The 100,144-nt window shown below is 64.0% G+C and carries 106 protein-coding genes (1 of these 106 cut by a window edge); 11 read left to right on the forward strand and 95 right to left on the reverse strand.

Annotated features, from left to right (window positions below; all coding sequences use genetic code 11):
• From AB4Y63_RS10025 to AB4Y63_RS10045, 5 genes are all read right to left on the reverse strand, one after another.
• Positions 1 to 278: the 5' end (the start) of an ABC transporter ATP-binding protein gene (locus AB4Y63_RS10025; protein WP_441790991.1), read on the reverse strand. Its footprint begins 1,495 nt before the window's first position; 278 of the gene's 1,773 nt are visible here — the first part of the coding sequence; its start codon is at positions 276 to 278; its stop codon lies beyond the left edge, outside the window.
• 643 nt (positions 279 to 921) lie between these two features.
• Positions 922 to 1,929 carry an isopenicillin N synthase family dioxygenase gene (locus AB4Y63_RS10030; protein WP_441790909.1) on the reverse strand — a complete coding sequence of 336 codons (1,008 nt, stop codon included), beginning with the start codon at positions 1,927 to 1,929 and terminating at the stop codon, positions 922 to 924.
• Positions 1,930 to 2,065: 136 nt separating this feature from the next.
• The gene (gene purH / locus AB4Y63_RS10035) at positions 2,066 to 3,751 is read right to left on the reverse strand and encodes a bifunctional phosphoribosylaminoimidazolecarboxamide formyltransferase/IMP cyclohydrolase (protein WP_441790910.1); all 1,686 of its coding nucleotides are present in this window, start codon (positions 3,749 to 3,751) and stop codon (positions 2,066 to 2,068) included.
• On the reverse strand, positions 3,748 to 4,341 hold the full coding sequence (gene purN, locus AB4Y63_RS10040) for a phosphoribosylglycinamide formyltransferase (RefSeq protein WP_441790911.1): 594 nt from the start codon (positions 4,339 to 4,341) through the stop codon (positions 3,748 to 3,750). Before purN ends, purH begins: the two co-directional genes overlap by 4 nt.
• A 162-nt stretch (positions 4,342 to 4,503) precedes the next feature.
• Complete coding sequence (locus AB4Y63_RS10045) at positions 4,504 to 5,844, reverse strand: cell division protein PerM (RefSeq protein ID WP_441790912.1); 1,341 nt, start codon at positions 5,842 to 5,844, stop codon at positions 4,504 to 4,506.
• Between the two features lie 238 nt (positions 5,845 to 6,082).
• On the opposite strand from AB4Y63_RS10045, the gene AB4Y63_RS10050 reads away from it, so the two are divergent.
• A complete protein-coding gene (locus AB4Y63_RS10050) occupies positions 6,083 to 6,886 on the forward strand; it encodes an MIP/aquaporin family protein (protein WP_441790913.1) in 804 nt (267 codons plus the stop codon).
• A gap of 274 nt (positions 6,887 to 7,160) precedes the next feature.
• Here the strand turns inward: AB4Y63_RS10050 and sucD are convergent, their stop codons facing one another.
• The 3 genes from sucD to AB4Y63_RS10065 form a co-directional block, all read right to left on the reverse strand.
• A complete protein-coding gene (gene sucD, locus AB4Y63_RS10055; protein WP_441790914.1) occupies positions 7,161 to 8,048 on the reverse strand; it encodes a succinate--CoA ligase subunit alpha in 888 nt (295 codons plus the stop codon).
• 13 nt (positions 8,049 to 8,061) lie between these two features.
• Positions 8,062 to 9,231: an ADP-forming succinate--CoA ligase subunit beta gene (sucC, locus tag AB4Y63_RS10060; protein ID WP_441790915.1), complete on the reverse strand. Its 1,170-nt coding sequence runs from the start codon at positions 9,229 to 9,231 to the stop codon at positions 8,062 to 8,064.
• 218 nt (positions 9,232 to 9,449) lie between these two features.
• Positions 9,450 to 10,094, reverse strand: coding sequence for an NADPH-dependent F420 reductase (locus AB4Y63_RS10065; protein ID WP_441790916.1), 645 nt, complete (start codon positions 10,092 to 10,094; stop codon positions 9,450 to 9,452).
• Between the two features lie 124 nt (positions 10,095 to 10,218).
• Between AB4Y63_RS10065 and AB4Y63_RS10070 the strand changes: the two genes are divergently transcribed.
• Positions 10,219 to 10,698 (forward strand): MarR family winged helix-turn-helix transcriptional regulator, encoded by a 480-nt coding sequence (locus AB4Y63_RS10070; protein ID WP_441790917.1) that lies wholly within the window; start codon positions 10,219 to 10,221, stop codon positions 10,696 to 10,698.
• Positions 10,699 to 10,721: 23 nt separating this feature from the next.
• A complete protein-coding gene (locus tag AB4Y63_RS10075) occupies positions 10,722 to 11,126 on the forward strand; it encodes a DUF3054 domain-containing protein (RefSeq protein ID WP_441790918.1) in 405 nt (134 codons plus the stop codon).
• An 83-nt stretch (positions 11,127 to 11,209) separates the two neighbouring features.
• Here AB4Y63_RS10075 and AB4Y63_RS10080 read toward each other — a convergent pair whose 3' ends face one another.
• The 5 genes from AB4Y63_RS10080 to AB4Y63_RS10100 all read right to left on the reverse strand — a co-directional run bounded on the left by AB4Y63_RS10080 (position 11,210) and on the right by AB4Y63_RS10100 (position 16,544).
• On the reverse strand, positions 11,210 to 11,362 hold the full coding sequence (locus tag AB4Y63_RS10080) for a hypothetical protein (RefSeq protein WP_441790919.1): 153 nt from the start codon (positions 11,360 to 11,362) through the stop codon (positions 11,210 to 11,212).
• A gap of 102 nt (positions 11,363 to 11,464) precedes the next feature.
• Entirely contained in the window at positions 11,465 to 11,653 is a 189-nt protein-coding gene (locus AB4Y63_RS10085; protein ID WP_441790920.1) for a hypothetical protein, read from the reverse strand.
• A 146-nt stretch (positions 11,654 to 11,799) separates the two neighbouring features.
• Positions 11,800 to 12,891 (reverse strand): FUSC family protein, encoded by a 1,092-nt coding sequence (locus tag AB4Y63_RS10090; RefSeq protein WP_441790921.1) that lies wholly within the window; start codon positions 12,889 to 12,891, stop codon positions 11,800 to 11,802.
• Positions 12,891 to 15,443 (reverse strand): ATP-dependent helicase, encoded by a 2,553-nt coding sequence (locus tag AB4Y63_RS10095; RefSeq protein ID WP_441790922.1) that lies wholly within the window; start codon positions 15,441 to 15,443, stop codon positions 12,891 to 12,893. The genes AB4Y63_RS10090 and AB4Y63_RS10095 overlap by 1 nt, the downstream gene beginning before the upstream one ends.
• A gap of 78 nt (positions 15,444 to 15,521) precedes the next feature.
• A complete protein-coding gene (locus AB4Y63_RS10100) occupies positions 15,522 to 16,544 on the reverse strand; it encodes a glycerophosphodiester phosphodiesterase family protein (RefSeq protein WP_441790923.1) in 1,023 nt (340 codons plus the stop codon).
• Positions 16,545 to 16,581: 37 nt separating this feature from the next.
• Here AB4Y63_RS10100 and AB4Y63_RS10105 point away from each other — a divergent pair, with 37 nt between their 5' ends.
• Complete coding sequence (locus tag AB4Y63_RS10105) at positions 16,582 to 17,097, forward strand: hypothetical protein (protein ID WP_441790924.1); 516 nt, start codon at positions 16,582 to 16,584, stop codon at positions 17,095 to 17,097.
• Between the two features lie 114 nt (positions 17,098 to 17,211).
• Positions 17,212 to 18,027 (forward strand): Bax inhibitor-1/YccA family protein, encoded by an 816-nt coding sequence (locus AB4Y63_RS10110; RefSeq protein ID WP_441790925.1) that lies wholly within the window; start codon positions 17,212 to 17,214, stop codon positions 18,025 to 18,027.
• A 137-nt stretch (positions 18,028 to 18,164) separates the two neighbouring features.
• Here AB4Y63_RS10110 and AB4Y63_RS10115 read toward each other — a convergent pair whose 3' ends face one another.
• The 8 genes from AB4Y63_RS10115 to AB4Y63_RS10150 all read right to left on the reverse strand — a co-directional run bounded on the left by AB4Y63_RS10115 (position 18,165) and on the right by AB4Y63_RS10150 (position 28,302).
• A complete protein-coding gene (locus AB4Y63_RS10115; RefSeq protein ID WP_441790992.1) occupies positions 18,165 to 19,625 on the reverse strand; it encodes a leucyl aminopeptidase in 1,461 nt (486 codons plus the stop codon).
• A gap of 670 nt (positions 19,626 to 20,295) precedes the next feature.
• Positions 20,296 to 21,876 carry a glutamine-hydrolyzing GMP synthase gene (gene guaA, locus AB4Y63_RS10120; RefSeq protein WP_441790993.1) on the reverse strand — a complete coding sequence of 527 codons (1,581 nt, stop codon included), beginning with the start codon at positions 21,874 to 21,876 and terminating at the stop codon, positions 20,296 to 20,298.
• Between the two features lie 2 nt (positions 21,877 to 21,878).
• Complete coding sequence (locus tag AB4Y63_RS10125) at positions 21,879 to 22,325, reverse strand: DUF3817 domain-containing protein (RefSeq protein ID WP_441790926.1); 447 nt, start codon at positions 22,323 to 22,325, stop codon at positions 21,879 to 21,881.
• Between the two features lie 195 nt (positions 22,326 to 22,520).
• On the reverse strand, positions 22,521 to 23,279 hold the full coding sequence (locus AB4Y63_RS10130) for an SURF1 family protein (protein WP_441790994.1): 759 nt from the start codon (positions 23,277 to 23,279) through the stop codon (positions 22,521 to 22,523).
• A 5-nt stretch (positions 23,280 to 23,284) separates the two neighbouring features.
• Positions 23,285 to 24,703, reverse strand: a complete 1,419-nt coding sequence (locus tag AB4Y63_RS10135) for a cation:proton antiporter (protein WP_441790927.1) — start codon at positions 24,701 to 24,703, stop codon at positions 23,285 to 23,287.
• A 4-nt stretch (positions 24,704 to 24,707) separates the two neighbouring features.
• Complete coding sequence (locus tag AB4Y63_RS10140; RefSeq protein WP_441790928.1) at positions 24,708 to 25,235, reverse strand: cation:proton antiporter regulatory subunit; 528 nt, start codon at positions 25,233 to 25,235, stop codon at positions 24,708 to 24,710.
• Between the two features lie 176 nt (positions 25,236 to 25,411).
• Positions 25,412 to 27,142 carry a glycerol-3-phosphate dehydrogenase/oxidase gene (locus AB4Y63_RS10145; protein ID WP_441790929.1) on the reverse strand — a complete coding sequence of 577 codons (1,731 nt, stop codon included), beginning with the start codon at positions 27,140 to 27,142 and terminating at the stop codon, positions 25,412 to 25,414.
• 41 nt (positions 27,143 to 27,183) lie between these two features.
• Complete coding sequence (locus AB4Y63_RS10150) at positions 27,184 to 28,302, reverse strand: GuaB3 family IMP dehydrogenase-related protein (protein ID WP_441790995.1); 1,119 nt, start codon at positions 28,300 to 28,302, stop codon at positions 27,184 to 27,186.
• A 167-nt stretch (positions 28,303 to 28,469) separates the two neighbouring features.
• On the opposite strand from AB4Y63_RS10150, the gene AB4Y63_RS10155 reads away from it, so the two are divergent.
• Positions 28,470 to 29,612 (forward strand): MalY/PatB family protein, encoded by a 1,143-nt coding sequence (locus tag AB4Y63_RS10155; RefSeq protein WP_441790930.1) that lies wholly within the window; start codon positions 28,470 to 28,472, stop codon positions 29,610 to 29,612.
• Positions 29,613 to 29,803: 191 nt separating this feature from the next.
• Here the strand turns inward: AB4Y63_RS10155 and guaB are convergent, their stop codons facing one another.
• The 8 genes from guaB to groES all read right to left on the reverse strand — a co-directional run bounded on the left by guaB (position 29,804) and on the right by groES (position 38,115).
• A complete protein-coding gene (guaB, locus tag AB4Y63_RS10160) occupies positions 29,804 to 31,306 on the reverse strand; it encodes an IMP dehydrogenase (RefSeq protein WP_441790931.1) in 1,503 nt (500 codons plus the stop codon).
• A gap of 115 nt (positions 31,307 to 31,421) precedes the next feature.
• A complete protein-coding gene (locus AB4Y63_RS10165; RefSeq protein ID WP_441790932.1) occupies positions 31,422 to 32,135 on the reverse strand; it encodes an ABC transporter ATP-binding protein in 714 nt (237 codons plus the stop codon).
• Positions 32,122 to 33,006: an ABC transporter ATP-binding protein gene (locus tag AB4Y63_RS10170; RefSeq protein ID WP_441790933.1), complete on the reverse strand. Its 885-nt coding sequence runs from the start codon at positions 33,004 to 33,006 to the stop codon at positions 32,122 to 32,124. The genes AB4Y63_RS10165 and AB4Y63_RS10170 overlap by 14 nt, the downstream gene beginning before the upstream one ends.
• Positions 33,003 to 34,205 carry a branched-chain amino acid ABC transporter permease gene (locus AB4Y63_RS10175; RefSeq protein ID WP_441790934.1) on the reverse strand — a complete coding sequence of 401 codons (1,203 nt, stop codon included), beginning with the start codon at positions 34,203 to 34,205 and terminating at the stop codon, positions 33,003 to 33,005. The genes AB4Y63_RS10170 and AB4Y63_RS10175 overlap by 4 nt, the downstream gene beginning before the upstream one ends.
• Entirely contained in the window at positions 34,202 to 35,206 is a 1,005-nt protein-coding gene (locus AB4Y63_RS10180) for a branched-chain amino acid ABC transporter permease (RefSeq protein WP_441790935.1), read from the reverse strand. Before AB4Y63_RS10180 ends, AB4Y63_RS10175 begins: the two co-directional genes overlap by 4 nt.
• Positions 35,207 to 35,322: 116 nt before the next feature.
• On the reverse strand, positions 35,323 to 36,492 hold the full coding sequence (locus tag AB4Y63_RS10185; protein ID WP_441790936.1) for a branched-chain amino acid ABC transporter substrate-binding protein: 1,170 nt from the start codon (positions 36,490 to 36,492) through the stop codon (positions 35,323 to 35,325).
• 242 nt (positions 36,493 to 36,734) lie between these two features.
• On the reverse strand, positions 36,735 to 37,685 hold the full coding sequence (rarD, locus tag AB4Y63_RS10190) for an EamA family transporter RarD (protein ID WP_441790996.1): 951 nt from the start codon (positions 37,683 to 37,685) through the stop codon (positions 36,735 to 36,737).
• Between the two features lie 133 nt (positions 37,686 to 37,818).
• Positions 37,819 to 38,115 (reverse strand): co-chaperone GroES, encoded by a 297-nt coding sequence (gene groES / locus AB4Y63_RS10195; protein ID WP_441790937.1) that lies wholly within the window; start codon positions 38,113 to 38,115, stop codon positions 37,819 to 37,821.
• 158 nt (positions 38,116 to 38,273) lie between these two features.
• Between groES and AB4Y63_RS10200 the strand changes: the two genes are divergently transcribed.
• Positions 38,274 to 39,461, forward strand: a complete 1,188-nt coding sequence (locus AB4Y63_RS10200; protein ID WP_441790938.1) for a THUMP-like domain-containing protein — start codon at positions 38,274 to 38,276, stop codon at positions 39,459 to 39,461.
• A 106-nt stretch (positions 39,462 to 39,567) separates the two neighbouring features.
• Here the strand turns inward: AB4Y63_RS10200 and AB4Y63_RS10205 are convergent, their stop codons facing one another.
• From AB4Y63_RS10205 to glmS, 10 genes are all read right to left on the reverse strand, one after another.
• Entirely contained in the window at positions 39,568 to 39,984 is a 417-nt protein-coding gene (locus tag AB4Y63_RS10205; protein WP_441790939.1) for a hypothetical protein, read from the reverse strand.
• A 53-nt stretch (positions 39,985 to 40,037) separates the two neighbouring features.
• A complete protein-coding gene (locus AB4Y63_RS10210; RefSeq protein WP_441790940.1) occupies positions 40,038 to 40,841 on the reverse strand; it encodes a hypothetical protein in 804 nt (267 codons plus the stop codon).
• Between the two features lie 55 nt (positions 40,842 to 40,896).
• Positions 40,897 to 41,337, reverse strand: a complete 441-nt coding sequence (locus tag AB4Y63_RS10215; protein ID WP_441790941.1) for a DUF4190 domain-containing protein — start codon at positions 41,335 to 41,337, stop codon at positions 40,897 to 40,899.
• 144 nt (positions 41,338 to 41,481) lie between these two features.
• Positions 41,482 to 42,609, reverse strand: a complete 1,128-nt coding sequence (gene tsaD, locus AB4Y63_RS10220) for a tRNA (adenosine(37)-N6)-threonylcarbamoyltransferase complex transferase subunit TsaD (RefSeq protein WP_441790942.1) — start codon at positions 42,607 to 42,609, stop codon at positions 41,482 to 41,484.
• Positions 42,606 to 43,127 carry a ribosomal protein S18-alanine N-acetyltransferase gene (gene rimI / locus AB4Y63_RS10225; RefSeq protein WP_441790943.1) on the reverse strand — a complete coding sequence of 174 codons (522 nt, stop codon included), beginning with the start codon at positions 43,125 to 43,127 and terminating at the stop codon, positions 42,606 to 42,608. The genes tsaD and rimI overlap by 4 nt, the downstream gene beginning before the upstream one ends.
• A complete protein-coding gene (tsaB, locus tag AB4Y63_RS10230; RefSeq protein WP_441790944.1) occupies positions 43,127 to 43,759 on the reverse strand; it encodes a tRNA (adenosine(37)-N6)-threonylcarbamoyltransferase complex dimerization subunit type 1 TsaB in 633 nt (210 codons plus the stop codon). The genes rimI and tsaB overlap by 1 nt, the downstream gene beginning before the upstream one ends.
• Before the next feature lie 10 nt (positions 43,760 to 43,769).
• Positions 43,770 to 44,285 carry a tRNA (adenosine(37)-N6)-threonylcarbamoyltransferase complex ATPase subunit type 1 TsaE gene (tsaE, locus tag AB4Y63_RS10235; protein ID WP_441790997.1) on the reverse strand — a complete coding sequence of 172 codons (516 nt, stop codon included), beginning with the start codon at positions 44,283 to 44,285 and terminating at the stop codon, positions 43,770 to 43,772.
• A 26-nt stretch (positions 44,286 to 44,311) separates the two neighbouring features.
• The gene (alr, locus tag AB4Y63_RS10240; RefSeq protein ID WP_441790945.1) at positions 44,312 to 45,454 is read right to left on the reverse strand and encodes an alanine racemase; all 1,143 of its coding nucleotides are present in this window, start codon (positions 45,452 to 45,454) and stop codon (positions 44,312 to 44,314) included.
• Positions 45,451 to 45,807 carry a holo-ACP synthase gene (locus AB4Y63_RS10245; protein ID WP_441790946.1) on the reverse strand — a complete coding sequence of 119 codons (357 nt, stop codon included), beginning with the start codon at positions 45,805 to 45,807 and terminating at the stop codon, positions 45,451 to 45,453. Before AB4Y63_RS10245 ends, alr begins: the two co-directional genes overlap by 4 nt.
• A 19-nt stretch (positions 45,808 to 45,826) precedes the next feature.
• Positions 45,827 to 47,677 (reverse strand): glutamine--fructose-6-phosphate transaminase (isomerizing), encoded by a 1,851-nt coding sequence (gene glmS / locus AB4Y63_RS10250; RefSeq protein WP_441790947.1) that lies wholly within the window; start codon positions 47,675 to 47,677, stop codon positions 45,827 to 45,829.
• Positions 47,678 to 47,710: 33 nt separating this feature from the next.
• Here glmS and coaA point away from each other — a divergent pair, with 33 nt between their 5' ends.
• Positions 47,711 to 48,667 carry a type I pantothenate kinase gene (coaA, locus tag AB4Y63_RS10255; protein WP_441790948.1) on the forward strand — a complete coding sequence of 319 codons (957 nt, stop codon included), beginning with the start codon at positions 47,711 to 47,713 and terminating at the stop codon, positions 48,665 to 48,667.
• Between the two features lie 147 nt (positions 48,668 to 48,814).
• Here coaA and glmM read toward each other — a convergent pair whose 3' ends face one another.
• The 4 genes from glmM to truA form a co-directional block, all read right to left on the reverse strand.
• Positions 48,815 to 50,176 (reverse strand): phosphoglucosamine mutase, encoded by a 1,362-nt coding sequence (gene glmM / locus AB4Y63_RS10260; protein WP_441790949.1) that lies wholly within the window; start codon positions 50,174 to 50,176, stop codon positions 48,815 to 48,817.
• Positions 50,177 to 50,200: 24 nt separating this feature from the next.
• Positions 50,201 to 50,686, reverse strand: a complete 486-nt coding sequence (gene rpsI, locus AB4Y63_RS10265) for a 30S ribosomal protein S9 (RefSeq protein ID WP_441790950.1) — start codon at positions 50,684 to 50,686, stop codon at positions 50,201 to 50,203.
• 48 nt (positions 50,687 to 50,734) lie between these two features.
• Complete coding sequence (rplM, locus tag AB4Y63_RS10270) at positions 50,735 to 51,181, reverse strand: 50S ribosomal protein L13 (protein ID WP_345069947.1); 447 nt, start codon at positions 51,179 to 51,181, stop codon at positions 50,735 to 50,737.
• A 197-nt stretch (positions 51,182 to 51,378) separates the two neighbouring features.
• Positions 51,379 to 52,248, reverse strand: a complete 870-nt coding sequence (gene truA, locus AB4Y63_RS10275) for a tRNA pseudouridine(38-40) synthase TruA (protein ID WP_441790998.1) — start codon at positions 52,246 to 52,248, stop codon at positions 51,379 to 51,381.
• A 175-nt stretch (positions 52,249 to 52,423) separates the two neighbouring features.
• Between truA and AB4Y63_RS10280 the strand changes: the two genes are divergently transcribed.
• Positions 52,424 to 54,463 (forward strand): acyltransferase family protein, encoded by a 2,040-nt coding sequence (locus tag AB4Y63_RS10280; RefSeq protein ID WP_441790951.1) that lies wholly within the window; start codon positions 52,424 to 52,426, stop codon positions 54,461 to 54,463.
• A gap of 41 nt (positions 54,464 to 54,504) precedes the next feature.
• Here the strand turns inward: AB4Y63_RS10280 and AB4Y63_RS10285 are convergent, their stop codons facing one another.
• The 33 genes from AB4Y63_RS10285 to AB4Y63_RS10445 all read right to left on the reverse strand — a co-directional run bounded on the left by AB4Y63_RS10285 (position 54,505) and on the right by AB4Y63_RS10445 (position 75,582).
• Positions 54,505 to 55,551 carry a GNAT family N-acetyltransferase gene (locus AB4Y63_RS10285; protein ID WP_441790952.1) on the reverse strand — a complete coding sequence of 349 codons (1,047 nt, stop codon included), beginning with the start codon at positions 55,549 to 55,551 and terminating at the stop codon, positions 54,505 to 54,507.
• Between the two features lie 157 nt (positions 55,552 to 55,708).
• Positions 55,709 to 56,233 carry a 50S ribosomal protein L17 gene (rplQ, locus tag AB4Y63_RS10290; protein WP_441790953.1) on the reverse strand — a complete coding sequence of 175 codons (525 nt, stop codon included), beginning with the start codon at positions 56,231 to 56,233 and terminating at the stop codon, positions 55,709 to 55,711.
• A gap of 50 nt (positions 56,234 to 56,283) precedes the next feature.
• Positions 56,284 to 57,273, reverse strand: coding sequence for a DNA-directed RNA polymerase subunit alpha (locus tag AB4Y63_RS10295; protein ID WP_441790954.1), 990 nt, complete (start codon positions 57,271 to 57,273; stop codon positions 56,284 to 56,286).
• 184 nt (positions 57,274 to 57,457) lie between these two features.
• Complete coding sequence (gene rpsK / locus AB4Y63_RS10300) at positions 57,458 to 57,856, reverse strand: 30S ribosomal protein S11 (protein WP_441790955.1); 399 nt, start codon at positions 57,854 to 57,856, stop codon at positions 57,458 to 57,460.
• A gap of 42 nt (positions 57,857 to 57,898) precedes the next feature.
• Positions 57,899 to 58,273, reverse strand: a complete 375-nt coding sequence (gene rpsM, locus AB4Y63_RS10305; RefSeq protein WP_179580156.1) for a 30S ribosomal protein S13 — start codon at positions 58,271 to 58,273, stop codon at positions 57,899 to 57,901.
• A 173-nt stretch (positions 58,274 to 58,446) separates the two neighbouring features.
• Positions 58,447 to 58,560 (reverse strand): 50S ribosomal protein L36, encoded by a 114-nt coding sequence (gene rpmJ, locus AB4Y63_RS10310; RefSeq protein ID WP_022883251.1) that lies wholly within the window; start codon positions 58,558 to 58,560, stop codon positions 58,447 to 58,449.
• Positions 58,561 to 58,626: 66 nt separating this feature from the next.
• Positions 58,627 to 58,848, reverse strand: coding sequence for a translation initiation factor IF-1 (gene infA, locus AB4Y63_RS10315; protein ID WP_022883252.1), 222 nt, complete (start codon positions 58,846 to 58,848; stop codon positions 58,627 to 58,629).
• A 131-nt stretch (positions 58,849 to 58,979) separates the two neighbouring features.
• Positions 58,980 to 60,644: a phosphoenolpyruvate--protein phosphotransferase gene (ptsP, locus tag AB4Y63_RS10320; RefSeq protein ID WP_441790956.1), complete on the reverse strand. Its 1,665-nt coding sequence runs from the start codon at positions 60,642 to 60,644 to the stop codon at positions 58,980 to 58,982.
• 233 nt (positions 60,645 to 60,877) lie between these two features.
• Positions 60,878 to 61,717, reverse strand: a complete 840-nt coding sequence (map, locus tag AB4Y63_RS10325; RefSeq protein WP_441790957.1) for a type I methionyl aminopeptidase — start codon at positions 61,715 to 61,717, stop codon at positions 60,878 to 60,880.
• A gap of 17 nt (positions 61,718 to 61,734) precedes the next feature.
• Positions 61,735 to 62,322 (reverse strand): adenylate kinase, encoded by a 588-nt coding sequence (locus AB4Y63_RS10330; RefSeq protein WP_441790958.1) that lies wholly within the window; start codon positions 62,320 to 62,322, stop codon positions 61,735 to 61,737.
• Entirely contained in the window at positions 62,319 to 63,641 is a 1,323-nt protein-coding gene (secY, locus tag AB4Y63_RS10335; RefSeq protein WP_441790959.1) for a preprotein translocase subunit SecY, read from the reverse strand. The genes AB4Y63_RS10330 and secY overlap by 4 nt, the downstream gene beginning before the upstream one ends.
• A gap of 100 nt (positions 63,642 to 63,741) precedes the next feature.
• Positions 63,742 to 64,314, reverse strand: coding sequence for a 50S ribosomal protein L15 (gene rplO, locus AB4Y63_RS10340; RefSeq protein ID WP_441790960.1), 573 nt, complete (start codon positions 64,312 to 64,314; stop codon positions 63,742 to 63,744).
• The gene (gene rpmD, locus AB4Y63_RS10345; RefSeq protein WP_066597599.1) at positions 64,314 to 64,496 is read right to left on the reverse strand and encodes a 50S ribosomal protein L30; all 183 of its coding nucleotides are present in this window, start codon (positions 64,494 to 64,496) and stop codon (positions 64,314 to 64,316) included. The genes rplO and rpmD overlap by 1 nt, the downstream gene beginning before the upstream one ends.
• Positions 64,496 to 65,164: a 30S ribosomal protein S5 gene (gene rpsE / locus AB4Y63_RS10350; protein ID WP_345069933.1), complete on the reverse strand. Its 669-nt coding sequence runs from the start codon at positions 65,162 to 65,164 to the stop codon at positions 64,496 to 64,498. The genes rpmD and rpsE overlap by 1 nt, the downstream gene beginning before the upstream one ends.
• 38 nt (positions 65,165 to 65,202) lie before the next feature.
• Positions 65,203 to 65,574: a 50S ribosomal protein L18 gene (gene rplR, locus AB4Y63_RS10355; protein ID WP_345069932.1), complete on the reverse strand. Its 372-nt coding sequence runs from the start codon at positions 65,572 to 65,574 to the stop codon at positions 65,203 to 65,205.
• Positions 65,575 to 65,576: 2 nt separating this feature from the next.
• Entirely contained in the window at positions 65,577 to 66,113 is a 537-nt protein-coding gene (rplF, locus tag AB4Y63_RS10360; RefSeq protein WP_441790961.1) for a 50S ribosomal protein L6, read from the reverse strand.
• 6 nt (positions 66,114 to 66,119) lie between these two features.
• Positions 66,120 to 66,518: a 30S ribosomal protein S8 gene (gene rpsH / locus AB4Y63_RS10365; RefSeq protein WP_345069929.1), complete on the reverse strand. Its 399-nt coding sequence runs from the start codon at positions 66,516 to 66,518 to the stop codon at positions 66,120 to 66,122.
• A 157-nt stretch (positions 66,519 to 66,675) separates the two neighbouring features.
• A complete protein-coding gene (gene rplE, locus AB4Y63_RS10370; protein WP_441790962.1) occupies positions 66,676 to 67,284 on the reverse strand; it encodes a 50S ribosomal protein L5 in 609 nt (202 codons plus the stop codon).
• Positions 67,284 to 67,643 (reverse strand): 50S ribosomal protein L24, encoded by a 360-nt coding sequence (rplX, locus tag AB4Y63_RS10375; protein ID WP_345069926.1) that lies wholly within the window; start codon positions 67,641 to 67,643, stop codon positions 67,284 to 67,286. Before rplX ends, rplE begins: the two co-directional genes overlap by 1 nt.
• A gap of 3 nt (positions 67,644 to 67,646) precedes the next feature.
• Positions 67,647 to 68,015, reverse strand: a complete 369-nt coding sequence (rplN, locus tag AB4Y63_RS10380) for a 50S ribosomal protein L14 (RefSeq protein ID WP_345069925.1) — start codon at positions 68,013 to 68,015, stop codon at positions 67,647 to 67,649.
• 33 nt (positions 68,016 to 68,048) lie between these two features.
• A complete protein-coding gene (gene rpsQ, locus AB4Y63_RS10385) occupies positions 68,049 to 68,348 on the reverse strand; it encodes a 30S ribosomal protein S17 (RefSeq protein WP_179580142.1) in 300 nt (99 codons plus the stop codon).
• Between the two features lie 2 nt (positions 68,349 to 68,350).
• Positions 68,351 to 68,689, reverse strand: coding sequence for a 50S ribosomal protein L29 (rpmC, locus tag AB4Y63_RS10390; RefSeq protein ID WP_345069921.1), 339 nt, complete (start codon positions 68,687 to 68,689; stop codon positions 68,351 to 68,353).
• Positions 68,689 to 69,108 carry a 50S ribosomal protein L16 gene (gene rplP, locus AB4Y63_RS10395; RefSeq protein ID WP_345069919.1) on the reverse strand — a complete coding sequence of 140 codons (420 nt, stop codon included), beginning with the start codon at positions 69,106 to 69,108 and terminating at the stop codon, positions 68,689 to 68,691. Before rplP ends, rpmC begins: the two co-directional genes overlap by 1 nt.
• A 2-nt stretch (positions 69,109 to 69,110) precedes the next feature.
• Positions 69,111 to 69,869, reverse strand: a complete 759-nt coding sequence (rpsC, locus tag AB4Y63_RS10400; RefSeq protein WP_345069917.1) for a 30S ribosomal protein S3 — start codon at positions 69,867 to 69,869, stop codon at positions 69,111 to 69,113.
• Complete coding sequence (gene rplV, locus AB4Y63_RS10405) at positions 69,869 to 70,234, reverse strand: 50S ribosomal protein L22 (RefSeq protein WP_345069916.1); 366 nt, start codon at positions 70,232 to 70,234, stop codon at positions 69,869 to 69,871. The genes rpsC and rplV overlap by 1 nt, the downstream gene beginning before the upstream one ends.
• 25 nt (positions 70,235 to 70,259) lie before the next feature.
• Positions 70,260 to 70,541, reverse strand: a complete 282-nt coding sequence (gene rpsS, locus AB4Y63_RS10410; protein ID WP_064296700.1) for a 30S ribosomal protein S19 — start codon at positions 70,539 to 70,541, stop codon at positions 70,260 to 70,262.
• Positions 70,542 to 70,550: 9 nt separating this feature from the next.
• Positions 70,551 to 71,390 (reverse strand): 50S ribosomal protein L2, encoded by an 840-nt coding sequence (rplB, locus tag AB4Y63_RS10415; RefSeq protein WP_179580137.1) that lies wholly within the window; start codon positions 71,388 to 71,390, stop codon positions 70,551 to 70,553.
• 26 nt (positions 71,391 to 71,416) lie between these two features.
• Positions 71,417 to 71,719, reverse strand: coding sequence for a 50S ribosomal protein L23 (rplW, locus tag AB4Y63_RS10420; RefSeq protein ID WP_345069913.1), 303 nt, complete (start codon positions 71,717 to 71,719; stop codon positions 71,417 to 71,419).
• Positions 71,719 to 72,369 carry a 50S ribosomal protein L4 gene (gene rplD / locus AB4Y63_RS10425; protein ID WP_441790963.1) on the reverse strand — a complete coding sequence of 217 codons (651 nt, stop codon included), beginning with the start codon at positions 72,367 to 72,369 and terminating at the stop codon, positions 71,719 to 71,721. The genes rplW and rplD overlap by 1 nt, the downstream gene beginning before the upstream one ends.
• A gap of 3 nt (positions 72,370 to 72,372) precedes the next feature.
• A complete protein-coding gene (gene rplC / locus AB4Y63_RS10430) occupies positions 72,373 to 73,032 on the reverse strand; it encodes a 50S ribosomal protein L3 (RefSeq protein WP_441790964.1) in 660 nt (219 codons plus the stop codon).
• 11 nt (positions 73,033 to 73,043) lie between these two features.
• Positions 73,044 to 73,352, reverse strand: coding sequence for a 30S ribosomal protein S10 (gene rpsJ, locus AB4Y63_RS10435; protein ID WP_005050520.1), 309 nt, complete (start codon positions 73,350 to 73,352; stop codon positions 73,044 to 73,046).
• A gap of 681 nt (positions 73,353 to 74,033) precedes the next feature.
• A complete protein-coding gene (locus tag AB4Y63_RS10440) occupies positions 74,034 to 74,768 on the reverse strand; it encodes a hypothetical protein (protein ID WP_441790965.1) in 735 nt (244 codons plus the stop codon).
• Between the two features lie 604 nt (positions 74,769 to 75,372).
• Positions 75,373 to 75,582 carry an Rv0909 family putative TA system antitoxin gene (locus AB4Y63_RS10445; protein ID WP_441790966.1) on the reverse strand — a complete coding sequence of 70 codons (210 nt, stop codon included), beginning with the start codon at positions 75,580 to 75,582 and terminating at the stop codon, positions 75,373 to 75,375.
• 119 nt (positions 75,583 to 75,701) lie between these two features.
• On the opposite strand from AB4Y63_RS10445, the gene AB4Y63_RS10450 reads away from it, so the two are divergent.
• Positions 75,702 to 76,154, forward strand: a complete 453-nt coding sequence (locus tag AB4Y63_RS10450) for an OsmC family protein (protein ID WP_441790967.1) — start codon at positions 75,702 to 75,704, stop codon at positions 76,152 to 76,154.
• A gap of 195 nt (positions 76,155 to 76,349) precedes the next feature.
• Here AB4Y63_RS10450 and tuf read toward each other — a convergent pair whose 3' ends face one another.
• The 19 genes from tuf to AB4Y63_RS10545 form a co-directional block, all read right to left on the reverse strand.
• Positions 76,350 to 77,543: an elongation factor Tu gene (tuf, locus tag AB4Y63_RS10455; protein ID WP_441790968.1), complete on the reverse strand. Its 1,194-nt coding sequence runs from the start codon at positions 77,541 to 77,543 to the stop codon at positions 76,350 to 76,352.
• A 126-nt stretch (positions 77,544 to 77,669) separates the two neighbouring features.
• Positions 77,670 to 79,784: an elongation factor G gene (gene fusA, locus AB4Y63_RS10460; RefSeq protein ID WP_441790969.1), complete on the reverse strand. Its 2,115-nt coding sequence runs from the start codon at positions 79,782 to 79,784 to the stop codon at positions 77,670 to 77,672.
• Between the two features lie 98 nt (positions 79,785 to 79,882).
• A complete protein-coding gene (gene rpsG / locus AB4Y63_RS10465; RefSeq protein WP_345069864.1) occupies positions 79,883 to 80,353 on the reverse strand; it encodes a 30S ribosomal protein S7 in 471 nt (156 codons plus the stop codon).
• Positions 80,353 to 80,727: a 30S ribosomal protein S12 gene (rpsL, locus tag AB4Y63_RS10470; protein ID WP_055787040.1), complete on the reverse strand. Its 375-nt coding sequence runs from the start codon at positions 80,725 to 80,727 to the stop codon at positions 80,353 to 80,355. Before rpsL ends, rpsG begins: the two co-directional genes overlap by 1 nt.
• Positions 80,728 to 81,084: 357 nt before the next feature.
• A complete protein-coding gene (locus tag AB4Y63_RS10475) occupies positions 81,085 to 81,813 on the reverse strand; it encodes a spermidine/putrescine ABC transporter substrate-binding protein (protein WP_441790970.1) in 729 nt (242 codons plus the stop codon).
• An 82-nt stretch (positions 81,814 to 81,895) separates the two neighbouring features.
• The gene (locus AB4Y63_RS10480) at positions 81,896 to 82,384 is read right to left on the reverse strand and encodes a DUF6121 family protein (protein ID WP_441790971.1); all 489 of its coding nucleotides are present in this window, start codon (positions 82,382 to 82,384) and stop codon (positions 81,896 to 81,898) included.
• A gap of 31 nt (positions 82,385 to 82,415) precedes the next feature.
• Positions 82,416 to 83,639: a hypothetical protein gene (locus AB4Y63_RS10485; protein WP_441790972.1), complete on the reverse strand. Its 1,224-nt coding sequence runs from the start codon at positions 83,637 to 83,639 to the stop codon at positions 82,416 to 82,418.
• Positions 83,640 to 83,768: 129 nt separating this feature from the next.
• Entirely contained in the window at positions 83,769 to 84,554 is a 786-nt protein-coding gene (locus AB4Y63_RS10490) for a hypothetical protein (RefSeq protein ID WP_441790973.1), read from the reverse strand.
• Between the two features lie 2 nt (positions 84,555 to 84,556).
• On the reverse strand, positions 84,557 to 85,219 hold the full coding sequence (locus AB4Y63_RS10495) for a hypothetical protein (protein WP_441790974.1): 663 nt from the start codon (positions 85,217 to 85,219) through the stop codon (positions 84,557 to 84,559).
• Positions 85,216 to 86,265 (reverse strand): type IV pilus assembly protein PilM, encoded by a 1,050-nt coding sequence (gene pilM / locus AB4Y63_RS10500; protein ID WP_441790975.1) that lies wholly within the window; start codon positions 86,263 to 86,265, stop codon positions 85,216 to 85,218. The genes AB4Y63_RS10495 and pilM overlap by 4 nt, the downstream gene beginning before the upstream one ends.
• Positions 86,266 to 86,295: 30 nt before the next feature.
• Entirely contained in the window at positions 86,296 to 87,147 is an 852-nt protein-coding gene (locus AB4Y63_RS10505) for a prepilin peptidase (protein ID WP_441790976.1), read from the reverse strand.
• The gene (locus tag AB4Y63_RS10510) at positions 87,128 to 88,591 is read right to left on the reverse strand and encodes a hypothetical protein (RefSeq protein ID WP_441790977.1); all 1,464 of its coding nucleotides are present in this window, start codon (positions 88,589 to 88,591) and stop codon (positions 87,128 to 87,130) included. The genes AB4Y63_RS10505 and AB4Y63_RS10510 overlap by 20 nt, the downstream gene beginning before the upstream one ends.
• A gap of 17 nt (positions 88,592 to 88,608) precedes the next feature.
• The gene (locus AB4Y63_RS10515) at positions 88,609 to 89,166 is read right to left on the reverse strand and encodes a PilW family protein (RefSeq protein WP_441790978.1); all 558 of its coding nucleotides are present in this window, start codon (positions 89,164 to 89,166) and stop codon (positions 88,609 to 88,611) included.
• On the reverse strand, positions 89,163 to 89,618 hold the full coding sequence (locus AB4Y63_RS10520) for a hypothetical protein (RefSeq protein ID WP_441790979.1): 456 nt from the start codon (positions 89,616 to 89,618) through the stop codon (positions 89,163 to 89,165). Before AB4Y63_RS10520 ends, AB4Y63_RS10515 begins: the two co-directional genes overlap by 4 nt.
• 126 nt (positions 89,619 to 89,744) lie before the next feature.
• The gene (locus tag AB4Y63_RS10525; protein ID WP_441790980.1) at positions 89,745 to 90,212 is read right to left on the reverse strand and encodes a type II secretion system protein; all 468 of its coding nucleotides are present in this window, start codon (positions 90,210 to 90,212) and stop codon (positions 89,745 to 89,747) included.
• 200 nt (positions 90,213 to 90,412) lie between these two features.
• Complete coding sequence (locus tag AB4Y63_RS10530) at positions 90,413 to 91,642, reverse strand: type II secretion system F family protein (protein WP_441790981.1); 1,230 nt, start codon at positions 91,640 to 91,642, stop codon at positions 90,413 to 90,415.
• A complete protein-coding gene (locus AB4Y63_RS10535) occupies positions 91,642 to 93,612 on the reverse strand; it encodes a PilT/PilU family type 4a pilus ATPase (protein ID WP_441790982.1) in 1,971 nt (656 codons plus the stop codon). Before AB4Y63_RS10535 ends, AB4Y63_RS10530 begins: the two co-directional genes overlap by 1 nt.
• A 29-nt stretch (positions 93,613 to 93,641) precedes the next feature.
• Positions 93,642 to 95,312, reverse strand: coding sequence for a GspE/PulE family protein (locus AB4Y63_RS10540; RefSeq protein WP_441790983.1), 1,671 nt, complete (start codon positions 95,310 to 95,312; stop codon positions 93,642 to 93,644).
• A gap of 207 nt (positions 95,313 to 95,519) precedes the next feature.
• Positions 95,520 to 97,880, reverse strand: a complete 2,361-nt coding sequence (locus AB4Y63_RS10545) for a glycosyltransferase family 2 protein (protein ID WP_441790984.1) — start codon at positions 97,878 to 97,880, stop codon at positions 95,520 to 95,522.
• A 252-nt stretch (positions 97,881 to 98,132) separates the two neighbouring features.
• On the opposite strand from AB4Y63_RS10545, the gene AB4Y63_RS10550 reads away from it, so the two are divergent.
• A complete protein-coding gene (locus AB4Y63_RS10550) occupies positions 98,133 to 99,695 on the forward strand; it encodes a chitinase (protein ID WP_441790985.1) in 1,563 nt (520 codons plus the stop codon).
• Positions 99,696 to 100,144 lie beyond the last annotated feature (449 nt).

Below are 100,144 nucleotides of genomic sequence, written 5' to 3' on the forward strand. Positions count from 1 at the left end.
GTGTAGAGCCCGTTGCGCATGGCCGCCTCAACGTGCGTGCCGGGGTTCAGCACGAACCAGCGCCGCAGCCCGATCAAAATCGCCTCGAGGATGCCGAGGCCGAGCACGATTCCGACGGCCGGCCAGATTTGGCTTGTGTCACCGTCGGAGAGCGGTCCGTCGACGAGCCAGGCGAGAACCTGCGGGATCGCCAGCGCGACGAGTCCCGCGAGCAGTGCCGCCACCGTCCCGAGGTACAACCGCGGCATCGCGGATCGGGCATAGGGGTAGAGCCGCATCAGCGTGCGGAAGGTGTTGAGTCGGGCCGGTGCGATGGGCTCGACGGGTTGAGGCGGATGTTCGGGCGAGGTGAGTGTGGTCACGTTGATTCCTGATGTGGTGATGAAAATGGGGTGGCGCGGCCACCGACGTCTGAGGTGCGGGTGTGGTTCGGCATGCTGCCGTTGCCACCCGGATCCAATCGATTTCCGGGATGCCGCGGCTCAGAAGCCGAGCCGGTCATGCGTGGAGATCTGCCATGCGTCGGGCCCCCGGGCGGACAGGCAGAGTGTGGGCGTGTGCGGGAATGCAACGGCGGAGTTGCTCCGCCGGTTCTCGCTACGCGGCGATCGGTTCCGACGGATAGCGAGCAGTCACTCGGAGGGAGGCGCCAAATTCAGCGCCGCTGTTCGCAACCGTTGCGAGCGTAAGCCGGGCTGTCTTTGTCATGTCTGCCTCCTGGGCGCATCATCGTCTTGGGCCGCCCCGTTCAGGCAGCCTTTCAGAATATGGCAAGGAAAGCTTCAGGCGCAAGCATTTATTTCTGGCAACCGGTGATCGAGCCTGTCGAGATCTCCTGGCCACGTCTCGAAATCGGCGAAACGTGGTCACTTCGACGAGCTCAGTACATCGCTCGACAGCTCGACCACCGAGATGCGCGGGTTAGGGCAGCAGGTCGCTGTGATGCGCCTCGACCACGTTCGGGTGCGCGCGCAGGCGGTAGCGCAGCGCATTGTCACCGTAGGTTTCAAGAATCGGGCTGTTCGTCGGGTCGACCGACAACCCGCGCGTCTCAGCTTCGAGTTCCGGCGGCAGGTCGAGGCGCGGCATGATGGCGTCGAGTGCCGGGTTGAAGAAGAACGGGATCGAGATTCGGTCGTCGCCGATCCGCGGCGAGATCACCCGGTGCAGGGTCGCCTTGAGGTAGCCGTGAGTGGCCAGCTCGAGCATCTCCCCGATGTTGACCACGAACGCACCGGGCACCGACGGCGCGTCGATCCAGTCGCCGTCATGTTCCACCTGCAGGCCGCCCTTGCCCGGTTCGACGAGTAGCAGAGTCAGCACTCCGCCGTCGCGGTGAGCTCCGACGCCCTGCTTCGATTCCGGGTTCGACTCCCCCGGATAGCGCACGATCTTGGTCAACGAGAACGGATGCGTCGCGAACGCGTCGTCGAAGACATCCTCTGCAGCCCCGAGCGAAAGCGCCCACGCCCGCAGCAGGCGCAGCGCGAGCGCGTTCAGCTCGTCGTTCCAGCGCAGCGCCACCTCGCGCAGTTCGGGCAGAGCCTCCGGCCAGAGGTTCGGTCCTTCGAGCCGCCAGTATTCGGCCACCCCGGGGCCCGGTTCGACGACGTCGCGCTCGACGCCGATGTCAATCTGCTCGCGCCAGTCGATGTCGCCGTGAGTGAGCTCCCCGCCCACGCGCGTGTAGCCGCGGAACTGGGGGCTTTTTACGTTCTCGATGGCGAGTTTCTGCTCCGCCGGAAGCTCGAAGAAGCGTCGTGAGACCGCCAGGAGGTCGTCGGTCAGTCCCTGGTCGATGCCGTGGCCCACGAGGTAGAAGAACCCCACGTCGTGCGTGACGCGTCGAAGGTCCGCGCGAAACGCGTCGGCTTCGGCCGGTCCGGCATCGAGGCGGGACAGGTCGAGAACGGGAAGAGAGGTGAGCATCTCCCTATCGTGACAGGGCTTGCCTCAAACGCGCTGGATGTTACGCCGTACTGGCCAGAGCCGCAGCCGACCCATGCAGAACGGGCCGGCGCCCTCGTCTGAGAGTGCGCCGGCCCGCCGCTATGACTGGTGATTGCTAGTGGAAGAAGTGACGTTCTCCGGTGAAATACATTGTGACGCCGGCTGCGGTTGCCGCGGCGATGACCTCATCGTCGCGCACCGATCCGCCGGGCTGCACGACCGCGGTGATGCCCGCGTCGAGAAGCACCTGCAGGCCGTCGGCGAAGGGGAAGAAGGCGTCGGAGGCCGCAACCGACCCGGCCGCACGGTCACCGGCGCGGGTGACCGCGAGCTGGCAGGAATCGACCCGGTTCACCTGGCCCATTCCCACACCGACGGATGCCCCGCCACGCGCCAACAGAATGGCGTTCGACTTCACCGAACGGCAGGCCTTCCAGGCGAATTCGAGGTCGGCGCGGGTCGCCGCGTCGGCTTCCTCACCGGCCGCCAGCGTCCAGGTCGACGAGTCGAAGTCGTCGAACGCGTCGGCTTCCTGCACCAGCAGGCCGCCGGAGATCTGGCGCAGCTCCATCGAGGAGCGACGGTAGCCCTCCGGCAACTCGAGCAGTCGGATGTTCTTCTTCGCGCTCAGCAGTTCGAACGCTGCCGGTTCGAAGCCGGGCGCGACGAGAACCTCGGTGAAGATCTGGCTGACCGTCTCGGCCATGCCGAGGGTGACGATGCGGTTGGCCGCGATCACACCGCCGAATGCCGACACCGGGTCGCAGTCGTGGGCGCGGCGGTGAGCGGATGCGATCGCGTCGGTGGCTTTCGAGCTCGCGACGGCGATGCCACAGGGGTTCGCGTGCTTGATGATGGCCACGGCCGGCTCGTCGAAGTCGAAGGCGGCGCGCACGGCCGCATCAGCGTCGACGTAGTTGTTGTATGACATCTCTTTGCCGTGCAGCACGGTGGCCTGGGCGATGCCCGCTCCGCCTTCGCCGAGGTAGAGCGCTGCTGCCTGGTGCGAGTTCTCGCCGTACCGGAGCACGCTGCCGCGCTCGGTTTCGATCACGAGCGTGTCGGGGAAGGCCGCTTCGGTGTCGAACGCGGTAGCGGCGCTCTCGAGCAGAGTGTCGAACTGCTCGAGGATCTCGCCAGCGAGCGTCTCGTCGTCATCGGCCCACTGGTCGTACACGTTCTCGGTAAACCAGGCGGAGACGCTGAGGTCGTAGCCGGCGGTGTGCTCGAAGGCGAGCGAGGCCAGCTTCTGGCGGAGGCGCAGGGTGGTGCCACCGGCCTGCACGGCGGCGATGACCTCGTCGTAGTTCTCGGGATCGACGACGATCGCGACGTTGGCGTGGTTCTTGGCGGAGGCGCGCACGAGGGCCGGTCCGCCGATATCGATCTGCTCGATCACGTCGGACGGGGCTGCACCCGACTCAACGGTCTCGACGAACGGGTAGAGGTTCACGACGACGAGCTGGAACGCGGCGATGCCGAGGTCCTGCAGCTGGTTCTCGTGGTCTTCGAGGCGCAGGTCGGCCAGGATGCCGGCGTGCACTGACGGGTGCAACGTCTTCACGCGTCCGTCGAGGGATTCGGGGAATCCGGTGACCGCTGAGACATCCGTCACCGCGTGGCCGGCCGCACGGATCGTGGCGGCGGTCGATCCGGTGGAGACGATTTCGACGCCGGCGGCGGCGAGCACGTCGGCCAGCTCGATCAGGCCGGTCTTGTCGCTGACGGAGATGAGGGCGCGCGTGACGGGCACCTGGTCCCGGTCGCGGTAAAGGCTCTGCGCGTTAGTGTGACCGCTCATGCGTGGGAAAGCTCCTTGAGATCGACGTGTCCATTGGCGATATCGAGAACTGCCTGCACAAGCAGACGGCGTTCGACAGGTTTGATGCGTTCGTGCAGGGATGCCTCGGTGTCGCCCGGCAACACCGGCACCCGTTCCTGCGCGATGATCGGTCCGGCATCGACACCGTTGTCGACAACAATCAGGCTGGCACCGGTCTGGGTGACGCCGGCGGCAAGGGCGTCACGCACGCCGTGAGCGCCGGGAAATTCGGGAAGGTACGCCGGGTGCGTGTTAATCAGGTGTGGTGAGAGCGCTTCGACCACGCGCGCGGGAAGCAGGCGCATGAGCCCGCTGAGCACGACGAGGTCGGGTTGCCACTGCTGGATCTGGGCGAGGAGTTCATCGCCCCAGGCGTCACGGCTCGCGTGCGAGCTGAAGGGCACCGTGAAGGTGGGAATACCGAATTCCTCGCCGAGGGCTAGGCCGTCGGCGTCGCGATCGGCGCCAATGGCGACGACCCGCGCGGGGAATTCAGCGTCTTCCGACGCTTCGAGCAGTGCGCGCAGGTTCGACCCTCCGCCAGAGATAAGCACGACCAGTGACAGCACCCTCTGAGCTTACCGTTACCCGCTCGTGCTCCTGCCGTGGGCATCCGGCTCGCACTGACAGCATCCCCGTCCCGCCCCGCCCCCTGCGCCGAGTTTGAGTGTTGCGGTCGAGCTTGCCGGGCAGAACAGGGCAACTCGACCGGAAGTCTCAAGCTCGGCGAGTTACTTGGGGTTCGCAGAGACGCTTGAGGTTGAGGCGCCACTCGAAACGGATGCCGCGCTCGACACGGATGCCGCGCCGCGACTTCCGGCGAGCATTCCAAGGCAGGCGGCGATCCCGATTTCGACTGCGGCGACAACGCCGACCAGCAGCGGATTCGGCCCGACCTCGACGAGACGCCCCGGCCCCATCGCGCCCGCTGCCGCCCACGAGGCCAGGCCGAACAGCACTCCGGCGACAACGCCGATGCCGCCGCCGGAAGAAAGCTGCCCGGTCAGGGTGGGTACCGGCCGACCGGCCTTGTCGGAGCGGCGCCGGATCAGCAATGCGGTGAAGAAACCGATCAGCACCGGAACCAGCAGCCACAGAAAACCACCGGCCGGCGCACTCTGCGGCAGGGCGCCGAAGATCGGCAATCCTGGAACAGCGCCGAGCGAGGTGCCGACCGGGGAGACACCCGTACCGACGCCGACCGCGAATCCCGGACCAATCAGCCAGGCCGCCGCCCAAATGACCAGGTTCGGCAACATCGCGAGCTGCGCCACGGTCAGGGTGATTCCGCCGACAACGCCGGCCTGCACCGTTTCGTAGAGACCGATGATCGTCGCGAAGTTCGCCAGGATGAGCACCGCCACAGCGAGTGCCGCCACCCCGACGACCGCGACGAAGGCCGCCGCGCCTCCACGCAGAGACTCAGCGATCGCGAGGCGGGCCGTGCCCGGCAGATCGAGAAAACGTTCACGGATGGCACGGGCCAGGCCGGTGAGGCGACCCAGCCGAGGCGGCGTCGCGGCTTCCTTCGCCGATCGCGATGTCGCATCCGTCGTGTGCACCCCGCGCCCGAACACTCCGAGCACGCCGACCACCACGCCGGCAGCGTAAATCAGGGTCGGGAACACGATCGCCTGGGGCAGCGACGCGGTCACCGCGCCGTTGCCCGACGAGACGGCGATCAGGGTCGTGAAGACGCCGTAGCTGGCGATCGCCGCAAGAACGCCGATTATCGGGTGCGGGGTTTCGCTGGCGCGGATGCCGGTGCGCACGCCGAGGGCGACGGCCAGCACGGCGAACCCCAGCAGCGCGATGCTCAACACGAACGGAACCTCGGCGCCGGGAAGAGCCAGAGCGCCGACCATGGCGGCCGGAAGCTGCACGGTGAGATCGACGCCGTTGCCGAGCAGCCACACGGAGGCGGCCGCGTCCCAGAACACGCTCCAGTCGACCGCCAGCTCGAAATGGGTTGCCCAGAGCACGGTCAGCGGAACGAGCGCGATCCCGACGCCGATAGCGACGACGATGAGGGCCTCGAGTGCGGCGAGCAGGGCGGTAGTTGTGCGATTCATCGGCTTTTGAGCCTACCCGTCACGCACCCGCCATCCGACTCCCCCGCCGGGAGCGATGATCTTCTGACATTTTCGTCAGGGCGCGGATGCCCGGCAGCGGTCGACGAGGCCGCACCTCACGCCCTGCAAGTGGGTGCGCAGCCGATCACAGCGGAGTAGCGTCTGCACCGAGCGAGACGAATTGCCACCGCAATCTCGTCACCCAGCGCCCAGAGGCACCGAGGCGAGGAGATACCTCATGGCAGAGAAAACCGAGACTGCCGTCTCAATTCCGGCAAGCGTGCTTCTGCGCATCGAGAATTTCAAGGATCCCCGCCAGGAATGGCGGAGACTGTTCTCCGAGCTCTACGGCACCTTTTTGCTCGTGATCGTCGCGGCGGGAGGCGGCATGATGAGCCAGGCGTTCCCGGGCACGATCTCGCGCACCGCCGCGGTCGTGGCGCCGGGCCTCATGGTGCTCGGCGTCATCCTGTTCATGGGCAAGGTCTCCGGAGCGCACCTGAATCCGGCAGTGAGCATTGCGTTCGCGTTGCGGGGAGACTTTCCGTGGCGGCGCGTGCCCGGCTACATCATCGTGCAGCTGATCGGGGCGACCCTCGCGAGCCTCCTGCTCACCGCCGTCATCGGGGTGTCTTCGAAATACGGTTCGAACTATCCGGCGTCGAACTACTCGGATTGGGCGGCGTTCTGGATGGAGGCCTTGCTCACCCTCGGCCTGGTCAGCGTGATTCTCGGCACCGCGTCCGGGGCTCAGAATGTCGGACTGTTCGGGGCGTTCGGGGTCGGGGCCTACATCGCCCTCGCCGGGCTCTGGGGCAGTCCCATCTCCGGCACCTCGATGAACCCGGCCCGCACATTCGGGCCCGATCTCGCCTCGGGCGACTTCAGTAGTTACTGGGTGTATGCGGCGGGGCCGGTCGCCGGGGCGGTCGTTGCCGTGGGAATCGCCTTTGTGCTTCGTGGGCGCGGGGGCGGCAAGTCCGGCTCCGGAGCGGCGCAGGGCGCCCTGTACACCGAGGTCACCGAGGCTGACCAGGCCTGACTGCCGCGCAGAACGCTACGCCGGACTTCTTCACAGGAGCCGGCGGCAACGTCGTCTGCGCGGTTACTTGCGGTATGGCGCCCGGGCGAGGGCGATGAGGGCCGTGGCGCCGACAATCACGCCGACGACCACCCAAACGATGAGGCCGATTTGAAAGATTTCTTGCATAGCCCCCAGTATCACTCCGCACGGTGGTTCTGTCACGAGAATCGAGGTACGCACGAAGGGCCCGCCGAAACCGGCGGGCCCTTCGAGCATTCAGAGAATTCGTGACTTACAGTGCGGCGAGAACCTCGCGCAGCAGGGTCGCGGTCTCGCTCGGCGTCTTGCCGACCTTGACTCCGGCGGCCTCGAGGGCCTCCTTCTTGCCCTGTGCGGTTCCGGCTCCGTCGGAGACGATGGCGCCGGCGTGGCCCATGGTCTTTCCTTCGGGTGCAGTGAAGCCGGCCACGTAGCCGACGACCGGCTTGGTGACGTGAGCCTTGATGTAGTCGGCGGCCTTCTCTTCAGCGTCGCCGCCGATTTCACCGATCATGACGATCGCGAGGGTCTCCGGGTCGTTCTCGAAGGCTTCGAGGGCGTCGATGTGCGTGGTGCCGATGATGGGGTCGCCACCGATACCGATCGCGGTCGAGAATCCGAGGTCGCGCAGTTCGTACATCATCTGGTAGGTCAGGGTGCCCGACTTCGAGACGAGGCCGATCGGGCCCTTGCCGGTGATGGTCGCCGGGGTGATGCCGACGAGCGACTCACCGGGGGTGATGATGCCGGGGCAGTTCGGGCCGATGATGCGGGTCTTGTTGCCCTTGGCCTTGTTGTAGGCCCAGAACTCAGCCGAGTCCTGCACCGGAACGCCCTCAGTGATGATGACGAGCAGCGGGATCTCGGCGTCGATGGCCTCGATCACGGCGTCTTTGGTGAAAGCCGGCGGAACGAACGCGATGGAGACATCCGCGCCGGACTTCTCCATCGCCTCAGCGACGGTTCCGTAAACGGGCAGTTCCACGTCGCCGTGCACGACACTGGTGCCGGCCTTGCGGGCGTTGACGCCACCGACGACCTGCGTGCCGGCCTTCAGCATGAGGGCGGTGTGCTTGGTGCCCTCACCGCCGGTGATGCCCTGCACGATGACCTTGGAGTCCTTGTTGAGGAAGATTGACATTCTCGAAATTCCCTTACTTCGCGGCGTGGGCGAGTTCGGCGGCCTTGTCGGCGCCCTCGTCCATGGTGGCGGCCAGAGTGACAAGCGGGTGGTTCGCCTCGGCGAGGATGCGACGGCCCTCTTCGACGTTGTTGCCGTCGAGGCGCACAACGAGCGGCTTGTTCGCCGCGGAACCGAGCTCGGCGAGCGCGCCGACGATGCCCTTGGCGACGGCGTCGCAGGCGGTGATGCCACCGAAGACGTTGACGAACACGCTCTTGACCTGCGGGTCGCCAAGGATGACGTCGAGACCGGCGGCCATGACCTCAGCGGATGCTCCGCCACCGATGTCGAGGAAGTTGGCCGGCTTCACGCCGCCGTGGTTTTCACCGGCGTACGCGACGACGTCCAGCGTCGACATGACCAGTCCTGCACCGTTGCCGATGACACCGACCTCACCGTCGAGCTTGACGTAGTTGAGGTCGTTCTCCTTGGCCTTCGCCTCGAGCGGGTCTGCTGCAGCAGCGTCTTCGAGAGCGGCGTGACGAGGGTGACGGAAACCGGCGTTCTCATCCAGGGTGACCTTGCCGTCGAGGGCGATGATGTCGCCCTCTTCGGTGAGAACGAGAGGGTTGACCTCGACGAGCGTCGCGTCCTCACCCTTGAAAACGTTGTAGAGCTGCACGAAAACCGGTGCAACCTTCTCGACGAGCTCGGCCGGGAACTTCGCGGCAACCGCGATCTCACGAGCCAAGTCGAGGTCGATTCCAGCGTTCGGGTCGATCGACGTGTAGGCGAGCGCCTCCGGCTTCTCAACCGCGAGCACCTCGATCTCAACGCCGCCTTCGTAGCTGGCAAGCGAGAGGTAGGAGCGGTTCGAGCGGTCGAGCAGCACCGAGAAGTAGAACTCCTGCGCGATGCGGGCGCCACCGGCGACCATCACGCGGTTGACGGTGTGACCCTTGATGTCGAGTCCGAGGATGGCGCGGCCAGCGGCCTCTGCGTCATCCGGAGTCTTGGCGACCTTGACGCCACCGGCCTTACCGCGGCCACCGACCTTGACCTGGGCCTTGACGACCACAACACCACCGAGCTTCTCGGCGGCTGCGCGCACCTCCTCCGGAGTGTCCGCGATGATTCCCGGAAGGACCGGGACTCCATACTCTTCAAACAGGTCTCTGGCCTGGTATTCGTAAAGATCCACGCTGCTCTTCCAATCCGCAACTAGCGTTCGTGCATGGTGAGGGGGTCACAGGCACAGTTGTTGGCGCGAAATTAGCTCGACGTCAAGACATACTGGCCGCTCTCAACTCTACCTCGCTCAAGCCGCCTGATTCCGCGTGCGTCGGCGCCAGAACGTGAAATGAAACGCCCGCCTCCGCATTCGCGGTGACGGGCATGTCAAGGGGAGACTCAGGGCGACTAGACAAGCACCTTGAGGCCGGTGTTCCAGTTGAACGTGTCGAACTCGGGGTTGGCCTGCAGGGTCATGATGACGAACTGGAACCCTTCCAGTTCCCGTGAGCGACGCAACGGCCCCACGTCGATGGGGCGCAGGCCGGCATCGGCGACGAAGGATGCGACCGCAACTTTGGCCTCGGCGTCGTCTCCCGCGATGAAGATGTCGAGTGGCGCGTCGGCAACCGAGCCGGAGACCAGCGTTCCGGCAAATGCGGTGTTGAAGGCCTTGACCACGGATGCACCCGGCGCGGCAAGCGCGGCGATCTCCTCGGCAGCGGATGTTCCGGGGGCGACGACGAGGGAGTCAAACGTCGTGAAGTCGACGGGGTTCGTGATATCGATCAGCACCTTGCCGGAAAGCGCCTCACCATACGCGGCCACAACCTCTTGTGCCGCATCGAACGGCAGAGCCAGCACGACAAGCGCCCCGGCAGGAGTCGCATCCGCGCTGCTGCCGAATGCGACGGAAGCGCCGAGCTCCGCGGCGAGCGCCTGCGCCGCAGCCGAGTCCCGACCGAGGATCTCGAGGGTGCGACCGGCAGCGACAGCACGCGTGCCGATGCCGCGAGCCATGTTGCCGGTTCCGATGATGGTGATGTCAGTCATGGTTTCTCTTTCTGAAGTTCAGTTATTGGAACGATGCCGTCACTCCCCCACGATTTACTTGAAGCGACAACTAAATCGTAAAACACTTAAGTTGAAGCGTCAAGTTAAATGTTAGAATCGACGTATGACTGAACCCCGCTGGCTCTCGGAAGATGAACGTCTGGCCTGGCTGCGCTTGGTCGCCGTCACGATGCTGCTGCCCAGCCGACTCGAGTCCGAGCTCAAGCGAGACGCCGGTCTCAGCCACTTCGAGTACTACGTGCTGGCGATGATCTCGGAGAGCCCGGACAAGCAGCTGCTTCTCACCGAGTTGGCCTCACGCACCAACTCGTCGCTGTCACGCCTGTCGCATGTGATCGGCCGGCTCGAAACGGCCGGATATCTCACCCGCTTCCCCTCTCCGGTTGACGGCCGGGCCTCGATCGCCGCACTCACCGACGCCGGTTGGGAGAAAATCGTGGCCAGCGCCCCCGGACATGTCACTGAAGTGCGCGAAGTGGTCTTCGACCCCCTCTCGGCACGGCAGGTAGCGCAACTCAGCGAAATCTGTGGACAACTGTTGACCACACTTGACCCGGAGCATCACCTTCTCGGCTTGGGGTAGCCGGCTGCCCATAGGCTTGGTGCATGGCAACACAGCGTTTCTCGTCAGCATCCGTCGTCTCGGCCGCCGCCCTCGACGCCGCGTTCGTACTCCTCTTCGTGCTGATCGGTCGCGCCAGCCACAACGAAGGCCTTGCCGGTGTGCTCACCACCTGGTGGCCATTTCTCGGCGGTCTCGCGATCGGCTGGCTGATCGTGCGCGCCTGGCGCCGCCCCGGTGCCATCGTCTGGACCGGGCTCGTGGTGTGGCTCTGCACGGTCGTTGGCGGACTCGCGCTCCGCGCCCTCGTCGGCCAGGGTGTTCAGCTGAGCTTCGCGATCGTGACGACGCTCGTACTCGGCGTCTTCCTCCTCGGCTGGCGAGCAGTCTGGCTGCTGGTTCGCCGGGTGCGCTCTGCTCGTTCGTCACAGCGAAGCGTCAACTCGTAACAGCGGAGTGATTATTACGGCGGAGTGTGAATTCGACGCGGATTCAACGCGGATTCGACGCGGATTCGTTCTGGGGCTGAGCCTCAGGTGGCACTGCGCGGGAGGAGAGAATCATCGGTCTCCGTCTCGGTGCTCCCTTCGCTCGTAATCACCGTAATTGCCTCGGTCGTGATCTTGCTGGCGGCGAGTGCGCGAGCGCGCCGTTCGTCATCATTCCAGCCCCGCATGTCGCTCATGACCGAGACGGTACCCCGGTGCGAACCGGTCGGCTAGCTCTAGCGGCAGCCGAATTTGAGGGTAAATTCGGCGGGCTGAACGAGCACTGAATGCGGCCGTGCTCAGCGCTCGAAATCGTCCTCTTCGACGACGATTCGCTCGTCGGCATCGATGCCGGGTTCGACCTCTCCGGCGACCGGTTCTTCTTCATCGAGCGGCTCATCGACATCATCGATCGGGCGTTCGTCGTCGACCACCGGCTCCGCGGCATCCGGCAGTCGTGGCCACAAGCTGTCTGGATCGCTTGGCATGGTCGGCCTTTCACCTCGTGAGGGCGGTTCCCCGGGAACATCAACGCTACGCTCCCGGCCTGACGCAGACAAGCATGCGGGCACGGCGACGTGCCCCCGCCCGTCAGTCCGGAATACACACTTGCCGGCGCCTGAGCGGACGACGCTCAGGCCACGGGCGAGGGAGCGTTGCGCCGGTTCACGACGGCACGAGTGATCAGCACAATCGCCATGGCGATGATGCCGCCGAGCGCAGTCTCCACCAGGCGATCGACAAGCAGTGTCGGGACCGCAACCGGAGTCGCCAGGTGGGCAACGGTGAGCGCGAGCGGAGTCACGAACAAGAGGGCGGCTCCGTAGTGTTTGGCGATCAGGATCTCGGCACCGAACTGACCGAGGGCGATGACCAGCACCAGCACCCAGACCGGCGGCCCCGGAAGCAGGATGAGGCCCGTCACGAGAACTCCGCCGGCGGTTCCGATGATTCGATGGATGGCGCGTGAGGTGGAATGCGCGGCACCCGGCGGTGGTATCACTGCGACGACGCTGACGACCGCCCAGTACGGATGGCCGATCCCGACAGCGATCGCCAATCCGCCGGCCACGAGCACACCGACCACATTCTGAACGATGGCGAGCCAGACCGTCGAGTCGTGAAATGCCGCACCGCGCACCCGGGGCTGACGGGGCAAAGTTTTGAAGAGCCCGGTCGGCGCATCGGCAGCGGCGCGACGGATGAGCCAGCCCGACATGGTGAGCGTCCAGGCAAACGCGGTGGCGATCACTCCGACGAGAAGCCGGGGGCCCACTTCATCGACCGGAGTCGGCACCTGCGAGCAGACCGTGTACGCGAAAACGAAGAAGATCGGCGTCGGCGGAAACAGGCCGACCGCCGCCGCCAGCAGCAGCCCAGCGACGATGACCAGAACCAACCCGGCTGCGAGCAGCGGCAGCGCTGCCCCGGAGGCGGCCATCGCCACGCCGAGGGCCATGCTCACCAGGAGACCGAGCGCCGCGACACTCACCGTGCGCAGCCGGATCCGGTACGGCTCGCTCCGCCCGTACAGGGCGGTCATCGCCCCGAACGTGGCGTAGGGCGCCCAGTCGATACGGCCCAGTGCGATCAAAACGATCAGCGGAATCACCGTCGCCAGGGCTGCCCGGGTTGCCACCTCGACGTCGAGCCGACGCAGATTCTTGATCCGGTCGAACAGGCCTTCCGGCCTGTTCGCCGCTTCTGAGCCTGCCCCGGCGCCCATCAGATCTTTTCGATCGGCGCAACCTTGATCAGCAGTTTCTTCGCGCCAGAGGTGTCGAACTGCACGTGAGCAATGCGCTTGGTCCCCTCGCCGGTCACCTGGTTCACTCGGCCATCGCCGAAGTCGACGTGACGGATGCGATCGCCGGCTTCGAGAGTGAGGTCGCCGTTGTCGCGCACCTGCGCCGTGATCCGATTCGCCCATTCGGTTTTCGGCTTCGGCGCCGGCGGCAAACCGGCCGGAACCCGCTCGCTGCTGCTTCCACGGAATCCCGAGCCGCCGTAGCCACCCGACCCGCCAGAGAAGCCGTCGCGCCGGGCATTCAGGGCGCGCGGCTGGGTGCCGCCGCGGGAGTTAGCCATGCCCGGAGACTGCTTCCAGTCGATCAGCTCGACGGGAATCTCCTGCAGGTACCGGCTCGGCATGGCCACGTTCACCTCGCCGAACTGTGCGCGGCTCATGGCCAACGACAGGTACAGCCGCTTCTTCGCGCGGGTGATTCCGACGTAGAACAGGCGTCGCTCTTCGGCCGGGCCCCCGGGTTCGCCGGCCGACATCTGGTGCGGTAGCAGCCCCTCTTCGACACCGGTCAGGAACACGGCGTCATACTCGAGGCCCTTTGCGGTGTGCAGGGTCATCAGCGACACGGTGCCCGACTCGTCGTCGAGGTCATCGGCCGCGGCGACCAAAGACACCTGGGTCAAAAAGTCGACAAGTCCGCCGTCGGGGTTCTCCCGATTGAAGTCCTTGGTCTGGGCAACGAATTCTTCGATGTTCTCGGCCCGCGCTTCATCTTGCGGGTCGCGGCTGTTGCGAAGCACCGCGAGCAGCCCGCTCTCCTCAAGCACGAAGCTCAGAATCTCGGCCACGTTGGCGACACCGGCCGGGTTCTCCGGGTCGAGCTTCAGGGCAGCCTCATCGAGCAGACGGGCCAGTTGCAGGATCGACCCGGTGACCTTGGGGCCAAGGCCGAGCGCGGCGGCATCCCGCATCGCCTGCCGGTAGCTGATGCCGTTGGCCTCGGCGAAGCTGAGAAGCGCCGTCTCGGTCGTCGGCCCGATACCGCGCTTCGGGGTGTTCAGGATGCGGCGCAAGGCCAGCTCGTCGGCCGGGTTCGCGACGGCGATCAAGTAGGCCAGAGCGTCTTTGATCTCGGCACGCTCGTAGAACTTGGTGCCGCCGACCACGCGGTACGGAACCGCAGCCCGCACCAGAATCTCTTCGAGCGCACGGGTCTGCGCATTGGTGCGGTAGAACACGGCCATGTCCCGGTAGGCCATACCGCTACTGTGCAGCGCCTCGATCTCGTCGGCGACGAACTGCGCCTCGTCGTGACCGGAGTAGGCGGTGTAGCCGACGATCTTCTCGCCCGGCCCGTCGGCGCTCCACAGTTTCTTGTCTTTGCGATCGAAGTTGTGCCCGATCACCGCGTTGGCCGCCGAGAGAATGTTCTGCGTCGACCGATAGTTCTGCTCGAGCAGCACCACCTGGGCGCCCGGAAAGTCACGTTCGAATTCGCTGATGTTGCGGATGTCCGCACCGCGGAAGGCGTAGATCGACTGGTCGGAGTCGCCCACGACCGTGAGTGAGGCGCCCGGGATGGCGCCCGTCGCATCCTGCACGTTGCGCACGTGCAGCCCCTGCGCTTCCATCTCTTCGGCGATCTCGGCGGTGACCGGACGGGTCAGCTCGCGGATGAGGGAGTACTGGGCGTGGTTGGTGTCCTGGTATTCGTCGACCAGGATGTGGCGGAATCGGCGCCGGTAGAGCGCGGCGACCTTCGGGAACGCCCGGAACAGGTAGACGGTCTCGCCGATCAGGTCGTCGAAGTCGAGCGCGCTCGCATCGCGCAATCGCTTGGTGTACTGCCGGAAAATCTCCACGAACATGACCTCTTGCGGGTCACTCATGTTCGCGTTGCGCGAGTACGAGTCGACGTCGGCGAGTTCGTTCTTGAGCTTCGAGATCTTCGATGACACATTGGCCGGGGTGAAGCCGAGAGTGTCGGCGTCGAGGCTCTTGATGATGCGCTTGAGCGTGACCCTGGTGTCTGACGAGTCGTAGATGCTGAAGTTGGTGGTGAGGCCGGCCTTCTCTGCCTCGCGACGCAGGATGCGCACGCAGGACGAGTGGAAGGTTGAGATCCACATGCCATCGGCGCCCTGCCCGAGCAACGCATGCACGCGCTCACGCATCTCGGCTGCGGCCTTGTTGGTGAACGTGATCGCGAGGATCTGGCTCGGCCAGGCTTCGCGGCTGTCGATGAGGCTGGCGACCCGACGGGTGAGCACGCTGGTCTTGCCGGAGCCGGCACCGGCGATGATCAGCAGGGCGGGGCCGCGGTATTCGACGGCGATCCGCTGTTGTGGGTTGAGCCCGTTCAGCAGACGCGACTCCCCTGCGCCATGACCGGAGCCCTGGCCGTTGCCGTGACCGGCGCCCGGCCCGGCCCCGAACGCCGCGCCCTGGCCGGGCCCGTAGCCGTCAAGAATGATGGGTACCGCGGAGGCCTGATTCGCGGGCGTGGAATCGGGGTTGGAGAGTGTCGTCATGTCGGTCCAATTGTAGATGTTGCCCCTGACACCTTGCCGGGCAGGGCATCCGTCAGAACCGAGCGTGTCCGCGGATGCTCAGAGCGCGTTGCGCACGGCGACGGCGAGATCGGGATGGTCGGCGAAAACGCCGTCGATCCCGGTGCCCATGATCAACGCGAACTCGGCCTGCCAGGCCCCGAAGTCGGCGCTCACCGTTCCCGTGCGAAACGAGCGGGCAAGAAACTTGTTCTCCGGACGCAGCGTCCAACAGTAGATTTCGAGTCCTGCCGCGTGGGCGCTGTCGATGAGGTCCGACGTGCCGGAGACCTCGCCGGCGGCATTCCTTTCGAGAATGAGTTTCTTGTTCACGCTCACCCCGTCCACGTGCCCAGCGAGCTCATAGAGGCCGGCCGCCGTGAGGGAGTCGGCATAGGGAGTTGCGGCGCTGCCCAGCTGGGACACCTCGTCAAAGGGTGCGCCAGATGCTTCGATGAGGTACACCCGCTTTCCGTAGATTCCGCGCGAGTAGACCTGATCGAGCACATGCTTTTCGAAGCTCTCGATCACGAGGCGCCCGTCGCCCTCGTTCCAGCCGGCCTCATTCACCTCGGCCGCGAACAACTCGTCGAGCGGCAGACCGATCGACTCGAAATAGGTGGCGTGCTTGATCTCGGCGACCATGCTCAATTGCCGGGGCGTGCCGACCGAGGCGTCGTCGATCAGGTCGAATACATCGCGCAGCCGCATGATCGGAAACGCGCCGTCGAAGCTGGCGCTCGATTTGCGGATTGCCGGGATTCGCTCGCGGGCGCGCAACGTTTCGAGCTCTGCCCACGTGAAGTCTTCGGTGAACCATCCCGTCAGGGCGACTCCATCGATGTGTTTCGTGGTGCGGCGGTCGGCGAACTCCGGCCGGCTCGCGACATCCGTCGTGCCGGAGATCTCATTCTCGTGGCGCACCACGAGAATCCCGTCGCGGGTGGAGACGATGTCGGGTTCAATCGCATCGGCTCCGAGGGCGAAGGCCAGCTCGTAGGCCGCGCGAGTGTGTTCGGGACGGTAGCCGCAGGCGCCGCGGTGTCCGATGACAATCGGATGCGGTGATGCTGACCTGGTCATGCGACAAGGTTAGTCGCGGCCTGCCAGAATCAATGTTGTGAATTTTTGGAGCGAGCCGACCCGCAGCCTGCGCCTGCGCTGGGGCAGCTACCAACCGCGCTATCTCGTCGGCTTGGCCGCGATCGTTGTCGGTGTTGCCGCCACAAACCTCACCAGCACGTACAGTCTGTGGTTCCTGTTGATCGGCCCCGTAGTGCAAATGATCGGCTGGCTGTGTCTGCCTGCGGCGCTGTGGCGCCGGCTTCTCGTCGTGCTCCCCTGCATGATCGCTGGCCTCATTCCGGTCGCCGGCCCTGATTTCGTCGGGGCGTTCGCCGCGCTCCTCGCCGCGTGGCTGCTCGTGCGGCATCGCCCCGCTGTGAGCTACCTGGCTGTGTTGGCGCCGATCGCCGCCAGCATCGTGGCCAAGTTCACTTTGCACGAGTACACGCAAACCGCGTTCGCGTTGTTGTTCTGCGCCGGGGTGAGCGTGGCGTCGGCGTGGTTCGCCCGGCAGCTCGCCCGGTGGCGCGACGAGCAACGAGCGGCTCGGCGCACCGCCAGCCAGTCCTGATCAGCACGGTCATTCGGCTGACATTCAGCGAACCTGAACGTTCTCTCAGATAGATTGGAAGCAGCGTCGAATTCGGCGCGTCCCCGTCCCCAGTTGAATGTGAGCCCGGACACCATGGCAACTTCCAACCCCGCGTTCTCGCGCAACCCGGCCTTCAGCGCCCAGGGCGCCCAGACAGCGACCCCGGTCCTCTCCGGCGACGAACTGCAGCAGATGTACAACGCCCCGTCGGCGGGCGCGCTGGACACCGACCGGATGACGTACGAAGACACCATCGTCAAGTCGGCGCTCTGCTTCGCTGTTCTCGTTGTCGCTGCAGTGGCCGGCTGGATGCTCACCCCCGGCCTACCGTTCCTGCCGTTCCTCGGCGCGATCGTCGGACTCGTGCTCGGCCTGGTCAACACCTTCAAGAAGGAGCCGTCGCCCGGCCTGATCGTGGGCTACGCCGCAGCCGAGGGCCTCTTCGTCGGTGGTATCTCGTACGTGTTCGAGGCCAAGTTCGGCGGCGGCCTGGTCTTGCAGGCTGTGCTGGCCACCCTCACGGTCGTCGGCGTCACGCTCGCCCTCTTCGCGAGCGGCAAGGTCCGTGCCTCGAAGAAGGCCACCAAGGTGTTCCTCATTGCGATGGTCGGCTACCTCGTCTTCTCGCTGATCAACGTCGGCGTAATGATCTTTGGCAACTCGGATTCTGCCTTCGGCCTCGGCGGCGACGTCAAGATCCTCGGCATCCCGCTCGGCGTGATCATCGGTCTGCTCGCCGTGCTGATGGCCGCCTACTCGCTCGTGCTCGACTTTGACTTCGTCCAGCGCGGGGTCAACAACCGAGCCCCCCGCAAGTTCGGTTGGAGCGCCGCCTTCGGCATCATGGTCACCGTTGTCTGGCTCTACGTCGAACTGCTGCGCATCTTCGCAATCCTGCGCGAGAATTAAGCGACACTCGCAACACGTCGACAGGGCCGCTCCTCACCGAGGAGCGGCCCTTTTGCATCCGTCCGCCGCCACGACAGCGCCAGGCGACGAAGGGCCGCTCCCTGGTGAGGAGCGGCCCTGTGCGGTGTCGACGCAGCCTACGCGGCGGCGAGGTTCTCGACGAGCTTCAGCACGGTGCGCACCGACGCTCCGGTTCCTCCGTCACCGACGATTCCGTAGCCGGTGCCGTTGTTGGTGCCGGTGCCGGCGATGTCGAGGTGAGCCCACGGGATCTTTGCTCCGCCATCGGCATCCGTGCCGACGAACTCCTGCAGGAAGATGCCGGCCAACAGCATTCCGGCGTCGCGCGATCCCGCGCTGAGGTTGGCCAGGTCGGCGAACTTCGAATCGAGCAGACGACGCAGCTCGGAAGGCAACGGCATCGGCCAGTGCGCTTCGCCGGTGGTTTTGCCTGCCGAGACGACCTGGGCAACGAGGTCGTCGTCACCCATTACACCGGCAGTCCGGCGGCCGAGCGCGACGATGGCGGCACCCGTCAGCGTCGCAATGTCGATGATGGCGTCGGGGTGCTCCTCGCTGGCCAGCGAGAGGCCATCCGCCATCACCAGACGCCCCTCGGCGTCGGTGTTGATCACCTCGACGGTGGTGCCGTTGCGCATCGTCAGCACGTCGTTCGGACGGATCGCGGTGCTCGAGACCAGGTTCTCGGCCAGGCAGAGCCACGCGGTCAGGCGCACCGGCAGGTTGAGGCGGGCCGCAGCGAGAGTGACGGCCAGCGTCGTGGCGGCACCCGCCATGTCGTGGTGCATCGTGAGCATGGAGTCCCAGGGCTTGAGCGAATAGCCGCCGGTGTCGTAGGTGATTCCCTTCCCGACAAACGCGAGGTGTGTGGTCGCCTCGGCCGGGGCGTAACTCACCTTGACCAAGCGCGGTTTGCGTGACGACCCCTGGCCGACCCCGAGAATGCCACCGCAGCCTTCCGTGGCAAGCTTCGTCTCATCCCAGACCTCGACCGTGACCGGAAGCCCCGCCGCGGCATCCACCGCGACCTGTGCGAGCGAGGCCGGGAAGATCTGGGCGCCGGGCGTGTTCACGAGGTCCTTGACCATGCGCACCGCATCGCCGAGTACTCCGATGCGGTCAAGTGCTGCCTGGTCGACGGCGACGTCGGTCAGAACCGTCACGTCAGACGTTGGCACCTTCTGGGTTTTCTTGCTCGTGCCCTTGAAGGTGGTGAAGGAGTAAGAACCGAGGGTGGCGCCTTCGACGACGGCGAGCACTTCGGTTTCGGTTGCGAGAGGCAGCGCGATGGCGACGGATGCGGCGCCGCCGAGCTGACGCACGGCCGAGCCTGCGGCGTTGCGCAGAGCATCGACGGTGACGGCTGAGCCGAGTCCGATCACTGCAACGCTTCCGACAGATGCCCCGATTGCGGGAAGACGCAAGAGAGCGTCGGCCGCGCCGGTGAAATCGAACGTCTCGAACAGATCACTCACCCAGGCATATGCCGGGTCGCCGATATAGGTCGCCCCTTCTGCGCCGGAAAGCGCGCCGACGACGAGCACGTCGACGGCGACGGTGCCAGCGTCGGCAGTCATGAGAGTCACACGGGGAGTAGTCACGATTTGGTCCAATCAGTCCGGAAGCTGAGAAGCTCACCTCTGACGTTAGAGGATGCCGCGCGTCAGCTGACCGTAGACCGTCGGTATGTTTGCGGTGTGCCTGCCCCCTCTTCGCAGGGCACCTCACGTCGGCGGCGGGCTTGCGCTCGCAACCACAGTCCAAGGATTGGCTCGCGAGGTTTCGAGACGCGGCGCCAGAGCGATTCATTGCACTCCAGAGGCGGTGACGTCGTTACCCGCGGGGTGTCGAGTTATGACGAAAAAGGCCGGGCCCCTGTCCGCAGATCGTTTCCTGATCTGCGGGCCGGTGGGGCCCGGCCTTTTTCGTCATTGTTTGAGCTGAGGAGCGGGTGACGACGTCACTGCACACTCCTCCCTCCCTGCACGGTTGGCGGTGAGTGAGCGTTTCGCGGGGTGTCGAGTTATGACAGGAAAGGCCGGGCCCCTCCACCGGCGAATGCGCTGACCACGAGCAACTCACTACACCGCCACGTGCGGTGACGTCATTATCCGCGGGGTGTCGAGTTATGACGAAAAAGGCCGGGCCCCTGTCTGCAGATGGTTACCCGATCTGCAACCGGTGGGGCCCGGCCTTTTTCGTCATTGTTTGAGCTGAGGAGCGGATGACGACGTCACCGCAACACACCTACTCCCATTCGATGGTCCCCGGCGGCTTCGACGTGACGTCGAGCACCACGCGGTTGACTCCGTCGACCTCATTCGTGATGCGGTTCGAGATCTTCGCCAGCACGTCGTACGGCAGGCGGGTCCAGTCAGCGGTCATCGCGTCTTCCGACGAGACCGGGCGCAGCACGATCGGGTGACCGTAGGTGCGGCCGTCGCCCTGCACTCCGACGGAGCGCACGTCGGCGAGCAACACGACGGGGCACTGCCAGATCTCGCGGTCGAGACCGGCCGCGGTCAGCTCGGCGCGAGCGATCGCATCCGCCTTGCGCAGCAGGTCGAGACGCTCCTGCGTTACTTCACCGACGATGCGGATGCCGAGGCCGGGGCCGGGGAACGGCTGACGCTGAACGATGACGTCGGGCAGACCCAGCTCGGAGCCGATCGCGCGAACCTCGTCTTTGAACAGGGTACGCAGCGGCTCGACGAGCTCGAACTGCAGGTCTTCGGGCAGACCGCCCACGTTGTGGTGGCTCTTGATGTTCGCCGTGCCGCTTCCGCCGCCGGACTCGACGACATCCGGGTAGAGGGTGCCCTGCACGAGAAAACGGATCGGGTCGCCGTCGGTGGCCCGCGCTTCGGCGATGAGGTCGGCCTGCGCCTGCTCGAACGAGCGAATGAACTCGCGGCCGATGATCTTGCGCTTGGTCTCGGGGTCGCTGACTCCGGCCAGGGCGTTGATGAACTGCTCGCGGGCGTCGATCGTGATCAGACGCACACCGGTCGAAGCGACGTAGTCAATTTCAACCTGCTCGCGCTCGCCCTCACGCAGCAGACCGTGGTCGACGAAGACGCAGACGAGCTGGTCGCCGACGGCCTTGTGCACGATGGCGGCGGCGACCGAGGAGTCCACTCCGCCGGAGAGACCGCACAGCACCTTGCCGGTGCCGACCTGCTCGCGAATGCGGGCAACCTGCTCGGCGATGACGTTTCCGCTGTTCCAGTCGGCGGGGATGCCTGCGGCGCGGTGCAGGAAGTTCTCGAGAACGTGCTGGCCGTGCTCGGAGTGCTTGACCTCGGGGTGCCACTGCACGCCGTAGAGCTTGCGCTCGTCGTTGGCGAACGCGGCAACCGGGGTCGACTCGGTCGAGGCGAGAACCGTGAAGCCCTCCGGCGCCTTCGAAACGGAGTCGCCGTGGCTCATCCACACAGTCTGTTCGGCGGGCTGGCCGGCGAGCAACGCGTTGACGCCATCCGTCACGGTCACCGGGGTCGAGCCGTACTCGCGGGCGCCGGTCTGGGAGACCTCACCGCCGAGAGCGGTGGCCATCACCTGGAAGCCGTAGCAAATACCGAGCACTGGGATGCCGAGATCGAAGATCGCCGGGTCGAAGCTCGGCGCACCTTCTGCGTAGACGCTTGAGGGTCCGCCCGACAGCACGAGGCCGATCGGGTTCTTCGCCTTCACCTCGTCCGCGGTGATCGAGTGGGCCACGATCTCCGAATAGACGGATGCCTCACGCACGCGTCGAGCGATCAGCTGCGCGTACTGCGCGCCGAAGTCGACGACGAGCACAGGGCGGGCGGTGGTTTGTTCGGTCACGCTCACGCGCGGGCCTCCTGCACGGTTTCGTTGGTTGCGGCGCCCTCACGGGCAGCCAGGAATGCCTTCACTTCGCGGGCAACGCGCACCTCGACGAAGAAGGAAAGTGTGGGAACGACGCCGCCGAGGGCGATCAGAATGAAGCGCGAGAACGGCCAGCGCATCAGGCTCCAAAGACGGAAGTCGGCGAACAGGTAGAGCACGTAGAACCAGCCGTGTGCCATCAGAATGCCGGTGCTCAGGTTGACCGCGGTCACGGTGTCGCGGGGAACCATCGCGAGAAAACCGTTGGGGCCGCCGAGCTCAAGCTCGTAGCCGAGCGCGTACTTGGCGATCATTTCGGCGCAGAGCAGCAGCAGAAAGACACCGGTGATGATCGAAGCGACCTTGTAGAGCCGGAGCGCGCCGGGGATTCTGGGGATGTCGGCGGGCTTAGGTGCAAGTGGCATGACTCAATTCTACGTGGCTAAATCTGGGCGTGAGCCCCGCCAGGCGGCCCCGTCGGACGCGGTCGCCTCACGACCGCGGGCTCCAGGATCCCGATGCACCTCGACCGTTCGCCGAACCGTGTCAATCGACCATTCCCTCGTGCGAAAAAGTGGTCATTTGCCACGGTTCGACGACCCGAATCAGGATGGGTCGGGTCACCGAGGCGCGTCAGCGGCCTCCGCCGCCTCTTCCTCTTCCCGTTCGACGGCATCCTTCACCAGACGGAACCAGAGGAACACCGCGAACCCGGCAAAAACTGCCCATTCGAGCGCGTAGAACACGTTGAGCCAGTTCAGATCGGCGGTTTCGATCGGAGCGGGGGAATCGATGACGGCCAAGCCCGGCGCAGCTTCGGCGTCGACGATGTAGCCGAAGTAGACCGGCTGGTCGGTGTAGCCCGTCCAGATATTGATCAGCGCGGCAGGGGCGACCGTGGTCATCTCATGCGGGTCTCGGCCCTCTTTCGGAACGGTGGGCGCCTCAGCCGCGACGAAACGACCGTTCAGCGTGACCTCGACCGCGATCCCGACCTGCAGATTCTCGCGTGCTGCTTCTGCCGCCTTCTTGTCGGGAGCCCAGCCGCGGGCGACGGCGATGTGGGCGCCCTCGCTCGTGATGAAGTGGCTGACCACCCAATAGCCGCTCTCTCCGCCGTTCAACCGGTCGGCAATCAGTTGCTCGTCTCCGGGAACCCAGAAACCGTCAACCGTCACTTTCTGACCGGTCGCCGAGTCGAAGGGCGGCCCATCGGGCTGAGCGACGTCAGCGAGCGGCAGCGTCTTTTCAGTGGTGCGTTCGACCACAACGCCGGACTCAATGGCCCGGGAGAGCTGCCATTGGCCGAGCAAAGCAAACCCTGCGGCAACGGCCAGGGCGAACACGAGCATTGCCACCCAGCGGGGGCGCAGCATCATTTGAATCACGAATAGTCCTCTGTGCGATCGTCATGCCGCTTTTTCGGCGGCTGACGGTGTTCGGTGATGAAATCAATCATGGGGTCGCCGGTCGGTATCGATTGACTCCCGGCAGCGTCGTCATCTGCATCCGTATCCGCTTCGATGTCGAGATCGGCTTCGGGATCCGAGGCTCCCGGTTTCGCTGTGACCGCCTCGACCAGCGCAATCTCTTCGACGTGCATACGGTCGCGCGGCGGCGGCAAGCCGGCGCTCTTCTTTCTGCCACCGACCAGCGCCGCCCCGATACGTTCGGAACGCGAGGCGAAGAGCGGCCCGAGAATTGCCATGGTGAGCACGTAGAGGCCGGCGAACGGCTGCAAGAGATGGTCGAGGCCGGCCGCCACCGACAGTGTCGCCAGGATCAGGGTGAACTCACCGCGATTGACCAGGATGCCCGCCGCGTTCATGCCTTCAACGACGCCCATTCGATTGAGCCGGGCGAGCAGCATTCCAGAGGCAATGTTGAGCACGAAGGTCATCACGACCGCCGCAAGCACGATGAAGATGACCGAGCCGAACTCGGCCACGTTCAGCGCGAGCCCGAAGTTCAAGAAGAAGAAGGCGCCGAAGACGTCACGCAGTGGTACCGCGACGCGTTCGATCTTCGCCCGATAGGTGCTTGCCCCGAGCACGACGCCGATGAGGAACGCGCCGATCGCATCCGTCACACCGATGATCTCGCCGATGCCGGCGAACAGCACAGCCAGACCGAAGAAGAGGATGGTGAACAGTTCGTCATCTTTGGTGCGGATGAGCCGGGAGACGACTTTGCCGCCCCAGCGGGCGAGCGAGAACATCACGATCAGGAAGAGGAAGGCGATGCCGAGCTGCAACACGATCGGCCAGACCTCGGTCTTGCCGCTCAGAACGACGGAGACAATGGCCAGGTAGATGGCGATGAAAATGTCGCCGACCACCGTCACGCCGAGGATCATCGGTGTTTCTTTGTTCGCCAGGCGGCGCAGCTCGATGAGCAGCTTGGTGATGATGGCGCTTGAGGAGGTTCCGGTCATTCCGGCGATGACGAGCGCCTCGCGGGTGCCCCAACCGACCATCATGCCGAAGGCGAAGCCGATCCCCATGTTGATGAGCACATAGGAGCCGCCGGAGATCAGCAGCTTTCCGGCGTTGTCGAAGAACTCCTCTTGGTCGAACTCAAGACCGAGGCTGAACAGCAGCAGAATCAGCCCGAAGACCGCGATCAGTTCGATGTCGGCCGAGTGAAAATTGAGCGGGAACCAGCCGGAGTGCGGGCTCGCGAGCAGACCGACGATCATGTAGATCGGGATCGACGGGAGCCCGATCAGCTTGCCGAGGCGCCCCAGAACGTAGGCAACAACCAGCAGGATGCCGAGGGTGAGGAGGTCTTGGCCAAGTTCCATCCGCTTACCCCCCGGGCGGAGAGTCGACGGCCTTCGCCTTCACTTCACCAGTGCGGAAGAACGCAAATGCCTTCGCCACCTTCTCGGGCGAGCCGGCGACGACGAGAGTGTCGCCCGGAAAGACCTTGAAGTCTGCGGCCGGGGCGGGGTTGGCCGATTCGCCGCGCACAACCGCGACAACGGTCAGGCCGGCGATGCCGCGATCAGCGGGGTTGCCGAGCGCCTGGCCGGCGATGTGGTCGTCATAGTCGACGGTGAACCAGTCGATCGAGAGACCGGGAATCTGGTCGAGTGCGGTGAGCGATTCGGTGATTTGGGTTCCGCCGAGCAGCTCGGCGAGTGTGCGCGCCTCGTCTTCGCTCAGGCGAAGCGACACTTTGGCCGCGTCGGGCCCGCCTTCTTCATCGGCGAAGGTAATCAGGTCGCTGTGACCCGATCGGTGAGCAATGACGCCAACTTTGCCGCCGTCGTCAGTCACGAAGGTGTGAAGCACACCGACGCCGGGGAGTTTGACCCGCCGAACATCGACCATGGTTGTGACTCCTGAGTGTTGTGGGAAGGAGTTCCATTCTATCGAAGGGTTTCGAGGCGGATGCCGGTGGCTGCGGTCGGTCGATCGGTCGGCGCCGCTCGCACGCACGAAAGGGCCTGGCGCTAGCGCCAGGCCCTTTCGTGCACGTCCTCCGTGCGCGAGGTCTCTCGGCTTCGCTACACGGTCGAGGCGATGTCCGGCGCTTCGAGTCGCACCCGATCGGCCGACTCATCGTCTGGCTGCTCCTGCGACGCGCGCTCGGCGGCAACCCGCTTGAGATAGAACGCCACCTCGCGTTCCTCACGCTCGGCGTCCCACCCGAGTACGCCAGCCAACAGGCGTGCGGCGACGGGCGCCGCCGAGACCCCGCGGTCCCAGGCTTCGATCGAGATCCTGGTGCGCCGGGCGAGCACGTCTTCCAAATGCAGCGCCCCTTCATGGGTTGCCGCGTAGACGACCTCGGCGCCGATGTAGTCATCGGCTCCGGGCAACGGATGCGCCAAGGTCGGGTCGGCCTTGATCAGGTCGAGCAACTCGTCGGTGAGGGTCCCGTACCGGTTCAGCAAGTGTTCAACCCGGGCCGTGTGCAGACCGAACGCGCGGGCGATCTTGCCTCGCTTATTCCAAGCCGCCTGGTACCCCTCCGCGCCGAGCAGCGGGATGTCCTGGGTCGTCGAGGGCGGAATGCGCCCGTCGAGTGCGTCGGCAGCCGCGTCGATCGCATCCTTCGCCATCACCCGGTAGGTCGTCCATTTGCCACCGGCGATCACGACCAAGCCGGGAACCGAGTGGCCGACGAGATGCTCGCGGGACAGCTTGGAGGTCTGCTCTGACTCGCCGGCGAGCAACGGCCGCAGTCCCGCGTAGACCCCTTCGACGTCTTCGCGGGTGAGTGGAACATTGATTACCGCATTGACGTGTTCGAGCAGGTAGTCGATGTCGGCGGTCGTCGCGGCCGGATGCGCCTTGTCGAGATGCCAGTCGGTGTCGGTCGTGCCGATCAACCAGTGGCGACCCCACGGGATCACGAAGAGCACGCTCTTCTCGGTGCGCAGCAGCAGCCCCATCGCCGACTGGAACCGGTCACGGGGAACCACCAGGTGGATGCCCTTCGACGCCCGTACCTTGAATGTGCCGCGTTCGCCGACCATGCGTTGGGTGTCGTCAGTCCAGACCCCTGTCGCGTTGACGACCTGCTTGGCCCGCACTTCGAAGCGTTCACCGGTTTGCAGGTCGTGTGCCTGCACGCCGACGACACGCTCTCCCACCTTGATGAAGCCTTCGACCCGCACCCGGCTGGCCACGTGGGCGCCGTAGAACGAGGCGGTGCGCACGAGCGTCGACACGTAGCGCGCGTCGTCGACCTGGGCGTCGTAATAGGTGATGCCCCCGACCAACGCATCGTCGGCGATGCTCGGGATGAGCTTCTTCACCTGCGACTTCGACAGATGCCGGTGGTGCGGCACACCGGGCGGGCGACCGCCGGTGTACGAGAAAATGTCGTAGAGCAGCATGCCGGCGCCCACATAGACGCGCTCGGTGATGCGTTTCTTCAGCGGGTAGAGAAACCGCACCGGCTTGACGAGGTGGGGTGCGATCCGCTGAAGCAGCAGACCACGTTCGATCAGAGCCTCGCGTACCAGCCGAAAATCGAGCTGTTCCAAATAGCGGATGCCGCCGTGCACGAGCTTCGACGAGCGACTCGAGGTGCCCGAAGCCCAGTCACGCTGCTCAAGCACACCAACGCTCAGTCCGCGGGTGACCGCATCCAGAGCGCTCCCGGCGCCGACGATCCCTCCGCCGACGACCAGGATGTCTAGCTCTTTGTCTTTCAGCCGGGCGAGCGCTGCGGCTCGTTCTTCAGGCCCCAGTTTTGAGGAACGTGTTACCGAGTTGCTCGTGGCCATGCGCGGACTCCCATCCAGACGGCAAGATGCTTAACCCGACGCTAGTTCACTCGGTACGGCGCGACAACTACCTCGACGCGCTGGAACTCCTTCAAGTCCGAATATCCGGTGGTCGCCATCGAACGACGCAGGGCGCCGACCAGGTTTGCCGTGCCGTCGGCGACGGGTGCCGGGCCGTAGAGAATCTCTTCGAGCGGAGCAACGGTTCCCACCTCGACACGCTTGCCACGCGGCAGCTGCGAGTGGTGCGCCTCGGCACCCCAGTGGAAGCCGCCGCCGGGGGCATCGGTTGCCCGGGCCAGCGTCGAGCCGAGCATGACCGCGTCGGCGCCACAGGCGATGGCCTTGACGATGTCGCCCGACGTGCCGAGGCCGCCGTCGGCGATGACGTGCACGTAGCGGCCGCCCGACTCGTCCATGTAGTCGCGACGCGCCCCGGCCACATCCGCCACGGCCGTGGCCATGGGGGCGTGGATGCCGAGCGTCGCGCGGGTGGTCGATGCGGCGCCGCCGCCGAAGCCGACAAGCACACCGGCCGCACCGGTGCGCATGAGGTGGAGGGCCGCCGTGTAGGTCGCGGCGCCGCCGACGATGACGGGAACATCGAGCTCGTAGATGAACTTCTTGAGGTTCAACGGCTCCTGGTTCTGCGAGACGTGCTCGGCCGACACCGTGGTGCCGCGGATGACGAAAAGGTCGACGCCGGCAGCGACGACGGTTTCATAGAGTTCTTGGGTGCGCTGGGGCGACAGAGCACCGGCGACGGTCACCCCGGCGGCACGGATCTCGGCCAGCCGTGCGGTGACGAGTTCCGGCTTGATCGGTGCGGAGTACATCTCCTGCATCCGCTGCGTCGCCTTGTCGGCGGGCAGTGTGCGAATCTCGGCGAGCAGCGGCTCGGGGTCGTCGTAACGGGTCCAGAGTCCTTCGAGATCGAGCACGCCGATACCGCCGAGCTGGCCCATCATGATGGCCGTGGTCGGAGAGACGACGGAGTCCATCGGTGCCGCGAGGATCGGGATGTCGAACTGGTAGGCGTCGATCGACCAGCTGACCGAGACATCCTCGGGGTCGCGGGTGCGACGGCTGGGAACGATCGCGATGTCGTCGAAGGCGTAAACCCGACGAGCGCGCTTGGAACGGCCGATTTCAATCTCCATAGTCACCAGACCAGTCTAGGGCGTGCGGTCGTCGCTCCCTCCGGTGCGGCTCTTCCACCTTCGTTCTCCCCGCGACCAGCAGTTGTCGGAGCCTCAGCACTCGGGAAGCTCCGACAACTGCAGGTTCGCGGCTCGACGGGGCGCGGGCGATGCGGCACGATGAAGCCATGGACGTCATCGCAGATCCCCTGTCCCTGTTGCGCTTGCGCACGAGCGAGAAGTGGCGCACGTTCGGCGAGGATGTGCTCCCCCTTTTCGTCGCCGAGATGGACTTCCCCCTCGCCGAGCCGATCAAGCGCGCACTGCATGAGGCGATCGACCGGAACGATTCCGGCTATGTCGCCGAGCAGAATGGCTTTGCGGATGCCTTCGCCGGCTTCGCTCTCGGCCGATGGAATTGGCAGGTCGATCCTGCGCACGTGACCACCACCACCGATGTCAGCGTCGCCATCGTCGAAACCCTGCGTCAGGTGATCGTGCCGGGCGACGCGGTGGTGATCAACCCGCCGATCTATCCCCCGTTCTTCGATCTGGTTCCCGAGGCCGGCGGCGAGGTACACGAGGTCCCGCTGGTCCGCAGCGACACGGGATGGTCACTCGACCTCGACGGCCTCGAGCAGGCCTTCGCCGACGGCGCGCGCGCCTACCTGCTCTGCAACCCGCACAACCCACTCGGGCACCCGCACAGCATCGAAGACCTCACCGCCGTCGCCCTGTTGGCCGCGCAATACGACGTCACGGTGATCAGCGACGAGGTGCATGCCCCACTGACCCACACCGACGGCACTTTCACGCCGTTCCTCTCGGTTTCACCGGAGGCCGCCGAGTACGGCATCTGTGTCACGGCGGCCAGCAAGGCCTGGAACCTGGCCGGCCTCAAATGCGCGGCGATCGTCACGTCATCCGCACGGATGCGCGCCGCTCTCGACGGCCTGCCGGAGGAGGTGCTCTGGCGCACCAGCATCCTGGGACTGATCGCCGGCACCGCCGCGTTCACCGAGGGTGAGCCGTGGCTCGACGGGGCGATTTCAGCCATCCAGTCGAATCGAGTGCTACTCGCGGACCTGCTCGACGCCCAGCTGCCCGGCGTCGGCTACGACCAGCCGAGAGCCAGCTATCTGGCCTGGCTCGACTTTCGTCAGCTCGGCTGGGGCGAAGACCCGTCGGTGATGGCACTGGAGCAGTCGAAGGTGGCGCTGAACCCCGGCCCGACCTTCGGGGCCGAAGGCTCAGGCTTTGTCCGGCTCAACTTCGCCTGCTCGCCCGAGGTTCTCTCCGAAGCGATCTCGCGGCTGGCCGCGGTCATGTAGAAGGCCGTTCCGGTGGTTGAGGAGCGCCCGACGTGTTTCGAGACGCGGCCTCCTGCGTCGGCTGCTCCTCAACAACCGACGGCCGCGTCTCGAAACCAAGCGAGCCGATCCTCAGACGCAACCAGCGTTCGAAGATCGGCTCACGAGGTCTCGAGACGGCCGCGGGCGGCCTCCTCGACCACCGCAAGTTTCTAGCGGCGGTAGTTCGGCGCCTCAACCACGATCTGCACGTCGTGCGGGTGTGATTCCTTGAGCCCGGCCGACGTGATGCGCACGAACTTGCCCTTCTGCTTGAGCTCCTCGATGGTGCGGGCTCCGACGTAGAACATCGACTGGCGGAGGCCGCCGATGAGCTGGTACGCCACGGCAGACACGGGGCCGCGGTACGGAACCTGGCCTTCGATGCCTTCGGGGATCAGCTTGTCGTCACTCGGGACATCCGACTGGAAGTAGCGGTCCTTGGAGTACGACGTCTTCGACCCGCGGGTCTGCATCGCGCCGAGCGACCCCATACCGCGATAGGCCTTGAACTGTTTGCCACCCACGAAGACGAGCTCGCCGGGGCTCTCATCGGTACCGGCCAGCAGCCCGCCAAGCATCACGGTGTCGGCACCGGCGACGAGCGCCTTCGCGATATCGCCCGAGTACTGCAGGCCGCCATCGGCGATGACGGGGATGCCGGCTTCGCGTGCCGCGAGGGAGGCCTGGTAGACGGCGGTGATCTGGGGCACGCCCACACCGGCGACGATGCGCGTGGTGCAGATGGAGCCGGGGCCGACACCCACCTTGATCGCGTCGGCACCGGCCTCGATAAGAGCCTGTGCACCAGCGCGCGTTGCCACGTTGCCGCCAATCACGTCGACACCGTTGAACGCCGAGTCGCTCTTGAGCTTGCGGATGAGTTCTAGTACACCGGCACTCTCACCGTTGGCGGTGTCGACAACCAGCACGTCAACTCCCGCCTCGAGCAGACGGGTGGCACGCTGCCAGGCGTCGCCGAAGAAGCCGATGGCGGCGCCGACGCGCAGGCGTCCGGCGTCATCCTTCGTGGCAAAGGGGTATTCCTCGCTCTTGTCGAAGTCCTTGACCGTGATCAGACCGGTGAGCTTGCCGGCCTCATCCACCAGCGGAAGCTTCTCGATCTTGTGCTTGGCAAAAATCTCAACGGCATCCATCGGCGGCATGCCGACCTTGCCGGTGATCAGCGGCGACGTGGTCATCACTTCGCGCACGAGGGTCGTGTGCTTTTTGGTCTCCGAGACGAAACGCATGTCGCGGTTGGTGATGATGCCGACCAGGATGCCCTTGGAGTCGACGACCGGAAGGCCGCTGATTCGGAACTGGCCGCACAGCGCGTCGACCTCGGCCACGGTGGCGTCCGGCGTGGTGGTGACCGGGTTCGTGATCATGCCGGATTCGCTGCGCTTGACGAGGTCGACCTGTTCGGCCTGGTCGTCGATCGACAGGTTGCGGTGCAGGATACCGAGGCCGCCCTCACGCGCCATGGCGATCGCCATGCGCGTCTCGGTCACGGTGTCCATGGCGCTGGACAGCAGCGGAGTCGCGACGTTGATCCGTCGGGTCAGGCGCGACGTGGTCTCGGCCTCACTCGGAATGACGTCTGTGTGTCCAGGAAGAAGCAGGACGTCGTCGTAGGTAAGCCCAATGAAACCGAACGGATCTGGCTGATCCATGTCACCCCTTTGCGTGGCAGGAATTGAGAAAAGTTGACTGGGAGCGATCGTTGGTCCCGATTTATCAATGTTAAGCGAGATTACGCCACGCGCATTCCCCCTTCCTGCATGCTGCCTAGCCCACGCCCAGGTAGGCCTCCTTGATCGCCGGGTTCGCGAGCAATTCGCGGCCAGTTCCGCTGTGGGTGATCTCCCCGGTTTCCAGCACGAATCCCCGGTTGGCCTTGGACAGCGCCTGGGTGGCGTTCTGCTCGACCAAGAGAATTGTCGTGCCCTGCGCATTGATCTCTGCGATGATCCTGAAAATCTGCTTGATGAATTGCGGGGCAAGGCCCATCGACGGTTCGTCGAGCAGCAACAGCCGCGGTGCGCTCATCAGCGCCCGGCCGATCGCCAGCATCTGCTGTTCGCCGCCCGACATGGTTCCGCCGAACTGTGTCTTGCGTTCGGCAAGTCGCGGAAACAGCGAGAACACACGCTCGTAGTCGGCAGCCATCCCCGAGCGGTCGGCGCGACCGAACGCGCCCATGTCGAGGTTCTCAAGCACCGTCATGCCCGGAAAGATCCCCCGGCCTTCCGGCGCTTGGGAGATCCCGCGCACCACACGGAGGTGGGCCTTCAGCTTGGTGATGTCGTCGCCGTCGAAGGTGATCGACCCCTTTGACGGGTTGAGCAGACCTGAGATCGTCTTCATCGTCGTTGACTTGCCGGCGCCGTTCGCACCAATCAGCGACACGATCTCGCCCTCCTCCACCGAGAAGGACATGTCGTGGATCGCTTCAATGCGACCGTAGTGAACGCTGACGTTTTTCAGCTCAAGCAGGCTCATCGTCTGGCTCCCCCAGGTAGGCGGAGATAACCCGCGGATCATTGCGAATGGCGACGGGAGTGTCGTCGGCGAGCTTCTTGCCGAACTCCAACACCACGATGCGGTCGGTGACGCCCATCACCAGCCTCATGTCGTGTTCGATCAACAGCACGGTGTAGCCGTCGGCCCTGATGCGACGGATGAGCACCATCAGGTCTTCTTTTTCGGCCGGGTTGAATCCGGCGGCGGGTTCGTCGAGGCAGAGCACCTTGGGATCGGTGGCGAGCGCCCGGGCGATCTCCAACCGACGCTGGTGCCCGTACGGAAGGTGCCGCGACAGCGTGCCCGCATGGTCGGCGATCCCAACGAACTCAAGAAGCGCCATCCCCCGTTCCACAGCCGACTTTTCCTCGCGGGTGTGGCGCGGAAGCCGCAGCAGCGCCCCGATCACACTCGTGCGGTGCCGGGCGTCGAGGCCGACCACCACGTTCTCGAGAGCCGTCATTTCGCCGAACAAGCGGATGTTCTGAAACGTGCGGGCGAGTCCGCGCCGGGTGATTTTGTGCTGCTTCACTCCCTTGAGCGATTCGCCCTCGAGCAGCACGTCACCGCTGGTGGGCTTGTACACCCCGGTCATGGCATTGAAACAGGTCGTCTTGCCGGCGCCGTTCGGTCCGATCAGTCCGAGGATCTCCCCCCGTTTGATGTTGAATGACACGTTGTCGAGCGCAACGAGTCCGCCGAACTTCATCGTGAGGTTCACGATCTCCATGATGTTGTCGCCGACCTCGACGGCAATCTCGCGGTCGGGTGCCGCGGCCTCGGCGACCTCGGCGGGCACATCGGCGAGCTCCGGTGGCGTGGCGGAGACGGCAGCTGTCGAATCGCTCATGAAGCTTCTCCTTCCGGCGCCGAGGGGGCGGGAGTATCGGGCGGCGACGCTTTCGTCGCCGCTTTTCGAGCGATCTTGTGATAGGCGTTTCGGCCGTAGGCCAAGAGCCGCTGACGGGCCGGGATCAGTCCCTGCGGGCGGAAGATCATGATGATGATCAGCGCAATCCCGAAGATGAAGTACTTGTAGTCGGCGATGGCGGTGAAGCGAAGCGGGATGTACGCGACGAGTGCGCCACCCAGAACCGCGCCCACCTTGTTGCCGGCACCACCGAGCACAACGGCGGCGACGAACAGGATCGAGGTTTGCACGTCGAACTTCTGATTGTTCACGAAGCCGACTTGCCCGGCGAAGATCGCGCCGGACAGACCGCCGACCGCCGCCCCGATCGCGAAGGCCCAGACCTTGTATTTGAAGGTCGGAACACCCATGATCTCAGCGGCATCTTCGTCTTCACGGATGGCGATCCACGAGCGGCCGACCCGGCTGCGCTCGAGATTACCGGCCAGCAACAACACGATGAGGATGATCGTCAGGGTCATCCAATACCAGGGCGTGCCGTTGGAGTTCGCGAAGATCGGGTTACCATCCGCGGTTTCTCCGGGCGGATGACCGACGTTCTGAAAGCCGACCTGCCCCTTCAACGCCGGGATGATCGTGGCCAGGATGCGCACGATCTCTCCGAAGCCGAGCGTCACGATGGCGAGGTAGTCACCGCGCAGGCGCAGCGTCGGGATGCCGAGCACGACGCCGAAGAACATCGCGACCCCCATGGCGACGGGAAGCGTCCAGAGATACGGAATGTGCAAGTAGGGCGAGTCGGGGCTGGTCAGCATCGCCGCGGTGTATGACCCGATCGCGAAGAACGCCACATAACCGAGGTCGAGCAGGCCCGCGTAGCCGATTACGACGTTGAGGCCGACGGCGATCAGAGCAAAGCTGGCCATCGTGAAGCACGCCAGCGGCCAGTCATTGCCCGGTTCGGTCGTGAGCAGCGGCACGTTGAAGACCGGCAGCAGGTAGGCCAACCCGACGACGATGAGCAGCCAGAGCCACTGCACCTGACGCGGAAGCAGGTTCCAGCGGTCACGCAACGGCTGCGACCAACGTCCCTTCTTCTTCGACTGGGCTTCAACGTCGAGCTTTTCCCGGTCGGATTCCGCGTCGGGCAGAATCTTCGGACCGTCGATGAAACTCATGCTCTGCTCCGTCCGAGTGAGGTCCCGAGGATTCCCTCAGGTTTGATGAGCAGCACGAGAACGAGCACGACGAACGCGACAACATCCGTCCATTGCGAATTGCCGAGCAGAATCTGCCCGTAGTTGCCGATCAGGCCGAGCAGGAAGCCGCCGAGGAGCGCCCCCCGCACATTGCCGATCCCGCCGAGCACCGCAGCCGCGAACGCCTTGATACCCAGGATGAAACCGCCGGTGTAGAGCACGCCGGAGGGGATCAGCATCACGTAGAAGAGGGAGCCGACCCCGGCGACGGCACCGCCGATCAGAAAGGTGGTGACGATGATCTTCTGCTTGTCCACGCCCATCAGCGTGGCCACGTCGGGGTTTTGGGCCACCGCGCGAATGCCGCGGCCGGTGCGGGAGGTGCGGATGAACTGGTCGACCAGGATCATTGTGACCAGAGATGCGATCACGATCACGATCTGCTGGCTGTTCACGATCGTGCCGAAGACGTCGAAGACCGGTACCGGAACGAACATGGTCACGGCCGGTTCCGGGTTGCCGCCACGGATGATGAAGATCGAGTACTGGATGGCGAAGGATGCACCGATCGCGGTGATCAGGAAGGCCAACCGCGACGCGTTTCGCTTGCGCAATGGCCGGTAGGCGACCCGCTCGACGATGTAGGCGGTGGCCGCGGCGACGAGCATCGCGACAAGTAGCGCGAGTAAGAGGTCGAGCACGATCAACCACAGGGGCAACGTCGGCGCGTTGGGGCCGAAGCCGAGTGTCGTGAGAACCAGAACGACGCCGTAGCAGCCCATGATGAAGACTTCGGAGTGGGCGAAGTTGATGAGGTTGAGCACGCCGTAGACGAGGGTGTATCCCACAGCGACGAGACCGTAAATGGCCCCGAAGGTGAGGCCGTCGAAGGTGGCGCTCCAAAAGTTTTGGATCAGCGACGGGACATCGAAAGAGATCCAGCCGTTGTCGAGTATGGGGTGAATTAAGAGATCGAGCATTCGGCATCCGCTTCTAACTTGCCTGAGACGCCAATGTCTCAGGGGACACGCAACGATGATTCGAGAATGCCGCGGGGGCGTTGAGTACACGCCCCCGCGGCATTAGTCGATCGGCGTTATCCGATAACTCCAGTCAGCACGATCTTCCCGTCGAGCACCCGGTAGCCGTAGACGGCCGGGGTCGCGAGCTCACCGGTGGAGTCCCACTTGTAGTGCTTGCTCAGTCCGTCGGCGTCATAGCCGGTGACCCACTTGAGCAGGTCGGGACGGGTGATGTTTCCCTGGCCGATTCCGGAAAGCAGAACCGTCGCGGCGTCGTAGCCCTCAATGGAGTAGGTGCCCGGTTCCGCGTTGAAGGCTGCGCTGTACGCCTTCTGGAATTCGGGGATCAGTTCACCGGGGGTGCAGGGGCAGGTGAAGTAGGCGTTCTCTGATGCATCGCCGGCCAGCTTGATGAACTGGTCGTCCTTCACACCATCCGGTGCGACGAAGGTGCCGGTGTACCCCTTGGCGACAAGCTGCTGGTCGAAGGGCGCTCCCTCGGCGTAGTAGCCGGAGTAGTAAACGGCGTCAGGCTTCGCGTTCATGATCTTGGAGATCGTGGCCGAGAAGTCTTTCTGACCGGTGATCACCTTGTCGCTGCCGACGAGGGCATCGCCCAGCGCCTCCGTCGTCGTGGTGCCGAGTCCGATGCCGTAGTCCGAGTCATCCTGAACCAGGTAGACAGTCTTGGCTTCCAGCGGGCCGGTCATGAACGAGGCTGCTGCCGGTCCCTGAACTGCGTCATTGCCGAGGCCACGGAAGAAGGTCTTCCAGCCGTTCTTGGTCAGGTCGGGGTTCGTGGCGGACGGCGTGATGTGTACCAGGCCGGCCTGCTCGAAGATGTTTCCCGTTGCCTTCGACTCACCCGAGAACGGGAGGCCGATGACGCCGATGATCGATTCCGTGTTGACGGCCTGGGTGACGGGGCCCGTCGCCTTGTTCGGGTCGCCTTCCGTGTCGAACTTGGTGAAGTTGACCTGGCAACCGGGGTTTGCCTCGTTGTGCTGGTCGATGGCGAGCTGCACGCCGTTGTAGATATTGATACCGAGCTGGGCGTTCGCCCCGGTCTCTGCGCCGATGTAGGCGATGTCGAGGCCGGCCGGACAGGTTGCCTTTCCATCCCCGGCGGGGAGAACTGCGTTGGCCGGAACCTCAACCGAGGTGGCCGCGGGAAGATTGACCCGACCGCTCGCCGCTGTTTCGGTGGATCCTCCGGTTGTACCCTGGTTTGCACAACCGGCCAAAACGAGGYCTGCTGCCGCTGCTAGGGCGAAACTTACTAGGACTTTCTTTCGTAACATGTGATTCTGCCTCTCGACCTGAATGCGCTACGGTCCGCGACGGTGCGGGCCCTACCTCGAATGTGTGACTGAGCATACAAGCATCCGAGTTTCACTCAGCAATGTTTTGAGAGCATTTTTGATAACGATCGGCGCATCCCTCACGAGCGATGAGCCGCACCTGACACCCCTTTGGGGCTGATTTGTCAGATGAGCTCGAGCACGGCGCGGCGGTTACGGCGCGCGCCGACCAGGCCGTCGATGGTGAGAATCAGCAGGGCGATCCAGACCAGTGCGAAGCCGGCCCAGCGCTCGGGCGACATCGGTTCGCGAAGGATCAGAACGCCGACGAAGAACTGGATGATCGGGCCGAGATACTGGATGAAGCCCATGTAGATCAGCGGCAGTCGGCGTGACGCCGCGGCGAAGAAGAGCAGGGGAACCGCGGTGACGACACCGGCGGCGAGCAGCAATGCCGTGTGCGTGGCGCTGACCGTTCCGATCGTCAGCCCGGCGGTCGCGCCGACGACGACAAGCTGCACAATGGCGACCGGCATCAGCCACAGGGTCTCCATCGTGAGCCCGGCCACGGCGTCGACCCTGTTGCCGACCCGCTTCTTGATGTAGCCGTAGAAGCCGAACGAGAAGGCAAGGGTCAATGCAATCCACGGCACGGTTCCCGCACCGACCGCCAGAATGACCACGGCCACGAGGCTGACACCGACGGCGATCCACTGCGCGAGGCGCAGTCGCTCGCGCATGAAGAACACCCCGAGAAACACGGTGACGATGGGGTTGATGAAGTAGCCGAGCGAGGCCTCAACCACTTGACCGCTCATTGCGCTATAGACGTAGGTCTGCCAGTTGATGTAAATGAGCGCCCCGGCGACGGCCATGGTGATCGAAATGCGCGGTCGCGCGAGCAGCCGGAAGAAGGGCTTGAACTTGCGGGTGACCGCGAGCAGTAGAGCGCAGAACACGAGAGAGAAAACGATGCGCCAGGCCACGACCTCGAAGGCACCGGCCGGGGCCAGCGCGATGAAGAAGAGCGGCAGTACGCCCCAAATGGCATAGGACACGAGGGCATAGATCAGCCCTGAACGGCTGGTGCCACCGGGATTGGAGGTGACCCGAGGAGCCTGCGCTGTGGTGCTGATCTGTAGTTCGCTGGAAATTGACACGTCTAGATTCTACGCTCTGTATACAATATGCAAAACCACCCCGGGCGTGTCACAACGGCAAAAGACCCGGCTGGCACAAGCCATCCGGGTCTTTCGAAGAGAGCTGAGACTAGCGAACGACGACAGCCAGCACGTCGCGAGCCGACAGTACGAGCAGGTCGGAACCGTCGAACTTGACTTCGGTTCCACCGTACTTGGAGTAGATCACCTTGTCGCCGACAGCGATGTCGAGGGGGATGCGGTTTCCGTTGTCATCGATACGGCCGGGGCCGACAGCGATAACTTCACCCTCCTGGGGCTTCTCCTTGGCGGAGTCAGGAATGACAAGACCAGAAGCAGTAGTCTGCTCGGCGTCGACCTGCTTGATGACGATGCGATCCTCGAGCGGCTTGATGGAGACCGACACGGTTGACCTCTTTCTTGTTTCTTGACAAAGATTCGGTTAGCAGACTCACGTCGAGAGTGCTAAGTCGAGTTTAGGGCGAACCTGGCACTCACGCAACGTGAGTGCCAGCGAAGTGTCTTGTCATGACGCCCCGTCAACACGCTTGGTAGATTTGACGGATGGATCGCGCTGAGCTCGTCGAGTTGTTGTCACCCGAGGGATTGCGTCTTCTCGATTCGCTCCCTCCCTACGATTCGACACTGGATGTCGTGAAGATGGTCGGTGACCTGCGCAAGGCCGGTCACCCGCCTGCGCTCGTCTCGGCCGTGCTCACTCAGTCAAAGCTGCGCGCCAAAGCCGTGCCCAAGTTCGGGGAGTTCGCCAGCCGGATGCTGTTCACCGAGGCCGGGCTCGAACAGGCCACCCGGCTGCAGGTGGCCGCCCTGCACGCCGGCCGATTCGTCGCAGCCGGGCTCCACCGCGTCGCCGACCTCGGCTCGGGCATTGGCGGCGACGCCATGGCCATGGCGGCGATGGACCTAGCCGTCACCGCCGTCGACGCCGACGAGGTCACTGCAGCGATGGCCAGCTTCAACCTCGCGCCGTTCCCGGGCGCCTCGGTCGAGCACAGCACCGCCGAAGACTTCGACCTCACCGGTTTCGACGCCGCCTGGCTTGATCCGGCCCGCCGCACCGCCGGGCACGGCAACACGTCGCGCCTCGGCGCCTCTGACTACTCCCCCTCGCTCGATTTCGTCTTCGGCCTGGCCGCCAGCCTGCCGATCGGGGTCAAGCTCGGCCCCGGCCACGATCGTGACCAGATCCCGGCCGAAGCCGAGGCGCAATGGATCTCCGTGAACGGAGCGCTTGTCGAAATGGGCCTCTGGTTCGGCGCTCTCGCGCGCGACGGCATCCGTCGTTCTGCGCTGCTGCTACGAGCGGATGGCCCCGCCGAGATGACCGCGGAAGCCGACAGCGAGGATGCCCCGGTCGCCGGCCTCGGCGACTACCTCTACGAGCCCGACGGTGCGGTGATTCGCGCCAGGCTGATCGGAGATCTGGCCCGGCGACTTGACGCCGGAATGCTCTCGGAGGGCATCGCCTACCTCACCGCCGATACCCTCACCCCGACGCCGTTTGCGACCGCGTTCCGCGTGCTCGAGACACTTCCCTTCGATGAGAAGAAGCTGCGCCTGGCGCTGCAGGAACGCGGGATCGGCACCCTCGAGATCAAGAAACGGGGCGTCGATGTCGACCCGGCGGTGGTTCGCACCCGGCTGAAGCTCAAGGGCAGCGGTTCGGGCACGCTCGTGCTCACCCGGAGGGCCGGGCACCGGGTCGCGCTTCTGGTCGAGCGAGTCGCGTAGCGGCAGCACGTCCGGCCGGCATGCGCTGCGCGGGTCGGGCACCGCAGCGCGGGTTGCCCCCGATGCGCGGGACGGCATCCGACCCGCGCGACGAGGCTGCCGGCAGCTACGCCGCCGTCACCGCTTTCATCGCTGCCGAGATGATGGCGATCCAGATGCCGACGAAAACCAGTCCGACCAGCCCAAGAGCGAGCCCGTAACCCCAACGCGGTGTGGCCAGGCGTTCAGTGCTGCGAGCCCACAGCGCGAGCACAATCGCGAGGAACGAGAGCGGCGCTCCCCACACCCCGAATACGGCGAGTACCAAACCGGCGGATCCGCAGACGAGTGCCGCGACCGATACTCGCCGGCGCGACTCGATCGTGTGCAACTCAGCGTCGGTGTAAACGTAGGGCACCCATTCGGTCGGCGCGGTGAATGTGGATTCATACGCCAGCTGCCCGGTCACCGGCGCGGGTTCTCGTGTGAGGTCACCGACGTAGTCGCTGACCTCGGGCGGCTGCCCGTGACGTGGGCCTTCCATGATTCACCTTCTGCGCTTCGAGTGCCCCTTGAAGCGGCCTCAGAGTTGTGTGTCTAGTACATGTAGTTCGAGGAGCCGAATCCGGCCGCGAAGATCAGGATCCAGACCAGCACGCTGCCGAGAGCCAGCGCGATGCCGACGAATCCGGTGATGATGCCGGTCAGCCAGAACCCCTTGGCGTGGGCTTCTCGCTTCTTTCCGAGGAACCCGAGAACCACGGCGGCGGCGGGGATAAACAGACCGAAGACGCCGCCGATGATCGGGATGAACGCGACGACGGGAAACCCGATCAAACCGATGATGCCGGCGACCAACGAGATGATGCTGAGCACCGGCTGCTTGGTGGCTGGGGCTGTGGCATACGGCGCGTAGACCGGAGTTCCCGGTGGCGGCACCGGCGGTGCACCTGCGGCCGGCGGGCTGCCGTAGGCGGGCGGTGGAGTGACCGGAGCGGCGTACGCGGGAGGCGGGGCCACTGGCGGCGTGGGCTGACCGTAGGCCGGAGGCGGCGCAGCCGGCGCGGATGCCGCGGGCGGCGCAGCCGGGGCCGCGGGTGGCGCAACTGGCGGAGCGGTAGGCGCCGCCTCAACTGGTGGCACCTCAGGCGTCGGCACCTCAGGGCTCGGCTGCTCAGGCGTCGGCTCCACGGGTGGGTCCGACGGCGTCGCGCTGTTCACGGGGGCACCGACCCTCTGCGGAGCCTCGGGGCCCGATGCCCCGAGCGGGTTCGGCACGTCCGGAATATCGGGCGCCGGAGGAATGTCGGGCACCTGCGGACCTTCCGGAATATCGGGGACCTGTGGCACGTCAGGAACTTCAGGCACACCCGGAACGTTCGGCGTGTTTGGATCACTCATGAGAGTTAATTCCTTTCACTTTCCGTCTGTCATCGCCTGCCGTCGGCAGCCGATGCTAGTAGGTGCTGTACTGCTCGGGGTGGGAGACCGCGTAGATGATGAACGGAATCATCACAATGATGAAGATGATCGCCGCGGCGATCGACACGTAGCCGATGATGAGGCCGGCAATGGCGAGTCCGCGCCCCTTCTCGCCGGTGCGCTTGATCTGGCTGAGTCCAATGTGCCCGGTGATGATGCCGGCCAGGCTTATACCGACCAACGAGGTGATGAGCGAGATGATGGCGAGCACGTTGTACTTCTGCTCGGCGAGCGGAGCGCCGTAGCCCTGCTGGCCGTACGGCTGCTGGCTGTACGGCTGCTGTCCATATGCCGGCGCCTGGCCAGAAGCATCAGCTGCGGGCGGAGCGGGCGCATACTGCGGAGCGGCGGGAACCTCGGGGGCCGGCACTGCTGCGTCGCCGTTCGGAGCGGAAGGCACATTGGGGTCGGTCATCGGTGGACTCCTTCAAGTCTCTTCAGTGGCGTCGAGTTGAGCGCCTCCGGGAGGATGCGCTGCGTCGGAATCGCCGCTCCCCCACGCGTCAGAATACCGCTAATCGCCCACGAACGGGCATTATGACCGGTCTGCTGCCTGAATCTATGACGCTTGAATCTCCGAGACCGGAAGGGTGGAATCGGCGCCGAACTCCAACGACGACGGTGCATGCCCCGCCATGATCAGTTGCGCGCCGAGCGCAGCGATCATCGCGCCGTTGTCGGTGCAGAGCGAGAGCGGCGGAATGCGCAGGGCGATGCCCGCGGCATCCGTGCGCTGCTGGGCCACCTCGCGCAACCGAGCGTTGGCGATTACGCCGCCGCCGAGCAGCAGGCGCGGCACGTCATAGTCATGGCAGGCGGCCACGGCCTTCGTGAGCAGCACGTCGACGACAGCTTCCCGGAAGCTCGCTGCGACGTCGGCGATGGGAACCTCTTCCCCGGCGTCCTGCCGTGCTTCCACCCAGCGGGCGACCGCGGTTTTGAGTCCAGAGAACGAGAAGTCGTAGCGGTGCTTCGCCATGTCTTTCGGCAGGCTCAGCCCACGCGGAAACCGGATGGCCTTCGGGTTGCCGCTGAGGGCGACGCGGTCGATCTGCGGCCCGCCGGGGTAGGGCAGGCCGAGCACCCTGGCCACCTTGTCGAACGCTTCGCCGGCGGCGTCATCGATCGTCTCGCCGAGCAGCTCCACGTCGGAGACGAGGTCACGCACGAGCAGCAGGGAGGTGTGTCCGCCCGAGACCAGCAGTGCGATCGTCGGGTACTCGAGGGGCTCGGAGCCGGCCAGCGGCGGACCGGCGGGTGCTGGGTGCCCGGGATGCGCGGCATCCGCTGTCGCTGCCGTTGCGGGCACGTGCAGGAGGTCAGCACCAACGTGACCGACGAGGTGGTTGACGGCGTAGATCGGCTTGCCGAGCGACACGGCGAGCGCCTTCGCCGCCCCGACGCCGACCATCAGTGCGCCGGCGAGGCCGGGCCCGTTGGTGACAGCAATCGCGTCAAGGTCGGCCAGACGGATGCCGGCTTCGGCCACGGCCGCCTCGATCGACGGGATCATCTCTTCGAGGTGGGCGCGAGCGGCGACCTCGGGCACGACCCCGCCGTAGCGAGCATGCTGGTCCATCGAGGAGGCGATCGTGTTCGAGAGCAGGGTGGTGCCCCGCACGATTCCGATGCCGGTCTCGTCGCAGGAGCTCTCGATGCCGAGAACGAGCGGGTTGTCCCGGTTCATGCCGTTGCCTTTGGGGTCGAGGTGTCGGGGGTGGGCTCCGCGAGCTGCGTACTCGGCTTGGGGATCTGGAGTCGCATCACGATCGCGTCGACATTGTCGGGTTGGTAGTAGCCCCGCCGCACGCCGAGTTCTTCGAAACCGAGGCGGAGGTAGAGCCGCTGCGCCGTCGGGTTGTCGGCGCGCACTTCGAGAAAGATCTCCCGTGCCCCGCGCTTGTACGCCTCGGTGATCAGGGCGTTCATGAGGGTGCGGCCGAGACCTCTGCCGCGCGCTGACTCGGCGACGCCGATGGTCTGGATGTCGCCCTGGGTTGCCCCCTTCGGCGCCAGCAAACCGGCGTAGGCCTCGATGCGCTCCGGCTCGTCGGGCGGAAAGGCGACGAGGTAGTAGCAGCTCGGGTCGCCGATGTCCCTGGCCATCATCGCGGCCGACCAGGCGTCATTCTCGAACAGAGCCGTCTCGAGCACCATGATCGTTTCGACGTCGTCAACGGTCGCGCGCCGCAGCTGCCAGACCATCAGCTCACTCGCTTCGGGCCGGCCGAGAGGGTGACGTCGGGTGAGCGCAGGTAGAGCGGTTCGTCGGCGGCGAACGGTTGTCCGGTCGCCCACACGAGTTCGGCGACCATTCCGAGGTCTCCGGCGGAGACAGTGGCGGCGTCGAAGCGGGGCACTCCGCTGTACTCCCAGCTCGGTTCCAGCAGTTCCGCCGGCTTGGCCAGGTGCGGCTGCCCGATGCGGACGGGGAGGCCTGCGGCATCGGCACCGCTGTAGACGCACCAGTAGACCTCGCGGCGGCGGGCATCCGTGACGACGACCAGCGGCCCCGTCTCACCCGCCTGGTAGCGCCCGTAGGCGATGGCGTCGTGGCTGACGAGGGGAATGAACGGTGTGCCGGCGCCGAGCGCGAAGACGCGTGCTGCGGCGATGCCGACCCGCAAACCGGTGAAGGGTCCTGGCCCCATGCCGCCGACAACGCCGGACAGCTCGGAGACGTCGACACCCGCTTCACGGAGGCATTCGTCGATCAGCGTACCGACCACCTCGGCGTGGCGCATGGTGTCGGGAATGCCGCGTTCGGCGAGCACCCCGCGGTCGCGGTCGACGATCGCGACGCTGGTTCCGGCTGAGGTATCAATGGCAAGAAGCACGGAGTTCAGCCTATTCGTTTCGCAGAAAATCAAACTCGGGGGCGCCGGCCCAGCGGGGGCCGTTGGCGGTGAGGGTGACGATCCGGGGCTCGTCGAGGTCGAGTACCTCGATCGCGCCGTCGGCGTCGGTGTCGTCGACGGAGGGTGCATCCGTCGGCAGTACCGCCTGCGACGCCCCCAGCGGGCGTGCGATCTCGATGTCGAGCCACGAGTCGGTGATCCCGTCGAGCAGGCCGCGCCCCCATTCGATCACGACGATGGAGTGGGCGAAGTCGATGTCGAGGTCGTCGAGTTCCATGGCGTTCGACAACCGGTAGGCGTCGACGTGCACGAGGGGCGGGCCGCCGGCCAGGTTCGGATGCGTGCGCGCGAGCACGAAGGTCGGGCTGGTGACTGCGCCGCGCACGCCGAGCCCCTCCCCCAAGCCGCGCGTCAGGGTGGTCTTTCCCGCACCGAGCGGACCGGTCAGCACGATCAGATCGCCGGCCGTCAGTCCTCTGGCCAGGGAAACACCGAACGCATGCATCTGGTCGGCGTCGGGAATCGTCAGTTTCACGGCTGCGCGTCCGCTTCGGCGGGGGCGCCGCCGCAATAGCTGCGCGTGACGCGGTGGCCGATCCGGGTGACGATCTCGTAGTTCACGGTCAGCGCCGCATCGGCCCAGTCGTTGGCGCTCGGTACTCCGGCGACCGGGTCACCGAACAGCACGACCTCGTCGCCGACCGCTGCCGTGTCGTGACCGAGGTTGACGACGAACTGGTCCATCGCGATCCGGCCGACGATCGGGTAGCGCCTGGCGCCGATCTGCACCTCGCCGCGCCCGGAAGCCTGCCGCGGAATGCCGTCGGCATAGCCGAGCGGAACGAGAGCCAAGGTGGAGTCCTCCTGGGCGCGCCAGGTGTAGTCGTACGACACCCCGGCGCCTGCTGCGACCCGGCGTACCGCAGCGATTTGTCCACGCACCGTCATTGCCGGGATGAGTCCGAGATCGCCGGAGTCGGCGTCTTCGAACGGGGAAAGCCCGTAGATCCCAATGCCCAACCGCACCATCGAATACCGTGACTCGGGCACGCGCAGCGCGGCCGCGGTTGCGGCGAGGTGGACCAGATCCGGAGTCAGACCGGCGGCTCTGGCCGCAGCGAGACCCTCGTCGAAGCGCGCGATCGCCTCCGCGTCGTCAGCCGGTGAGGTGTTCGACAGATGGCTCATGATTCCGCGCACTCGGATGCGGCCCGCTCGCTCGAGCGCCGCCGCGCGGGTGAACAGCTCGTCCCATTCGCCGGGAGCGGCACCGTTGCGACTGAGTCCGGTTTCGAGTTTCAGCTGCACCGCGGCGCTCTGCCCGAGCTCCATCGCCGCGTCGGCGACGCGGCTGAGCTGCGCCACCGATGACAGGCCAAGGTCGATGTCCGCCGTAATGGCCGCCGCGAAATCGGTGTCCAGCCCATGCAACCAGGCGAGAATCGGGGCCGTGATGCCGGCGCGACGAAGCTCGAGCCCCTCCTCGACATCGGCGACGCCGAGCCAGCTTGCCCCGGCGGCAACCGCCATGCGCGCGACCGGTACGGCGCCGTGCCCATAGGCGTTCGCCTTGACCACGGCAAGAATTTGTGGGTCGCCAATCACCGCGCTCAGGTGACGGATGTTTGCGGCAATGGCGTCAAGATCGATGACCGCTTCTCTGAACCGGGTCATGCGCCCCCCTCCGCGATCACGAAGGCACAGGCCACCCCGGCATCGTGGGTCATCGTGAGGTGCAGACTCGTGATCCCGCGTCGGTCGAGCACCGCCAAGGCGCTGCCGTGCAGCACGAAGCCGGGGTTTCCGAGTGCGTCGGGAACGACCTCCATGTCTTGCCAGGACACCCCTGCGCTGTCGCCGAGCGCTTTGATCAGGGCTTCCTTCGCAGCGAACCGGGCGGCCAGGGAATTCACCGAGAGCCCACGTTCGCTCTCAGCGAACAAACGGGGGATGAGCTTCGGCGTTCGTTCGACCTGGCGAGCGAAGCGCGCCAGGTCGACGATGTCGACGCCAATTCCCTTGATCATTGAAACCGCGAGACCGCGACTACTCGACAGTCACTGATTTGGCGAGGTTGCGCGGCTGGTCGACATCCAGGCCCTTGGCCACAGCCAGTTCCATGGCGAAGATCTGCATCGGCACGACGGCCAGCAACGGCTCGAACAGCGGCGCGGCCAGCGGGATGTGAATCACGGTGTCCGCGAACGGCAATACCGCGGCATCCCCCAGCTCGGCGATGGCGATGATGCGTGCCCCGCGGGCGCGGATCTCCTGGATGTTCGAGATCACCTTGGGGTGCAGGTGCGCGGATCCGCGCGGGCTCGGCACGATGACGAACACGGGCTGACCCGGCTCGATCAACGCGATCGGGCCGTGCTTGAGTTCACCGGCCGCAAAGCCCTCGGCGTGGATGTAGGCGAGCTCCTTGAGCTTGAGGGCGCCTTCGAGCGCGATCGGGAAGCCGACGTGACGGCCGAGGAAGAGCACGGCGCGCGTGTCGCTCATCCAGGTGGCGAGCTGCTTCACGGCGGGGCCCTGCTCGAGCACCGTGGCGATCTTGGCGGGGATCGCCGTCAGCTCGGCGGCCTGCTCGGCCAATTCGGCGTCGGTCAGGCTGCCGCGCACGCGAGCAAAGTGCAGGGCGAAGAGGTACAGCGCGGTGATCTGGGCGACGAACGCCTTGGTCGAAGCGACGGCGACCTCTGGCCCGGCGTGGGTGTAGATGACGGCATCCGACTCGCGCGGAATCGTCGCGCCCTGCGTGTTGCAGATCGAGATGGTCTTCGCGCCCTCGGCCCGGGCGTACTTGACGGCCATCAGGGTGTCCATGGTCTCGCCGGACTGGCTGATCGACACGACGAGGGTGTCGTCGGTGAGCACGGGCTCGCGGTAGCGGAACTCGTGGCTGAGCTCGACATCGACGGGAACGCGCGCCCACTTCTCGATCGCGTACTTCGCAACCTGGCCGGCATACGCTGCCGTGCCACAGGCGATGATCACAATGCGATTGATGCCGGTCAGCACGTCATCGCCGAACGCCGTCAGTTCTGGGATGGCGACGGCACCGTCGACGATGCGCCCACGGATCGTGTTCGCCACGGCGTCAGGCTGCTCGGTGATCTCCTTGGCCATAAAGCTGGACCAGCCGCCCTTGTCGGACGCCGAGGCATCCCAGGCGATCTCGAACTCCTCGACCTCGACCGGCTCGCCGGCGAAGTCGGTGACGGTCACCAGGTCGGGGGTGATGCTGACGATCTGGTCTTGACCGATCGCCATGGCGCGGCGGGTGTACTCGACGAACGCCGCGACATCCGAGCCCAAGAAGTTCTCGCCGTCGCCGAGGCCGATGACGAGCGGGGAGTTGCGGCGGGCGCCGACAACGAGACCCGGCTGGTCCTGGTGCACGGCGAGCAGGGTGAATGCGCCGTCGAGGCGTCCGACGATGGCGCGGAACGCCTCATTCAAGTCGCCGGTGCGCTGGTACTCGCGGCCGAGCAGCACGGCGGCAACCTCGGTGTCGGTTTCGCTGTCGAAGGTGAATCCTTCGGCGAGAAGCTCATCGCGCAGTGGGGCGAAGTTCTCGATGATTCCGTTGTGAATGAGGGCGAGTTTGCCGTTGTCGCCGAGGTGCGGGTGGGCGTTCACGTCGGTCGGGCCGCCGTGGGTCGCCCAGCGCGTGTGGCCGATGCCGGTCGTACCGTTGCTGATGGGGTGGTTGGCCAGTTCGGCGGTCAGCGCGGCAAGCTTGCCGGATCGCTTCGCGGTGTTCAGCTGGCCTGCTGCATCGATCACGGCGATGCCTGCGGAGTCGTAACCGCGATATTCGAGCCGTTGCAGGCCTCCCATCAGAACTTCGATGCTTTTGTTGTCTCCGACATATCCCACGATTCCGCACATGCGCTCGATTTTAGTCGGACTAAGCTTGGGGGAATGTCCGAGCAGGGTGCGAGCGCAGCGAACCACTCCCACGTGACCCCCTTTGTCGAGTTGTCCCGCGCCGACTGGGCGGCCCTCGCACCGACGACGCATCTGCCTCTGAGCGAGACCGAGCTCGTGCAACTTCGCGGTCTCGGCGAGCCGCTGAATCAGAACGAAGTGACGGATGTCTACCTTCCGGTCAGCCGCCTCCTCAACCTCTACGCCGCCGGCGCCCGCCAGCTGCACCGGCAAACCAGCGACTTCCTCGGCGAACGGGCGCAACGCACACCGTTTGTGATCGGCGTGGCGGGTTCGGTCGCCGTCGGCAAGTCGACGATTGCCCGGCTTCTGCGGGAGCTGCTCGCCCGCTGGGAAGACACCCCGCGGGTCGAGTTGGTGACCACCGACGGATTCCTGTTTCCGAATGCCGAACTTTCCCGGCGCGGCCTGATGGAACGCAAGGGGTTTCCGGAGTCCTACGACCGGCGTGCGCTTCTTCGCTTCGTCAGCGCGGTCAAGAGCGGTGCGGCCGAGGTGCGCTCACCGTTCTACTCGCACCTCAGCTATGACATCGTTCCCGACGCACAGATTGTCGTTCGGCAGCCGGACGTGCTCATCGTCGAGGGGTTGAATGTGCTCCAGCCTCCCGGGCAGGGTCATGGACTCGCCGTCAGCGACCTCTTCGACTTCACCGTCTACGTCGACGCGCGCACGCGCGACATCGCCCGGTGGTACGAGGAACGCTTCTTGAAACTGCAGCAGGGCGCATTCAGCAACCCGAAGTCATATTTCCACCGTTACTCGACGCTCAGCGAGCAGGAGGCACGGGCGAAGGCTCACGACATCTGGAGCCGCATCAACGAGCCCAACCTGCTGCACAACATCCGGCCCACCCGGTCGCGTGCGACCCTCGTGCTGCGCAAGGACTCGGATCATGCCGTGTCGAAGGTGCTGCTGCGCAAGGTCTGACCGCTCGCTCGAGACCTCACCGCCCGTGGTCGAGCCTGTCGGGACCACGTGACCCGCTCTCCAAACGCGGGTCGCGTGAGCTCGGGCGTCCGAGATCTCGACAGGCTCGATCACCGAAAGAGTCGAGCCTGGCGAGAAGTTGAGGTTCTAGAGCGCGAGACGCTCGCGCACGACGTCGGCGAGCTGGTGCGCGAGTCGGTCGGCAGTCGGCTGGTCAGCAGCCTCGACCATGACCCGAACCATCGGCTCGGTGCCCGACGGGCGCAGCAGCACCCGGCCGGTGTCGCCGAGTTCGGTTTCGGCGGCGACCACTGCTTCGGCGATCACCGTGTCGGAGTTCAAGCCGTGGTGGTCGACGCCGCGAACATTGACGAGAATCTGCGGGAAGACGGTCATCACCGAAGCGAGTTCGGCGAGCGTCTTGCCCGTGCGGGCCATTTCGGCCACGAGGTGCAGTCCGGTCAGGATGCCGTCGCCGGTGGTGGCGAACTTGGTCATGATGACGTGTCCCGATTGTTCGCCGCCGAGCGAGAGCCCGTCGATGTTCAGTTCTTCGAGCACATAGCGGTCGCCGACCTTGGTCTCGAGCACGCGGATGTCGTGGGCGGCCATGGCCTTCTTCAGGCCCAGGTTGCTCATCACCGTGGCGACGAGCGTGCGGTCTTTCAGAACGCCTCGCTCGGCCATTGAAACGGCGAGGATGGCCATGATCTGATCGCCGTCGACGATGTTTCCCTCGCGATCGACGGCCAGGCAGCGGTCCGCATCGCCGTCATGGGCGATTCCGACGTCGGCGCCGTGTTCGAGCACGGCACGGGCCAGATTGTCGAGGTGGGTCGAACCGACGCCGTCGTTGATGTTGATGCCGTCGGGATCCGCGCCGATCACCGTGACGCGGGCGCCTGCATCCGTGAAGACCTGCGGTGACACGCCGGCCGCCGCGCCATGGGCGCAGTCCAGCACCACATGAATGCCATCGAGACGGTGCGGGAGCGTGCTCAGCAGGTGCACGACGTAGCGGTCCTCGGCGTCGGCAAAACGACGGATGCGACCGACATCGCCACCGATCGGAGTGAGCATCTCACCGTCGAGGTGCGCTTCGATGCGGGTCTCGACATCGTCGGGAAGCTTGGTGCCGCCGAAGGCAAAGATTTTGATGCCGTTGTCGGGGGCCGGGTTGTGCGAGGCGGAAATCATCACGCCAAAGTCTGCGCCGATATCGGCGATCAGGAATGCTGCTGCGGGGGTCGGAATGACGCCGGCATCGAGCACATCCACTCCGGAGCTGGCCAATCCGGCTGCTACAGCGGCCGAGATGAACTCTCCGGAGATACGCGGGTCGCGTGCGAGCACGGCGACCGGGCGTCGGCCCTGGGCGCGTCGTTCTTCTGCGCGACGCCCCTGGGTCAGTACTACTGCGCTTGCCTGGGCGAGGCCCAGGGCCAGGCCAGCCGTGAGATCACGGTTGGCCAGGCCCCGGACACCGTCCGTACCAAAAAGTCGAGGCATGGGTGCCTTGAATCGACCTTCGACTTAACGCTTGGAGAACTGAGGAGCCTTGCGGGCCTTCTTGAGACCAGCCTTCTTACGCTCCTTGACGCGAGCGTCACGGCTGAGGAAGCCGGCCTTCTTGAGGATGGCACGGTTGTTCTCTTCGTCGATCTGGTTGAGCGAGCGAGCAATGCCAAGACGCAGCGCGCCGGCCTGGCCCGACGGTCCGCCGCCGCTGATGCGAGCGATGACGTCGTAGGCGCCGATCAGGTCGAGCACCTTGAACGGGTCGTTGATCAGCTGCTGGTGCAGCTTGTTCGGGAAGTAGTCAGCGAACTCACGGCCGTTGACCGTGATGGTGCCGGAGCCGGGAACGATGCGCACGCGGGCGATGGCCTGCTTGCGACGGCCGACGGCTGCACCGGGAACGTTGAGGATGGCGCGGGGCGCCTTGGTGACGGCTTCTACGGGAGTCTCTGTCGAGTAGCTCTCCGGAGCCGCGTCAATCTGGTCTGCGATCTTCGCCACGATGGTGTGAATCCTTTTTCTTAGAGTCGAGAAGTCTGGGGGCCGACGCTACTGCGCGACCTGGCCGAGGGTGTACGGCTTCGGCTGCTGCGCAGCGTGCGGGTGCTCCGGGCCGGCGTAGACCTTGAGCTTGGCCAGCTGGGCGCGGCCGAGCGAGTTCTTCGGCAGCATGCCGCGAATCGCCTTCTCAACCGCACGCGTCGGGTGCTTCTCGAGCATCTCCGAGTAGTTCTGTGCCGACAGGCCGCCCGGGTAACCGGAGTGGCGGTAGGCGATCTTCAGGTCGAGCTTCTTGCCGGTCAGGGCAATCTTCTCGGCGTTGACGATGATGACGAAATCTCCCATATCCATGTGGGGAGAGAACACAGCCTTGTGCTTGCCGCGAAGGAGAACGGCTGCGTGGCTGGCGAGACGGCCAAGAACGATGTCGGTGGCGTCAATGACGACCCAATCGTGCTGGACTTCACTTGCCTTGGGGGTGTAGGTGCGCGTCACTATAGTGCTGCTTTCTTGTTCGAACGGAGGTGTTCGTGAATCCCGCTCCGGGTGTGTTCTAGACGAAGAACACGATCGATGGAGGGCTCACGTTCGTGTGCCTGGCTGCAACGCACAGACACCAAACGTCAATACTAGTTTGCCGGCAGGGCATCACGCAATTCGAGGCGGTTCACTGAGGCGACGGATGGCGTCGGTTACTCCTCAGGGAGCTCACGACGGGCGCGGGTTTCGGCCGCGCGCAGCGCGAGTTCGGCGTCTTCCGGGTAGCCCACCTCGGTGAGCGTGAGACCGTGGGCCTGCATGACCTTGAACTCGCTGGTTCTGGCGCGTTCGATCCGCAGGTTTACCAGGCGGCTCCCCGCCAGCTTTCCTTCGCCGACCGCGACACAGGCTCCGACCAGGGCGCGCACCATACTGTGGCAGAACGCGTCGGCCCTGAGAGAGGCGATCAGAACCCCGTCGGGGTCTCTGCGCCACCGAAAATCTTGCAGGGTGCGCACCGTGGTCGCCCCGGCGCGCGGTTTGCAGTAGGTGGCAAAATCGTGGAGTCCGACGAGAGTCGCGGCCGCCGCATCCATCGCGTCGAGATCGAGCTCATTCGGATGCCAGGTCGTGCGCAGCCGTTGTGACGGATCATGCCCGGCCAGCGTGTCGGCGAGACGGTATTCGTAGCGACGCCACAGCGCGGAGAAGCGGGCATCGAACCCGTCCGGTGCCAGGGTGACATCTTTCAATACGATCTCGGGTTTCGTCACGAGGATGCCGCTGACCCGTCGGTAGATCTCGACAGGAAGCGGCGGCTTGGGCTTGTTGCCGGTGCCGCGACGGGGCTGCACAAGTGCGTGCGCCTGCTCGGCGGTGAGATCGAAATGCGCGACCTGACCGCGGGCGTGCACCCCGGCATCCGTGCGCCCGGCGACGACGAGATCGGGAACCGGGCCGTGACGGCGCAAGATGGTCGCCAGCGCGTCTTCGATCTCGCCCTGTACCGTGCGCAACTCCGGCTGCTTCGCCCAGCCGGCGAACGTCGTGCCGTCGTAGGCGATGTCGAGCCGAATCCTCAGCACGGCTCCCGGCTTGGCGGGCACAGCAGCCTCGGACGCAGGAAGAATCACGGATTCAGTTTATTGGGCGAGGCGACCACGGCCAGCCGACCGGGCGTCGGCCGCGGCAGTTCCGGCGGGCTGTCGAGTTCCAAACGTGAGTTATCGTTGAATCCGGGTTCCGCCCGCCCCTGCTATGAAACGTCTTCCCTCCCCTTCCCCCAGCCTCAGCGCCCCACCCACCGGTGTACCCGAAAACAGTCCGGCCGCTGCGACGTCAGTTCCGGCATCCGTCGCACTCACCCCGCTCTCCGGGCCGCTTCCCGCAGTGCGGTGGGCCGGCCTCGACGGCTTGCGGGCGCTCGCGGTGATCGCGGTCATCGCCTATCACTTCTTTCCGACGGTCCTGCCGGGCGGCTACATCGGCGTCGATGTGTTTTTCGTCATCAGCGGCTTCCTCATCACCAGCCTGCTGCTCGCCGAGCACGAACGCTCGGGCCGGATTTCTCTCGGACGCTTCTGGACCCGGCGGGTACGCCGTTTGGTTCCGCCCCTCGTGCCGGTGCTCCTTGTCTCTGCCAGCGCCGCCCTGCTGATCGGCGGCGATGTCCTCGTCGGCCTCGGCCGGCAGATCCTCGGCGCCGCCACTTTCAGCTACAACTGGGTGTCAATCGGTGCGAACGCGAGCTACTTCGCGACCGACCAGCCCGAGCTGTTCCGCAACCTCTGGTCGCTCGCCGTCGAGGAACAGTTCTATCTGGTGTGGCCCCTGGCCCTTGCCGCAGTGCTGCTCATCCCCCGCCCCCGTCTGCGACTCGTCCTGGTTCTCGCATTGGCCGCCGCATCCGCGCTCTGGATGGCGGTGCTGTACGTCCCGGATGCCGACCCCACGCGGGTCTACTTCGGTTCAGATACGCATAGTTTCGGGCTGGCCATCGGGGCCGCCCTCGCTCTGGCGCTGGCGCGCAGCACGCAATCCGGCGCCACTGTCGAGCGCCCCGGCTCCGCGCTGCACCCTGTCATACCGCGTCTGCTCCCCTGGCTGGGCCTCGGCGCCCTGCTCGCCCTCGGCGCCTTCAGCATCCTCATGCCCGCCGACAGCCCGATGGCCTACCGCGGTGGGCTGGTCGCCGTCTCGCTTCTGTCTGCCGTGGCGATCTGGGCGGGTGTGCGCAGCGCGCGCTTCGGGCAGCACCTCGATGCGGGGCCACTTCGCTATCTCGGCGCGCGCTCCTACGGCATCTATCTCTGGCACTGGCCGATTTTGATTCTGCTGCAGCTGGCCTGGCCGACGGCTTCCGCTCACGCGACGCCGTCCGCGGAGGTCACGCGCACCGTGCTGATCGGGGTGCTGGCGCTGGCGCTGACCCTGCTCGCGGCTAGCGCGTCGTACCGGTGGGTCGAGCAGCCCATCCGCCGGCTGGGCTTTGGCGGCAGCATCCGTCGGGTGAAGGCTCGACTGCGCGGCACGCGGGTGCAACGGCAGACTGTGTGGGCTGCCGCCCTGGTGTCCTGCTTCTTCCTGAGCGGCGCCACTGCCGCCCTGGCCGGCGCGCCGAGTATCGCGAGCTCCGAGGCTGTCATCGAGCGCGGCCAACACGCGATGGAAGCCGCAGCGCACGACGCACAGACGCCGGCCGGCTCGGCAAACATGGCCCCGCAGGTTGTCATCCCATTGCGCGCCGAAACGAGTGACGCCATAGCCCCCACAGGCGCACGGATGAGCGCCGTCGGCGACTCGGTCATGCTCGCTTCGGCCCCCGAACTACAGGAGGCGTTCCCCGGGATCGCCATCGACGCCGCAGTCTCGCGAGGTATGAATGCCGCCCCCGAGATTCTGCAGAATCTCGAGCAGACCGGTCAGCTCCGGGACGTCGTCGTCGTGGGACTCGGCACCAACGGCCCCATCGAGGACGCCGATCTGCAGCGCATCCGGGTGGCGATCGGCCCGAACCGGCAGCTGATCATGGTCAATGCCTTCGCCGATCGCGACTGGACGCCCAGCGTCAACGCCACCCTGGCCGATTTCTCCGCCCACTACCGGCGCATCGAATTGGCCGACTGGTCGACCGCGATTGCCCCGCACACCGATGTGCTGGCCGAAGACAACATCCATCCCGGACCGACCGGTGGCCGGATCTACGCGGAAACGGTGGGTTCGGCCGTCGCCCGCCTGGCCGACTTGCCGCCCGGCCAGCAGCCGGGTCCGAACCGTCTGCTCCTGCTGCCCAACTGACCGGTCTGGTCGACATTCCAGCGTCGACACTCCAGCGGGGCTCAGTACTCGATGGTGTAGGCGAACTTTTGGTGCGCTGGGGTGAATCCTTGCCGTTGGTAGAGCCGGTAAGCGCCGGTTTGACTGTCGGCGTCAACGTCGAGAGTGACCCGCTCGTAGCCGGCGTTCCGACTGGCCAGAAGCTGTGCACAGAGCACAGCGGAAGCAAGGCGTCGGCCGCGCCATTCCGGCACGACCCCCAGCATGTCAATGTAGCTGCCTCGAAATCCCTGGTGCGGCCAGTCTGCGGCGTTGACGCTGCCCAAGCCGAAGCCGACGACCATGTCGCCACGACCATGCGGTGATGCCGCGAGTGCCACGGCCGAGAGCTCCGGCCGAAAGGAACTCCCGCCGATGAAGGCCTCCCACGTTTCCTCGCTCATCGGTTGGCTCCCCCAGTGATCTTCAAAGGCCGCGTCCCTGGCCTCGTGCACCCGGGTCGACAGCTGCTCGCTGAATCGCGTGAGCCGCACACCATCGACCAGGTCAATCGTGGCGATGGGATCGGCGAGTACACGCTCAAGTGCGACGAAATGACGGCGGAGGGCGAATCCGGTGCTCTCCAACAGCCTCCTCTTTCGCGGTGCTCGCTCATCGGCGAACGCAAGTACCCAGCCCGGGAGTTCCTCGCCGGAATGCGCCAATTGCTGCTTCGCTCGTCCGATCTGCCAGGCGAGCAGTGTCCGCCCGATCCCCCGCCCCCGCAGATCCGGATGCACACCGCCGATCACGATGGACCGCGCGACGTTCTTTCGACCCGACGGCAGATGAACCATCCCGGCGGCGACCAAGCGGCCTGCGTCGTCGAATCCGAGAAGCGAATCCCATTCGGGCTGGAAGTAGTGCCGCGAGAAGAGCGCGGTCACTCCCTCCCTGGTCGTGAGGTGATTCGGATGATCGGCCTGCGCGACCGTGCGGCTGAGCCGCCACACCTGGTCGAGGTCCTCTCGATCTGCCGGACGCCAGATCTGAACCTCGGGGTGGCGCGGCAGGTCCAACCGGGTCGGGGCATCGACCCGCGCTGCGAGGTTGCTCACAGCCTCAATCATGGCGACAGGGTAGCCGGGCCGCCTGTCGCACGGAATCCCCTTGTGCAACTCCCGGATCGACCGGCAGACACAAAAAAGGGGCCCGACCGAAGTCGGGCCCCTTCCAGCGGTGACTCAGCGCTGACGGATCAGCGCTGAATCAGCACAATTCTTTGAACTACTTGGCTTCCTCAGCGGATGCCTCGGCAGCGTCGGCTTCAACAGCTTCGGTCTCTACGACCTCGGCGTCAGCTTCAACTGCAGCTTCCTCGACGACCTCAGCAGCAGGCTCCTCGGCGACGTGCTTTGCAGCCTTCGCCTTGGCCGGCTTGGCCTTCGGGGTGACGGGCTCGAGAACGAGCTCGATCTGCACCATCGAAGCGTTGTCGCCCTTACGGAAACCAAGCTTCGTGATGCGGGTGTAGCCGCCCTCACGCTCGGCAACCAGCGGCGCGATCTCGGTGAAGAGCTCGTGCACGACTGACTTGTCGCCGATCGTACGCAGCACGCGACGGCGTGCGTGCAGGTCGCCCTGCTTTGCGAACGTGACAAGGCGCTCAGCGACCGGACGCAGGCGCTTGGCCTTGGTCTCGGTCGTCTTGATCGACTTGTGCGTGAACAGGGCAGCTGCCAGGTTGGCAAGCATGAGGCGCTCGTGCGCCGGTCCTCCGCCGAGGCGGGGTCCCTTAGTGGGTGTAGGCATTTTCGTCTTTCTCTAGTATCAAAAAATCAAAGGTTGTCGAAACGACAGCCTTAGACGGTTTCTTCGTCGTATCCGCTGTAGAAGTGAGCGCCGTCGAATCCGGGAACGGAGTCCTTGAGCGACAGGCCCAGCTCAACGAGCTTGTCCTTGACTTCATCCACAGACTTCTGACCGAAGTTGCGGATGTTCATGAGCTGCGTCTCCGAGAGGGCGACGAGTTCACTGACGTTGTTGATTCCCTCACGCTTGAGGCAGTTGTACGAACGCACCGACAGGTCGAGGTCTTCGATCGGAATCGAAAGCTCGCCGGGCAGAACGGCGTCAACCGGCGCCGGGCCGATCTCGATGCCTTCAGCAGCCGTGTTCAGCTCGCGTGCCAGACCGAACAGCTCGGTCAGGGTGCGGCCGGCGGATGCGATGGCGTCGCGAGGCGAGATAGCCGACTTGGTCTCCACGTCAACGACGAGGCGGTCGAAGTCAGTGCGCTCACCGGCACGAGTTGCCTCGACACGGTAGGTCACCTTGAGCACGGGCGAGTAGATGGAGTCGACCGGAATCTGGCCGGCTTCTGCATACTCTGCACGGTTCTGGGTGGCCGACACGTAGCCACGGCCACGCTCAATGGTCAGTTCAAGTTCGAACTTGGCCTTGTCGTTGAGGGTTGCGATGACCAGCTCGGGGTTGTGCACCTCGACACCGGCCGGAGCCGAAATGTCAGCGGCGGTAACCTGGCCGGAGCCCTGCTTGCGCAGGTACGCGGTGATCGGTTCGTCGTGCTCGCTCGAGACGACAAGTCCCTTGATGTTCAGGATGATCTCAGTGACATCTTCCTTGACACCGGGAACGGTGCTGAACTCGTGAAGCACTCCGTCAATGCGGATGCTGGTGACAGCAGCGCCGGGGATCGACGAGAGCAGAGTGCGGCGAAGCGAGTTACCGAGGGTGTAGCCGAAGCCGGGTTCCAGGGGCTCGATCACGAACCGTGAACGGAACTCCGAGATGTTCTCTTCGGTGAGCGTTGGACGCTGTGCAATAAGCACTGTTGATTCCTTTCGGCCAAGTGTCCGCTATATGACACTTCTGTAGCGAGGTTTTAAGTTTTCTGCCCTAGCGCCGATTCTCGAGACTCTCGTGTCTCGACAAGCTCGACAACCGGTTCTTAGATCGACCCCGTCAGGCTCGGCAACCGTGAAGGTTATCGAGCCTGACGGAATCCGAAAGGAATTAGACGCGGCGACGCTTCGGCGGGCGGCAGCCGTTGTGTGCCTGAGGGGTGACGTCGTTGATGGAACCGACCTCGAGGCCAGCGGCCTGGAGTGAACGGATCGCGGTTTCGCGACCTGATCCCGGTCCCTTGACGAAGACGTCAACCTTCTTCATACCGTGCTCCTGCGCCTGGCGGGCGGCCGACTCGGCTGCCAGCTGTGCGGCGAACGGGGTCGACTTACGCGAACCCTTGAAGCCAACTCCACCTGACGATGCCCAGCTGATTACTGCACCAGTGGTGTCAGTGATCGAGACGATCGTGTTGTTGAAGGTGCTCTTGATGTGAGCCTGGCCCACAGCAATGTTCTTCTTATCTTTCTTACGCGGCTTCCGTGCGGCCGACTTGGGTGCTGCCATGATTTCTCCTGAATCCTAAAGACGAACCAGCTAAGCCGAGGCCTAGCGGGCCTTCTTCTTGCCGGCTACGGTGCGCTTCGGGCCCTTACGGGTACGAGCGTTGGTCTTGGTGCGCTGTCCACGAACGGGCAGGCCCTTGCGGTGACGAATACCTTCGTAGCTACCGATCTCGACCTTGCGGCGGATGTCAGCGGCAACCTCACGGCGGAGGTCACCCTCAACCTTGAAAGTTCCTTCGACGTAGTCGCGCAGTGCAACGAGCTGGTCGTCGGTCAAATCCTTGACGCGGATGTTTCCATCGATTTCAGTGTCGGCAAGGGTCTTGAGTGCCCTCGTACGGCCAACACCATAGATGTAAGTCAGTGCAACTTCCACGCGCTTGTCGCGGGGAATGTCAACTCCTGCTAGACGTGCCATTGTGGCTTCTCCTGTGAGTGAGTGGAGGTCTGTAGCAGTTCCTGTGCATCGGCCTCCAACCGATGGTGTCTCCCCGAAGGAATCCCGGAACTGCTATTTCTGTACTCGGTTATGAGTACGTGTTTTGCGTGCTTACTCAATTCAGGCCCGATCTGAGATCGAGCCTGAAGTGACTAGCCCTGGCGCTGCTTGTGACGCGGGTTCTCGCAGATGACCATCACGTTGCCGTTACGGCGGATGACCTTGCACTTGTCACAGATCTTCTTGACGCTGGGGTTGACCTTCATGGTGATTCCTTGTGTTCGCTGTCTTCGTACCCTCGGGATGCCGAGGGCCGTTACTTACAGCAGCCGTTACTTGTAGCGGTAAACGATCCGGCCGCGGGTCAGATCGTATGGGCTCAGCTCAACGATCACGCGGTCCTCTGGGAGAATCCGGATGTAGTGCTGACGCATCTTGCCCGAGATGTGGGCAAGAACTTTGTGGCCGTTGGTCAACTCAACGCGAAACATCGCGTTGGGAAGAGCTTCGACTACTGCGCCCTCGATTTCGATGACACCGTCTTTTTTGGCCATAGCCTCACTGTCGCTCAATATATTGGTAGCTGGTCATGCGTGGATTGTGGTGAAAATTGCACGCCGCGAACGGCGATGCAAGACGCCAAGGATCCAGCTTATGTTATAGAGCTCGGTTAAGCCAACCCGCTTCAGTGAACGCTCAGCCGGGCCGCCGCTTCGGCAACCGCAATGCGCGCCTCGGGCGCGCCGACCGCGTCGAGGGCGACCTTGGCCAGTGAGCGAGCGGATTCCAGGGTGTAACCAGCCAAGCTGGCGCGCACATCGGCCAGGGCCGACGCCGACATGGACAGGCTCGTCACTCCGAGCCCGACGAGCACGACGGCCAGCAGCGGATCGGCAGCTGCCTCGCCGCAGACCCCGACGGGCTTCCCCAACGCGCCGCCGGCCGAGCCGACCTGGCGAATCAGTGCGAGAACCGCCGGGTGCCAGGGATCCTGGAAGGCGGCGACACTCCCGAGCATGCGATCGGCGGCCAAAGTGTACTGAGTGAGATCGTTGGTTCCGATTGAGGCGAAGTCGGCCTCGGCGAGCACGCGATCCGCCAATAGCGCCGCCGAGGGGATTTCAATCATCACGCCGGCCGTCTTCAGCCCCAACTCGTGTGCGAGCCCCACGAAATACCGGGTTTCCTCGACCGTTGCCACCATCGGCGCCATCACCCAGAGGTCCGCGTCTGTCGCCGCATCCGCTCGAGCGAGCGCGGTGAGCTGGTCGCGCAGAATGCCCTCTGACGCCCGCAACGACCGCAGGCCGCGCAGGCCGAGGGCCGGGTTCTCTTCCTCGGCGTCATTGAGAAAGGCCAATGGCTTGTCGGCCCCCGCATCGAGAGCACGCACGACCACCTTCTTGCCGGCAAACTCACGCAGCATCAGCTCGTACTTCTCCTGCTGCTGCTCGATGCTGGGGGCCGTCGCCGAGTCGAGGAAGAGAAACTCGGTGCGGAACAGCCCGACACCTTCGGCCCCGAGGGCAACGGCATGCGCCGCACCATCGGCGTTGGCCAGATTCGCAAGCAACGGAATCGCGGTGCCGTCGGCGAGCATCCCGGGGGTCAGCGGGGCGTCGATTCGCGCGAGCCGCTCGGCGATCCGCTTCGTCGCGTCGGCCTTCTCGGCGGAGGTAGGGTCGGTGACCACCACGCCACGGGCCGCATCGAGAATCACCTCGTCTCCGTCGGCGAGTTCGGCCGCCTGTGCCGCGCCGACGATGGCGAGAATCGACTTCTCGCGGGCCAAGATCGCCGTGTGCGAGGTTGGGCCACCACCGCTCGTGATCAAACCGAGCACGACATCAAGATTCAGCAAGGCGGTGTCAGCCGGAGCGAGATCACGGGCCACGAGAATGAACGGATGTCCGGGGTCAGGCACTTCAGACGGCGCCTGTCCGGCGAGATGCGCGCGCACCCGCTGCGAGACATCATCGAGGTCGACCGCGCGTTCGGCCATGTAACCGCCGAGCTCGGTCAGCATGTCGCGGAACGCCCCGAACGCCTCGAAGACCGCGCGCTCCGCCGTCGTTCCGCGCGCCAGACGCACGGCGATGTCGTCGATCAGTGACGGGTCTTCGGCCATCAGCGCCTGCGCCTCAAGCACGTCTCGGGCGGCTCCCCCGGCATGCGCGCCCCGCGCGGTCAAGTCATCGGCAACGAAGCGGAGCGATGCCGCAGAACGGGCACCCTCTTGCTCGGCCGTCAGCGCACTCGGGCGGTTGTCCGGGTCCGGCAACGGATCGGACATGCGAACGACGCGGCCAATAACCACGCCCTGACCGATCCCAATTCCGTGCAGGTCCATCAGGTCTTCCTTCCGGGTCGCGGCTCTGTCCCGATTTTCACCCTAGCCGGGTTTCTTCTCCGACGTATGCGCCGAGTGTGACCGTTCCCGTCGCGCCGAAATGCACGGCGCGGGTCGAAAACCGCCACGCCGGTTGCACTCAACGCGCGTATCGGTTTTCAACCCGCGCGGTGACGTTGCTGGGTGGCTTAGCTTGTTGAAACCGGTGAGCCGGCCTTCGAGCTGAGTCCGGACTACGCGATGGGAACGGGGGTGACACCGAGTGGGGCGAGCGCTGCCGCTCCACCGTCTTTAGCCGTGAGCACCCAGATTCCGTCTTTGTGCACCGCAATGCTGTGTTCCCAGTGCGCGGCGGAGGCGCCGTCGGTGGTGGCCACCGTCCAGTCGTCGTCACGCGTGTAGGTGTCGATGTCGCCGAGCACAACCATCGGCTCGATGGCGACGACGAGGCCCGGCTTCACGTCGGGGCCCTTCTGGCGCACACGGTAGTTGAACACCGACGGCGCCTCGTGCATCGAGCGCCCAATACCGTGTCCGACATAGTCGGTCAGGATGCCGTAGGTGCCCTGCGACTCGATGTAGTCTTCGATCGCCTCGCCGACCTCGTTGAGGTGGCGGGCTCGGGACAGCTGCGCGATGCCGACCCAGAGCGACTGTTCCGTCACATCTGAGAGCTTCTGCCGTTCAGCGACGATCGCGGCGTGCGCCGGATCGGCGTCGGGCACGATGAAGCTGAATGCCGCATCGCCGTTCCAGCCATCGATGACGGCGCCGCTGTCGATCGAGACGATGTCGCCCGGCTGAAGCTCACGCGAGTTCGGGATGCCGTGCACGACATCGTCGTTCACCGACGCACAGATGGTGTGCCGGTAGCCCGGCTCCAGCTTGAAGTTCGACGCTCCGCCGAGTGCGATGATCGCTGCCTCGGCCGCGGCGTCAAGTTCCAGTGTTGTCACACCGGCACGGATGAGCGCGCGCACCGCGTCGAGTGACGCCGCGGTCGCGAGACCGGGCGCCACCATCAGACGCAACTGCGCCGGCGTCTTGTAGATCGACTTGCGAAGCATTGACATCGAAATCAGTTGTCCGATCAGGCCGAGACGACGATGCCGCGGGCAGCAAGCGCCTCAAGTACCCGGGCAGCCACGTCTTCGACGGAACCGAGACCATCGACCTCGGCAACGAGACCGCGTGCCGTGTACGCGGCAATCAGCGGCTCAGTCTGCTCCAGGTAAACATCTTGGCGGTGTCGGATGACATCTTCGGTGTCGTCGGCGCGTCCCTGCTCAGCAGCGCGCTTGAGCAGGCGAGCAACAACCTCGTCCTTGTCAGCAACAAGCTGAACGACGGCGTCGAGCTGAGCACCGGTCTCGCCGAGGATGCGGTCGAGTTCGATGACCTGATCCGCCGTGCGCGGGTACCCGTCGAGCAGGAAGCCGTCGGCGGCATCCGCCTGGTGCAGACGGTCCTGCACGATGGCGTTCGTCAGCGAGTCGGGAACGTAGCCGCCGCCGGCAACGATCTCCTGCACCTGCAGGCCGAGCGGTGTGCCGGCCTTGATGTTGGCGCGGAAGATGTCGCCGGTCGAGATCGCGGGAATCCCGAACGTCGAGGCCAGAATCTCGGCCTGCGTTCCCTTTCCCGCTCCGGGCGGGCCGACAATAAGCAGCCGGGTCATCGCAGCAGCCCTTCGTAGTGACGCTGTTGCATCTGCGAGTCGATCTGCTTGACGGTCTCGAGACCGACACCGACGATGATCAGGATGCTGGCGCCACCGAACGGGAAGTTCTGGTCGGCACCGAGCAGCGAGAACGCCACGAGCGGGATCAACGCGATCAGACCCAGGTACAGCGAACCGGGAAGAGTCACCCGGGTCAGCACGAAGTCCAGGTACTCGGCGGTCGGGCGGCCGGCACGGATGCCGGGGATGAATCCGCCGTACTTCTTCATGTTGTCGGCCACTTCTTCAGGGTTGAAGGTGATCGCCACGTAGAAGTAGGTGAATCCAATGATCAGCAGGAAGTAGAAGAGCATGTAGAGCGGCTGGTCGCCACCGGTGAGGTTGTTCGTCACCCAAACGACCCAGGCCTGCGGCTCCTGGCCTGCGGCGGGCTGGTTGAACTGAGCAATCAGCGCCGGCAGATAGAGCAACGAGGAGGCGAAGATGACCGGGATAACACCGGCCATGTTGACCTTGATCGGGATGTAGGTGTTGTTTCCACCGTAGGTTCGTCGACCGACCATCCGTTTGGCGTATTGCACAGGAATGCGCCGTTGCGATTGCTCGACGAACACGACGGCGAAGACGATCAGCACACCGATGACGAGCACGATGGCCAGGACGTCCCAGCCCTTGAGCAGGCCGATGGCACCGAGCGAGTTCGGGAAGCGAGCGGCGATCGACGTGAAGATCAACAATGACATTCCGTTGCCGATACCGCGCTCGGTGATCAACTCACCCATCCACATGATCACACCGGTACCGGCGGTCATGGTGATGACCATCAGCATGATGGCGTACCAGGCGTCGTTGGTGATCAGCTGCGTGCACTCAGTGCTGCCGGAGGTGCCGAACAGGGCGCCACTCCGAGCAACGGTGATGAGTGTCGTCGACTGCAGCACGCCGAGGGCGATGGTGAGGTAACGCGTGTACTGGGTCAGCGTGCTCTGACCGGCGGCACCCTCTTTGTAGAGAGTGTCGAAGTGAGGGATAACCACACGCAGCAGCTGGACGATGATCGATGCCGTGATGTACGGCATGATGCCCAGTGCGAAAACTGAGAGTTGCAGCAGTGCACCACCGCTGAACAGGTTTACCAGCTCGTAGAGGCCACTGGTCCCCTGGTTCGCTGCAAGACAGGCCTGCACGTTGCCGAAGTCCACGAATGGGGCGGGAATGAACGACCCCAGGCGGAACAGGGCAACAATACCCAGGGTGAATCCGATCTTCCGGCGAAGGTCGGGTGTGCGGAAGATCCGCGCAATGGCGCTAAACAAAAAGGCCTCCAGATATTAAACGTAGATCGAGCTTGTCGAGACCACGCCACCGAAATACTCGATAGGTGGTCCCGACAAGCTCGACCCAGCGTCTACGGACTTACTTGATTGAACCACCTGCGGCGACGATCTTCTGCTCTGCTGAGCTGGAGACCTTGTCGACTGCAACGTTCAGCTTAACCGCAATGTCCCCGTTGCCGAGAACCTTGACCTTTTCGTTGTCACGAACGGCGCCCTTAGCGACCAAATCAGCGATTGTTACGTCGCCACCGGTCGGGTAGAGCTCGGCGAGGCGTTCCAGGTTAACAACCTGGTACTCAACGCGGAACGGGTTCTTGAATCCGCGCAGTTTCGGGGTGCGCATGTGCAGCGGCATCTGCCCACCCTCGAAGCCGATACGAACGGTGTAGCGGGCCTTTGTGCCCTTGGTGCCACGACCCGCGGTCTTACCCTTGGATCCTTCACCACGGCCAACGCGCTGCTTGGACTTCTTCGAACCGGGAGCGGGGCGAAGGTGGTGAACCTTCAGCACCTGCTCGCGCTTCTCGACGGTCTCAACAGCGGCCTTCTTGGGTGCAGCCTTGGCAGCTGCAGCCTTCTTGGGGGCTGCAGCCTTCTTCTCAGCGGCGGGCTTGTCAGCCGTCTTTGCGACGGCTTCCTTCTCGTCAGCCATTAGTCAATCTCCTCGACCTTCACCAGGTGAGCAACGGTGTTGACGTAGCCACGGTTCTGCGAGTTGTCCTCGCGGATCGTGACGGCGCCAATACGACGCAGGCCCAGGCTGCGAAGCGTGTCGCGCTGGTTCTGCTTCTCACTAATTTTGGACTTGATCTGCGTAATCTTCAGCTGAGCCATTAGGCACCTGCCTTTGCTGTCGCGGCGGCTGCAGCTGCATCCGCCTCGGCACGCAGGAAGCGGGCCGGGGCCACATCTTCATACGGCAGGCCACGACGAGCTGCGACGGCGCGCGGCTCCTCGAGCTGCTTGAGAGCAGTAACCGTTGCGTGCACGATGTTGATCGTGTTCGACGAACCGAGCGACTTGCTCAGAACGTCGTGGATGCCGGCGCACTCGAGTACGGCGCGAACCGGACCACCGGCGATAACACCGGTACCGGCAGCGGCCGGACGCAGCAGAACAACGCCGGCTGCGGCCTCACCCTGCACGGGGTGCGGGATGGTCAGGCCGATGCGGGGAACGCGGAAGAAGTTCTTCTTCGCTTCCTCGACACCCTTGGAGATAGCGGTCGGGACCTCGCGGGCCTTACCGTATCCAACGCCGACCAGGCCGTTTCCATCGCCGACGACGACGAGAGCGGTGAAGCTGAAGCGACGACCACCCTTGACGACCTTCGACACGCGGTTGATGGTGACAACGCGCTCCAGGAACTGGCTCTTCTCCGCATCGCGGCTTCCGCGATCACGGTTGGGGTTGCGCTCACGACCACCGCGACGAGCCTCACGAGGCTCGTTCTGCGGGGGTGCGGTCGACGCAGCAGTCTCGACGGGTGCCTCTGCAGCCACCTCTTGCTCCTTGCTTGCTGTGTTAGGGGTTTCAGTGCTCACAGGTCCAACCCACCCTCTCGCGCGCCCTCGGCGACAGCAGCGACGCGACCCGCGTACTTGCTTCCACCGCGGTCGAATACGACGGCTTCAATTCCGGCAGCCTTTGCGCGCTCGGCGACAAGTTCGCCGACCTTGCGGGCCTTGGCGGTCTTGTCACCATCGAAGGTGCGCAGACCGGTTTCGAGCGTGGACGCCGAAGCGAGGGTGTGACCCTTGCTGTCGTCGATGACCTGCACGAATACGTGGCGAGCCGAGCGGTTGACGATCAGGCGCGGACGAACCGCGGTGCCCTCGATCTTCTTGCGCAGACGGGTGTGCCTACGACCGCGGGCAGCTGACTTGCTCTTACCTCTAGTTCCGAGACCCATGGTTACTTACCACTCTTTCCGGCCTTGCGGCGAACGATCTCGCCGGCGTAACGCACACCCTTGCCCTTGTAGGGCTCAGGCTTACGAATCTTACGGATGTTGGCGGCGACCTCGCCGACGGCCTGCTTGTCGATACCGCTGACCATGAGCTTGGTGTTGCCCTCAACAGTCAGAACGATGCCGGCGGGCGGGTCAACGAGGACCGGGTGCGAGAAGCCGAGAGCGAACTCAACAGAGTTGCCCTTCTGGACGACGCGGTAACCGGTACCGACGATCTCGAGTCCCTTGGAGTAACCCTGGGTGACACCGATGATCTGGTTGTGAATCAGGGTGCGGGTCAGGCCGTGGAGCGAACGCGAAGCGCGCTCGTCGTCGGGACGCGTGACCAGAACCTGTGCGTCTTCGAGCTTGACCTCGATGGGCTTGGCGACGGTGAGCGTCAGCTCGCCCTTCGGGCCCTTCACCGAGACCAACTGGCCGTCAACCGAAATGGTGACGCCGGCGGGAACCTCGATGGGCAGTCTTCCAATACGTGACATTGTCGGCTACCACACGTAGGCGAGAACTTCTCCGCCTACGCCCTTCTTCTCTGCCTGACGGTCAGTAAGCAGACCGCTGGAGGTGGACAGGATGGCAACGCCGAGGCCGCCGAGAACCGTGGGGATCTCAGTCGACTTTGCGTACACGCGCAGGCCGGGCTTGGAAACCCGCTTGATGCCGACGATCGAACGCTCACGGTTGGGGCCGAACTTGAGGCTCAGCGTGAGGGTCTTACCGACCTCTGCATCCTTGACATCCCAGGCGGAGATGTATCCCTGAGCCTTGAGGATGTCTGCGATGTGCGCTTTGAGTTTGCTATGCGGCATCGACACTGTGTCGTGGTACGCCGAGTTAGCGTTGCGCAGTCTGGTCAGCATGTCTGCGACCGGATCTGTCATTGTCATTTTGTGGTGCCTTTCTCGCCCGGTTTCGTGCAGCCGTTACACGGCTGACGACCTTCGCGGTGGAGGGGCTGGACGGATGTCCAGCCCCCGAGGGTAAATCTTTGGTCAAGCAGGGTAAACCCAAGCAGAACTACGTAAGCCTACTTGTTTTTACTGACTACTTGTTTTCTGCGTTCTCCGCAGCCTTGAACGGGAAGCCCAAAGCCTTGAGCAGTGCACGGCCCGACTCGTCGTTCTTGGCGGTCGTCACAACAGTGATGTCCATACCGCGAAGACGGTCGATCCGGTCCTGGTCGATTTCGTGGAACATAACCTGCTCGGTCAGACCGAAGGTGTAGTTTCCGTTGCCATCGAACTGCTTGTCGGAGAGTCCGCGGAAGTCGCGGATACGCGGAAGAGCGAGGCTGAGCAGACGGTCAAGGAACTCCCACATGCGGTCGCCACGCAGGGTGACGTGCGCGCCAATGGGCTGTCCTTCACGCAGTTTGAACTGCGCGATGGACTTGCGTGCCTTGTTGATCATCGGCTTCTGACCCGTGATCTTGACCAGGTCGGCAACGGCGCCATCAATGATCTTGCCGTCGCGTGCTGCCTCGCCGACACCCATGTTCACGACGATCTTGGTGAGCGTCGGGATCTGGTGCGGGTTGGTGAAGCCGAGTGCCTTGCTGAGCTCAGCGGCAATCTCTTCCTGGTACTTCTTCTTCAAGCGAGGCTGGGGGGCCGCGACAGGCGCGACGCCAGCTTCAACTGCAGTGTCAGTCATCAGAGGTCCTTACCTGACTTCTTGGCGTAACGAACGCGGACCGTCTTGGTGACGCCGTCCTTCGTTACCTCTTCGATACGCACGCCGACCTTGGTCGGCTTCTTGGTCTCCGGGTCAACGATCGCAACGTTGGACACGTGGATCGGGGCTTCGAACTTCTCGATGCCGCCGGTCTTGGTGCCGCGCTGGGTCTGGCCGACGCGAACGTGCTTGGTGACGAAGTTGATGCCCTCTACGAGAACACGGTTCTTCTCAACCTGCACTTCGAGCACGCGACCCTGCTTGCCACGGTCTCCGCCGCGAGCCTGGGTGCGGCCGGTGATGACCTCTACGAGGTCACCCTTCTTGATTCTGGCCATGACTTAGATAACCTCCGGTGCCAACGAGATGATCTTCATGAACTTCTTGTCGCGAAGCTCGCGACCGACCGGTCCGAAGATACGGGTGCCGCGGGGGTCACCGTCGTTCTTCAAAATCACTGCGGCGTTCTCATCGAACTTGATGTACGAACCGTCGGGACGACGGGTGTTCTTCTTGACGCGAACGATGACAGCCTTGACGACGTCACCCTTCTTGACGTTGCCGCCGGGGATTGCGTCCTTGACAGTGGCGACGATGATGTCACCGATACCTGCGTAACGACGGCCAGAGCCACCGAGAACGCGGATGGTCAAGAGTTCCTTGGCGCCCGTGTTGTCGGCAACTTTGAGTCGTGATTCTTGCTGAAGCACTTTCTAACTCCTTCTTTCAAGCAAGCGCGAGGCTTACTTGGCCTTCTCGAGAATCTCGACCAGGCGCCAGCGCTTGGAAGCGCTGAGCGGACGGGTCTCACTGATCAGGACCAGGTCGCCGATGCCGGCAGAGTTCGCCTCATCGTGAGCCTTCAGCTTGGACGTACGGCGGATGACCTTGCCGTACAGGGGGTGCTTCACGCGGTCTTCGACCTCGACGACGATGGTTTTGTCCATCTTGTCGCTGGTCACGTAACCACGCAGCGTCTTGCGGTAACCGCGTACGAGAGCCTCAGCCTCGGCAGCGACGACCTTCTCGTCAGACTTCGCCATGACTAGGCCTCCTTCGTCTCGACGGCCTCGGCTGCAGCATCCTCAGTGGAAGCTTCAGCCTTGGCCTTCTTGGTCTTCTTCTCCGCCTTGGCCGGAGCCTCGACCGGAGCCGCGACGGGCGTGGCACGAATGCCGAGCTCGCGCTCACGAATGATCGTGTAGATGCGAGCGATGTCGCGCTTGACCGCACGCAGGCGGCCGTGGCTCTCGAGCTGGCCGGTGGCCGACTGGAAGCGCAGGTTGAACAGCTCTTCCTTGGCCTTCTTCAGCTCTTCGAGCAGTCGCTCATTGTCAAAAGTGTCGAGCTCGTCTGGGGCGAGCTCCTTGGATCCGATCGCCATTATGCGTCGCCCTCCTCGCGCTTGATGATGCGTGCCTTGAGGGGCAGCTTGTGAATTGCACGGGTCAGTGCTTCGCGAGCAACGGTCTCAGAGACACCGCTCAGCTCGAACAACACACGACCCGGCTTGACGTTCGCGACCCACCATTCAACAGAACCCTTACCGGAACCCATGCGGGTTTCGGCCGGCTTCTTGGTGAGCGGACGGTCGGGGTAGATGTTGATCCACACCTTTCCGCCACGCTTGATGTGACGCGTCATGGCGATACGAGCGGACTCGATCTGACGGTTGGTCACATAAGCGGGGGTCAACGCCTGGATGCCGTACTCACCGAACGAAACAGTGGTACCACCGGTTGCGTGGCCGCTACGGCCCGGGTGGTGCTGCTTGCGGTGCTTTACCTTGCGTGGAATCAACATGGTTATGCCTCAACTCCTGCTGCAACCGGTGCCTGCTCTGCGCGGGGCGCACGGCGGGGACGGTCGTCACGACGCTCGGGGCGCGACGACTTTGCGTTCGCCTGCTCGCGAGCGAGTTCCTTGTTGGTGATGTCGCCCTTGTAGATCCAGACCTTCACGCCAATGCGGCCGAAGGTGGTCTTGGCTTCGTAGAAGCCGTAGTCGATGTTCGCGCGCAGGGTGTGCAGCGGCACACGGCCTTCGCGGTAGAACTCCGAACGGCTCATCTCAGCGCCGCCGAGGCGGCCGGAGACCTGGATACGAACACCCTTGGCACCGGCGCGCTGTGCACCCTGCAGGCCCTTACGCATCGCGCGGCGGAATGCCACACGAGCGGAGAGCTGCTCTGCGATGCCCTGAGCGACGAGCTGAGCGTCAGCCTCGGGGTTCTTGACCTCGAGGATGTTCAGCTGGATCTGCTTGGCCGTGAGCTTCTCGAGGTCGGCACGGATGCGCTCGGCCTCGGCGCCACGACGACCGATCACAATGCCCGGACGGGCAGTGTGAATGTCAACGCGGACGCGGTCACGGGTGCGCTCGATTTCGATGCGGGAAACGCCCGCACGGTCGAGGCTGGTGCTCAGCAGGCTACGGATCTTGACGTCTTCAGCGACAAAGTCGCTGTAACGCTGACCCGGCTTCGTGCTGTCGGAGAACCAACGCGACACGTGGTCGGTGGTGATTCCCAGACGGAAGCCATAGGGGTTTACTTTCTGTCCCATTACTTCGTACCCTCCTCAGGAGTGGCGAGCACAACCGTGATGTGGCTCGTGCGCTTCAAAATCTGGAATGCGCGGCCCTGTGCACGCGGCTGGAAACGCTTGAGGGTCGTACCCTCATCAACGAATGCGCTGCTTACGTACAGGTCCTGCTCGTCCAGAAAGCTGTTCGAGGCATCTGCCTTGACACGGGCGTTGGCCATGGCCGACTCCACCAGCTTGTACACCGGGTCGCTCGCACCCTGGGGGGCGAACTTCAGGATGGCCAGTGCTTCGATAGCCTGCTTGCCGCGAATCAGGTTGACAACGCGACGAGCCTTCTGGGGGGTAACGCGGATGTGACGCACACGTGCGATCGACTCCACCATTTCTTCTCCTCCTTTCGCCACCGCGTTAGCGGCGACGGCCCTTCTTGTCGTCCTTCACGTGCCCACGGAAGGTACGCGTCGGCGCGAATTCACCGAGCTTGTGACCAACCATGGTTTCGGTGACGAACACCGGGATGTGCTTGCGACCGTCGTGCACGGCGATGGTGTGTCCCAGCATGGCGGGGATGATCATCGACCGGCGTGACCAGGTCTTGATTACGTTCTTGTTGTTGGCTTCGTTCGCCGTGACAACCTTGCGGAGCAGGTGGTCATCAACGAAGGGGCCCTTCTTGAGACTGCGTGGCATCGTCTACTCCTACTTACGCTTCTTGCCGACGGTACGGCGACGAACAATGAGCTTGTCGCTTTCCTTGTTGATGTGGCGGGTGCGCCCTTCCTTCTGGCCCCAAGGGGAGACAGGGTGACGTCCACCGGAAGTCTTACCTTCACCACCACCGTGCGGGTGGTCGACCGGGTTCATGGCGACACCACGTACGGTCGGGCGAACGCCCTTCCAACGCATACGGCCGGCCTTTCCCCAGTTGATGTTGGACTGCTCGGCGTTGCCGACCTCACCAATGGTTGCGCGGCAGCGAGCGTCGACGTTACGGATTTCTCCGGACGGCAGACGAAGCTGTGCGTAGGGGCCATCCTTGGCCACGAGGCGAACCGACGCACCAGCGGAGCGGGCCATCTTGGCGCCACCACCCGGACGCAGCTCGATCATGTGGATGACCGTACCGGTGGGGATGTTCTTCAGCGGCAAGTTGTTACCGGGCTTGATGTCAGCACCGGGTCCCGACTCGACGATGTCGCCCTGGTTCAGCTTGTTCGGAGCAACGATGTAACGCTTGGTGCCATCAACGAAGTGCAGCAGCGCGATGCGTGCCGTACGGTTCGGGTCGTACTCGATGTGAGCGACCTTGGCGTTGATGCCATCTTTGTCGTTGCGCTTGAAGTCGATCACGCGGTACTGGCGCTTGTGGCCACCACCGATGTGACGAGTAGTGATGCGACCCTGGTTGTTACGACCACCGGTCTTGGACAGCGGACGAAGCAGCGACTTCTCGGGCGTCGAACGGGTGATCTCTGCGAAGTCCGCAACAGATGAACCGCGACGACCAGGGGTCGTGGGCTTGTACTTACGAATAGCCATTTGTTATCCCTCTAATCCGTGCCGCGTTAGCCGACGGCCGTGAAGATGTCGATGGAACCGGACTTCAGCGTGACAATGGCACGCTTGGTGTCCTTGCGCTTGCCGATGCCGAACTTGGTACGGCGGGTCTTGCCGACACGGTTGAGCGTGTTGATCGACGCGACCTCGACCTTGAAGATCTTCTCGATAGCGAGCTTGATCTCGGTCTTGTTCGAGCGGGGGTCCACGATGAAGGTGTACTTGCCCTGATCGATCAGGCCGTAGCTCTTCTCAGAGACGACCGGAGCGATGATGACGTCGCGCGGGTCCTTGTTGATAGCGGTAGCCATTATGCGGACACCTCTTCCTTCTTGGTCTTGCTCGCCACGAACGCTTCGAAAGCGCCCTTGGTGAAGACAATGTCGTCGCTGACGAGCACGTCGTAGGCGTTCAGCTGGTCCCACGAAAGAACGTGAACCGTCGGAACGTTACGGATGCTGCGCAAGGTCAGCTCGTCGGTGCGCTCAAGAACAACCAGAACGTGCTTGCTCGAAGCAATGCTGTTCAGCAGCTCCAGGGCAACCTTCGTGCTGGGGGTCTCACCCGTGAAGAGTGCTTCAACGATGTGCAGGCGTCCACCGCGGGCGCGGTCGGACAGCGAGCCACGAAGAGCTGCAGCAATCATCTTCTTGGGGGTGCGCTGCTCGTAGTTGCGCGGGGTCGGTCCGTGGACGATGCCACCACCGGTCATCTGAGGGGCGCGGATCGAGCCCTGACGAGCGCGACCGGTTCCCTTCTGCTTGAACGGCTTGCGACCGGCGCCGGAAACCTCGCCGCGACCCTTGGTCTTGTGCGTTCCCTGACGTGCGGCAGCGAGCTGCGCGACGACGACCTGGTGGATCAGCGGGATGTTGGTCTGAACGTCGAAGAGTTCGGCGGGCAGCTCAGCGGAGCCGGCCTTCTTGCCCTTGGCGTCGACGATGTCGAGTGCGGTAGCCATGAACTACGCTCCCTTCACTGCGTTGCGAACGAATACGAGGCGGCCCTTGGCACCGGGAACGGCGCCCTTGACCAGCAGGAGGCCCTTCTCAGCGTCAACCGAGTGAACCTTGAGGTTCAGAACGGTAACGCGCTCTCCACCCATACGACCGGCCATGCGCATGCCCTTGAAGACACGGCTCGGGGTCGAGGAAGCACCGATGGAACCGGGCTTACGGTGGTTACGGTGTGAACCGTGCGAGGCGGAAACACCCTTGAAGTTGTGACGCTTCATGACACCGGCGAAGCCCTTACCCTTGCTCGTGCCCATGACGTCAACCTTGGTGCCAGCAACGAAGACACCGTCAACGGTGAGCTCCTGGCCGAGGTTGTAGTCAGCGGCATCCGCGGTACGGATTTCGGTGAGGTGACGGCGCGGCGTAACGCCGGCCTTGTCGAAGTGACCTGCGGCGGGCTTGTTCACCTTGCGCGGGTCGATAGCGCCGGAAGCGATCTGCACGGCGTTGTAGCCGTCAACTGCAGTGCTGCGGATCTGGGTCACGACGTTCGGCGCGATTTCGATGACGGTCACGGGAACAAGCTTGTTGTTCTCGTCCCACACCTGGGTCATGCCGAGCTTCTTGCCGAGCAGGCCCTTGGCGGTCTTGGTATCTGCGTAAGACATCCGTGGCCCCCTTAGAGCTTGATCTCGATGTTGACGTCGGCCGGGAGGTCGAGACGCATAAGCGAGTCGACAGCCTTCGGCGTCGGGTCAATGATGTCGATCAGACGCTTGTGGGTGCGCATTTCAAAGTGCTCCCGGCTGTCCTTGTACTTGTGAGGCGAACGGATGACACACACCACGTTCTTCTCGGTCGGAAGCGGCACGGGGCCGACGACTGTTGCACCCGCACGGGTGACGGTGTCGACGATCTTGCGCGCCGAGGTGTCAATGACCTCGTGGTCATATGACTTAAGTCGAATGCGGATCTTTTGTCCCGCCATGTCGGACTCTCTCTCTGTCAAGGCGTCTTACATCCCCCGAATGTGTCGGGGATTGCATTGGACGCCGTCGTAGCACTACTGCTGTGGCACCACTGTTCTTCTGTCAATTTCGGATTGCACAGGGCCGAGTGAATAAACACAGGCCTGCTCAAGCCGATGCCAACGTTCCGCAGACATGGTTTACCCATGCCGAAGTGTGTTGGTTTTAGCTTCGTTCTGCTCCCCGCGGCCTAGCCCAGACTCCCTGAAGAGCGGCTATGCACTGCCTGGCAGTGATCTCGATGCTGCGCTGAGCGCTGCAGTCGAAAGTGTTGAACTAGAAGAGTCTGCCATAGAAATGGGTCTATTTGCAACCCGGGCGTGTCGCGCTCGGCGTGTCTGGTCTCCCCCGTCGTTCCGCGGGAGTTTCCGGTGCCACCCCCGGCAGCCACCGGGGTTGGAGACGGTCATTCGATTCTCAATCTTCAAGAACTTCACGGCTGGTTCACAGTGCGACTGCGACGGATGTCAGCGCGCGTATCGGGCGCCCATCCACGGGCCGGTTGCCTCCCCAATCGCATTCGGGCAGAACGTGACGGCTCGGCCGGCAGAATGCGGTCGCGCGCGTTGAAAGCCGTCACGCTAGCTGAACTCAACGCGCGTGGCGGTTTTCAACCCGCGCCGCGTGATCGTCGACCCCGATCAGCCCGCCTCAGCGAAGCGTCTCGACAGCGGGAGCACGAGTCGCGGTCGCCCAGGGACAAGACCAATCTCCATGAGCCGCTCGCGCAAACGGTACTGGTTCTGCCCCAGTGCGAAGTCCCAACGGGTGAACTGGTGCACGTGCCGCCGAATGGCGTCTTCCCGGTCCTTCTCTGCCTTCACGACCTGAGCAGTAGTTCTGCCGGCCAAGATCACCGGGTCAAAATACTTGACGTCTCCATCACACTCCCCGACGCCGTCGATCCCTTCCCAGTAGAAGTCGGTGTCGTACTCCGTTCCGGCGATCAGAAACCGCTTCTGTAGAATCGGCGGCGGAAATCCGTTCCAGGCGATGTTCACCCGGCTACCGGACTCCCCGACCGAACCGGACTTGTCGGTTCCGAACTCCACAAACGCACGTGCTCTGGCTGAACCAGCAAACGGCAGCATCCGCTGCCAGGTCTCGAGAAGCTCCAGCTTTGTCGTCATCGGCGGCGTCCGGTTCCAACGATCGACGGCGAGTGCTCGGTCGATGATCGCAACAGCTGACTTCGCATCGAGACACGCGGCCAAGTCGACGACCGTGCGCGCGATCGTCGTGACGTGAACGCCTCCCCGCATCGTGACATCCTGTGCGTCGAACCCCACCGCATGGATGCGGATGCCGGGGTATGACCGCCCGCCCGACTTACGTTCGCTCAGAAAGTGCACCTCGCTCGGCCACGATCGAAGCATGGGGAGCTGCCAAAGCGCAGCTGCAGAGTGATGACTCAGCGGGGGCGGTGTCGTTCGTGAGTGGCCCGCTGCGAGCACCCTGGCTAGGTAGCGCTGCTCAGGGCTGAAGTGCGCCCACTCCGCACTTCGAATGTATTGACCTCGGTTGAGCCGCGTGAGCTCCCCCGCGTCGACGAGTCGGCTCAGCCTCAGGCCCTGGCCGAATACCGAGCTGACGTCTGTGGAGAAGATCAGCGCTTCGACTATCCGGCGCGTGGGTTCTCCGGTCTGCGTGGGTTCTCCGGTCCGCGCATTCACGCCAGCATGCCAAGGGTTGAGCGTAGTCGATAAGGGGAAAGGTGAAGGAGATCTGAGCCATTTCATCGGGCCAGCGTGCCGGTCGGCAGCCGCGCAGCCAGGTCGCAACGCCATTTCGGTGCACAGAATGCCGCAGCGAGAGGTGGGGAGAAACCTCCCGGGGCGGCGCGCGTTGAAAGCCGTCACGCTAGCTGAACTCAACGCGCGTGGCGGTTTTCAACCCGCGCGACGCACGCCGCACACGGACGGGGCGCCGCAGTGCGCCAAACCCGTTGGGTTGCCGGCGCAAGGCCGGCGACCAGAAGACTTAGTCGGTGCCGACCGACTTGTCGGCGCTGTCGCGTGCGTCTTCGATCTGATCATCGAATTTTCCGCCGGTGAGCTTGCTGGCGGCATCCGCGACACTATCGAGAAGCTTGTCGCTGATTCCTTCGGCCTGTTCGCTCTTCAGCGCATCCTGAACCTTGTCGTCGCCGAGAAACTCCTGTGCCTTCTTGGTGATGTCGTCAATACCCACAATGTCCTCCTCGAGCGGGCCGCCGGTGCAGCCGTGGCCACCCAAACTACGTCCGCGCCTGTCGCCTCCGCAAGAGAGTCATCCGTGACTCACAACGCCCTGTCCCGCAGAATGGGAGCATGACAGCGTCATCCCTTCCCCAGAGTCAGCACATCGCCGCCGGCAGCGTTTCGGCCACCCGAACCGGCCCCCGCACCTACCTCGGGCGCACCGAGCGCGGTGACACCGTTCAGATCGGGCCAGCGGATGTCGCCGGCCACATCACGCCCGGCGAACTGCTCAAACTGGCATTGGCCGGGTGTGCCGGTATGAGCTCCGACCGGGTGCTGGCGCGCCGCCTCGGCGACGACTACGAGACCGAGATCTGGGCGCACGGGCAGTCGGATGAGAAGGAGGAACGCTACTTCGCCATCGACGAGGAGATCCTGCTCGATCTCGACGGCCTGAGCGAGGAGGAGCTGGCCAAGCTGCTCGCCGTCGTGCGGGCATCCATCGATCGCAGCTGCACAGTTGCCCGCAGCGTGAAAGACAGCATCGCGCTGTCGAAGACGGTGAATGGGGTGACCCTGTAGGGAGCTGCGCAGCCGGTTGCGAGATCGGCTCACGGGGTCTCGACAGGCTCGACCACCGAGTCGCTCGGGTCTCGACAGGCTCGACCACCGGATCGCTCGGGTCTCGACAAGCTCGACCACCGAGGTGCTCGACCGCCGCGCAGGCACAACAAAGGGGCCGCACCCGAAGGTGCGGCCCCTTTCTAGAAAGAGTTACTACTTGATGATCTTCGTAACGGTTCCGGCGCCGACGGTGCGGCCACCTTCACGAATAGCGAAGCCGAGTCCATCTTCCATGGCGATCGGCTGGATCAGCGCGACGGTCATGTCGGTGGTGTCGCCAGGCATAACCATCTCGGTGCCCTCGGGCAGCGTGATGACGCCGGTGACGTCGGTGGTACGGAAGTAGAACTGCGGACGGTAGTTCGCGTAGAACGGGTTGTGACGGCCGCCCTCTTCCTTTGACAGGATGTACGCGGTGCCCTCGAAGTCGGTGTGCGGCGTAACCGAACCCGGCTTGACGATAACCTGACCGCGCTCAACGTCTTCGCGCTTGGTGCCACGAAGCAGCAGACCACAGTTCTCGCCGGCCCAAGCCTCGTCGAGCTGCTTGTGGAACATCTCGATACCAGTGACCGTGGTCTTGACGGTCGGGCGGATGCCGACGATCTCAACTTCGGAGTTGATCTTGAGGGTTCCACGCTCGGCGCGGCCGGTGACAACAGTTCCACGACCGGTGATCGTGAAGACGTCCTCAACGGGCATCAGGAACGGCTTGTCCTTGTCGCGGACGGGCTCCGGGATGAAGTCGTCAACAGCGTTCATCAGGTCGAGAATGCGGGCAACCCACTTCTCGTCGCCTTCGAGCGCCTTGAGGCCGGAAACCTGAACGACGGGAGCGTTGTCGCCATCGAAGCCCTGGCTGGAGAGCAGTTCGCGAACCTCGAGCTCAACGAGCTCAAGGATCTCTTCGTCGTCAACCATGTCGCTCTTGTTCAGCGCGACGAGCAGGGTCGGAACGCCGACCTGCTTGGCGAGCAGAACGTGCTCACGGGTCTGAGCCATCGGGCCGTCAGTAGCGGCAACCACGAGGATCGCGCCGTCCATCTGAGCAGCACCGGTGATCATGTTCTTGATGTAGTCAGCGTGGCCCGGGGCGTCAACGTGAGCGTAGTGACGCTTCGGGGTCTCGTACTCAACGTGCGAGATGTTGATCGTGATACCGCGCTGGCGCTCTTCGGGAGCGGAGTCGATCGACGCGAAGTCGCGCTGAACGTTGGTTGCGGACGGGTACGTGTCGGCCAGGACCTTGGAGATCGCTGCAGTCAGCGTGGTCTTTCCGTGGTCAACGTGACCGATTGTTCCGATGTTTACGTGCGGCTTGGTCCGCTCGAACTTGGCCTTGGCCACTGTGGGTCCTCCTCAGGACTCGGATGATCCGCCGCTCGCAAAATGCGAGCGGCGAATCCGCTGGATTTGTACTTATGTTACTCGGGCCGAACGGCCTAAGCGATTTGGGCTCTGGAGCCCGAAGGGTTATTCGCCCTTGTTCTTCTGGATGATCTCGTCGGCAACAGCCTTCGGGACCTCCGCGTAGCTCTCGAAGGTCATCGAGTACACGGCACGACCAGAGGTCTTCGACCTCAGGTCACCGATGTAGCCGAACATCTCCGACAGCGGAACGTGGGCGCGAATTACCTTCACACCGCTTGCGTCCTCCATGTCCTGGATCTGGCCACGGCGCGAGTTCAGGTCGCCGATAACGTCGCCCATGTATTCCATGGGGGTACGCACCTCAACGGCCATCAACGGCTCGAGCAGAACCGGGTGTGCCTTACGAACGGCTTCCTTGAAGCCCATCGATCCAGCAATCTTGAACGCCATTTCCGACGAGTCAACATCGTGGGCAGCGCCATCGAGCAAGAGTGCCCGAACGCCGACCATGGGGTAACCCGCCAGTACGCCGACGTGCAGCGCATCCTGGATACCAGCATCAACCGAGGGGATGTACTCCCGCGGGATACGGCCACCAGAAACCTTGTTTACGAACTCGTAGCTCTTGTCCGGGGTGATCTCGAGGGGCTCGATCGCAATCTGAATCTTTGCGAACTGACCCGATCCACCGGTCTGCTTCTTGTGCGTGTAGTCGTGACGCTCGACGGCCTTCTTGATCGTCTCGCGGTACGCAACCTGGGGCTTGCCCACGTTTGCTTCCACGTTGAACTCACGCTTCATGCGGTCGACCAGGATGTCGAGGTGAAGTTCACCCATTCCCTTGATGACCGTCTGACCAGTTTCCTGGTTCTGCTCGGTACGGAAAGTGGGGTCTTCTTCAGCAAGCTTCTGAATAGCAAGGCCCAGCTTTTCCTGGTCCTGCTTGGTCTTCGGCTCGATCGCGACCTCGATGACGGGCTCAGGGAACGTCATCGACTCAAGAACAACCTGCTGGGCCGGGTCGCACAGGGTGTCACCCGTGGTCGTGTCCTTCAGGCCGATAACCGCGTAGATGTGACCTGCGGTCACGAAATCCACGGGGTTTTCCTTGTTGGCGTGCATCTGGAAGATCTTGCCGATGCGCTCCTTCTTGCCCTTGGTCGAGTTGATGACCTGGGCACCGCTGTCGAGGCGACCGGAGTACACGCGAACGTAGGTCAGACGACCGAAGAACGGGTGAACGGCAACCTTGAACGCGAGAGCTGCGAAAGGCTCGTCGGCCTTCGGGTGCAGCATGACGATCTTCTCTTCGTCGCGAGCGTCGTGCGCCTCGATGGCGGGAACGTCAAGCGGCGTCGGGAGGTAGTCGACAACTGCATCGAGCATCGGCTGAACGCCGCGGTTCTTGAACGCTGAACCACAGAGAACCGGGTAGATCTCGCTGTTGACCGTGAGCTTGCGAATCGCAGCCTTGATCTCAGCAACGGTGAGCTCTTCGCCACCGAAGTACTTCTCCATGAGCGCGTCATCGGTCTCGGCGACGGTCTCGAGAAGCAGCTTGCGGTACTCAGCAGCCTTCTCAACCAGGTCGGCCGGGATCTCTTCGATGGCGTACTTGGCGCCCATCTCGACGTCACCCTTGGAGTCTCCACGCCAGGTCAGCGCGCGCATCTCGACGAGGTCAACGACCCCTTCGAAGCCCGACTCGAAGCCGATCGGCAGCTGGATGACCAGCGGCTTGGCGCCGAGGCGGTTGATGATGGTGTCGACGGTGTAGTAGAAGTCGGCGCCCAGCTTGTCCATCTTGTTGACGAAGCAAATGCGGGGAACGTCGTACTTGTCGGCCTGACGCCAGACGGTCTCGGACTGGGGCTCAACGCCCTCCTTGCCGTCGAACACAGCGACAGCACCATCGAGAACGCGGAGCGAACGCTCCACCTCGACGGTGAAGTCAACGTGGCCGGGGGTGTCAATGATGTTGATCTGGTTGGCGCCCCAGAAACAGGTCGTCGCAGCGGACGTGATGGTAATTCCACGTTCCTGCTCCTGTGCCATCCAGTCCATCGTTGAGGCGCCGTCGTGCGTCTCACCGATCTTGTGGTTCACACCCGTGTAGAACAGGATGCGCTCAGTAGTGGTGGTCTTGCCGGCATCAATGTGGGCCATGATGCCAATGTTGCGGACCTTGCTCAGGTCGGTGAGCACGTCAAGTGCCACGGGTGTCCTCCGGAAAGTTTGTGTTGGCGGGGGTCGAACAGACTCATGGAGCGTAACCGGCGAAAGCTGAGCTTTCGCCGGTCACGCTCCAGGGCTTACTACCAGCGGTAGTGAGCGAAGGCCTTGTTCGCTTCGGCCATCTTGTGAGTGTCTTCACGACGCTTCACAGCGGCACCGAGGCCGTTGGATGCGTCGAGGATCTCGTTGGTGAGACGCTCGGTCATGGTCTTCTCGCGACGCGCCTTGGCGTAGCTGGTCAACCAGCGAAGAGCCAGGGTGTTGGCGCGGTGCGGCTTGACTTCAACCGGCACCTGGTAGGTGGAACCACCGACGCGGCGCGAACGCACCTCGAGCGTGGGGCGCACGTTGTCGAGCGCCTTCTTCAGCGTGACAACTGCATCCGCACCGTTCTTGGTGGAAACGCCTTCGAGTGCGTCGTAGACGATGCGCTCTGCAAGACCCTTCTTGCCGTCGAGGAGGATCTTGTTGACGAGCTGGCTGACGATGGGAGCACCGTATACCGGGTCAGCGACAACGGGACGCTTGGGAGCTGGGCCTTTACGAGGCATTACTTCTTCTCCATCTTCGCGCCGTAGCGGCTGCGAGCCTGCTTGCGGTTCTTGACGGCCTGGGTGTCCAGTGCGCCGCGAACGATCTTGTAACGCACACCGGGGAGGTCCTTAACGCGACCGCCGCGGACGAGCACCATCGAGTGCTCCTGCAGGTTGTGTCCCTCACCGGGGATGTAGGCGGTGACCTCGGTACCGTTCGACAGCTTGACGCGGGCGACCTTGCGGAGGGCCGAGTTCGGCTTCTTCGGGGTGGTGGTGTACACACGGGTGCATACGCCGCGCTGCTGCGGGTTGGCCTTCAGGGCGGGAGCCTTGGTCTTGGTGACCTTGGGGCTGCGGCCCTTCCTGACCAACTGCTGAATGGTTGGCACTAATAACTCCTTGTTTTTGCTGCACGGTGACAGCTCATTGATGGTTAGCATTCGAACGATCCGGCCAGCTTGTTGCCAGGCTGCCGGGCTGTTCGAGTTCATCTGGACCCTTCAGCGATCGCAGAATGAATCCTGCAATTCTTGGAGGGTATGCCGTGGGGGCTGCTCGGAGAGCAAACCCTGCATATGTGAGTGTCGGAACGATTGCGGCCCTTGCGAAACCTCGCGAGGGCATGCGTCACGCGCACGACAAAGCGCACACCGGAAAATACTAACCTGACGGGGGTCTCTGGTCAAGGTAGGACCAGGCGTTGCGGCAGGTTCCCGGTGATTGGTCAGGATGCCTGCGACGGCACCTCAGTGCGGCCAGAGCGGGGAGTCGAGTGCTTTGTCCAGGTCGGCCAGCAGCGCTTGCACCTGAGGCTCGATGAACTCGGCGACTCCGGCCAGGATGCGCTCCTGCTCCGCTTCCAATTCGGTGCAGATCTTGCGGCCCACTTTGCTCGCGTAGTTGTCTGCACGCTCGAGCTCGGCCTTGAGGGCATCGTGTTTGGCGCGCACGAAATCCTCTTCGGCCCTGCTCAGCACGCGGTCGACCGGCGTGCCGACGGGATCCTCGGCAAAACTCACGTCTGACCACAGCGCGTCGTTGGCCTCTTCGTCCTTTTGTTCCTTCTCCTCCGCCTCGGCGAGCTCGCCGAAAGTGAAGAGATAGGGAGCGCCGTCGACCGGAGCGGGGTCGAGGTCGAGTCCGTCATACTCCGGCTCGAGGCCTTCCTCCGGACGGTAGGCCTTCTTCGACCTGCGCTCCTCGTCGAGGCGCATCTCGCGGCGGACCAACGGAAGGTTGCGTTCGCTGAACTCGTCGACCATGGTTGCGAGCAACTGCATCATGCGCATGGTGAGTGCGTGCTGCACGGCATGCGGCACATCGCGGGCGATGCCGGCGGCGATCATCATCGGCGAACCGAAGCAGCGGCGGCAGAGGCGGGAGCGGCCGGGGTGGGTTCCGGGGCGCCATCGGGGAAGCCAGAGCAGCCAATTGTCAACCTCCTGGCTGACGCGCGACTCGATGGACCCTTCCATGGTTCCAGGGTAGTCGCTCCCCCGGTGCTATGCCCGGGAATTCGGGTGTGGCTCGTGGTGGGTGGGCGGCGGGTAGCGAGCGCTACTCGCCGCGGCGTTCCCACGGCCAGAGCGGACGGCCGTGCTCGCCGACCCGCGCAGCCAGAATCCAGGAGTAGACCAGGGTCACGATCATGGCCAGGATGCCGGTGGCCCAGGCGAACGGACTCTGCAGCTGGGCATAGGTGAAGATGAGCAGATCGACGAGGGCGCCCGTATCGATCGCGTAGAGCAGCGCCCCGATGAACACATAGATCAGAAGGGCGCAGAGTCCGGTCAGAAAGGCCCAGCCGACCGCGACCCGTTCCCGGGCGGCGGGTCCGCCGATCCCGAGGATCAGGAGCATAACGAAGACCAGGATGACGGCGCCGCCGACCATGCTCGGACCGACCAGGGGGCCGGCATCCGTCTCGGGGAGCACCTCGAGGTTGGTCGCCAGGCTGATCAGACCGAGGGCAGCGACCACGAGCGCCCCGTAGAGCATCGTGGCGAACAGAGCGACGATCGTCGCGTACTTCTGGTAATCCTGCATCGATGCCCTGCTCTCCCGGGCGGCCCGAACTCTAGAAGGGGCTAGTGAGCTGGGGCCCCTCGTCGATGAGGCGATCGTACTCTTGGCGGGCCTCAATGTTGCGGGCGGTCACCTTGCGACCGCGGGCTGCGATCCAGGCGCCGAACCAGATCGGAACCTCGCGGGCGATGACCGCGGCGGCGATCGCTCCCGGGTTCAGCCACTGGGTACCGATGAAGTGCGCGGCCTCGGTGGGGGTCATCGTCCAGGCCTGCACGGTCAGCAGCGCGCCGCCGATGTAGGAGAAGTAGACGATGACGGCGACGAGGAAGCCGAACACGACGTAGGCCCACCAGCCGCCGCGGTTCACGATCGCAATCAGCAGCGAGAAGGCGATGAAGAAGAAAATGACCGGGATGAAGAACACCGGGCGCACCACGAACTCGGAGAAGGTGGTGATGGCCTGCGCGACGGTCACGCTGGTGACGCCGGAGATCACGAAGGCTGCAATGGCGAACAGAATCGCGTAGGCGACGGTGGCGATCAGGGCGATCAGGATGCCGCCGGCACGGTTGCCTGCCGGGGTAGGCGGGGTGGGTGCCTGCACGTAGATCGGGGTCGGGGCGACAGGAGCCGCAGCGGCCGCGCCGTATGCGGCCGCCGGCGCAGCGGATGGCGCTGCGCTCGGGGCCGGGGCTACGGCGTCTTCGTAGGGAGCGCCCGGAACGTACGCGACGGGCGCATCGGCGGCGGCCACGGTAGCCGCGCCGGCGGCGACTCCGCCGACGACTGCTGCAGGGATGTACGTCTCGCGCTTGACGCGTTCGGCGGCGACGGGCTCGGGAAGTTCAGTCTCAGCGGCGACGGGAGCTTCGGCCGAGCCAGCTGGGGCGGCGACCGATTCCGCAGAATCCGTGTTCCGGACTGCGGGCACTTCAGAGATCACTGGAGGTTCAGCGGCGGCTGGTGTTTCAGGAGCCGCTGATGTCTCGGGGGTTGCAGGAGGTTCAGCGGCTGCAGGGGCTTCAAACGCTGCGGCGACGAGTGCAGACGTGTCGTACGCCTTCGTCTCGTTGGCAGACGAGAAAGTGGAGTCAGTCGTGTCCTCGACGGGGGAGGTGACAGCGGGAGCGGTCGGGCGCTCAGCAGCGATGCTCTCGGTGGCAACGTTCTCGCCGGCCACGTCGCTGGTGTGCTCGGAGGTCGCCTCTGGTGCAGTCGCTGCGGCATCCGTCTCGGGGGCCGTGACGCCGTCGGTGGGCTTGCTGTCGCTCATGCTGCACTCCTTGTGGCCGGGGCCGTGACTAATGAGTGCAACTTTAGCAATGGGCGTACCCGGATCGGGGACATCGCCGGGCAAGTGACGCGGGATGTCGCGACTTGCCCGGCGACGCCTTACAGTGCGTTAGCCGGTCGTCGTTCCGCTGGCCTCAGTGCTTCCAGCACCGGCGGGCGTGCCGCCCGCCGGTGTGCCGGGTACGGTCGGAACCAACACGTAGATGAGCCCGCTGATCGTAGCGTCGACACCGGTCGTGACTACCGTCGCGTCGGCAGCAGCTGTCGACGGAACGGTGGAAAGGCCCGTTGCCAGGAAGAGACGACTTCCGGTTTGCAGCCCGTTGACGAAGTTGAGCACCGACGAGTTGTCACCCGTCACCGTCACTTGCACGGCGAGCGACGCGAAGTTCGTGGCAGTGATCAGAGAGTTCGTCACCGGCGGGGTACCCGCCACCGGGGCTGCAGAGGCCGCGGGAGCCGCTGAGTCGGTCGGCGCCGGAGCCGGTGCCGGTGTTGAGCCCGCAGCTGGGGCACCCTCGACCGGCGCGGCTACAGGGGCGGCCACCGGCGTGTACGGCTCGGCATCGGCAACTGTGAGACCCGTGACTGTCACACCGGCTGCGCCGCTCAGCTCGTAGAGCTGATCGACAAACGCAGCGATCTCGGTGCCGGTGGGAACCGAGGCGTCGAGGGGGGCCAGCTCAGCCTTGAGCTGATCAATATTCTTGAAGTCCGTCTTCAACTTGGCCAGCAAAGCCTCGTGAGTGGCGTTGGTCTGCTCAACACCGACTCGTTGCTCGTAAGCAGCAGCCGTCGCCGCGAGTTGCGGTTGCACAGCCACGAACCAGCCCGCGACGATCACCACGACCATGACGAGGACCGAGCCGATAACCCAGATTCTGTTCTTATCCACGGTTACTTCTCCTCAACGAAGCGCTGTGCGAACGCAGCGTCACTGACGTGCATGGTGATGCTGACGGTATAAATTCCGGTTGCCTCGTCCAGGGTGACCGAGTCGGGCAGCGCATCCGCATACCCAGGCAGAGTGGTCAATGCGGTCAGCCAGGTCGGAACGTCGGGAAGCCCAGTGCTCTTCGCAGTGAAATTGACAGTGGCCACGCGGGCGCCCTGGAGCGGCGCCGTCGGCTGCACATAGATGGCCATCGGCGACGCAGAGTCCACGTCCACAGTGTCAATCGTCACGCCGGCCGGAAGAGTGGCCTGCACTTTTTGGAGGTAGTCCTTCCAATTGATCTCGGTCGAAGCGCCCACTTGCTGCGCAGCACGCACCAGCCCGACCTGGTTCTGCACCGTGCGAACTTCCATGTACTTGGCCTGCTCGGCGAGCAACTCGCCGGTGCGCGACTGCTCCGCTAGAAGCTGAGCCTGCGCCTGAATCGAGAGCGCGGTTGCCGCTCCCGCACCGAGAACGACGATCAGCAAGACGCCGATAACGCCGAGACCGAGGCGCCGGCGAACGACCCGCGCCTGGCGCTCCTTGCGCACCTCGGGTGGCAACAGGTCGACTCGTGGCTCTCCGCCGATGACCAGGATGTCTGACTTCGACTGACGGCTCATGCTGCGCTCCCCAGGGCCAGGCCGAGCGCAACTGTGAGGCCGGGGGCGCTCCGTTTCAGATGCTCGACATCCAGTGATTTAGCTACCGCTACCGTTGAAAACGGATCGCCCGCAACAACGGGGATCCGGGTGATTTCTGCCAGTGCATCAGGAAAGCCCAGGAGATAAGCTCCGCCACCGCTCAACACAATCTGGCGCACTGAAGTTCCCGGCCGAGTGTTGACAAAGTAATTGATGGTGTTGCGCAGGCTCGACAGTTGCTCATTCGATACCTCGTAGATGATCTCGACTGCTTGGTTCTCGTCAGCCGACGTCACCTGGGTGGCCAATCCCAACGTGCGCTTGATGTGTTCGGCCTGGCCAGCGTCCACCTCAAGACCGTTGCTGAGTGCCTGGGTGAGGTCATCGCTCCCGGTGGGAATGATGCGCACGAACTGTGGCACCCCGTCGGTGGCGATGACGACGCTGGTGGTGTTCGCGCCGACGTCGATGAGGGCGATCGTGCCTTCGATGCGAGGGCGGGAGATCAACACACGGCTAAGAGCAAACGGAATCAAGTCAACGTCGACGGTCGTCAGGCCGGCGAGCTGGGTTGCCTTGACGTTGCCGAGAACTGCTTCTTTCACCGCGGCGATGAGCAATCCGCTGACTGTAGGGCCGTTCTCGCCCATTGATTCGGAGATCGGGTAAAAGTCGAGAAGGGCTTCGGCGACAGGCACGGGAAGCATCTCTTGCACCTCGAACGGCAGAGACTCACGAATTTGATTCAGAGACATCTTCGGAACCGTGAGATCGCGGGCCAAGACCCTCTGATTGCCCACGCCGAGCACGACATCTTTACTCTTGAAGCCGCCCTTCGACCACAGCTCTTTGAGCGCGTGGGCGACGGTATTAGGCTCCATGACCTCGCCGCGGCTCACCGCCCCCTCGGGAAGCGCAACCTCGAAGTAGCGCAACACCGTCGGCTTGGCCTTCGCCGCGTCACTTACCTCGACAGCGCGAATCGATCTGCTCCCGATGTCAATCCCTACGACACTTGTTGCCATTGGTTTGCTCCCTTGTCGCTGAACTGAATGTTATGCAAGGCCGAAGAGTGACAGATAGCCATTCCACAGCGTGTTTCCGAAGAAGATCCCGACCCAGGTGCCGGCCAGCATCCACGGCCCGAAGGGAATGCCGCTCTTCCTGGTGGCCCGGCGGGCAATGAGCAGCCCGAGGGCAAAGAGACCGCCAAGCAGGAATGCGGAGAAGGCGCCGACTATGAGTGAGCCCCAGCCTAGGTAACCGAGGAAGAGGCCCAAGACTCCCGCGAGTTTGACATCACCGAATCCCATTCCACCCGGGTATGCCAGCGCCATCACCAGATAGACGGCCCACAATGCGGCGAGGCCAATTCCTGCGCGAAGCAAGGACCCGTAGTCCCCGCTCACCACGCCCGCCGAGCCCAAGAGCACGATACCGACGATGTAGCTCGGAAGCACGATCGAGTTGGGTAGCCGATGCACGTCAAGATCGATCAAGGCGAGAGCAATGCTCACTGCTGCCAAATAGAGGTAGGCAACCAAAACGAGGACTCCGACTACAAGGTCGACACCGGTGGTCGAGCTTGTCGAGACCTCGCTCCATCCCTGCCCAACCCACACTGCGACTGCAGCGAATGCCGCCCCTGTTCCAGCCTCGACCAACGGGTAGCGCACCGAGATCGAGGTGTTGCAGCTACGGCATTTTCCGCGCAGCAGAAGCCATGAGACGACCGGAATGTTGTCATATGGCCGAATCGCAGCACCACACCGCGGGCACGCGCTCGGCGGCGACACGATCGACAACCCGGCGGGAACCCGGTAGATCACTACGTTGAGGAAGGAGCCGATGAAGAGTCCGAAGACTCCAATGGCACCGACGAGGAAGCTAGCCACCAGCACTCGCATCGCGGATTGACTTCAACGTGACACTCGGCGTTGTTGCCGTGTATTCCTCACCCGTATTGAGATTCGCGCCACCGAGCCCAATCTGCTTATACGTGAAGTCGAAGTTGTTCTTGGCATCTGTTCCACCGACATACAACTGACCGTTCCAGATGGAGTTGTTCTTGATCTTCAATGCACACGGGGAGTAGAGCATCGCCCTGAGCTGACCATTGATCTCGACCGAAAGATTGTTTGACCCGTCCCATCCCAAGCCCCACACAAACTCCTTACCATCAGGATAGGCCGAGGCAGAATGACCAGCGATTGGATTACCCGGGCAACTGGGCACCCCATCGTTGACGTAGTCAGGAGTCATGAACCAAATCCGTCTGCCGACGTCGGGCGACGTAAACGTGGTCTTGTTCTGGTCGAGCAGAAAGGTGCGGGCGAAGACGACTACGTCGCGGCGAATCGTCATGTCTCCCCGGACCCGAATGCCGTCAGGGCAGTTGTCAATCGAGTTGATAATGGCTGGTCTCAGGGCAGCGCCGGATGCAGAGCGGGCATTCGCCGTGTCAAGCACCTTATCGATGTCACACTGTCCGGCCGGCACGTTGACAACGACGTAGGGAAGCCCGTCCGTGTGTACCCATTTGCTGGGATCGAATGGGATGTCAACCCAGTCCGGTGATAGCGGCATGGTCCAGCCTGCAGGGCAATTCTTGGTGACGCCCGAGCTCGAGCAGACCGTGCCAGCAACATTCGAGCTACTCTGCATGGTCGCTTTGCCGCTCACCCAGGCGTTGCCGGTCACCTCGCACTTGCCGAGGTCGAGGTCACCGTAGACCCAAATGCTTCCCGCAACTTTGCCATTCGGGTTTGTGCAATCGAAATTACCGTTGCGCACGATTGCGCCTCCGCCGGTCAATGTAATGGCATCAACTCCCAGCACACCCTTGTCGACACCAAAGGTGTTGTAGGAGAAGATCCCCGGGCCACTTGGCGTCACGGGGCCAATTCCCGGCACATAGTCGAAGATCGCCGATACTTTGCTCGTGTCCCGGGCCGAAACTCCCGCCACCCCTTTTGATGTGGCAGTCCCCTGAGCCACAATTCGGACGAGCTTCGTGGTCGCAAGTGCGGGACAGGAGGCCCAGGTGATGCCGTCGGCAGATTGCTGCACTGTTGCCGTAAACGAGGTCGTGGTCGGCGCAAGTGCCCAGTTGATGGAGCAGGGGTTGACGCCTCGTGCGATCTGTGCCCGACCGAAGTTCACCCCGCTCTCAGCGGCAGCATTGGATTGCGTGCCCGCACGCGACGAAGTCGTGTGAGCCAATGCACTGATCGAAACCGCACTCAATGTCACCGCCATTAGGGCGAGAACAGCCATCACGCCGATGACGGCGATCAGCGCGCTTCCTCGTTCACTCAGGCTGGTTTTGGCGAGCTGAAAGTGCTTGTACATGATGCGCCCTCTCTTACTTAGAAGCAGGTGCCGCGGTCAGTGCTGAAAAGGCGAGGCGCGGTTGTTGTGGTGAGCGTTACAGGCGCCTGGCCCTTGATGTCCAAGTTGAGGCTGACTGTCACTGCCTCACCCGATGGAGCGGTCGCTGTGACGGGTCCGAAGATGGCCGGAAGTCCTGAGCCCGCGCGGCTCGCCAGCAAAGTCCAGGTCGAGGTCGCAGTAGCGGTATTGATCGCCGCTCGTGAGGTTTTTGTGGTCGTGTACACGGTGCCTCCATCGGTCGAACTGTAGTACCACGCCCGGCAAACCCAAGTGCCTCCCGATACTGTGCGTGCGATCAGCAGCTTGCCAGTGTCAGAGACCTCGACACCTGAACCATTCCGGACTGCAGTGTCGACCGAGGTGAGGACAAGCTGCCCATTATTCGTCGCCTCCGACGCGCTCAGCACGGTCGATTGTGTTCGAAGAGAATTCAGAAGCAGGGCGCTCACAATCACGAGAACGACGCCCAGAAGGGCGACATAGACGATCAGCTCGATCAGCGTGAATCCTCGCGCGTTCTCGCGTTCACTCATGGAAGGGCCACGTAGATCAGTTGGCGTGCTTTTGTAAGGACCCTCGAATTCGGCGTGCCGGCGTATTGCACTGCTGTGACCAGCACCTCGATAGTCGATGGATACTCGAGCGGTCCGGCCGGACAGCTCCCAGGCACGAAAGTGACGGAGATTCCGTATTCAATTGCAGATGCGGTTGTAGCAGCCGAGGTTGGAAACGACGAGCTAAGCGACTGCACATTCATGCAGCTCGCAAGGCCCTGGGCCTCGGCCCGCGTGAGACCGTCAGCGACGAGCTGATTGCCTGCGGCGATGGCTGCGTTCTTCGGCCCCAGTTGCAACGTGTTGAGAAGCAGAGGCAGAAAGGCAACGGCCAAGAGCGCAAGGATCAGCATTGAAATGAGAATCTCGACTAGTCCGAGACCCGTGTAGTCGCCACTAAGAAGGCGGAGCCGGTTGCGAAGGATCTTCATGACTAACCTCCCTCGAACTTCGGGTGTCGGAGTGGCGGGTTTGAGCGCATGCGGCGGAGCGGTGACCTACGGACGTGGTGGGGCGCCGCCGTGCGGCGCCCCACCGAAGTGAGAATGTAGCGGAACCTAGCAGCCTGACGGCTTCGCAGTGGCTTCCGCCGTCTGAGTGACGCCAGTTGAGGAAGTTACGTAGAAGAACTTCGTCGAATCACTCGCCGCCGGAGCGACGAGGCAGAACGATGTAGCTGTTGCAGTTGGGGCCGTGCCGCTGTACTTGATCGACGTCGTGTTGTCGCCCAAGGTGAACCCGTACTTGACCAAGGCTGCATTCGTCAGGACAAAGTCCGTGTTAGCAGGGAACGTTCCACTGTCGGTCTGCTGGGCGATGACAGCAATCTTTGCGTTCGTAAGGTCGGACTTCACTCCGGCATCCTTCGAGCTGCTCTGGATACCGAGGTACACCGGGATAGCAATCGCGGCAAGGATGCCGATGATGATGACGACGACGAGCAGTTCGATGAGGGTGAAGCCCTTGTCGCTTTCTGAGGCATTCTTGCGTCGGGCGTTCAAGGCGTTCATTGACTTAGCAAGCATGTGATTGTCCGTTCGAGAGGTGGTGGGGAACCTGCCTTCGGGATCGAAGGGAAGTCCAACGCTATTGCCAGACTGTTCCCAGCTACGACCCAAGGATGGGGGTCAAAAGCAAGAATCACTGCCCCCAAAGCAGGGGGTGGCGGCGGAAATGTCTGACAGATTGCTTGCATCGACTCTGCCGTTGAGACAGAATGACCCACTCATTTGACGGCGCTCGCAATGCTGAAGATCGGCATGTAGAGTGCGATGACCATTCCGCCGATGATGACGCCAAGGAAGGCGATCATGAGGGGCTCGATGGCCGCTGTGAGCTGTTCAGTGGCAGATTGCACCTCTTGGTCGTAGAAGTCAGCGATTTTGTCGAGCATCACCTCGAGAGAGCCGGCATCCTCGCCGACCGCGATCATCTGCGTCACCATCGGCGGGAAGACAGGCTGCGCGAGCAGCGGTGCCGCAATTGAATGGCCTTGGCGCACGGACTCCGCGACCTTCGTCAGGGCGTCTTCAATCACCCAGTTGCCGGAAGTCTCCCCCACGATTTTGAGCGACTGCAGAATGGGCACGCCCGCGCCGATCATGTTGGAGAAGTTGCGCGCGAAGCGAGCGACCGCGATCTTCTTGAGCAACGATCCGAACACGGGCAGCTTGAGCATCTTGGGGTCTTTGAACTTGCGCACCCGTTCGGTGTTCTTGTTCTTGCCCCACCAGATGGCGAAAACGATGCTGACGACGGCCACAATCGGCACCACCCAGATCATCGCTCGGGACAGGTAGACGAGGATCATCGTCGGCAGAGGCAGCCCGCTGCCGAGGCCCTTGAACATGTCCTCAAAAATCGGCACGATGAATATGAGCATGATCATCACGGCGAGCAGCGACATGATGAGCACAATGACCGGGTAGGTCATGGCCGACTTGATGGTTGAGCGCAGCTTCACTTCCTTTTCGAAGTTCTCAGCAATTGCCTCGAGAGCGCTGTCGAGAAATCCGCCGGTCTCGCCCGCGCGCACCATGTTGACCATGATGGGGGGGAACGTTCCACCGTGTTTGCCGAAGGCCTCGGAGATCGAAGTTCCGCTTTCGACGTCGTCGCGCACCTGGACGAGGATCTTCGCGAGCGGCTTGCTCTCCGTTTGTTCCGAAAGGATGTTGAGGGTGCGTAGTAGCGAGAGCCCCGACCYGATCATGGTCGCCATCTGACGGCTCATGATGGCGAGGTCTTTGAGCCCGACACCCTTGCTGAATCCGGGTACCGAGATCTCCCGGTTGAGACCGGTTCCTTCGGGAGCAGGGGCGATCGAGATCGGGGAGATGCCCATCGCCTGCAGTCGGCCGGCGACGGCCCCCTCACTCGGCGCATCCACTCGCCCCTTGACCGTCTTGCCGGCAGCATTGCGCCCGGTGTAGGCGAATGCCTGCGCGGTGGCCATTAGCGACCGACCCCCGAGTAAGAATCGCCGAAGTCGATGCCGCTGGCCGCGATCGCACGCGCCGAGGCCTCAGTCGGCGATTCAACGCGCTGAATCAGCTGCGAGAGACTCTCTGGCTCATGAGCCTTCTCAACTGCAGCCTGGCGGGTGATCTGGCCGGAATTGACGAGGTCGGCGAGGTGCTGGTCCATGGTGTGCATGCCGAGCTCGCGACCGGCCTGCATCATCGAGGTGATCTGGTAGGTCTTGCCCTCGCGAATAAGGTTGCCGATGGCCGGCGTCGTGACGAGCACCTCGGTCGCAACCACGCGGCCACGGCCGCTGGCGCGCTTGACCAGCGTCTGACAGACGACACCCTGCAGGGTTGCAGCGAGCTGTGCGCGCACCTGCCCCTGCTGGTGCGGCGGGAACACGTCGATGACACGGTCGATCGTCTGCGCGGCATCCTGCGTGTGCAGGGTGGCGAAGACGAGGTGGCCGGTTTCAGCCGCGGTGAGCGCAACTGAGATCGTCTCCAGGTCGCGAAGCTCACCGATCAGGATGATGTCGGGGTCCTGGCGCAGAACATGCTTGAGCGCCGCCGCGAAGCTGTGCGTGTCGTGGCCGACCTCGCGCTGGTTGACCAGCGACTGCTGGTGCCGGTGCAAGAACTCGATCGGGTCTTCGACGGTGACGATATGGTCGGCGCGGGTGCGGTTGGCCAGGTCGATCAGAGCCGCCAGCGTGGTCGACTTTCCGGAACCGGTCGGGCCGGTGACGAGAACGAGTCCGCGCGGGAGCTGGGCAAACTTCGCGATTGACTCCGGCACACCCAGCTCGGCGAGCTGCTTGATCTCCTGCGGAATCAGTCGGAAGGCCCCACCGATCGAGTTGCGTTGCAGGTAGTAGTTGACCCGGAACCGGGCTCCCCCGGCGGTGTAGGCGAAGTCGAGCTCAAGCTCCTTCTCGAAGCGTTCACGCTGCTCATCGGTGAGGAGGCTGTAGAGGGCTTCGGTGACCTTCTCGGGCATCCATCGTGGTTCGCCGTCGATCGGGCGAAGACCGCCGTCAACGCGGAGGCTCGGCGGTGCGCCGGCCGTCACGTGCAGGTCGGATGCGCCGTCGCGCACGACTGATTCGAGGGCCCGGATGAGATCGGGGTTGGCATTACCCAACACGGCTCGCTCGGCATCGGTGAGGCGTGCTTCAGCGCGGGCGACGTGCGGTGAGACTTCCGCCGGGACGGTGAGGGGCGGCGGAGCGATCGAAACCGGGAGTCCCGTCGGCGGTGCGATCGGAACCGGGAGCCCAGAGGGCGGCGCGATGTCATCGAGGGAGTAAATCGTCTCGGTGGCTGCATCGTCGAGCGCGTAGATCGGAGTCGTCGCAACGGCATCTTGCGTGGGGATCAACTGGGTGGCCGGAAGCGGGATCTCGACCTGCGTCGGTGCGGGTGGTATCTCGTCGACCGGAATGGCATCGAAACCAAGGTCGGCGAACGGGGAGAGGCCAGCTGGTTCGACGGCCACTGACGCAATTGCGACGGGGTCGGCGACTGGCTCGATTGCCGGCTCAACGACCGTTGCCACGACTGCGGGCGTTTCGACGACCGCGTCAGCACCCGAAAGCAGCAACTCGAACGGCGATGGCTGGGCACTCGGCGATTCGGCCGGCACCGATGCCGAACTGGCATCGGGCGAGATTGCCGCAATGCCGGCGCTCTCGGCCCGATCGTTGAGTTCGGCGAGCAGTGCTTCGAAGGAACTCTGCCCGTCATCCGGCTCGCTGGAGTTCGTGGGCTGGGGAAGCGAGGTCGCAGCGACGGGTATGTAGGTAGGGACCGGCGCATATGTCGGGGCAGGCTCGTAAGTCGGGGCAGGCTGCTGTCCCGACGGCGGGCTGAAGGTCGGCGGGATCAGCCTTTTCGGCGCCCACTCGCCCTGCGTGCCCTCGGGAGGAGTGACCGGAATTTCATAAATTGGCTTGTCCATGGCGCCTCCCACTCAAGCTGCGGGCGGCACTATGCCACCACTCGCAGAATCTCCTCGACGGATGTCAGGCCGAGCTTGGCCTTCTCCCACCCGTCTTCACGCAAAGTAATCATGCCCTGCTCGCGCGCCAGCCGGCCGATTTCGGCGCTCGACGCGCGGGCAACAGCGAGGCGCTCGACCTCCTCGGTCACCGTCATCACCTCGTGCACGGCGATTCGACCGCGATAGCCCGTGTTCGAGCAGGTCGTGCAGCCGACCGGCGCGAAAACCGTCGGTGGCTCGAGGTCGGGGTCGAACCCGAATCGCAGCTTGGTCAAGTAGTCGGCATCGAATTCAGCCGGCGCCTTGCATCTGTCGCAGAGCCGGCGGGCGAGGCGCTGTGCCACGACGCAGTCGAGGGCCGAACCGACGAGGAACGGTTCGATGTCCATCTCGGTGAGCCGGGTGATCGCGCTCGGCGCATCATTGGTGTGCAAAGTGGAGAGCACCAAGTGACCGGTCAACGAGGCTTCGATGGCGATCTGGGCGGTCTCGTGGTCACGGATCTCACCGAGCAGAACGACGTCGGGGTCGCTGCGCAGAATCGAGCGGAGCGCACTGGCGAACGTGAGGCCGGCCTTCGGGTTCACCTGCACCTGATTGATACCGGCCATCCGGTACTCGACCGGGTCTTCGACGGTGATGACGTTGATCTCGGGCCGGGCGACGGCGCCGAGAGTGGTGTACAGCGTCGTGGACTTGCCCGATCCCGTCGGTCCGGTGACCAGAATCATGCCGTACGGCTTGCTGTACGAGGCCTTGTACGCCTCGAAATTACGGTCGAGGAGCGCCAGGTCGCGCACATTCAGGCTGGTGTTCGAGTTGTCGAGAATTCGCATGACGACCTTCTCGCCCCACACCGTTGGCAAGGTCGCAACGCGCAGGTCGATCTTTCGCCCGCCGTGACTGACCGACATCCGGCCGTCCTGAGGCTTGCGCCGTTCGGCGATGTCGATGTCGCTCATGATCTTGAGGCGTGAAATCACGCCATTCTGGATGCTCTTGGGGGCACTCTGCATCTCATGCAGCACCCCGTCGATGCGATAACGCACGCGCAGATCGTGCTCGGCAGGTTCGATGTGGATGTCGGAGGCGAGGTCCTGGATCGCCTGGCTAACCAGAAGATTGACGAACCGCACGATGGGGGCGTCGTCATCCGCTGAATCCGTGCTACCGAACGTCGTGGTCTCGACCGGCGCGTTTTCTTCCTCGAGCGTCGTCGTCAGGTTGCTGAGTTCATCGTCGGCACGAAGATAGCGGTCGATCGCCGCCAGCAGGTCGGCACGTTCGGCGACAATCGGTCGCACCGGCATCCGTGCAGCCTCGCGCACATCGTCGATGGCGAAGATGTTGCCGGGGTCGACCATGGCGAGCATCAGCCGGCCATTGTCGATTCCAATCGGCAGAATCTCATGGCGGCGGCACGCCACGGCCGGGATGAGCGCAACAGCAAGTCGGTCGACCGGGTAGTCGACGAGTTCGATGAACGGAAGGCCGGCTTGGGCTGCACGTGCCTGAGCAAACTGAACTTCGGTGATGACGCCCTCGGCGACGAGCGTGCGTACGGCCGATTCATCGGCAGGGTCGCCGGCCATCACCGTATCGAGATGCTCGATCGGGAGGAGGCCGTGCAGAATCAGAATTTCGGTGAGTGTTGCCACAAGAACCTCCTCGGGTGAGGTGCAGCTGAGAGCCCGGAGAAGTGAAGACATTGAGAGTCCGCAAATCCGCGGGGTACTACGGGRTAGCGCATCAGCGTAGCGTCAGCACACCCACTTGGCATATACCCACGATCAGGGGGCAAAGCCCTTGTCTGCCCCTCATTGGCGGCACGTTCTAAGTGGAGCGCTTCGAGCCGCGGCAATGAGTTAGCGCGGCGTGACGCGGCGACGACGATCGTTTCCCGCGCGCAGATCGCGGTTGAGCCGGCGGTCACCGTGGTAAAGAACCGATTCCCAGTCCACTTCCTCCGGCGTCTTCGGCACAATCTGCGGCGCGGCCTGCTTCGCCTTCTTCGGCTCGACGTAGAGCCAGCCGATTATTCCGAGGGCCACGTCGACGGCTGAATTGCGCACCCCGATGTAGGCGCGAATCGCTCCCGCAGCCAGCACGGCGTTGAGCGCGGCGAAGGCCGCGTTGCCCCAGTTCTGATCCTGCACATTCCGCCACACGGTGAGCAGCGAGAAGGCGACGATCAAGTACGGGATCACAACGTAGAGGGCCGGTGCCGCAGTGCGGTTCTTCACCTTCGGTGTTCGCACGAAGGGAATCTTCTCGCCGGTGAAACCTTGCTGAATCGACTTGATGACCCCGGCGAGGTTTACCGGCAGCAGAACAAGGTTGAATCCGTAGATGCGGAAGATATCGCTGAACCGGTGCCCCGAGTCGCGAAGATCGCTTCCCATGGCCAGGAAGTATGGCAGCGCCGCGACGAAGACGAGTGGGCTGAGCAACCGGCTGTCATAGGGGTAGGCCAACAGGAACAGCAAGCCGAAGCTCGCCCACGCAATGGACGCCATGTAGTTGACCCGCAGCAGAACCTCGCGGAAGAGCACCCGCTCGCGCATGAAACGACGCTGCGAGATCTGCTTCCAGAACTTCGGCAGGATCAGTAGCCCCCCGTTGGCCCAGCGGCGCCGCTGCACCACGAGTGCGCCGAAGTCGGGCGGGGTGGCACTGTAGCTGAGTCGTTCTGGGTAGTTCGACAGCGTCCAGCCATGGGTGCCCAGGTCCACGCTGGACTCGGTGTCTTCGATGACCGTGCGGTCCTGGATGTACGTGCGGATCTCAAATCCGCCCACGTTCTCTACCTCGACGATGTCCTCTAGTGCACGCTTTCGGATGACGGCGTTGGCGCCGACCCAGAAAGTTGCCCCGTAGTAGGTCATGCCCTGGTGCAGGATGTGCTGGATGTCTGTGGTGGCGCCGGCGACCCGTTCGATACGCGTCGGTGCGCCCCGAAACGACGAATACGGAGTTTGTGTGACCGCGACCCGCTCATTACCGGCCGATTCGAGGAAGTACACCAGTCGCAGGCAGTAGTCGCGCAAGAGCAGTGAGTCGGCGTCGAGCGTGAGAACGTACTCCGTGTCGGGGATGATCAGGTCGGCCAATTCCCCCGCAGCTTCACGGAGGATCACAGCACCTGCCGCGTCTTCCCGGCGCCAGCTGCTCCCCATGAGCGAGATGTAGGAGTTGAGGTTCATGGCCTTGTTCGCCTCGTGCGACAAGTTCGCGAACTTCTTGCGTTCGAAGGTATTGGTCTTCACGTTGAAGATCCAGGTCAGTCGTTGGTACAGCTCGCCCAGCCGGTCAGCGCCAAGTGCGGCGTTCTGCGCGCTGGCCGCGTTAAGCGCGAGCATTGTCAGGCGCAATTCTCGAGCGAGCCCCATGACGACCAGGTCGACGAAGAACTCATCCACATGGTCTTCGACGCGCTCCGCTTCGGCCATGGTCTCCAACCAGCCGGCTGCCGCCTCGTATTCGGCGCTGACGCGGCGCAGCTCGTCTGCTGCGTCTGTGTCGCCTTGCTCCATCCGCTGCCGAAAATCGGCCAGCGCCGAGTTGGTCCGTTCGGCCGGGGCAGCCAGGGCGGATTCGATGTCGACCGAGAGGGCCCGCGTCTGTTCAAGCCTGGCAAGCACGGCCGGGTCGGTGGGGAACGGCGGGTCATCCAGCAAGAGGACAACGGTGAGATCTGGGAATTCCTGCAGCGCCGCCGACCAGAGCGTCGCACGCACCACCTGAGGCTCCTCGGCGTACGAGGGGACAAGCACGGTGATGCCCTCGTGATAGTCGGCGAAGTGGCGGTCGAGTTCGCCGCGGGCGACGCGCTTGTGACTGGCGAAACGGTACATTGCACCCTGCCGCGCGAGCAGGTACATCAGCGCGGAAAATGTGAGGAAGGTGACAACGACGAGGTAGGAGACGGTCTCCAGTTGAAACTGGAAACCCGCGTTCGGGTTGTCGGCCAGTTGCCGCAGCACCGTCGAAATGACATAGAGAATCCAGGCCAGGATCGTGGCCAGAATCCCCACTCGTCCGAGCAGAATTTTACGCCGGGACGGCACTGGGTGCACGATCGAGAGCGGCTCAGACCGGCGCTCCGCACCCCACTGGCGCTTGCGGGTGCTACCGGCATCGGAAACGGATGCGTCATCCGGCGCGGCTGTGGACTTCGTGATGTCGTGCTCGACCGAGTCCGTCGGCAGCACTGGTTGGTCTGGCATAGCTCTCCCGTGTCACCGGGAGGAACTCTCACCCGTGTCTGGCGCGGAAAAACTCACCCGGATGTGGGCCAGAAATTCTTCGCCGTTTGCCAACATAATGGGAGGACGTGCGTTTTCCACCACGCTGGATCGACTCTCGGCAATGATGCCCACATTCATCCAATCATCACAAACAGGACCGTGACCGGCACTTTCGTCGGCCATGCGAGGCGTTTCCCGGGTCCGCCTGTACCCCGTATTGGGGAGAAAACTATGTCACAACGCTTTCCCGGGCGCCGCCTGTCCGCTGTCCGGGTTGTCGCCCTGTGCGCCGCCGTCGGAGTGGCGGTCACTGGCGCGGTCTTCAGCTGGAGCCAATTCGACGATGCGCGCGCGGCATCCGATGCCCGGTCATTCTTCTCCGGATACGTCGATGTCACTGCGACACCGACGTTTGCGTTCGAGGATGTCGCTGCGACGGACGTGAAGAATGTCGTGCTCTCCTTTATCGTCGCCGACCCCGATTCCGACTGCGAGCCCTCGTGGGGAGGGCACTACGGACTGGATGAGGCCGAGCAAAGCATGGACTTGGACCGGCGCATCGCCCGTTTCGTTCAGAACGGCGGCGAGATCCTCGTCTCGTTCGGCGGAGTGGCCAACTCCGAACTGGCCGCATCGTGCACCGACCCCGTGAGACTGAAGCAGGCGTACCGGGAGGTCATTGACCGGTACAAAGTCACCACCATCGACCTCGATGTGGAGGGTGCCAGCCTCAGCGACCCGAACGCCGGACTGCGCCGGGCTGCGGCAATCGCCGCCATCCAGGAGGAGCAGGTCGCGCGAAGCTCGAAGCTGGACGTCTGGCTCACCCTTCCGGTCGCCCCGACGGGCCTGACCACCGAGGGCACGACCGCAGTGGCCCAGATGCTCGCAGCGGATGTGGATCTCACCGGAGTGAACGTGATGACCATGGACTTCAACACCGGCATCACGACCTCCGCTGGCATGCTCGACGCCTCGATCGCCGCGGCGCAGGCCACCCACGATCAGCTCGGCGCGTTGTACACGGCAGACGGTTCTGACCTCGGCGACATGACGCTGTGGCGAAAGGTCGGGCTCACCCCGATGATCGGCCAGAACGACGTGCGAAGCGAGGTCTTCACCATCGATTCGGCGCAGGGCCTGAACGCGTTCGCCCAGAAGAAGGGCATCGGTCGGATGTCGATGTGGTCGCTCAACCGCGACGCCACCTGTGGCACCAACTACCCCGACGTGAAGCGAGTCTCGGATGCGTGCAGCGGCGTGAACCAGGGCGACTCCCGGTTCGCCAAAGTGCTTGCCACCGGGATCACCGCCGCACCGGCCACAGCGCAGGCGACTGCTCCGGCCACCCGGACCGCTGAGCCGTCGATCGCGCCGGTCGTCGACGACCCGGCGACCAGTCCCTACCAAATCTGGTCACCCGAGGCCACCTATGTGGCGGAGGACCGGGTGGTGTGGCACGGCAATGTCTACTCGGCCAAATACTGGACGCTGAATGATGTGCCGGACAACCCCTCGGTGCGCGCCTCGGAGACTCCCTGGAAGCTCATCGGCCCGGTGCTGGCGGGCGACAAACCGCAGCCGGTCATCGAGGTGCCCGCGGGCACGTACCCGGAATGGGCCGCCGACATCGTCTACGAGAAGGGTGACCGGGTCATGCTCGATGGCCGGATCCTCGAGGCGAAGTGGTGGAACCAGAGCGACAGCCCGCAGTCGGCGCTTGAGGGGTCGAACAGTTCGGCCTGGTACAAGCTGAAGAACGAGGAAGTCACCCGGATCCTGTCCGGCGAGTAGCGTCGCCGCGGGACCAGACGAGGCCGAGCGCTCTACGCTCGGCCGCTGACTGCCGACCCACCCGCTGATCGTGGAGCGAGCGCCAGCGAGCAACTCCACCGTTGCAGAGATCCCGCGTGCCGGCCTCTGAACGCGGCCCCGGTGATCGAGCCTGTCGAGATCCCGCGAGCCGGCCTCTGAACGCGGCCCCGGTGATCGAGCCTGTCGAGATCCCGCGAGCCGACCTCTGAACTCGGCCCCGGTGATCGAGCCTGTCGAGATCCCGCGAGCCGACCTCTGAACTCACCCGTCCTGAGGCTTACTCCTTAGGTTCGCGTTGCGCTCCCCCACAGAACATACGTTAGAAAAGTTATCCACCGATCCTGAGAAATGCTCGTATTCCAGTTCCTGTTTTGAGAGAATTGAAGCATGGAATCAGAGCCTGTTTCCCTCATCATCACCCCGACCAC

The organism is Leifsonia sp. YAF41 (genome assembly GCF_052113185.1).
Classification (GTDB): domain Bacteria; phylum Actinomycetota; class Actinomycetes; order Actinomycetales; family Microbacteriaceae; genus Cryobacterium.

Excerpts from the sequence above, each read along its gene's own strand:
- tsaD (WP_441790942.1), bottom strand. The coding sequence starts at position 42,609 with ATGAACCGGGACAACCCGCTCGTTCTCGGCATCGAGAGCTCCTGCGAC.
- AB4Y63_RS10100 (WP_441790923.1), bottom strand. The coding sequence starts at position 16,544 with ATGACCAGGTCAGCATCACCGCATCCGATTGTCATCGGACACCGCGGC.
- AB4Y63_RS10495 (WP_441790974.1), bottom strand. The coding sequence starts at position 85,219 with ATGAGCCGTCAGTCGAAGTCAGACATCCTGGTCATCGGCGGAGAGCCA.
- rpsM (WP_179580156.1), bottom strand. The coding sequence starts at position 58,273 with ATGGCACGTCTAGCAGGAGTTGACATTCCCCGCGACAAGCGCGTGGAA.
- AB4Y63_RS10485 (WP_441790972.1), bottom strand. The coding sequence starts at position 83,639 with ATGAGCGACAGCAAGCCCACCGACGGCGTCACGGCCCCCGAGACGGAT.
- rplF (WP_441790961.1), bottom strand. The coding sequence starts at position 66,113 with ATGTCACGTATTGGAAGACTGCCCATCGAGGTTCCCGCCGGCGTCACC.
- rpmJ (WP_022883251.1), bottom strand. The coding sequence starts at position 58,560 with ATGAAGGTCAACCCCAGCGTCAAGAAGATCTGTGACAAGTGCAAGGTC.
- rpsS (WP_064296700.1), bottom strand. The coding sequence starts at position 70,541 with ATGCCACGCAGTCTCAAGAAGGGCCCCTTCGTTGATGACCACCTGCTC.
- rpsC (WP_345069917.1), bottom strand. The coding sequence starts at position 69,869 with ATGGGACAGAAAGTAAACCCCTATGGCTTCCGTCTGGGAATCACCACC.
- AB4Y63_RS10080 (WP_441790919.1), bottom strand. The coding sequence starts at position 11,362 with ATGAGCGACATGCGGGGCTGGAATGATGACGAACGGCGCGCTCGCGCA.
- coaA (WP_441790948.1), top strand. The coding sequence starts at position 47,711 with ATGTCCGAGCAGGGTGCGAGCGCAGCGAACCACTCCCACGTGACCCCC.
- AB4Y63_RS10135 (WP_441790927.1), bottom strand. The coding sequence starts at position 24,703 with ATGGAACTTGGCCAAGACCTCCTCACCCTCGGCATCCTGCTGGTTGTT.
- AB4Y63_RS10175 (WP_441790934.1), bottom strand. The coding sequence starts at position 34,205 with ATGAGTTTCATCGACGGTCCGAAGATTCTGCCCGACGCGGAATCCGAC.
- rplP (WP_345069919.1), bottom strand. The coding sequence starts at position 69,108 with ATGTTGATTCCACGCAAGGTAAAGCACCGCAAGCAGCACCACCCGGGC.
- map (WP_441790957.1), bottom strand. The coding sequence starts at position 61,717 with ATGTCAATGCTTCGCAAGTCGATCTACAAGACGCCGGCGCAGTTGCGT.
- rplX (WP_345069926.1), bottom strand. The coding sequence starts at position 67,643 with ATGGCCAGAATCAAGAAGGGTGACCTCGTAGAGGTCATCACCGGCCGC.
- alr (WP_441790945.1), bottom strand. The coding sequence starts at position 45,454 with ATGACCCGGTTCAGAGAAGCGGTCATCGATCTTGACGCCATTGCCGCA.
- AB4Y63_RS10125 (WP_441790926.1), bottom strand. The coding sequence starts at position 22,325 with ATGCCACTTGCACCTAAGCCCGCCGACATCCCCAGAATCCCCGGCGCG.
- glmS (WP_441790947.1), bottom strand. The coding sequence starts at position 47,677 with ATGTGCGGAATCGTGGGATATGTCGGAGACAACAAAAGCATCGAAGTT.
- AB4Y63_RS10165 (WP_441790932.1), bottom strand. The coding sequence starts at position 32,135 with ATGAGCCTGCTTGAGCTGAAAAACGTCAGCGTTCACTACGGTCGCATT.
- rpsG (WP_345069864.1), bottom strand. The coding sequence starts at position 80,353 with ATGCCTCGTAAAGGCCCAGCTCCCAAGCGTCCCGTTGTCGCTGACCCG.
- AB4Y63_RS10475 (WP_441790970.1), bottom strand. The coding sequence starts at position 81,813 with ATGGAAGGGTCCATCGAGTCGCGCGTCAGCCAGGAGGTTGACAATTGG.
- AB4Y63_RS10090 (WP_441790921.1), bottom strand. The coding sequence starts at position 12,891 with ATGGGCGCCGGGGCAGGCTCAGAAGCGGCGAACAGGCCGGAAGGCCTG.
- rplO (WP_441790960.1), bottom strand. The coding sequence starts at position 64,314 with ATGGCTGACGAGAAGGAAGCCGTCGCAAAGACGGCTGACAAGCCCGCC.
- AB4Y63_RS10450 (WP_441790967.1), top strand. The coding sequence starts at position 75,702 with ATGACAGCGTCATCCCTTCCCCAGAGTCAGCACATCGCCGCCGGCAGC.
- AB4Y63_RS10440 (WP_441790965.1), bottom strand. The coding sequence starts at position 74,768 with ATGCTTCGATCGTGGCCGAGCGAGGTGCACTTTCTGAGCGAACGTAAG.
- AB4Y63_RS10075 (WP_441790918.1), top strand. The coding sequence starts at position 10,722 with ATGGCAACACAGCGTTTCTCGTCAGCATCCGTCGTCTCGGCCGCCGCC.
- AB4Y63_RS10505 (WP_441790976.1), bottom strand. The coding sequence starts at position 87,147 with ATGCGAGTGCTGGTGGCTAGCTTCCTCGTCGGTGCCATTGGAGTCTTC.
- AB4Y63_RS10115 (WP_441790992.1), bottom strand. The coding sequence starts at position 19,625 with ATGACTGCCGACGCTGGCACCGTCGCCGTCGACGTGCTCGTCGTCGGC.
- AB4Y63_RS10140 (WP_441790928.1), bottom strand. The coding sequence starts at position 25,235 with ATGGTCGATGTTCGGCGGGTCAAACTCCCCGGCGTCGGTGTGCTTCAC.
- AB4Y63_RS10095 (WP_441790922.1), bottom strand. The coding sequence starts at position 15,443 with ATGACGACACTCTCCAACCCCGATTCCACGCCCGCGAATCAGGCCTCC.
- AB4Y63_RS10550 (WP_441790985.1), top strand. The coding sequence starts at position 98,133 with ATGTCACAACGCTTTCCCGGGCGCCGCCTGTCCGCTGTCCGGGTTGTC.
- AB4Y63_RS10545 (WP_441790984.1), bottom strand. The coding sequence starts at position 97,880 with ATGCCAGACCAACCAGTGCTGCCGACGGACTCGGTCGAGCACGACATC.
- rplQ (WP_441790953.1), bottom strand. The coding sequence starts at position 56,233 with ATGCCTACACCCACTAAGGGACCCCGCCTCGGCGGAGGACCGGCGCAC.
- sucD (WP_441790914.1), bottom strand. The coding sequence starts at position 8,048 with ATGTCAATCTTCCTCAACAAGGACTCCAAGGTCATCGTGCAGGGCATC.
- AB4Y63_RS10215 (WP_441790941.1), bottom strand. The coding sequence starts at position 41,337 with ATGACCGACCCCAATGTGCCTTCCGCTCCGAACGGCGACGCAGCAGTG.
- rplE (WP_441790962.1), bottom strand. The coding sequence starts at position 67,284 with ATGACTGACACTGCAGTTGAAGCTGGCGTCGCGCCTGTCGCGGCCCCC.
- AB4Y63_RS10200 (WP_441790938.1), top strand. The coding sequence starts at position 38,274 with ATGGATCGCGCTGAGCTCGTCGAGTTGTTGTCACCCGAGGGATTGCGT.
- tsaE (WP_441790997.1), bottom strand. The coding sequence starts at position 44,285 with ATGCATGCGTTCGGTGTTTCCCTGGCCAGAGGACTGACGGCCGGCGAT.
- AB4Y63_RS10085 (WP_441790920.1), bottom strand. The coding sequence starts at position 11,653 with ATGCCAAGCGATCCAGACAGCTTGTGGCCACGACTGCCGGATGCCGCG.
- AB4Y63_RS10210 (WP_441790940.1), bottom strand. The coding sequence starts at position 40,841 with ATGAGTGATCCAAACACGCCGAACGTTCCGGGTGTGCCTGAAGTTCCT.
- AB4Y63_RS10065 (WP_441790916.1), bottom strand. The coding sequence starts at position 10,094 with ATGACTGACATCACCATCATCGGAACCGGCAACATGGCTCGCGGCATC.
- AB4Y63_RS10330 (WP_441790958.1), bottom strand. The coding sequence starts at position 62,322 with ATGACCCGGCTGCTTATTGTCGGCCCGCCCGGAGCGGGAAAGGGAACG.
- AB4Y63_RS10285 (WP_441790952.1), bottom strand. The coding sequence starts at position 55,551 with ATGATTGAGGCTGTGAGCAACCTCGCAGCGCGGGTCGATGCCCCGACC.
- ptsP (WP_441790956.1), bottom strand. The coding sequence starts at position 60,644 with ATGGACCTGCACGGAATTGGGATCGGTCAGGGCGTGGTTATTGGCCGC.
- AB4Y63_RS10180 (WP_441790935.1), bottom strand. The coding sequence starts at position 35,206 with ATGCTCGATCTCTTAATTCACCCCATACTCGACAACGGCTGGATCTCT.
- AB4Y63_RS10070 (WP_441790917.1), top strand. The coding sequence starts at position 10,219 with ATGACTGAACCCCGCTGGCTCTCGGAAGATGAACGTCTGGCCTGGCTG.
- rpsJ (WP_005050520.1), bottom strand. The coding sequence starts at position 73,352 with ATGGCGGGACAAAAGATCCGCATTCGACTTAAGTCATATGACCACGAG.
- AB4Y63_RS10205 (WP_441790939.1), bottom strand. The coding sequence starts at position 39,984 with ATGGAAGGCCCACGTCACGGGCAGCCGCCCGAGGTCAGCGACTACGTC.
- rplR (WP_345069932.1), bottom strand. The coding sequence starts at position 65,574 with ATGGGTCTCGGAACTAGAGGTAAGAGCAAGTCAGCTGCCCGCGGTCGT.
- infA (WP_022883252.1), bottom strand. The coding sequence starts at position 58,848 with ATGGCCAAAAAAGACGGTGTCATCGAAATCGAGGGCGCAGTAGTCGAA.
- AB4Y63_RS10280 (WP_441790951.1), top strand. The coding sequence starts at position 52,424 with ATGAAACGTCTTCCCTCCCCTTCCCCCAGCCTCAGCGCCCCACCCACC.
- AB4Y63_RS10525 (WP_441790980.1), bottom strand. The coding sequence starts at position 90,212 with ATGCTTGCTAAGTCAATGAACGCCTTGAACGCCCGACGCAAGAATGCC.
- purH (WP_441790910.1), bottom strand. The coding sequence starts at position 3,751 with ATGAGCGGTCACACTAACGCGCAGAGCCTTTACCGCGACCGGGACCAG.
- AB4Y63_RS10145 (WP_441790929.1), bottom strand. The coding sequence starts at position 27,142 with ATGGCCACGAGCAACTCGGTAACACGTTCCTCAAAACTGGGGCCTGAA.
- rpsQ (WP_179580142.1), bottom strand. The coding sequence starts at position 68,348 with ATGGCGAAGTCTGACGAGAAGGTCGTCGCTGCCGAGGCTGAGGCTCTC.
- rimI (WP_441790943.1), bottom strand. The coding sequence starts at position 43,127 with ATGGTCTGGCAGCTGCGGCGCGCGACCGTTGACGACGTCGAAACGATC.
- rpsH (WP_345069929.1), bottom strand. The coding sequence starts at position 66,518 with ATGACAATGACAGATCCGGTCGCAGACATGCTGACCAGACTGCGCAAC.
- rplD (WP_441790963.1), bottom strand. The coding sequence starts at position 72,369 with ATGGCTACCGCACTCGACATCGTCGACGCCAAGGGCAAGAAGGCCGGC.
- rpmD (WP_066597599.1), bottom strand. The coding sequence starts at position 64,496 with ATGGCTCAGCTGAAGATTACGCAGATCAAGTCCAAAATTAGTGAGAAG.
- guaB (WP_441790931.1), bottom strand. The coding sequence starts at position 31,306 with ATGGATCAGCCAGATCCGTTCGGTTTCATTGGGCTTACCTACGACGAC.
- rplC (WP_441790964.1), bottom strand. The coding sequence starts at position 73,032 with ATGTCTTACGCAGATACCAAGACCGCCAAGGGCCTGCTCGGCAAGAAG.
- AB4Y63_RS10030 (WP_441790909.1), bottom strand. The coding sequence starts at position 1,929 with ATGCTCACCTCTCTTCCCGTTCTCGACCTGTCCCGCCTCGATGCCGGA.
- AB4Y63_RS10170 (WP_441790933.1), bottom strand. The coding sequence starts at position 33,006 with ATGAGCGATTCGACAGCTGCCGTCTCCGCCACGCCACCGGAGCTCGCC.
- AB4Y63_RS10050 (WP_441790913.1), top strand. The coding sequence starts at position 6,083 with ATGGCAGAGAAAACCGAGACTGCCGTCTCAATTCCGGCAAGCGTGCTT.
- rplB (WP_179580137.1), bottom strand. The coding sequence starts at position 71,390 with ATGGCTATTCGTAAGTACAAGCCCACGACCCCTGGTCGTCGCGGTTCA.
- AB4Y63_RS10535 (WP_441790982.1), bottom strand. The coding sequence starts at position 93,612 with ATGGACAAGCCAATTTATGAAATTCCGGTCACTCCTCCCGAGGGCACG.
- rpsK (WP_441790955.1), bottom strand. The coding sequence starts at position 57,856 with ATGGCAGCACCCAAGTCGGCCGCACGGAAGCCGCGTAAGAAAGATAAG.
- AB4Y63_RS10110 (WP_441790925.1), top strand. The coding sequence starts at position 17,212 with ATGGCAACTTCCAACCCCGCGTTCTCGCGCAACCCGGCCTTCAGCGCC.
- rpmC (WP_345069921.1), bottom strand. The coding sequence starts at position 68,689 with ATGGCGATCGGATCCAAGGAGCTCGCCCCAGACGAGCTCGACACTTTT.
- AB4Y63_RS10245 (WP_441790946.1), bottom strand. The coding sequence starts at position 45,807 with ATGATCAAGGGAATTGGCGTCGACATCGTCGACCTGGCGCGCTTCGCT.
- rplV (WP_345069916.1), bottom strand. The coding sequence starts at position 70,234 with ATGGTGGAGTCGATCGCACGTGTGCGTCACATCCGCGTTACCCCCCAG.
- AB4Y63_RS10510 (WP_441790977.1), bottom strand. The coding sequence starts at position 88,591 with ATGTACAAGCACTTTCAGCTCGCCAAAACCAGCCTGAGTGAACGAGGA.
- AB4Y63_RS10480 (WP_441790971.1), bottom strand. The coding sequence starts at position 82,384 with ATGCAGGATTACCAGAAGTACGCGACGATCGTCGCTCTGTTCGCCACG.
- AB4Y63_RS10130 (WP_441790994.1), bottom strand. The coding sequence starts at position 23,279 with ATGATGCTGCGCCCCCGCTGGGTGGCAATGCTCGTGTTCGCCCTGGCC.
- AB4Y63_RS10515 (WP_441790978.1), bottom strand. The coding sequence starts at position 89,166 with ATGAGTGAACGCGAGAACGCGCGAGGATTCACGCTGATCGAGCTGATC.
- AB4Y63_RS10150 (WP_441790995.1), bottom strand. The coding sequence starts at position 28,302 with ATGGAGATTGAAATCGGCCGTTCCAAGCGCGCTCGTCGGGTTTACGCC.
- rplW (WP_345069913.1), bottom strand. The coding sequence starts at position 71,719 with ATGGCTACCGCTATCAACAAGGACCCGCGCGACGTCATCATCGCTCCG.
- glmM (WP_441790949.1), bottom strand. The coding sequence starts at position 50,176 with ATGCCTCGACTTTTTGGTACGGACGGTGTCCGGGGCCTGGCCAACCGT.
- AB4Y63_RS10155 (WP_441790930.1), top strand. The coding sequence starts at position 28,470 with ATGGACGTCATCGCAGATCCCCTGTCCCTGTTGCGCTTGCGCACGAGC.
- AB4Y63_RS10520 (WP_441790979.1), bottom strand. The coding sequence starts at position 89,618 with ATGAAGATCCTTCGCAACCGGCTCCGCCTTCTTAGTGGCGACTACACG.
- pilM (WP_441790975.1), bottom strand. The coding sequence starts at position 86,265 with ATGGCAACAAGTGTCGTAGGGATTGACATCGGGAGCAGATCGATTCGC.
- AB4Y63_RS10045 (WP_441790912.1), bottom strand. The coding sequence starts at position 5,844 with ATGAATCGCACAACTACCGCCCTGCTCGCCGCACTCGAGGCCCTCATC.